Origin of the sequence: Xanthomonas hortorum (assembly GCF_011305375.1) — a bacterium.
Lineage (GTDB): Bacteria > Pseudomonadota > Gammaproteobacteria > Xanthomonadales > Xanthomonadaceae > Xanthomonas > Xanthomonas hortorum_E.
The window spans coordinates 1-115,343 of sequence record NZ_VCME01000027.1 but is presented as its reverse complement, the minus strand read 5'-3'; the positions used below and the strand labels follow the sequence as shown (position 1 = coordinate 115,343).

The following is a 115,343-nucleotide window of genomic DNA, read 5'->3' as shown; positions in this document are numbered from 1 at the left end:
CCAGCGCTTCAACGACCGCGTCGCGGCCTACGTGCGCTACCGGCCCGGTTATCCGCCGCAGTTGCTGCGCTGGTTGCACGAAGAATTGGGTGTGACCCCGGCGACCGCGGTGGCCGATATTGGCGCCGGCACCGGCATCTCCAGCCGCCTGTTTCTGGAGGCCGGTTATCCGGTCACGGCAGTGGAACCCAACCCGGCCATGCGTGAAGCCGCGCAGCAGTGGCTGGCGGGGTTCCCCAAGTTTCAGGCGATCGATGGCACCGCCGAGGCCACCGGGCTGGCCGATGCCAGCGTTGGCCTGGTGTCTGCCGCGCAGGCGTTTCACTGGTTCGACACGCAGGCCATTCGCGCCGAGTGGGCGCGCATCCTGCAGCCCGACGGGCTGGCGGTGATCTACTGGAACACCCGCGAGCTGGACACTACCGAGTTCCTGCGCGGCTATGAGCAGATCCTGCTGGACTACGGCACCGATTATTCGGCCGTGGCCGAGCGCTACCAGGACGATGCCACGATGCAGGCGTGGTTCGGCGCAGGTTTCCGCGCGATGGCCCGCTTTCCCAATGCGCAGCAGCTGGACTTCGACGCCTTGCGCGGCCGGCTGTTGTCGTCTTCGTATGCGCCGCTCGCGCACGACCCGCGGCATGCACCCATGCTCGCCGCGTTACGTACCTTGTTCGATGCGCATGCGCACGACGGGCACATCGACTTCCAATACCAGACCCGCGTTTTCGCCGGGAGATTGAACTGACCCGCATGTATTCGCTTGCCCGCCCCTTGCTGTTTTCCCTCGACGCCGAGCGCGCCCACGCATTGGCCCTGCGCTCCATCGACACCGCTTATCGCACCGGCACCACGTCGCTGCTGGCCAAGCGGCCGGTGCCGCTGCCGACGCCTGCGTTCGGTTTGATGTTTCCCAATCCGGTCGGGCTCGGCGCCGGGCTGGACAAGAATGGCGAGCACATCGATGCGCTGCTGGCGCTGGGTTTTGGCTTCGTGGAGATCGGCACGGTAACGCCGCGACCGCAGGAGGGAAATCCCAAACCACGCATGTTCCGGCTGCCGGAGTATCAAGCGGTGATCAACCGCATGGGCTTCAACAATCTGGGTGTGGATGCGCTGGTGGCCAACGTGCAGCGTGCGCGCCGTCGCGGCGGGCTGCTCGGCATCAACATCGGCAAGAACAAGGACACGCCCAACGAAGAGGCGACCAGCGATTATCGCTATTGCATGGAGCGCGTGTACCCGCTGGCCGACTACATCACCGTCAATATTTCCTCGCCCAACACCGCCGGCTTGCGCGAATTGCAGGAAGAACAGGCGCTGCGTCGTTTGATTTCCGAGTTGCGCGAAACCCAGGAAGCACTGGCCGCGCAACACGGCAGACGCGTGCCGATGCTGGTGAAGGTGGCGCCGGACCTCAACGACCGCGACATCGATGCGGCCGCGCGCGTGCTGGCCGACCTGGCAGTGGATGGCGTGATCGCCACCAACACCACGGTCACGCGTACGTTGATCGCCAACCATCCATTGGCTGGCGAGGCCGGCGGCTTGTCCGGCGCGCCGTTGCTTGGGCAATCCACCTTGGTGCTGCGCCGCCTGCGCGCGCGCCTGCCCGAATCGATTCCGTTGATCGGCGTGGGCGGCATCAACTCCGGCGCGGATGCATTGGCGAAGATGGCAGCCGGCGCAAGCCTGGTGCAGTGCTACAGCGGCCTGGTGTATCGCGGGCCGCAGTTGATCGGCGAATGCGTGGATGCGATCCGCCGCCGCCGCGAATCGCCGAGCGGCGGCGCGGTGTCGCCGTTATGAGCGAGGCTGTGCAGGCGGGCTGGCAATTGCGCGAGCACGCGCCGCTGCGCGCGCTCAACACCTTTCATGTGGATGCCACGGCGCGCTGGTTGCTCAGCATCCATACGCCCGACGCACTGCCCGAGGCGCTGGCCGCTCCCGAGATCGCCGGGCAAGCGCTGCTGGTACTAGGCAGCGGCAGCAACGTGTTGCTGGCTGGCGACCCGCCAGGCTGCGTGCTGTGTTTTGAAAACCGCGATCTGAGCATCATCGCGCATCATGCCGACCACGCCATCGTGCGCGCCGGTGCCGGCGTGAACTGGCATGCATTGGTGCTGTACTCGCTGCAGCAAGGTTTGTCGGGGCTGGAAAATCTGGCATTGATTCCCGGCACGGTGGGCGCTTGTCCGATCCAGAACATCGGCGCCTACGGTGCGCAGGTGGGCGACTTCATCCACGTGGTGGACGCCTTCGATCGGCACACCCAACAGTTCGTGCGGCTGGCTGCGACCGAATGCGCGTTCGGCTATCGCGATAGCGTGTTCAAGCAACTGCCGGAGCGCTATCTGATCGTCGCGGTGGAATTCAAGCTGCCGCTGCTGCATGAGTTACGGCTGGATTACGCAGGCATCCGCGAGGAACTCGCCAGCATGGGCGCCGAACTGGCCGGTGCGGCCGATGTGGCGCAAGCCGTGATCAATATCCGCCGGCGCAAACTGCCGGACCCGGATGTGCTGGGCAATGCAGGCAGCTTCTTCAAGAATCCGTTGCTGCCCAGCGAGCAGATCGCCGCGCTGCAAGCCACGTTTGCGGATATGCCGGTGTATCCCGGCGAGCAGCCAGGCCAGGGCAAGTTGTCGGCAGCCTGGTTGATCGAGCAATGCGGCTGGAAAGGCCGGCGCGAGGGCGATGCCGGGGTGTCGCCGGATCACGCCTTGGTGCTGGTCAACCATGGCACTGCCAGCGGCGCGCAATTGCTGGAATTTGCGCGACGCATCGCCGAATCGGTACGCGAGCGTTACTCGGTAATTCTGGAACCGGAACCGCGCATCATCGGGGCGCATTGGTGACAGCGCAGCAGGCGTCGCGACGTGCCGCGCTGTGGATGCTCACCAGTACTTTCGCCTTCGGCCTGATGGCCATCGCCATCCGGCTGGCTTCGAGCAACATCGCAACCACCGAGATTGCGTTCTTTCGCAACGCGTTCGGGTTATTGGCCTTGTTGCCGCTGATCGTGCGACCGGGCAAACCGCTGCCGCGTACGCGGCAATTGCCGCAGTATCTGGCGCGCACATCGATCGGTCTGGCCTCGATGCTGTGCGGGTTCTGGGCGATCGGCCATCTGCCGCTGTCGCAAGCGATTTCGTTGTCGTATTCCACGCCGTTGTTCGTCACCGTCTTGGCGGTGGTATGGCTGCACGAACAGGTGCGCATGCGCCGCTGGCTGGCAGTGGCGGCAGGATTCATCGGCGTGTTGGTGATCCTGCGGCCAGGTTCGTCCACCTTTACGCCCGGCCTATTGGTTGCGCTGTTGGCTGCGGTCATCAGCGCCATTGTCGCGATCCAGATCAAACAGCTCTCGCGCAACGACGACTCCGACACTGTGGTGTTCTACACCTATGTGTTCTGGGTGCCGATGTCATTGATTCCGGCACTGTTTCAATGGACCTGGCCGCAGGGCATCGACTGGCTGTGGCTGGTGGCAACCGGCATCTTCGGCACCGCCGGGCAGTTGTTCTGGACACGCGCGCTCAAGCTGGGCGAAGTCTCGGCGCTGCAGCCGATCAGCTTCATGCAGCTGCCGCTGGTGGCATTGCTGGGCTGGTGGTTGTTCGGCGAGGCGATCGAACGCCACACATTGATCGGTGCGGCCATCATCATCGGTGCCAACGTCTATATCGCCCATCGCGAAAGCGTACTGGCACGGCGCGCTGCCACGCACGCGCCGATAGAGGGCGTAAAACCAGGCGAATGATCGACCGTCTGTGCGGCGCCTCGCAGGCCCGCGCGGTGGCATGGCGACGATGCCAACGTACACTGCGCTGTCGGCGCGACCCGGACATTGACGGGACCACGTCGGCAGGCGCACTTTCATTGAATGCTCCGCGATGAGGTCGGCATGCCGGTTCCAAGCAAAACCATTGGCCTGATCGGGGGCATGCGTCGGCCAGCAAGCTGCGCAGGCGATCATCCTGGGCTGCACCGAGATTTCGCTGCTAGTGGGTGCCGCCGATGCGCCGCTGCCGCTATTCGATACCACCGCACTGCACGCTGAGGCGGCGGCGCTGGCAAGCGTGCACGATTGATCGGCATCGAAGGCGCAGCCACCGCGCCTTTACCGAAGTGCATCTGCGTCGTGCTTGCGTGCAAACGTGCAAGCTGTGCCTTGCTGGCGCGGCAGCACAGCTGCGTCAAACGTCACTGTTCCAGCACGCGCATGCGCGCCATCACCTGCCACAGGAGGTCACGCCTTGAAGACCGACCCATCACCAGGCACTGCACCAGCAACCCAGCTCACACGCGGCGATTACAAGACGCTGGCCCTGTCTGCGCTGGGCGGCGCGCTGGAACTCTACGACTTCATCATCTTCATTTTCTTCGCGACGGTGCTGGGAGAGCTGTTCTTTCCGCCAGGCATCCCGGACTGGATGCGCCAATTGCAGACCTTCGGCATCTTTGCGGCCGGCTACCTGATCCGCCCGCTGGGCGGGATCGTGATGGCGCACTTCGGCGATCTGCTTGGTCGCAAGCGCATGTTTGCGCTGAGCATCGGGCTGATGGCATTGCCCACGCTGGCCATCGGCGTGCTGCCGACCTACGCGCAGATCGGCCTGGCCGCTCCGCTCCTGCTGCTGACGATGCGATTGCTGCAAGGCGCAGCCATCGGCGGCGAAGTCCCCGGTGCATGGGTCTTCGTCGCAGAACACGTGCCTGCGCAGCGCAGAGGGCTCGCTTGCGGGACCTTGACTGCCGGCCTGGCTGCCGGCGTCCTGCTCGGTTCGCTGAGCGCCGCAGCGATCAATCGCGCCTTCACCCCACCGGAGATCGCCGAGTACGCCTGGCGTCTGCCATTCCTGGCCGGCGGCATTTTCGGCCTGCTTTCCGTGTATCTGCGGCGCTGGCTGCACGAAACGCCGGTCTTCGCCGAGCTGATGGCCATGCGTGCGGTTGCGCGCGAAACGCCACTCAAGGTGGTGCTGCGCGATCATCCACGCAGTGTGGCGCTGTCGTTGTGGCTGACCTGGATGGTGGCAGCCGGGGTGCTGGTGGTATCGCTGATGACGCCCACGCTGCTGCAGAGCGTGTACCACTATCCGGCAGCGGTCGCCTTGCAGGCCAATCTGCTCGCGGTCCTGTTGCAGGCCATCGGCTCGATCGTGGCCGGCGCCTTGTCCGATCGCTGGGGCAACGGACGCGTGCTGCTTGCCGGCAGCGTGTTCCTGGGCATGAGCGCATGGCTGTTCTATCGGCTGGCCGGCGACCCGCAGTTGCTGTTTCCGCTGTATGCCCTGCTGGGCGCGGCGCTAGGCATCCTGGGGGCGATCCCGCGCATCATGGTCGAAGCATTTCCGCCGGTGGTGCGCCTGTCTGGCGTGTCGTTCGCCTACAACCTGGGCTATGCCGTCTTTGGTGGTCTGACCCCATTGGTGGTGGTGATGTTACTCAAGCAGCACCCGATGGGACCGGCGTACTACATGATTCTGCTGGCAGTGATCGGCAGCGTGATCGGGCTGCAGTTGTGGCGCCGGGAGCGAGCAAGTCGTTACTGAGTCAAAGGCAGTACCTGTCTGCACCACGCTAGGTGCCCGCGCCTGCGCCCACCACGTTCAACGTCGGCGCGGCCGTGTCATCAGCCTGACATGCGATGGCGACGCCAATGTGGCCGCCGCGCGCCGCGAAACATCACCAAATACAACCCGACCACCCACACCAGCGCGGCCGACCAGCCGCCCAGAATGTCGGACGGGTAATGCACGCCCAGGTAAATCCGCGACACCCCCACCAGCACTGCGAACAGGCTGGCGGCAATGGTCACCGGCCAGCGCCAGCGCGTGTTCCAGGCTAGCGCAACGACCACCGCGGCCAGCGTCATCGAGCCCATCGCGTGACCACTCGGGAAGCTAAAAGTGCTTTCCGGGGCGATCGATTCCCACAGGCTCGGGCGATTGCGCTGAAAGAACTGCTTGGCGCCCATGTTCAACAACGCCGAGCCGCCGAACCCCAGCGCGGCGAAGGTGCTTTCGCGCCAGCGCCGCAACGCCAGCAGTACCAGCACGATCGCAATATCGATCGGAATCACGCCGTACTGGTAGCCGACTCTGGAGATCAGGCCGAAAAACGCATCCAGCCCCGGCGTGGCGATGCTGCGCATGCTCCACAACAACGGCTCGTCGAAGTAGAAATTCTCCAGCTCGTGGACTTCATCGGCCAGGTCAACAAATAGCCCCAGCGGCAACAACACGCCGGCGAACAACAACGCCATGCGCCACGCATTGTTGCGCAGCCAATGTCTGAAACCGGCCGGCGATTCAGCCGGCGCGGCGGACATAGGTGCGTTCGACATACTGGTCGATCAGATCGATGAACTCGTAGGCGATATTCTCGCCACGCAGGGTGACGCTTTTCTCGCCATCGATGAATACCGGCGCCGACGGCGCCTCGCCGGTGCCCGGCAACGAGATGCCGATATTGGCGTGGCGCGATTCGCCCGGCCCGTTGACCACGCAGCCCATCACCGCCAGGGTCATGTTTTCTGCGCCGGGATTGCTGATCTTCCACTCCGGCATCTTGGCGCGCACATGGTTCTGCACCACGCCAGCCAGTTCCTGGAAGAACTCCGAAGTGGTGCGGCCGCAACCGGGGCACGCAGTGACCATCGGGGTGAAGGCGCGTTGGCCGGTGGTCTGCAGCAGTTCCTGCGCAACGATCACTTCCTGGGTGCGCGACTGGCCCGGCTCCGGCGTCAGCGAGATGCGGATGGTGTCGCCGATGCCTTCCTGCAGCAGCACGCTCAAGGCCGCGGCCGAGGCCACGATGCCTTTGCTGCCGATGCCGGCTTCGGTCAGGCCCAGATGCAGCGCGAAGTCGCAGCGCGCGGCCATATCGCGATACACCGCGATCAACTCCTGCACGCCAGACACCTTGGCCGACAAAATGATGCGCTCGCGTGCCAGACCCAGTTCCACTGCGCGTTCGGCCGAATCCACCGCCGAGCGAATCAATGCCTCGCGCAGCACGCGGCCGGCATCCCAGGGCGTATCGCGCTGCGAATTCTCGTCCATCAGCTGCGCGGCCAGCGACTGGTCCAGCGAGCCCCAGTTGGCACCAATGCGCACCGGCTTGTCGTACTTGATGGCGAATTCGATCAGCTGCGCGAACTGCAGATCCTTCTTCTTGCCGAAACCGACATTGCCGGGGTTGATGCGGTACTTGGCCAGCGCTTCGGCGCAGGCCGGCTCGGCGGCGAGCAACTGGTGACCGTTGTAATGGAAGTCGCCGATCAACGGGACCTCGATCCCCATCATGCGCAGCTTGTCGACGATGCGCGGAATGGCCGCGGCAGACTCGGCGTTGTTGACGGTCAGGCGCACCATTTCCGAGCCGGCGCGCCAGAGCTCGGACACCTGCTTGACGCTGCCGGCGATGTCGGCGGTGTCGGTATTGGTCATCGACTGGACGACCACCGGGTGGCCGCCGCCCACGATCACACTACCGATCTTGACGCTGCGGGTGATGCGACGCGGCCAGGCGGTGGCGTCGGCGGGAGGGGTTGGGCGGGTCACGGCGTCGTACATCGCGGTATTTTAGCCTGTCATCGGTCCGCTCACAGCTGAAGCGCCGGGCGGGCCGTCTTCCACACCGATGCGACGGTTTGTCGCATACCGCCACCTCCCCGAGCGCATAGCATTGCCGTGATGAACAGCTCCGACGCTTCCTTCCTGCGAACCCTGTGCAGCCTGCGTTGGCTGGCCACTGCCGGCCAGGCCGCCACCATCCTGGTCGCCACCGGGGTGATGGGCCTGAACCTGCCGCAGCAACCGCTGTGGGCCGGCGTGGCCGCGTTGGCAGTGTTCAACCTGTATGCGCAGCTGCGTGTGGCCCACCGCGGCGCGGTCAGCCAGGCCACCGAATTCGGTCACATCCTGGTCGATGTGACCGTGCTGACCTGGATGGTGGGCTGGAGCGGCGGCATCGCCAATCCGTTCGGCTCGCTGTTCCTGGTGTTGATCGCGCTGGCCGCACTGGCCCTGCCGCTGGGCTGGGCGATGGCGGTGGCGGCCTCCTGTGTGGCCGGTTACGTGATCAGCGCCGCCTTCGGCCTGCCGCTGCCTTACGGCAGCTTCGACCCGCTGAGCCTGCATATGTGGGGCATGGCAGCCAACTTCCTGCTCTCCACTGTGGTGGTGCTGGCGTTCGCCACGCGGCTGGCCTTGTCGATGCGCGAACGCGAGCGCGAGATCTCCATGCTGCGCGAGCGCTTTGCGCGCAACGAGGGCATCGTGGCGCTGGCCACGCATGCGGCCTCGGTCGCGCATGAGTTGAACACCCCGCTGGCGACGATGACCCTGCTGGTCGACGACATCGCCGACCAGTGCGACCAGAACGAGCTACGCGAAGATCTGGACACCTTGCGCGAGCTGCTGGTGCAGTGCCATGAGCGCGTACTGGCGCTGGCAGCGCCGGCCGACAATGGGCACCTGAGCCGCGAAGTGGCGGTCAAGGACGTGCTGGAACAATGGCGGCTGGTACGCCCGACCATCGAACTGCGTCGCAACGACGACGCGCCGATGCGCTTGCTGCTGCAGCCCGGCGTCAGCCATCTGCTGATGGTGCTGCTCAACAATGCCGCCGACGCCGGCGAACGTGCCGGGCGCCCGCAAATCGATCTGACCCTGCGCATAGAGCAAGACCACCTCAGCGGCGAAGTGCGCGACTACGGGCCGGGCTTCGACACCTCGCAGGCCATGTTGCCGGGCACCTTGTTCAACAGCGGCAAGCACGACGGCATGGGTGTGGGTCTTGCCTTGTCGCATGCCACCGTCGAGCGGCTGCAGGGCGAATTGTGGATGCTGCCCGCCGAAGGCAGCGGCGCCCGCGTCGGTTTCCGCCTGCCGCTCTCCGAACACGAGGCACTCGCATGACAAGCACTCCCCTGCGCACCGGCCTGCTGGTCGACGACGACACCTTGTACCTGCGCACCCTGCAACGCAGCCTCGCCCGTCGCGGTGTGGAAACGCTGACCGCCACCGACGCGGCCAGTGCGTTGTCGATCGCGCGCAGTGCGTTGCCGGATTTCGCGCTGATCGATCTCAAGCTCGGCAACGATTCGGGTTTGAACCTGATCCAACCGCTACGCGAGATTCGCACCGACATGCGCATCTTGCTGGTCACCGGTTACGCGAGCATCGCCACCGCCGTGGAGGCGATCAAACTCGGCGCCGACGACTATCTACCGAAGCCGGCCAATATCCCCACCATCATGCGCGCGCTGGGCGAGGAAGATGACGAGCTGCCCGAGCCGGACGAAGAAGAAACCGCGCAGGAAATGATGACACCGCTTAGCCGTCTGCAATGGGAGCACATCCAGCAGGCGCTGCACGAAACCGGTGGCAATGTCTCGGCCGCCGCACGCCTGCTCGGCATGCATCGCCGCTCGCTGCAGCGCAAATTGACCAAGCGACCAAGCCCAGGCCCGTTACGCGAGCCGGGGCGTTGAGGCGTGGCTGGGTTGTCGTGAGGACGCGCTGGCCGAGGGCGCGATGCCCTCGCCACTCAGGACGACCTGTCTGCACCGTCCAAGCACTTAGCAGGACACCCAAGATTTCGAATCGTGGTGTCTAAATGCACCCAAGTCTGGTCAGTCGAGTGCGCGGCGCCCTCACCGCTCGCGGGACACGCCGTAAATCCGTCCGTGGAGGCTCGGTGGCGGCATCCATGCCGCCACACGGTCCCGCAATCAGTGAGGGCACCGCGCCAGGAAGTTCGTAGGTCGCTTCGTTGAAAGCCTGCCTGTTGTTCGTTCGCGTTGCGACGCTGATCGGACGCGCCGTCATCCGCGCCGTCATCCAAAAACGCGCGTCATGCACTGCTTGCAACTCTGCACACCGACCATCTCCACTGGTCATTGCCCGCCCACCGTCGCGGGACCTTACTCGGCATGGATGCCGCGTAAGAGCCTACATGGACGTACTTGCGGCGTGTCCCGCGACGGTGGGCGGGCAAGGGCCCTGCAGCAAAACCAAACACCAGCCGCTCTACACCTATATCTAAGACGCAATGCCGATTCAAAAGACCGCCGACGCGCACCGACGGGTGTGCCCGCCTCAACGCGGGCCGAACACGCTCGCCCTGCGCGAAGTCGCCGCAATCCCATCGGCACCCAGGAGCAATCTGGTTCCCCAGGTGCTGAGGCGTGCGGCATTCCAGCCCACTGCAATGTCCAGCGATTTGGTGCTGCTGTCGTTACCCGACCACGACCACCCCATGTAGCCGACGCTGTACTCGCGTGCGCGCCGCATGATCGCCGCTTCGTCCACGTGCGCGCCGCGATGGTCTCCACCGAACTCGCCGATCACCAGCGTCAGCTTTTTATCGCGGAAGGCACGCAGATAGTTGTTGACCGTCGCATCGCTGCCGAACACCTCGTACATGTGCACGCTGAAGATCACATTGCGGCTGCTGTCGCGCGCCAGCAGCGCAGCGGCGTTGTCGCGCATGTAGAACTGCCAGTCCTGGCCCCAGTTCGGCGCATCCACCATCAGCGCGTGGGTCAGCCCGCTCTTGCGCAACGCAGCGATCGCGGTGGCATGGCCGTTGACCCATTCGCTCGCGCTCAAGCGATTGCCGAACGGCTCGTTGCCGATATTGATGATCACGTGGTCTTCGTTACCGATCAGCGCCTTGCGGATGCTGGTCCAGTACGCGGTGGCGTGGGCCAGACCGGCCGCAGCGCCGTCTTCGCCATAACCGGTGGTGTCGTGCACTTCCAGCACCGCGATCAGGCCCAGGCTCTTGCAACGCGCGATGATGCGCGCCACCTCGGCCTCCGGTGTGCGGTTCCAGCGGTAGCCGGAGCTGAGCACCACCCGCACGCTGTTGGCGCCGGTCGCGGCGATGGCCACCAAGGCCGCATCGGTGCGGCTTGCGTACCAGGCATGCGGTAGGTTGACCCCGCGCAACACCAGCGCGTTGCCATTGGACTCACGCAACTGCGTGCCGGAGACCGACAATCCCGCATGCGCGGCAGACGAGAGCGCCAGACCGGCGGTGATCAGGAGCATGCGTTGAGCGAAAGACTTCAATTTTTTCACGATCGGTTTCCAGGCAGGGGCGTCGTAACCGCGACGGCGGGATCCACAATTCGTGTGAACACTGTGTCAATTCCCGACATCCTTGAAGGCAACTCACATCACAGAAGCAACGACGCGCTGAAATAAATCGGCTTGGCGAAGATCGTCTCTGGGTCGACAAAGGTGCGTACAGCCAGTGATCGGCCGTAAGCCGGCAATGTTTAGCGGTCTCGAGGCATTTCGTCGCCGCTTGTGCGACAGGTTTTGCAGATCAGGAATGTCACCTGAGTCAGACCGATCGCCGATGCTGCGAATCGCGCTAACACCGCGCGATTGCATCGATCCCGCCAGCGACAGCACGTTGCACGCCGCCTGCCGGCAGCACTGCCCGCCATCAACTGAACAAAGCCAGTCGCCGCCGATCAAGGGATTACGCTTCAGGCCGATACGAACACATGCAATCCACGCTCGCTTCTGCCGAATCCCTGCTTTCGCCGATGGCCGATGAGTCGACCCGGCTGGCCGTCCTGCGTGGCTTGTGCCTGCTGGACTCGCCACCGGACCCGATGTTCGAGACCATCGCCGCGATGGCCGCACGCAGTCTGGGTGCGGAAATCGCGCTGGTCTCGCTGGTGGACGAGCACCGCCAGTGGTTCAAGGCGCGTATTGGCCTGGAGGCGCAGGAAACCCCGCGCGACCAGGCGTTCTGCGCCCATGCGATCCGCTCGGACGAGGTGATGGTGGTACCCGACGCGCAGCTGGATCCGCGCTTCTGCGACAACCCGCTGGTGCTGGGCCCGCCGTTCATCCGCTTCTACGCAGGCGCACCGCTGAAACTGCTCGACGGCCACAGCATCGGCACCTTGTGCGTGATCGGCACCAGCCCGCGCCCAGGTCTGGACGCAGGGACCATCGCCCAGTTGGAAGGCCTGCGCGACCTGGCCGTGCTGCGGGTGGAAAACCTGCGCAGCACCACCTATCGCGATGGCCCGACCGGTCTGCCCAATCGATCGCGCTTTGGCGAGGACCTGGATGCCTGGCTCTCGCAACGCGAAGGCGCACCGGCGACCACCGCGGTGGCGGTGGACATCTGCGGCAGCGATTACTTCCGCGACATGGTCAAGGCGCTGGGCTGGGATTACGCCGACGGCTATGTAGCCCTGGCGCAACGTCGTCTGGCTGCCTATCTGCCGGCCAGCACCGCGTTGTATCGCCTGGACCCGACCACCTTCGGCTTTCTGGCGCAGGCCGAAACGCAACGCTTGTCCACGCTGTGCATCAAGGTCTCCAAGGCCTTCGCCGAGCCGCTGGAACATCAGGGTATTCCGCACACGGCAGTGGCCTCGATCGGCGCGGTTGCGCTGCAGACCAGCTATGGCGCTGCCGATACCATCCGCTCGCTCACCACCGCGGTTGATGTCTCACGCGAGCGCGCCTTGCCGTGGAGCATGTACGAGCGCAAGCACGATGTGGCCCAGCGCAATACCTTCCGCCTGCTAGCCGCCCTGCCCGCCGCGCTGGACAGCGCCAGTCAGTTGCGCCTGCACTATCAACCGCGCGTGGATCTGCACGATCACCGCTGCGTGGCGGTGGAAGCGCTGCTGCGTTGGCAGCACCCGATGATCGGCCCGGTGATGCCGTCCGACTTCGTGCCGATGGCCGAGAAGACTGCGCTGATCAATCGCATCACCGCCTGGGTCATCGACAACGGCATCGCCCAGGCCGCGCGCTGGCAGCAACAGGGTCTGGACTTCAACCTGGCCTTGAACGTATCGGCCGCCGATCTGGACCGGCCCGGTTTTGCCGGACTGCTCAAGCGTGGGTTGGAGCGCCACAAGCTGGATCCGCGCCGGCTTGAAATCGAATTCACCGAAAGCGCGATGATCCGCCATCCGGAGCATCTGGCCGAGCAACTGGCGGCCATCGCGGCACTGGGCGTGCATATCGCCATCGACGACTTCGGCACCGGCTACAGCAATTTCAGCTATCTCAAGCAGCTGCCGGCCAGCTCGTTGAAGATCGATCAATCCTTCGTCCGCTCGCTGCCGGACAGCCGCACCGACCGCACCCTGGTGCCGGCGATGATCCAGCTCGGCCACAGCCTGGGTCAGCGCGTGGTCGCCGAAGGCATCGAGTCGGCCGAGGCGTATGCGCAGTTGCGCGCCTGGGGCTGCGACGAAGGCCAGGGTTACTGGATCGCCAAGCCAATGCCGGCGGCCGCGTTGGAAACCTGGCTGCAGACGCCGTGGCATGCGCAATTTGAAGCCCCGGTCAATCTGCTCGCCGCAAGCCTGGCGGCGGCGCGGGTGTAAATCGTTGCGTCGCATGTAAACCGCAACGTCCAAACGCACTGCGGCGCGACACCTGTGTGCCGCGCCGCGTGCAACAACCGATGTCAGCCGGTTGCGTTGGCGATTACCAGAACACCGCGTACAGCGCGATCAGAATCACCACCACCCCGATCGCACCGATCTTGAAGCCCAGCGTGGTGCCGTAGGCCACATCGTCGGTACGGATCAGATCGCGCGCCTGGGTGGGCGCGGTCATCAGCGACACCAGCACGGCCAGCACCAGCGCCGCCACAAACACCACGCCGATGCGGTCCATGAACGGCAGTTCCGGCCAGGCGAACTTGAGCGCGAACGACAACACCACCGAGCCGATCGCCGCGGTCAGTGCGCCGGCTTCGTTGGCGCGCTTCCAGAACAGGCCGAGCATGAAGATCACCACCACGCCCGGGGTAAAGAAGCCGGTGAATTCCTGGATGAACTGGAAGCCCTGATCGAAGTTGCCCAGCAACGGCCGCGCGGTGAGAATGCCGATCACCACCGCCACGATGGCCACGATACGGCCCACGCGCACCAACTGCTTCTGCTCGGTCTGCGGGCGGAACTTGGCGTAGAAATCCAGGGTGAAGATCGTCGCCACCGAATTGATCTTGGAAGCCAGCGAGGCCACGATCGCCGCCACCAGGGCGGCGAACACCAGGCCCAGGATGCCGGTCGGCAACAGCTGCATCATGGTCGGATAGGCCTGATCGGGCTTGGCCAGATCCGGCGCCAGCACCACCGCAGCGATCCCCGGCACCACGATCACCAACGGCATCAGCAGCTTCAGAAACGCGGCAAACACCATGCCCTTCTGCGCCTCGCCGATGTTCTTGGCCGCCAGCGCGCGCTGGATGATGTACTGGTTGAAACCCCAGTAACTGATGTTCATCACCCACAGACCGCCGAGCAGCACGCTCAGGCCTGGCAGGTCCTTGTAGAACGGGTTGTCCTTGCTCAGGATCATGTGGAAGTGCTCGGGGTGCGCACTCCATAGCTGCTTGAAACCGGCCAGCACGCCGGCGCCATCGCCGATCCGCGCCAGGGTCAGCCCGGCCACCAGCAGGCCGCCCAGCACCAGCAGCGTGACCTGCACGATATCGGTCAGCGCCACCGCCTTCAGACCGCCGTACAACTGATACACCAGCGCGAACACGCCGATCAGCGTCAGCGCCAGGGTCTGGTCCATGCCGGTGACCTGGCTGACCGCGATCGACCCCAGCCACAGGATCGAGGTGAGATTGACGAACACGTACAGCAGCAGCCAGAACACCGCCATCAGCGTGCGGATCCACTTGCCGTACCGCTGTTCCAGGAACTGCGGCATGGTGTAGATGCCGTTGCGCAGGAAGATCGGCAGGAAGAACTTGCCGACGATCAACAACGTCAGCGCCGCCATCCATTCGTAGGACGCGATCGCCAGACCGATCGCATAGCCGGAACCGGCCATGCCGATGATCTGCTCGGCCGAAATGTTCGCGGCAATCAGCGAGGCGCCGATCGCCCACCACGGCAACGACTTGCTCGCCAGGAAGTAATCCTCGGCGCTCTTGGTGTGGCCTGCCTTCTCGCGCGAGACCCACTGCGCGAGCACGAAGATGCCGGTCAGATAGACCAGCACAATCACGATATCCAACGTCGCCAAACCCACTGCACTCTCCTGTCTGGCTCTGGGGTGTGCGTCGTGGACCGGACAGGTCTGCAGACTGCCGCCGCCCGCACCGTGTGCATGACGGCAGCGCGGCGAACCGCAGCTGCAGGCCTTCCCGGCCGATCGACGCGCGCGTCCCGCGGCGGCTAATAACACCACCGCTGAGGGTGGCCGCTGTAACACGTCGCCGGAGTCGGCGACGCGTGTATTTCTTGGTTACCTCAGCGCTCCCGCAAGCGCGCCTGCGGGAGTACTGCTTACTTGACCGGGCAGTCGAGCGTGACTTCGGCTTCGTTGAGCGCGCCCAGCGCGATCTTGGAGATCGACAAATCCAGCGCTGCGCCGCTTTCGATGCTGGCGACCTGAGTCAGCTTGGTCACATCGGCACCGGCCACTGCGAAGCACTTCAACGGCACGCCGACCACCTTCCACTGGCCTTGCGGCAGCGCGGCCAGGGTCTTCTGCGCATCGACACGGCCGCCGCACTTGTCGCCGCAGCCCACGCCCAGCCACACCGGCGCAGTCACTGCACTGTCGCGGCGCACGGTCAGCTGCAACTGCACATCGCCGTTGCTCTCACGCGACACGTCCACCGGCTTGCCGGACACCAGCAACACGCTGGAGGCCTTGGCACCGGACCACACCAGACGCCGCGCATCTTCCTGCGCCTTGTGGTCGACTGCGGTCATCTTCAGGCTGCCATCGGACAAACCCACCGGCAGCGTGGTCGCCGGCATGTTGGCCTGGCCGGCATTGGACAGCTGCATCGCAATGCCGAGCGCCGGCTTGCCGCGCACGAAATACACCCCGCCCACCGACTGCTCGCCAGACACGCCGGAGTCTTCGGGCAACGCAGCCAGATCGCCCTTGTCGGCGTAGGTCAGGCCGAAGCCGAACTTGAACTGCGGGTCGTAATCCTTCTGGCCGACGTTGTTGGCGAACTGTACCGCCGTCTTGGGCCAGGAGAAGCTCAGCTTGCCCTTGAAGTCGTGTTGCACCGTGCCGTCGGCCTTGCGCAGCAGTACGTCGGCAATGCCCTCGCCTTCCGAACCCGGCAACCAGGCAGCGACGAAGGCATCGGCCGCGTTGATGTACTGGTTCATCCATAGCGGACGCCCGCTCAGGAACACCGCCACCACCGGGATGCCCTCGGCCTTGAGCTTCTTGATCAGTGCCAGTTCGCTCTCATCGCCCGGCTTGTACAGCAAGGTGGCGATGTCGCCCTGGAACTCGGCGTACGGGTTCTCGCCGAATACCACCACGGCCACGTCCGGCTTGGTCTTGTACGTGCCGTCGACTGCCAGCTCGGCCTTGCCGCCGGCCGCCTTGATCTGCTTGTCCAGACCTTCCCAGATGGTGTTGCCATTGGGGTAGTCGCTGCGCTTGGTGCCAGTGCCCTGCCAGTTCAGCGTCCAACCGCCGGACTGTTTGCCCATGTCGTTGGCGCCATCGCCCAGCACCAGCACGCGCTTCTTCGGGTCCAGCGGCAGGATGCCGGCCTGGTTCTTCAACAGCACCAGCGACTCGCGCACTGCCTGGCGGGCGATCGCGCGATGTTCCGGCGCGCCCAGCAATTCGTACTTGCCGCCGAGCGGGCGCTTGGACGGCTTGCCGGCTTCGAACAGGCCCAGACGCAACTTGACGCGCAGGATGCGGCGCACTGCATCGTCCAGGCGCTCGGTCGAGATCTGGCCCGACTTCACCGCCGCCAGTTCGGTGTCGTAGATGCCCTTCCAGCTGTCGGAGGCCATCGCCATGTCGACGCCGGCAATGAACGAGGCCGGGCAGTTTTCGTTGGTGCAGCCCTTGACCTGGCCGTGGCCATTCCAGTCGCCAACCACGAAGCCGCCGAAGTTCATGCGGCCCTTGAGCACGTCGGTCAGCATGACCTTGTTGCCGTGCATCTTTTCGCCGTTGAAGCTGTTGAACGAGGCCATTACCGTCTGCGCACCGGCCGCGATCGCCGGCGGGTAACCGGCCGCGTGGATATCGCGCATGGTGGCTTCGGACACCTTGGTGTCGCCCTGGTCCTTGCCGTCGGTGGTGCCGCCGTCGCCGACGAAATGCTTCACCGAGGAAATCACGTGGCTGCCGTCGAGGAACTGCGGCGTGCCCGGCACGCCCTGCACGCCTTCGACCATCTTGCCGGCGAAGCTGGCCACCACGTCCGGCGACTCGGAATAGCCTTCGTAGCTGCGGCCCCAGCGGTCGTCCTGCGGCACCGCCACGGTCGGCGCGAAGGTCCACTCCATGCCGGTGACGCGGGTTTCGGCGGCGGTGACTTCGCCGATCTGCTTGATCAGCTCCGGGTTGCGCGTGGCGCCCAGGCCGATGTTGTGCGGGAACAGCGTGGCGCCGACGATATTGCTCTGGCCGTGCACCGCATCGATGCCGAAGATGATCGGGATCGCGTTGCCGCCCTTGGAGGTGTCCATCGACGCTTCATAGAAGGCGTCGGCCAGCTTCAGCCACTCGGCCGGGCTGGCGTTGTACTTGCCGCCCGGATCGGAATTGCCGCCGGCCAGCACCGAGCCGATGCGGTACTTGCGTACATCGTCCGGGGTCAGGCTGGCGATATCGCCCTGGATGGTCTGCGCGACCTTCTCTTCGACGCTCATCTTGGCCATCACATCGGTGATGCGCTGCTCCAGGGCCTGGTCCTGCGCGAACGGCCACTTCGGCGACGGCCATTGGTCGGGATGGATCGCGGTGGACGCCTCGGCGGGTGCGGCGGCCGGCGCGGTCTTGCTCGCCTCGGCAGCGGTGTCCTTGCCTTGGCAGGCGGCCAGCATCAGCACCGCAGCGGCGGTTGCCAGAGAGAGGGCACGACGCGCGACGGGCGCGGCGGTACGACGAAGCAGCTTGTCCAAGATCCAGGTCTCCAGGTGGTTCTCCCCACGGCGATGCGTGACGCCGCAGGCCATTAGGCGGCGTACGCTTGCGTGATTCCCCTACCCTGTCAACCGCGCCAGCCCGTATGCCAAATGGCCGGCAACTTATTGGCCGCGGCTATAGCCTTGGAATACCGGCAGCAGCTGTCAAACCACGGAAAACCGCCGAATCCGGCGCGCCGCTTGGCATTCAACAAACGCGCACTTTGCTGCATCGCACCACCCGGTGCCGTCCGCGATGCGCAGCCGGCACCTGTTGCTGCGGCGTGGTCGGGTCCGCTGCGATGCGCACATCCAAACCCCAGCCAACGGGTGAGCCCGTCGTCAAACAACTGTCATACGGCCGGCCTAGCGTGACCGGCTTGCCGATGCGCCACCGGCCATCGTTGATCGTTGCCTTTGCCTGGAGTTTCGATGTCTGCCTCCCCCGATCCCGCCCGCCGCCGCCTCATGCAACTGCTGGCGTCCGTCCCCCTGTTGCCGCTCGGCAGGGCCAGTGCCGCCGCCCTGCAGCAACTCGGTGGCGCCGCCTTGGCTGCACGCCCGTTACGGCCCTCGGAAAATCCGACCCAGTTGGTGTCGGCTACGTTCCATGGCATGCCCGCGCCCAGTCTGGCCAACCCGGCCGCGATGGCCACCACCACGATCGGCTCGGCACTGACCATCGCCCGTAGCGACGGCAGCACCCAACGCTACGACTTGGCCTATCACCCGTTTTTCGTCACCGGCGACCAGGTACCAGACGGCAAGGGCGGCACCGTGCTGGCGGGCGGCTACTACGACATCCAGCACCGGCCGATCATCGACCGCTCCAAACCCGGTGCCGAACGCCCATTCTTTTCAGATTGCCCGGACGGCTCCTCGCTGCTGACCCTGCCCAATGCCAAGGTGCCCGGGGTCAAGGGCAATCACGTGTTTGCGGTGGTGCAGTTCGAATACACCACCCGCGACCAGGCCGGCAACGACACCAACCGCCATTTGCCGGCGCCGATCGCGGTGCTGACGCTGGATCAGGACCCGGCTACCGGCAAGCTGTCGCTGGTGAAGTACCACAACGTGGACACCGCGCCGGTGCATGGGCTGTGGACCACCTGCGGCGCCAGCCTGTCGCCGTGGAATACCCACCTGTCCAGCGAAGAGTACGAACCCGACGCCACCGCGCTGGCCGGCAACACCCAGTTCCGCAGCTACAGCACCCATCTGTACGGCGATCCGGAGAAAGCCAATCCGTACCACTACGGCCACCTGCCGGAGATCACCGTGCACCCGGACGGCACGGGCAGCGTACGCAAGCACTATTGCCTGGGCCGCATCTCGCACGAACTGGTGCAGGTGATGCCCGACCAACGCACCGTGCTGATGGGCGACGACGCCACCAACGGCGGTCTTTTCATGTTCATTGCCGACCGCAAGGCGGATCTATCGGCCGGCACGCTGTACGTCGGCAAATGGCACCAGACCTCGGGCGTCGGCCCGGGCGCCGCCACGCTGAGCTGGATCAAGCTCGGCCACGCCACCAGCGCCGAGATCCAGGCCCTGGCCGATCGCCTCACCGCCGCCGACATCCTCGACGTGCATCTGAGCGACCCGGGCGATGTCTCCTTCACCAAGATCCCGTTCAACGGCACCTTCAACTGGATCCGCATCAAGCCCGGCATGGAGAAGGCCGCCACCTATCTGGAAACCCATCGCTACGCGGCGCTGGCCGGCGGCAGCCTGGGCTTCACCAAACTCGAAGGCACCACCGTCAATGCCCGCGACAAGATCGCCTACATGGCGATGTCCTACATCGTCACCAGCATGCGCGACGGCTCGGGCGATGTGAAAGTACAAGGTCCGGACTCCGGCGCGGTGTATGCGCTCAACCTGCGTGGCGGCCGCCACGACAGCAGCGGCGCTGAGATCCACAGCGAGTGGGTGCCGATCGACATGGCCGCTCCGGCCGCGCTCACCGGCCACGACCTGGCCAAGGCCGATGCGCTGGGCAACCTGGCCGACCCGGAACGCCTGGCCAACCCGGACAACCTCAAGTTCTCCGAAACCCTGCGCACCTTGTTCATCGGCGAAGACAGCAGCCTGCACGTCAACAATTTCCTGTGGGCCTACAACGTGGACAGCGGCACGCTGACGCGTGTGCTGTCGGTGCCCGCCGGTGCCGAATCCACCGGTCTGCATGCTGTCGACGAGATCCACGGCTGGACCTACGTGATGAGTAATTTCCAGCACCCCGGCGACTGGGAAAGCCCGCTGCACGACACCGTCAAGGCCACACTGGATCCGCTGATCCGAGCCAACTACAAGAACCGCTTCGGCGCGGCGGTGGGCTATCTCACCGGTGACCCGGTGGCGGTGAAGTTGGGCAAGGCCTAAGCGCACGGCCTCGTCGCTCGCAGTGCTGGCAAAGCGCTGCGAGCGGCATGGTCTTTCGTCCGTTATATCAACTGCGCGACGGTCGCTTGTGTGAGGGCGCGTGAGTCGGTCGAGCGTGCGATGCCCTCACCGCACCAGACAGTTTGCTGATCGCTTTGAGAAGAGCTAAGCACACCGACCATCTCGACTGGTCCTTGTCCGTTCACCGTCGCGGGACCTTACGCGGCATGGATGCCGCGTAAGAGCTTACAAGGACGTACTTGCAGCGTGTCCCGCGATGGTGGGCGGGCAAGGGTCCTGCAGCCAGGCCGCAGATCAGCCGGCCTGCAGTAGACCGGTATGAAGCAGTTTTACTAGCCACTCCTATCTTCAATCAGGCAGGCGACTCGCGCATGTCCGCCCGGATACTCTGCTCAAAACGCGCGGCGCATCTCCAATGCCGCCATCACGATGGGCTTTGCCCAGTCGGGCACCTGCGCTAACGCTTCTAACGTCGTCGGGTAATGCAAGCCAGCACGGTCCAGTTCCAGCACCAGCAGCGGCTCGGCCTGCCCCGCCGCATCGGCGGGCGCACTGTTGTCGTAGAGGTGCAACACCGCCAGATGCGGCAACAGAGCGATCAGATTCGCACGCGAAGCATCGAAGCGTTCGCGGATCTTGTGCTCGGCAATGGCATGCCCGCCAGCGGCAACCCGCGCTGCGACGCGTTCGAGGTGCAGCTCCACCGTCGACAGGCCGCAGAACCAGACCGCCACCGTGTGCTGCGCGCAAGCCTCGCGCAGCAGGCGCGGGATGGTCGTTGCGCCAAGCGTGGTTTCGAACGCGTAATCGCGACCATCGGCCATGGCCTGACGTAGCCGCCGCACCCCTTCCTGCCAGGCTTGCGCGTTAGCGTCTTCGAGCGGCCAACCCTGCTCCACCAGTTGCCTGGTGAACGCGTCCGGGTTGAACCAGGTGGCGCCGTCTTCCCGCAACAAGCTGCCCAGCAGCGAACTCTTGCCGGCGCCGTTGACGCCGGCCAGCACCAGGATATTTCCCACGACCTAGAGCGACGGACCCAGGGTGATCTTCCTGCCACGGCGCGCGGGCTTGCTGATCACCGCAGCCAGGCCCGCGCCTTCGGTCACCGCCGCAAGATGCGCATCGAACTTCAGCTGCAATGCCTGCAGCGACTGCGCCCGCATCGATGCATCGGCGGCCGCGCTTGCCTGACTCACCAGGCGCCGGTATTCCTCCGCATCCACCACCACCGCCTCGGGGTGATTGTGGTTGGTGATGACCACTGCGCCATGCGTGCGCACCTTGCGCATCAGACTGGGCCAGCCCTTGACCTTGATGTCGGCGGCAGGAGATTTTTCCAGGCCGGGCAGATCCTGCGGGTGTGGCATCGGACGGTCCTGCAAGGAGTGACGGGTATCAGCCTACTCCCAAATTTACCATTTTTGGTAATTTGGCCATTTTAGCCAGACCAGCCTATGCCGGCGCAGAGAGCGGGCCTGCAGGCTGCAGGTCGCACGCACCGGCGCAACTTACCGCTTCCCCCAAACGACAACGAGGCCCGAAGGCCTCGTTGTCAAACACGCTACCGCTGCGCGACTGCTCAGCCGCGCAGCTTGGACAGCAGCTCGCGCGTCACCGGGTCTGCCACATCGGCCGACTCGCCCTTCAGCGCCGGCAGCAACTGGCTGGCCAGCTGCTTGCCCAGCTCCACACCGAACTGGTCGAACGCGTTGATGCCCCACATCACCGCCTGCACGTACACGCTGTGCTCGTACATCGAGATCAGCGCGCCCAGCGATTGTGGGGTCAGCGCATCCAGCAGGATCACCGTGCTCGGGCGGCCGCCCGGATAGCTGCGGTGCGGATCGCTGCTGTCCTGGCCGTTGGCCAGCGCCTCGGTCTGGGCCAGCACATTGGCCATCAACGCGACATGGTTTTCTGCGTATGGATCGTCGTTATGCACGGTACCGATGAAATCGGCCGGCACCACGCTGGTGCCCTGGTGCAGCGCCTGGAAGAAGCTGTGCTGCACATCGGTGCCCGCACCGCCCCACCACACCGACACGGTGTCGCTATCCACCGCAGAACCATCGAGCTTGACCCGCTTGCCCAGGCTTTCCATCACCAGCTGCTGCAAATAAGCCGGCAGCAAAGCCAGACGCTGGTCGTAGGTCATCACCGCATGCGTGGCGCTGCCGAGCAGGTTGCGATTCCACACGGCAGTGAGCCCGTGCAGCACCGCGATGTTCTCTTCCAACGGCGTGTTGAGCGCATGCGCATCGAACTGCGCGGCGCCTTCGAGCAACTGCTCGAAACGTTCGAAGCCGATCGCCAGGGCGATCGGGAAACCCACCGCCGACCACAGCGAATAACGCCCACCGACCCAATCCCACATCGGCAGCACGCGGCTTGGCGCGATGTCGAAGGCCTTGGCGGCGCGCTCCGGGTTCGCACTGACCGCATACAGCCGCTCGCTGCCGCCCAACCAGGCATGCAGGATGCTGCCGTTGAGCAAGGTTTCCTGGGTGCCGAAGGTCTTGGAAATCAGGATGCCGGCGGTGCGCGCCGGGTCCAGCGTCGCCAGGGTGCGCTGCATCGCCGCGCCATCGACATTGGAGACGAAATGCACGCGAAAACGCGCACCCGACGGCGCACGCAAGGCATCGGCCACCAGGCGCGGACCCAGGTCCGAACCGCCGATGCCGACACTGACGATATCGGTGACGTCGGTGGCTTCCAGTTGCTGGATCAATGCGCCCATGCGTTGGCGCACTTCGGCAGCCGTTGCATACGCTTCGGAGGCCACCGGCGCATCGGTCAGATCGCCACGCAACGCGGTATGCAAGGCAGCGCGTTGTTCGGTGACATTGACCTGCTCGCCGCGGAACAACCGCTGGAACGCACCGGCCAGATCACGCTCGCGCGCGATCGCGAACAAGGCATCGAGCGCGGCGCGGTCGTACTTCTGCCGCGCGAAATTGAAGTACAACGGACCGACTTGCCTGGCGTACTGCGTCGGCCGTTGCGGCTCGGCGGCAAGCAATGCGGGGATGGCAGCGCCGCGCAGGCGCTGGGCGTGGGCGTGAAGCGCGTCGAATCCGTTGGTGTGTGTCATGCGGCCTGCGTGGGGATGCTGTGGTTGGTGTGGGAGATCGCGTTGTGCGCGTCCACATATACCAGATTGGGTTGAAAGGTCTTGGCTTCGTCTTCGCTCATGCTGGCGAAGGCGGCAACGATGATCAGATCGCCGACCTGCACGTGACGCGCGGCGCCGCCGTTGAGCGAGATGATGCCGCTGCCGTCTTCGGCACGAATGGCATAGGTGCTGAAACGCGCACCGTTGGTGACGTCCCAGATGTGCACCTGTTCGAACTCGCGGATGCCGGTGGCTTCCAGCAGCAGGCCGTCGATGGCGATCGAGCCTTCGTAATTGAGCTCGGAGTGGGTGACGGTGGCGCGGTGGATCTTGGCTTTCAGCAGGGACAGGTGCATGACGGGCAACGGCTAAAGGAAAGCAGGCATTTTAGCGGAAAGCGCCCGCGCCGACCGGCCGGCAGCGCGGTCGGTGGTGAGGGCTTCAGCCCGGCCGCAGCGGCGGCCCTCAGAATTCCAGATTGTCGATCAACCGGGTGTTGCCCAGGCGTGCAGCGATCAAGGCCACGCGTGCGCCGGCGTTGCTGTCGCCCGGCTCGCTGAGGTCGGGCAGACGCACCACCGCGTAATCGACGCGGAAACCGGCCTGTTCCAGCGCCTGGGTGGCGGTGTCTTCGACCTGCGCACGCAGCGTGCCGGCGGCATAGCGCTCGCGCATCTGCAACAGCACTTTGCGGATCTGCGCCGAGCGCGGGCGCTCGTCGGCCGTCAGGTACTGGTTGCGCGAGCTCATCGCCAGGCCGTCGGCCTCGCGCACGATGCTGCCGCCCAGAATCTCGATCGGAAACGCCAGGTCGGCCACCATCTGACGGATCACCGCCAGCTGCTGGTAGTCCTTCTTGCCGAAGGCGGCCACGTCCGGCTGCACCTGATTGAACAGGCGCGCCACCACGGTGCACACGCCGTCGAAATGCCCCGGCCGGCACACACCTTCCAGCACATCGCTGACGCCCGGCGCATGGATCGGCGTGGCCAATGCGGTGCCCAGCGGATACATGGTGTCCACGTCCGGCAGCCACAGCGCATCGCAGCCGGCGTCTTCCAGCCCGCGCAGATCGGACTCGGGCGTACGCGGGTACCGCGCGAAGTCTTCGTTCGGGCCGAACTGGGTCGGGTTGACGAACACGCTCGACACCACACGGTCGGCGTACTGGCGCGCCAGCATCACCAGCGAATAATGCCCGGCGTGCAGGTTGCCCATGGTCGGCACCAGCGCCACGCGCAGCCCTTCGCGCTTCCAGCCGGTGACCAGTGCGCGCAGGGTGGAAAGATCGGTAATGGTCTGAATCATGCGGCGTACGCGTGCTCTGCATCGGGAAAGCTGCCGTCGCGCACGGCTTGCGCATACGCGCGTACCGCGCCTGCAACCGAGCCGCCTTCGGCGAGGAAATCCTTCACGAACTTGGGGCGGCGATGGCCGCTGTCCAGGCCCAGCATGTCGTGCATTACCAGCACCTGGCCATCGCAGCCGGGGCCGGCACCGATGCCGATGGTGGGCACGCTGAGTTCGGCGCTGATCTGCGCGGCGATCGGGGTCGGCACGCATTCCAATACGACCAGGCTGGCACCGGCATCGACCACTGCCTGCGCATCGCGACGCAACTGTTCGCCGGCTTCGCCACGTCCCTGCACCTTGTAGCCGCCGAAGCGCAGCACCGATTGCGGAGTGAGCCCCAGGTGCGAGCAGACCGGGATCTCGCGCTCGACCAGATAGCGGATGACCTCGAGCTTGTGCCCGGCGCCTTCGAGCTTGACCATCTCCGCGCCGGCCTGCAGCAGCTGGGTGGCCGCGTCCAGCGCACGCTCGGGCGTGGCATCGGCCTGGAACGACAGATCGGCCACCAGCAACGCACGCTCCAGCGCACGCGCGACCGAGGCGGTGTGATAGACCATATCGGCGGTGGTCACCGGCAGCGTGGAGGCATGCCCCTGCACCACCATGCCCAGCGAATCGCCGACCAGAATCAAGTCCACGCCATTGGCATCGAAAGTGCGCGCAAAGCCGGCGTCGTACGCGGTCAACATGACCAGTTTTCGACCGTCGCGCTTGGCCTGCGCCAAGGCGGGCACGGTCCAGGGCTTGCTGTCGGTATGGCTGCTCATGAAGTCATTACGTGGGGTGATAAGCCGGCCATTATCTACCCAATCGGCTCCAGCCCGCTGACCTGGATCGATTGCAGGGCGTGCCGCACTGTTCCATGCCCAGGAATGATCGCCTCCGGAGCCAGCTCGGACAGCGGCAACAGCGCGAAGGCGCGCACCTGCAGATGCGGATGCGGCACCTGCAGGCGCGGCAGGTCGATCACCTGATCGGCATACAGCAGCAGATCCAGGTCCAGCGTGCGCGGGCCCCAGCGCTCACCGGCCTGGCGCTGCCGACCGAAGGCCTGCTCAATGCCGAGTAAAGCGTCCAGCAACTGCAGCGGCGCCAGCGTGGTGTGCAACTGCGCCACGGCGTTGATGAAATCGGGCTGATCTTCGCGGCCCCAGGCCGGCGTGCGATACAGGCGCGAGGCCGCAATCAACGTGGACTGCGGCACCTCGCCGAGCGCGGCGATGGCGGCGCGCACGCTGGCCTCGGCCGGGCCCAGGTTGGCACCCAGGCAGACAAAGGCGGTGTGCATGCCCTACTCGCCTGCAGGGGCGCCGGTGCGACGACGGCGGCGGCGACGCTTGCGCGGTGCGCCTTCGTCGCCTTCCTGATCGACCTGCGCGGTTTCGATCGCATCGACCAGCTCCTGGCCGGAGGATTTCTGCGCCTCGCGCCAGAACTCCACGTCGGCGGCGTGATCCGGCGAAGCAAACTGGCGCAGCACCAGAAAATCGAACGCGGCGCGAAAACGCGGATGCGACAAGGTGCGGAACACGCGCTTGCGCTGACGCGAGGAAAAGCGCGTCTGCAGCAGCCAGATTTCCTGCATCGGCAGCGAAAAACGGCGCGGCAAGGCCACACGCTCGAGCTGATGCAAGGTAACCCGGTCGGCGGCGCGTCGCTGCGCGTCTTCCGGCTGAACGCCCTGCGCCTGCAGGCCCATCAAGGTGCGGCAGAATGCCGGCCAAAGCAGCAGGGCGAACAGGAATGCGGGCGACACCGGCTCGTCGTTGGCAACGCGTGCATCGGTATTGCGCAGGCCTTCCAGCACCATGGCGCGCAATGCGCCGCTGCGGTTGGATTTCAGGGCTGCGGCACTTTCGGGAAACAGCGCGCCGAGCAGGCCATACCGCTCCAGGCCTTCGAAACTGGCGACGCCGTGCCCGGACAGGAACAGCTTGAGAATTTCTTCGAACAAGCGCGCTGGCGCGGCTTCGGACAACAGCCCGGCCAGGCGCGGAATGGGTTCTGCGGTGCCGGCTTCGATATCGAAGTTCAACTTGGCGGCCAGGCGCACCGCGCGCAGCATGCGCACCGGGTCTTCCTGGTAACGCAGCTCCGGGTCGCCGATCAACTTCATCAGCCGTGCCTGCACGTCTTCGAAGCCGCCGCAGTAGTCGCGCACCGAGAAATCCTCGATCGCGTAGTACAAGGCATTGCAGGTGAAGTCGCGGCGGATCGCGTCGTCTTCGATGCTGCCGTAGACGTTGTCGCGCACCAGCCGGCCGTTATCCAGTTCGCGATCGCCGCTGCCGTCATCGACATTGGCGCGGAACGTGGCCACTTCGATGATCTCGCGGCCGAACACCACATGCGCTAGGCGGAAGCGGCGGCCGATCAAACGACAGTTGCGGAACAGCGCTTTGACTTCTTCCGGCGTGGCGCTGGTGGCGACGTCGAAATCCTTGGGATGCCCGCCAACCAAAAGGTCACGGACCGCGCCGCCGACCAGGTAGGCGCCAAAGCCCGATTCGCGCAGGCGGTACAGCACGCGCAGCGCGTTTGGGCTGATGTCCTTGCGCGAGATGGTGTGCTGGTCGCGTGGAATGACGCGCAGCGTGAACGGAGATGTAACTGAGGGTTCGATGATGGCGTTTCCGTTTTGTGTTGCAGGATTGCCCAACGGCTGTTGCCACACTATACTAGCCCGCTGCACAGGACGCGACAAAACGCTCCCTTCGTCTAATGGTTAGGACGTGGCCCTCTCAAGGCTAAAACAGGGGTTCGAGCCCCCTAGGGAGCACCACTTCCGTCTCGCTGCAGAAAAACGCCAGGGCCCCGCATTGCGGGGCTTTTGCGTTGTGACGCAGGCGGTACGCCGCAGTTGGTCTGCGGTGCATCGCGGAGGCCGTTGCAGATCGACGCCAAGCTGCGCCTGAGCTACCGCTTCAGATGGCGCCTTAGTTGCAGCAACTCACGTGTCAATCTGTCGCGCTCGCTTATGGGTAGCGGCTGACTTGCTGCGAAACCTGCAGCAAAACTCCAGCGACATTGCTGCCGATCAGCAGCGATGCACTCTCGTATTCGCACCGATCGCGTTGGCGCGAATGACCACATACGGCCCGGCAACGACGCACGCTTGCGCGGTGGGCTGCGCACTGCGCGTCGCAGCGAGATCGACGACGCATTTGTGTGGACGTGGCGCACAACGCAGCGAATTCTTGCACGGCATGGCAATCCCTCAATCGGCAAATGGATGAAAGCCCTCGGCAGCGCTGTCGGTCTCGGCAACCGCGTCGTGGGCATGCAGACTTTCGAAATGGCGAACCGCCACATGGAAGTTGGCATAGCGCTCGGCCAGCATCTTGCGCAGACGCCGCGCGGCGTCTTCGACATACATCAGGTTGGCGCCGTTCAAGCGCGCAAACGCCTGCTCGTCGATGCGCCGCACTGCGGCCTGCACCGGCGTGGCCAGCGCTTGTTCGCACAGACCGACCAACTCGCGGATATCGAACCGCTGCGTACAGGCGATCAGATCCACGCGCACCTGCGCCACGCTGCGCTGGCTATGCGGCGTGGCGTACGAGCCGTGATGTTGCAGCCAGTGCGCAACGTCTTCCGGCGGCAGTGCCTCACGCCCGGCGTGTTGCTGCAAGAACGCCTCGCTCAGCAACTGGCGCGATAACGCCGCAGAGCATGGGCATGTCGATGCATAGAGCACATCGATCTGCAGACGCACATGGCTGCGCCCGGCCCTGCATTGCGCGTCGATCCGCACCGGATACGCGCGCCAACCGGCCAACCCTTCGCTCAGCAATGCCGGCATCCGCAGCATCAACTCGAAAGCCAGCGACACGCGCGCCGCGCGGCTTCCGCAATCGGCGTGGCTGTCGATCATGGCCTGCAGCAAATGCGACAGCATCGCCGGCGACAACGGTTGCTCCAGGTGCTGATCGAGCAATCGATACAACCGCGACATATGGATGCCCTTGCGCTCGGGCTGCGGCAGATCCACCCGCACAGTGGCGCGCGCGGCCACAGTTCCGCTTGGCTCGGCTTCGTCCAGGCGCACCGGCATGGCGATGTCCTGCATGCCCACCCAACGCAGCGGCGCGCTCAACGTGGAAAGTTCGGTAACGGCAACATCGGGAAGCGTGGCGGACATCGAAAGCTCGTTGAATGAGGAGGGAGTGATCGCGCCTCAGGCGCGACCGGGAAATGCCTGAAAGTAATCGTCGATGCCGGCGTGCAAGGTCTGCGCAAGTTCGTCCTGATGCGCATCGCCACACAGCCGCCGGCAATCGTCGCGATTGCTCATGAAGCCGGTTTCCACCAGCAACGACGGGATATCCGGCGACTTCAACACCGCAAAGCCGGCCTGCCCGACCTGGTTCTGATGCAGCCGTGTCACCTCCTGCAACCGGCCGAGCATCAAGCTGCCGAACTGCAGGCTGCTGGCGATGGTGCCGCTCAGCGACAGATCGGCCAGCACTTGCGACAACACCGGATTGCTCGGCACCCGCAAACGGCGCGCGCTATCGCCCATGTCGTCGGCGGCGTTCTCGCTATCGGCGATCCAGCGCGCCAATGCGGAGCTGGCGCCGTTCTGCGACAGCGCGAACACCGAGGCACCGCGTGCTTCGCTGTTGGGCGCAGCATCGGCGTGGATGGAGACGAACAGATCGGCGTTGTGGCGATGGGCGATCAACACCCGCTCATGCAGCGGCACGAAGCGATCGTCGCTGCGGATCATCGTCGGCCGGTAACGCGGATCGGCCGCCAGACGCTGGTGCAGACGCCCCGCGACCGCCATGGCTACATGTTTCTCGTAGCGCGCATCAGCACTGACCGCGCCGGGATCCTTGCCGCCGTGGCCGGCGTCGATGGCAACCACGTAGGGGTGCAGGCGCGAACGTGTGGGCACCGCCGCTACGACAGCCGGATCGCTTCGATCGGCGGCGGACAACGACGCAGCGCCGGAGGCCGCAGCAAGATCCAGTACCAGCGCATTGCCCTCCCACCGCGCAGTCGCTGCCAGCGGCTGCGCCAGATCGAGCACCACGCGCAATCCGTCCATCTGCGGACCGCTGCGAATCGCGACGACGGCAAGGCCGCCAGGCAACGGATCGATCCGCGGTGGCTGGGTCGAGACGCCGGACAGGTCGATGACCAAGCGCTCGGGATCGGACAGACCGAAACTGCGGTACGCGACCCGGCCGCTCAATTCGAGTCGAAGCCGCAGGCCGTCATCGTGCTGCTGCACGCCGCAGCTGCGCAGTGCCAGAACCCCTTGCGCATAGCCCAGGCCCGGCGACAGCACCAGCGCCGCGCCGGCGGTCTGCAGCAGCTGTCGCCGCTTCATGGCGCCCGTCTCGGACTATCGGTGAAGCGGCTTCGCCATCTCCGATCTGGTGATCGACTCGACTTGGACCACACGCACAACGGCATTGAACACGACACGGGAGGCCAGGCTGAGCGAAGGAAATGAAGTGTTATAAAGTAACATTTGCGGCGCAAAAGCAAGCCCCGTGTGTGCTCGCCTGCGTCTTCACGTTCATTTCCTCGCCTACCGGAGCCCGCCCAATGTCCGCCGCCCTCCCCACCAGCTACACCGCCTGGCGCCACTGCATCGAAGTCGATTGCGCCCAACCACTGACCGCCCCTTTCATCGCCGAGCGCCTGACCAGCCTGCGCGACTCAAGTGACTACCACACCCAGCAGTTCGTGCGTCGTTGGGGCCAGGCGCATCACCAGCAGGTGATCGGGTGGTTTGAGCGTGCTTGCAGCGAGCTCGAGCCGAGCGACTGAGTTGACCCAGCTATAACGCTGCACATCAGTCCCGGAGGCAAGTAACACGTTTTATTGGATCTACTGGTCGATGTATTACTACCTATTACTCGATTTTTTGCGACAAACAATCAACAAAACTTCTTCGTCAGGACGTAACGTACAAGGGCCTGAATCGCAGGCGGAGTTGCCCCACGCAGGGGAAGGCAAATCATGAAGAACGTAAATAATGGGCTCAAGGGCATTTGTTTAATCGCCGGACTTTTCGCATCGAGCGCGGCGATGGCTCAATGCTGTGGAACTGGCGGAATCGGCGCGCATGCAATGACAGGACTTGGCGATAGCAACCCGAAGGCCGCCAACCTCGCCGTTGACCCCTCTCTTGCCATATATGAACTGCATCGCGACGGAGTCACCTATCTACAGATCAACGATGTAACCGGCGTGGTCCGTGCGGTGGTTGCCAGAGTGGACAACGCCCTCTGGACCTTGCCAATGGGCAAGGATGTGGAGCGGGTCGTGTTACCTCCAACTAATAAGATTTCTGCAAGCACGCGCTCAAATGATCCGGCAACACTTGACGTAATCCAACGCGATCAAGCACGACTCGTCTATAAGACAAAGAACTTCACGGTACTAGCCCGGCGCGAAGCAACTGGGGACCGGTGGATAGTTTCTCCCTGACCTCCACGGAATCAGGCTCAGCAACAAGAAACGTCACAACCAACGCATGGCGGCGGCGCAGCGTGCCGCCATGCGCTTTCAATCGTGCATCCAGTTCGGCTTCAACATCATTTGAGTCGCGCCCAACCAACTCAGCTGAAGAAGAGTCTGCAATAACGCGCACCACAACCCCCCTAGCCCCTTTGCCTGTCCACGCACGCGCCTGGATGAAATGCCTGCTAGCCAAAGGCAAGATCTCGACACAGTTGAGCACACTGCGGTACGCGCTCAGCTGTAGCTCTAACGACAGATTTTTGCAATTCCCGCGAAACACGTGCTCAAATTGAGATTGACAGAAGCGCTCAAGGGCCGGCGAACGCAACGCTTGATATAACCCGTGCGTCTCGATTTCCAACGGATACAGTGCGGCTACATATTGCTGCAATAACTGCGACTCAAGCACACCAACCCGTGTCATCTCCATTGCAACCGCATGCTGTCCTTTCGCCCTCAAATCAGCTATGACGTTTTTGCGCATTCTGTTGATCTGTACATTGATATCAGAATATTCAAGCACGCGATTGCGCAACAGACGTTCCGCACTGGAATAGCTCGCGCGAGCAAATAGAAACGGGTCGTCCTTCGTACGGTTCGAAACCCCATTGCGGGCAAACTCACGCAGGCGTGCGTTAAAGACAAAGAGAACCGTCGTTATGACCCCGTAGAGCAACTGGACGTTGTAAACATGCTGATCAAAGAATCCGGCTTGATATACGCGAGGAAGAGAGAACTCAAGCCCAAAGCTTGCCAGTAGCGCCCCCAATGCAATGCCTCTCCACCCATGTTTGAAGGTCAGCAAGATCATCGGCACAAGCATCGCGATCATCAAAATGTTTCGAATCGACGGGTCGCTCGAGACACCCAATACAAAGAACAGCCCAAGGATGACAACGACTGCAATAGCAAAATCCTTTGGCAGGGCGGAATGCACTGGACCGTCATTCCAATTGGTCCACAACATTGTCGGAAGCAGCAAGACCAGTATTCCGAGATAGCTGCCTGAACAGTAGCGCAGCAGCAGATCAATCACGGGATAAATCGTTGGCCCACCGAGCATCTCGTTCAAAAGCATGCTGCATACTGCGTTCCAAAGCCCTATCGCAAGTGCAGCCGGAATAAGCCAATGCTGGCTCTTGACGATATTAGGAACATGGTAACGAAGCAGGAAAATGCCGCCGGCAATCAGGGGCCCATGCACGAACGGACTCAGGTAAGACCATAGCGGGTTGAATCCCTGCAGCTCGCCCAGGGGAATACGCAAGACCAACATTGCCGCAGCATCCCCTAGCAACAGATACGGCCATTCGCGATACGGTCGAAACAGTAAGGTAACGACCCGCAAGCCAACCGGCAGATACCATTGATCAATGGACAAGCGCCAGAGAATAAGAAATACCAAGCAATAACACACGCTGATCAGCATGCCTCTGACAAGCTCTTTAGCTACCGCCATACCACCACTCCTTGGTTCACGATGCGTCCTAGTCTGGAGGGAACTGCTCTGCCGAGTATAGCGGTGGCGCACACATTGCGATAAAGCCTACGCAGCTGGACGCGCATCGGGTGCGTTTGACGTCGCGCTTTGCACTCTAGTGGTGCAACGCTTCCATCTATGGACAAGCATTTAGCGCGGTTGTTGAGGCGATTAGTGGCGTCGATCATCGCTATCACCGAAGAAGCGCAGACGCGCGATTCGATCAACACAACAACTTTCGCAAGCACTGTGGTCTGGCTTGCTGCGGCGACTTATACATGGGCGCCTCGCCGTTGGACATAAGCGAGACCATCAACGAAGAAGGCCGCGCAATGCGCGGCCTTCTTCGTTTTTCATGCAGATATCGGCATAGCAGACAGAATCAGCCCTCCATCTGCTCCAGCTCCTTGCCCTTGGTCTCGTAGACGTACTTGAGCACGAAGAACACCGAGATGAAGGCGGCGACGGTGTAGATGCCGTAGGCGCCGGCCAGGCCGATGCTGCCGAGCAGGATCGGGAAGCTGACGGTGATCGCAAAGTTGGAGGTCCACTGCGCAGCACCGGCGATTGCCAGGCCCGAGCCGCGGATCTGGTTGGGGAACATCTCGCCCAGCATGACCCACATCACCGGACCCCAGGAGGCGTTGAAGAACACCACGTAGACGTTGGCGGCGACCAGCGCGAGCATGCCCATCGCATCGGACATGGCGAGCTTGCCGGTGGCATCCAGCGACGCGGTGGCGAAGGCATAGGTGACCAGGGCCAGCGACACCGCCATGCCGACCGAGCCGATCCACAGCAGCGGCTTGCGGCCGATCTTGTCGACCAACATGACCGTGACCAGGCAGGCGCCGATGCTGAGGCCGCCGGAGAGCACGTTGATCAGCAGTGCGTCCTGCTCGGAGAAGCCCACCGCCTGCCACAACACCGCGCCGTAGTAGAACACCACGTTGATGCCGACCAGTTGCTGGAACACCGCAAGGCCCACGCCGATCCAGACGATCGAACGCACCTTGCCGGTGGTCTTGTTGATCAGGTCGGAGAACTTGGGCTTGTGCTGATCGGCCGACATCGAGGCCGAGATCTCGCCCAACTTGGTCTGCGCAGCGGCGTTGCCGTACAGGCGCTTCAGCACCACCAGCGCCTGCTCGCGACGGCCCTTGACCACCAGGTAGCGCGGGCTCTCCGGGATGACCAGCAGCAACAACAGAAACGCCAGCGACGGAATCGCCTGCATCCAGAACATCCAGCGCCACGCGGCCTGCCCGCCCCATAACGGCTCGGTAGAGGCACCGGCGGCGTTGGCCAACAGGTAGTTGCTCAGGAACGCGCAGAACAGCCCGCTGATGATGGCGATCTGCTGCATGGTGGCGAGCCGGCCGCGATAGCGCGCAGAGGCGACCTCGGCGATGTAGGCCGGCGAGATGACGCTGGCCGCACCCACCGCAAAGCCGCCCATCACGCGGGCGAAGATGAAGAAGCCGGAGCTGTGCGAGGCACCGGCGCCGATCGCCGAGAGCAGGAACAGCGCCGCAGAAATGATCAGGACCGCACGGCGGCCCCAGCGGTCGGCCAGGCGGCCGGCAAAGAAGGCGCCGATGGCGCAACCCAGCAGCATCGAGGCGACTTCGAATCCGGTCTCGGCGGCGCTGGAATTGAAGGTTTGCTTCAGGCCATCGACAGTGCCGTTGATCACGCCGCTATCGAAACCGAATAAAAAACCGCCGATCGTGGCTACGCAACTGATCAGGACGATAAAACGGGTGTTCTCACCGGCATCGGGGGCGCCGTTTACGGAGACACTGGACATGGATTCACCTGGAAGCATGCAAAGGAGCGGCCACGGGGGTGGCCGGCATCGGCCGGCGACGCAGTGCGCCGCCGGCCACGGGACATCAACGCGTCAGATACTGATTGATCAGGTTCTCGTAGGCTTCCTGGCGGCCGCTGAGTTGCTTGGGTTCATTACCGGCTGCATGCTGGGCCACATCCACCAACGTGCTGGTGCCATCGGCAAACGCCGCACCGGCGCCGCTGTCGAAGCTGGCGTAACGCTCGGCGCGCCATTGCTCCAACGGCGAAGACGTCAGCAGCGCATTGGCCACTTCCAGCCCGCGTGCGAACGCGTCCATGCCGCCGATATGCGCCAGGAACAGATCCTGCGGATCGGACGACTCACGCCGCACCTTGGCATCGAAATTCAAGCCGCCCGGTGCCAGCCCGCCCTGCCGCAGCACCACCAGCATCGCGCCGACGGTGTCGTACAGGTCGGTCGGGAACTGGTCGGTGTCCCAGCCGTTCTGCGGGTTGCCACGGTTGGCGTCGATGCTGCCGAGCAGGCCGGCATCGGAAGCCACCTGCAAGTCGTGCTCGAAGCTATGGCCCGAGAGCGTGGCGTGGTTGGCTTCGATATTGAGCTTGAAATCCTGGTCCAGGCCGTGCTGGCGCAGGAAGCCGATCACCGTGGCGCTGTCGAAGTCGTACTGGTGCTTCATCGGCTCCATCGGCTTGGGTTCGATCAGGAAATTGCCCTTGAACCCGATCGCACGGCCGTAGTCGCGTGCCAGGGTGAGGAAGCGCGCCATGTTGTCCTGCTCGCGCTTCATCTGGGTGTTATGCAGACAGGCATAGCCTTCGCGGCCGCCCCAGAACACGTAGTTTTCGCCACCGAGTTCGACGGTGGCATCGATCGCTGCCTTGACCTGCACCGCTGCACGCGCCACCACATTGAAGTCCGGGTTGGTCGATGCGCCATTCATGTAACGCGGGTGCGAGAACAGATTCGCCGTGCCCCACAGCAGCTTGACGCCGGTGTCGGCCTGGCGCTGCTTGGCGATGCCCACCATGTGCTTGAGATTGCTCTCGTACTCACCGATATCATCGGCATCGGGCGACAGATCGATGTCGTGGAAGCAGTAGTACGGCACGCCGAGCTTGGTGAAGAATTCGAACGCGGCATCGGCCTTGGCTTCGGCACGATTCAATGCGGTATTGCCCACATCCCACGGATACGCACGCGTGCCCGGGCCGAACGGATCGGCGCCGTTGCCGCAGAAGCTGTGCCAGTAGGCCACCGCAAAGCGCAGATGCTCGGCCATGGTCTTGTCGCCGATCTGCTTGTTGGCGTCGTAGACCTTGAACGCCAGCGGGTTGTCAGAGTCGCGGCCTTCAAAATCGATCTTGCCGATGCCGGGGAAATATTCTTTGGCGCCGATGTAGACGGTGTTGCTCATGGGGTGAGATGTCCTTGCTGCTGGGGGAGTTGTAAAGGGTGTTGTCGATCAGCCGGCGTAGAGCGGGCTGACGACCTGCAGGTGCTTGAGGAAGTTCTGGTAATGCTGCTGATACTGGCCCACGCGCTGCGGATCCGGGCGCGCCGAGAGCGCTTCGTCGGTCTGCAGATGCTCCAGCACCACATCCGACAAGGCGTCTGCACCGCCATCGTCGCGATCGCACGCCCACAGGGCCTGCAATGCAGCGCCGAACGCGGCCCCTTCGGGCTGGGTCGGCACCACGACCTGCAGATTGAAAATGTCGGCCACCATCTGCCGCCACTGCGCGCTCTTGCTGCCGCCGCCGGTGAGCAGGATGGTGTCGAACTGCAGACCCGCGGCAACGAAGGCATCGAAGCCGTTGCGCAGGCTGTAGGTCGCCCCTTCCATCGCGGCGCGATAGAAGTGCGCCGGCGTGGTGTTGTGCAACTCCATGCCGAACAGGCAACCGCGTGCGGACGGCAGATTCGGAGTGCGCTCGCCGTTGAAGAACGGCAGCAACACCAGGCCATCGGCGCCCGGCGCGGTGCTGGCGATCAGCGCCTCGGTCTGTTCGCGGGTGATGGAGAACATCTGCATCACCGCCTCGGTGGCGACGGTGCAGTTCATCGTGCAGATCAGCGGCAACCAACCGCCGCTGGACGAACAGAACGCGGCCCAGCGTGCTTCGTCGTCCACCACCGGGTGATCGGCATACGCGAACAAGGTGCCGGAGGTGCCCAGGCTCATGGTCAAGCGACCCGGCACCACGTTACCGGTGCCAATCGCGGCCATCATGTTGTCGCCACCGCCGGTGGTGACACGCACGCCGGCCGGCAGATTCAGCGCGTCGGCGGCAGCGTCGGACAACGCATACACCGCGCCGGTCTCCACCAGCGGCGGCAATGCCTCGCGCAGGTCGCGCTGTGCGTCGACGGCGCCAAGCATGCGCTCGGACCACTGGCGCGTGCGCACGTCCAGCCAGCCGGTGCCGGAGGCATCGCCCACTTCGGCAAAGCGCTCGCCGGTGAGCCAGAAGTTCACATAGTCGTGCGGCAGCATCACCGTGCTCATCGCGGCGTACGCGTCGGGGCGATGCTTGCGCGTCCACGGCAACTTGGAGGCGGTATAGCCGGCCATGATCGGATTGCCGGCGGTGGCCACACTGCCGGCCACGCCGCCCACCGCATCCATGATCTCGTCGCACTCCAGCGCGGTGCTGGTGTCGCACCACAGCTTCACCGGTGCGGTGACGCTGCCATCGGCGGCCACCGGCACAAAGCCGTGCTGCTGGCCGGACACCGAGATGCCGCGCACCTGCGCACGCTGTTCGCCGTCGAGCTGCGCGAAGCAATGCACGATGCCGTCGATCCACCACTGCGCCTGTTGCTCGCGGGTGCCGTCGTCGCGGCTGATCAGTTCCATGGGTGCGGCGATCGTGGCGACCACGGCGCGCTCTTGCGGATCGTAGGCCACCAGCTTGACGCTCTGCGTGCCCACATCCAGTCCTACGTACAAGCTCATTGCATCACCAATCGGTTGTTGTTGAGGCCCACCTGCTGGGTGCGACCGGCGCCCAGTTCCAGGTCCAGGGTCTGCCCTGCGTAAGACAGTTGATAGCGCCCGCCACGGTCGCTGTGCACGCGTGCCTGCTGCAAGCGCCTGCCGTCCCATTCCAGGTCCACGCTGGCACCGCCGCGCACGCGCAAGCCACGCACACTGCCGCGCGGCCAGGCACTGGGCAAGGCCGGCAGCAGGAACACGCTGCCGCCCCAACTTTGTAGCAGCATCTCGGTGATGCCGGCGGTGCCGCCGAAGTTGCCATCGATCTGAAACGGCGGATGCGCATCGAACAGATTCGGGTAGGTGCGCTCGGGCGAGATCAGCAATTGCAGAATGCGATAGGCATGCTCGCCATCGGCCAGACGTGCCCACAGATTCAGGCGCCAGCCGATGCCCCAGCCGGTAGTGTTGTCGCCGCGGATTTCCAGCGTGCGCTTTGCCGCGGCGGCAAGCTCGGGCGTATCGCGCAGATTGATCTGGCTGGAGGGATGCAGCGCGTACAGATGCGAGACGTGACGGTGATGGATCTCCGGCGCATCCATGTCCCAGTCCTGCTGCCATTCCTGCAACTGCCCGGCCTTGCCGATGCGGTTGGGCGGCAATTGCTCGCGCAGCGTGCTCAGTTGTTGCGCAAAGGCATCGTCGACCTTGAGCAACTTGCTCATGGCGATGCACTGCGCGAACAGATCGCGCAGCAGCTGCGCGTCCATGGTCGGGCCGGCACACAGCGCGGCGTTGAACGGATGCTGGTTTTCCGGCGACATCGAGGGATTGGTCACCATCGCAGCGGTCTGCGGATCCTTGACCAACGTGGCGACGAAGAACTCCGCCGCACCCTTGAACAGGGGATAGATCTTGCCCAGATACGCACGGTCGCGGCCGTAATCCCAGCGGTCCCACAGCTGCTGCAGCAGCCACACGCCGCCCATCGGCCACAGGCTCCACTTCGCACCATCGATCGGGCCGGCCTGGCGCCATAGATCGGTGTTGTTGTGCACCACCCAACCGGGTGCGTCGTACATCGCACGTGCGGTATGTGCGCCGGTCTTGGCCAGATCGAACAACATGAATTCCAGCGGTTCAATGCACTCGTGCAGCGCGTTGGCCTCGCTGGGCCAGTAGTTCATCTCGGTGTTGATGTTGATGGTGTACTTGCTTTCCCACGGCGGCTGCATCAGGTCGTTCCAGATGCCCTGCAGATTGGCCGGCTGCGAACCGGGCCGCGAGCTGCAGATCAGCAGGTACCGGCCGAACTGGTGATACAGCGCCGCCAGTGCCGGGTCGTTGCCCTTGGCGAAGGCCAGTACGCGTTCGTCGGTGGGCAGCATTGCTGCTTCGCTGCTGCCGAGGTCGATCGCCACGCGCCGGAACAGCCGCTGATGATCGGCCAGATGCGCACGCAGCAATGCGGTGTAGTCCAGCTTGCCTGCTCTTTTCAAGCTTGCCGCGGTCAATGCGAGCGGGTCGCCATCGACGGCATCAAAGCGTTGGTAGCTGGTGGCGGCGGTGAGCAGCAGCACCACTTCATCGGCGCCTTCGATGCGCAGGCGGTCGCGCAGATCGCTGACCGTGCCGCCCTTGATCTGCGGCAACACGCGCAACGCAAAGCGCAGCTTGCCGTCGATACCGGCGAAGCTGCCGTTACGGCCGCCGAACAACAGGCCGCCCTGCTCCACCGTGACCTCGCCGGTCTGCGGGCTATCGATGCCCACGCGCAAGGAAATCGCGCGTGGCCGATCGCACGACAGGCGCACCACGATGCACTGCGCTTGCGCCGATACGAACACCTCGCGCCGGTGCACGGCGCCGCCGGAACGAAACGTGGTGGTGGCTACGCCGGTATCCAGATCGAGCTGGCGGCGATACTCGCTGATGCCGTCGGCGCGATCGAAATCCAGCAGCAGATCGCCCAGCGGTTGATACGGCATCTGCTTGAGCGGACGCGAGAGCAGCTTGGCGTCGGCCAGTGCTTCGGCCTCGGCATAGCGCCCGGCAAAAATCAGTGCGCGCACCTGTGGCAATGCCGCCGGCGCGTCGGGGCTGGTGGCGTCGTACGGGCCGCCTGCGTACAGCGTGTCCTCGTTGAGTTGCAGGCGTTCGTGGGCAATGCCGCCCCACACCATCGCGCCCAGCCGGCCGTTGCCGACCGGCAAGGCCTGTACCCATTCGTTGGCTGGTTCGCGATACCACAGCTGCAAGGCATCGCCCGCAGCGACGGCAGGCAGCGATGGCTTGCCGGCTGCCTTCGCCGGCGCAGCAACGGCGGACGCCGCCGGCGCAGCACCCAGCACCGCGAGTGCGGCACCGGTTGCCTTACAGACTTCCCTGCGGGTCAGCACGTGTACCACCGTGCTGCATGACCGGACCTGCACGCCCGAGCCTCGCGGCGATCCGGCATCTGCGCACTCACTGACTGACAACGACCTGCGATCATCGACGACGCGCTTTGCCGGACGCAATCTTGCGCTGCAACACGCTGACCGCCTTGCCGTCGTACTGGATGCTGGCGTCGGTCTTGGGCTCGAGCGCACCGGCGTCGTCGCGCGGGCCGTCGACGAAGCGCACGTTGACGGTGCGCTTGGCCTGCATGCCGGTCCAGCTGCCTTCGCGCTTGCCGATGCTCAGCTCGCCCTTGGCCTGGTTCCAGCTCAGCGGGATGCGGCTGAACTCGCCCTTCTCGTAGCCGTAGCCCTTGCCGTCGTCCTCATACAGCGAGAACTGGCCGTCGGCGCCGGTGTAGACCACCACAGTGAGCGGTGCATCCGGCGTCTGGTCCACGTATTCCTGCACCGGGCCGGTGGGCACGATGGAACCGGCGCGCACGAACAACGGCATGCGCTCGATCGGCGCGGCCGCTTCGATGCTCTGGCCACCTTCGTACCGCTTGCCGGTGGCGAAATCCAGCCAGCTGCTGCCGGCCGGCAGATACACCTGACGCGAGGTCGCGCCGAAGCGGGTCACCGGTGCGACCAGGAACGCCGGCCCGAACAGATACTGGTCATTGATGTCGCGCACCTTGGGGTCGTTCGGGAAGTCCATCATCATGCCGCGCATGATCACGCCATCACGCTGATAGGTGTCGCCGGCCAGGCTGTAGATGTACGGCAGCAACGCGTAACGCAGACGGTTGTAGTAGGCCATGCTGTCGTAGAACGGCGTGCCTTCCGGGGCGATGTTCCAGATTTCGCGGTACGGGAACTGGCCGTGCGAGCGGAAGATCGGCACGAACGCGCCGAACTGGAACCAGCGCGTGTTGAGCTCGCGCCACTCCGGCAGATGCGCCGGGTCCTGGTTTTCGTAGCGCTTCTCCACCGCAAAGCCGCCGATGTCGAAGGTCCAGTTGGGCAGGCCCGACAGCGCCATGTTGACGCCCGCGGAGATCTGGTCGTGCATGTCGTCCCAGCGCGAGACGATGTCGCCGCTCCACACTGCCACCGCATTGCGCTGGGTGCCGGCATAGCCCTTGCGCGACAGAATGAACACGCGCTTGTCGTCGGCCTCACGGTCGCCCACGTACACGCCATGGGTGTGCGGCAACGGATACGAATTGAAGAACTCGGTGGACGGGCCCAGCGCGGTCGGCGTGGTGCGTGCCTTGCGCTCGCCGATGTCCAGGTTGGAATGCACGTCCGGCTCGTCGGCGTCCATCCACCACGCATCGAAACCCTTGCTGTTGAGCTTCTCGTTGACCTGGCGCCAGTAGATGGCCTGCGCTTTTTCCGAATACGGATCGTAGAACGAGTTCTTGTAGCCCTTGGCGATCCAGTCCAGCTCACCCACTTCGACATTGCGCTTGTACATGAAACCGGCCGCATCCAGTTCCTTGTAGTTGGCGGTGGTGGGATAGAACTTGGGCCAGATCGAAATCATGATCTGCGCGTGCATGTCGTGCACGGACTTGACCATGCCGTCCGGGTCCGGGAAGTGCTGCGGGTCGAAATCGTGCGAGCCCCAGGCATTCTCGGGCCAGTACGACCAATCCAGCACGATGTTGTCCAGCGACAGCTTGCGCTTGCGGTACTCGGCCAGCACGCCCACCAACTCATCCTGGCTCTTGTAACGCTCGCGGCTCTGCCAGAAGCCGTAGGCCCACTTGGGCAGCATCACCGACTTGCCGGTGAGTTCGCGATAGCCGGCAATCGCCTGATCGTAGGAATCGGCGGAGACGAAGTAGTAGTCGATCATCTGGCCGGCTTCGGACCACAGCGACAAGTCCTTGGCTTCGGTCGCCGGCAGCGGGTCGCGGTGCAGCAGCGCGATGTAGCTGGGGTCGATCAGGTCCCACTCGACCTTGACGGTGTGGCGCTTGCCCGGCTCCAGCTGGAGCTTGAACTCGTGATTCCACGGGTTCCAGTTCTGGCGCCAGCGATCGATGATCAGCTTGCCGTCCACGTACAACTTGGCGTATTCGCTCGAATACAGCGAGAAGGTGTGCTCGCCACCGGTGAGCGCTTCGATCTCGCCCTCCCAGGTGACCTGCATGCGGCTGTCCTTGTCCTTGGTCGTCGCCTTCTTCGGATACTTGGTCAGGTCGCTGAGGTACTGGTAGTTCACCTCGCTCTCGCGACGCTCGACAATCTGCTTGCCGTTGATCGCATAGCGCGCGGTCAATGCGCCGGCCTTGCCTTTGGCGTCGTACAACTTGAGCGTCTTGGGCAGCGGCTGCAGGCCGCGCGGGTCGCCCAGGCGGCTGATCGAGTTGTTGTCCCACAGCAGGCCATAGTTGCGGCTGGAGACCAGATACGGCACCGCCATATCGATATTGTTCTGCTGCAACTCGACGTTGCGGCCCTTCTGATTCATCCAGCCTTGTTGATGCTGGCCGAAGCCGTACAGTGCTTCGTCATCGGGCGACTGGAAGCGCTGACGCACGCTCAGATACTGTTTGCCTTCCACTTTCAGCGGCGCAAAGCTGCGCCCACCGGCCACCTCCGACAACACCGGCTTGCCATTGGCATCGGCAAAGCTGACATGGCCATCGACGGTAGACACCGTCGCGGTGACCTTGCCGGTCTTCAGCTGCACGCTATCGCCCTGCTCGGCCAGCTGGAACTTGCTGTCGCCCTGCACCGGCACGCGCATCAGGCTGGGCGTGCGCGCGAAGTCGCCATCCGGATCGGCACTGACGCGGATGATGCCGGCATCGACCACTTGCAGGCGCACCGGCGCGGCGCCCTTGGCGCTCGGGACCACGGTGACGCCATCGGCGGCCTTGCGCACTTCCTGTGCATGCGCGGCATTGGCCAGCAAGGCCAGCGACAATGCCAGGCACTGGGCAAGCGGTGTACGTCGGGTGGCAGGCGCATGGCCGGCGGAACGGTTGGTGGTTTGCATGTTCACTCCCTTGGAATTACGAAGCGGTGCCGCGGGGGCGGCAGCGCATGGGTTCGATGGATTCGACGTGGCTGACAACGTGCTGCGCAGAGCGCCGATTGCGCAGCGACGCTGGTCGCCGCGCTTATTTGTAGGTGGCCAGCTTGATCTTCAGCAGCTGCGGCGCGCTGGAAAAATTGACGCCGTAATCGGTCTGGTCGCCGTTCCAGTTGCGCTCGAATTTCCAGTCGCTGCCTTCGTACACGCCTTCCTCGACACGGTCGTACAGCATGTTGGCGGTCGCCTCGCTGGCCGGATGCAAGGTCACGCGCACGTGGTAACCGGTGACCAGAAATTCGTCCGGGCCGAGCTCGGCGATCAAGGCCGCGCCGATCGGTTCGGGGTTGCCCGGCGGCTCGCCCTTGAACCAGAACTGCGGCACGCCGTAGGTGATGGTGGCGCTCCAGCGGTCGTTGAGCTTGAGCTCCTGCACGGCCTGGCCGGGTTCTTCTGCGGTGCCGTGCAGTTTGCCTTCGGAGGCGGCCTTGGCGAACGGACGCATGCCGCGCTTGACCAGATCGAAACCGAGCGCGAATGGCGCCAAGGTTTCTTCGTTGACGTGCTTGGCACCCAGCGGATAGTTGGAATAACGCGTGTAATCCATGCCGAACGCCGACCAGCCGATGCCGTCGTGGCCCAGCGTGGGGAACAGATAGCGTGCGTATTCCGGACGGTTGCCGGTTTCGGCAACGAACAAGGCGTTATCCGGACGTGCGTAACGCTCCAGCACCGTGGTGTACATGCGGTACTCGGGCATGTAGATGTCCGGCGCCAGCAGGTCGATATGCGGGCCGGCGGCCTTCCACACGTCGAGCACGTTGTCGGTGGGTCCACCGCTTGCGTACTGACCGGGCTGGCCGGGATTGAACGGCCCGCGTAGCGCCCCGTTGACGTACATCGGCAGCGGATAGACCGCCTTGCCGGCCTCGGCCACCTGGTCGATGTAGCGACCGATCGACCAGGCATGGAAGACCTCGTCGGCATCGGCGCCGAACACCTGCGCCCAGCTGCCCGGTTGCTTGTTCAAACGCTTGAGCAGTTCGTCCGGCACCGGGCCGTCGAACAGCTTCTGCGCCATCGGCGAGAAGTCGCGCACGCTGCCGTAGGTGCCCGGCTCGTTCTCCGGCTGGATCATGATCACGGTGTGTTGCGGATCGACCTGCTTCAGATGCTGCATGAAGGCGACGAAGGCCTTGCGGTCTGCATCCAATGTGGCCTGCGCATGCGGCGACAGCGAGCCGATCGCCTTGCCCTCGCGCGTCACCACACGCGGAAAGCGCTGGTTGTCGGTCTTGACCCAATGCGGTGCATACGCCGGGCCGTTGTTCTTCCAGGTCGCAAACCACAGCAGCACCAGCCGCACCTTGTGCTCGCGCGCTTGCGTCAGCAACGTATCGACGAAGGAGAAATCGAACTTGCCTTCTTCCGGCTCGACCTGTTCCCAGGCGATCGGCACCTGCACTGTGTTGGGGCCCAGCACCTGCATTGCCGGCCACACCTTGTCCATGACCCCGGGATAGTTGCTGGAGTTGTTGACCTGCGCGCCCAGGATCAGGAACGGCGCGCCATCGACCAGCAACGCATGCTTGCCGTCCTTGCTGACGAACTGCGGCATTGGCGTTTGTGCAGCCGGTGCCGCTGCGGTGGCAGACGCAGTCGCTGCGGTACTGGCAGCCGGTGCGACGGCAGCCGGTTTGGCTGTGTCGCCTTGCTCGCCGGATTGGCACGCAGCCAACGCCAGCGCCAGCGCGGACAGCAACAGCGGACGCAGGCAACGGCGTGCAGTGGAAGGAGAGATCACACGTGTAACGGGGGAATGCATGGACATAAGACTCCGTGTCACCAGGTATCGGTGCGGAAGGGGGAAACAGGAAGGTGTTCGCGATTGACCAGGTTGGCGTCATCCGGGTTTTCGCTCCAGCCGTAGCGCACCGCGACCGGTGCAGACACCGCATCGCTGCGTACGATCACGCGATCGCCATCGAGTTGCGCGGTGGCTGGATGGAACTGCTTGTCGGCACCGGCGACACGAAAGCCTTGTACTTGGCCACCGCCACGCACCTGCAACGCACTGCCTTGCAGATCGAAACTCAGCACTGCCTGGCCATCGGCGAAGCTTGCGCGCTTGAACACCGGCGCGCTGTACACCAGCGTTTCGCCATAAGCCACATGCCGCGCCGCAAGCGCCAGACGATGGCCGACATCGCGCTTGTTGGTGGGATGGATATCGGTGGGGTTGCCGATATCGATGATCACCGCCTGCCCGGTCGCCGGCAGCGCCAACGTCTTGGACTGCGACTCGCGCAACAGCGCCCACGGGCTCAGCTCGCCCTTGTCGCCACCGGCCTTGAAGTTGGCCAGTTGCACCCACAGAAACGGCAGCGCTTTCGCACCGCGTTCAGCGCGCCATTGCTGAATCATCGCCGCGAACTGTTCGCGATACTTCACCGCGCCGGTGTCGCTGGCATTGGTTTCGCCTTGATACCAGATCACGCCCTTGACCGGGAACGGCTGCAGCGGATGGATCATCTGGTTGTACAGCAGCGTAGGCAGCTGATTCTTGTTGTCGGCCAGCGACACGCGCACGGCGGCGGGGCGGAACTTCCAGCCGCCCAACGCGCGTTTGGCACCGGCGGTAGTCTGCACAAAGCGCTGCTCGTCCGGGCCATGCATGCCGCCACCGCCACTGAGATCTTCCACCCGCACCGCGATGTGGTTGACGCCTGCATGCAAGGCCGAAGCCGGCACGGTGTAGACGCGCGGCAGGTTCCATTGCTTTTCGGTTGTGCCGACCTGCTGGCCATTGACGTAGGTAATGTCCGAGTCGTCGATCTGTCCCACGCCCAGCGTGATACCGGCCTTGGCCTCAGCCGCGCTCAAGGTGATCGTGGTGCGGTACCAGGCGATCCCGTCCATGCCCTCATAACCGCTGGATTCCCATTGCTGGGTCGTCGGGATGCTGTCCCAGTCGCTATCGTCGAACGTCGATTCGCGCCATTGCAGCATGTCGCCGTCCACTTTGGGCCAGCGCGCGATGCGCTTGCCGGTGGCGGCCTGCGCGGCGGCATCGCGTTGCTTGATCGCTTCGATCGCGCCTTGATTCTGGTCGGCATTCAAACCCAGCGAGGCCGCATCCATCCACGCCTCGATCGCGCTGCCACCCCAAGTGCTGTTGACGATGCCGATCGGCACGCCGGTGCTGGCACGCAGCTCCTTGGCGAAGAAATACCCCACTGCAGTGAACTCGCCGGCGTTCTCCGGCGTCGCCGCTTTCCAGTCGCCGCCGGTCAGGCGCGCTTCCGGCTGCACCGACCACGACTTGGGCACCTTGAAGTGGCGCAACTGCGGGTCGTTGGCGGCAGCCACCGCTTGCGCGCCGTCGCTGGCCTGCGCCAACGGCCACTCCATATTCGATTGACCGCTGGCCAGCCACACATCGCCGACCAGCACATCGCGCACCTGCAACTGCCCGCCATCGCCCTGCACGCTCAGCACATACGGGCCGCCGGCCTTATGCGCGGGCAAATTCACCTTCCACTGCCCTTTGGCATCGGCCTTGGTGCTGGCGCGCTTGCCATCGAAGCTGACCGCGATCGCCGCATTCGGCGATGCCCAGCCCCACACCGGCATCGGCTGGTCGCGCTGCACCACTGCGCCATCGGCAAACAACAATGGCAGGGTCGGTTGTGCCAACGCGGCGGGGCTGAGCAGGGCCAGGCCCAACAGGCAGCCACGACGGATGAGAGAAGCGGTCATGCAGTGATCTCCAGGGTTGGCGCAGCCATTGGGCGCGCAACAAAGCGACAGCACGCGCCGTAATACACAGTAAGACAGCGCGATGACGCGCGCAGACACGCAACGCTCATCGCGGATCGCCGTAGAAGATGCCACGCCCACCGGTGGCGAAATACACGCGCCCGGGAATGCGCGGATCGCCGGTCACGCGATATGGCTTGCCGAAACGGTGCGCGTCGTCGTTGATGCGCAACCAGTGCGCGCCTTCGTCGTCGGAGCGGAATACGCCATCCACGCCATGCACGCGGCCGGCCAGATACAGCGCCGGCGGTGCACCATCGCGCAGTGCCTTGCCGATGCCCAACGAACGCGCTTCGTCCGGCTTGGACAAGGTTTGCAAACGACCGTCTTGCCAGCGCGCCACGCCCAGCGTGGGGCTGGCCAGATACAGCACGCCCGCCCGCCACGGATCGGGGCGCAGTTGCGGACGCGCACGCTCATCGCGTGCCGGGCTGCCAACCTGCGCACCGGTGTCGCGAAAGTTCGCTGCGCCATCGCGGCTCTCGAACAAGCGCCCGCTCGCGGTATCCACTGCATACCAGCGCCGCGCATCAACGCGATCGGCTACCGCCACCGCAGTGTCGGGCAGCCCCTGCACACGCTGCCATTGCTTGCCGAAATCGGCCGTGCGCCATACGCCACCTTTGTCGGGCGACCACACAACCTGGGATGCGTCGGCGGAAATGGCGATGTTGCCGGCGCCCTGCCCCGCTGGCGGCTCGCTGGCAAACGCCGTCCACTGCGCGCCGCCATCGCGCGAGTAGAGCGCGCGAATTTCGTTGCTGCGGCGATCGCGCACGGTGCCGCTACGTACCACCCATTGCGCGGCCTGCCCGGCGGCATCGATGCTCTCGCCATTGGTCAGGCGTGGTCCGGCGTACTGCAATTGTGCGCGGTCCAGATCGTCATGCCGAAAGCCATCGATATCGCCCAGCGCGCTGAGCAGATGCGCGCCCTGCATCGGGCTGAGCAGATCCAGCGGCACGGTTTCTTCCAGCCCGCGATCCTGAAACCACCATTGCAATGGACGCTGCTGCCTGGCGAACTCCTGCAGATTGCGCGAGGCCCAGATGCCGTAGCCGGTGACGAACAGCGCGTGGTTACTGTCGAACGGATCGATCGCCAAGGCACCCATCCAGTGCGGCGTCGCCTGCGCGGTCCACGGCGCGGCGCTGTGATCGAACTCCGATGCGGCCAACAATGGCCTCCAGCTGCGGCCGCCATCGACGCTGCGAAACAACTCGTCGCGCGGTGTGCGGCGGCGGAACGTACTGGCCAGCAGTACCTGCGGCTGTTGCGGATCCACCGCTACCGCGCCCCAGCCGAAACCATCGCCACTGGCAGGCTGCGCAATCGGGCTGATCTCGCTCCAACCCGCCTTCGAGCGCGCCTGCGCCGGGGTGTATTTCCATAGCGCGCCACCGGCCATCAGATCCGGACCGGGCTGGTCGCCGTAGCTCAGATACCAGTGCCCACCGCTGCCACCGGCCATGTGGCTGGGACGCAAGCCCTTGGGTTGCCCGGCCACGGCCGACCAGCTGCGACCTTCATCTTCGGACACATACAGACTGGTTTGCGCAGTAGACACACCGACATAGATGCGCGGCGTCGGCGCACCGGCGCGGCCGCTTGCCGGGTCGAAGACCACAAACGCGATGCCGACGGCCTGCTCGCGCCCGACATGATTGCGCGCAACGGCACCAGCCAATGCCTCGGCAGGAAACGTCTCCATACGCGCCCAATGCGCGCCGCGATCGTCGCTGCGCCACAGACCCGCATCGCGCGACCCGAGCAACAGCACGCGGCCATCGTGCGGGTCCACCGCCAGGCGTTCGCCATTGGAACGCCCCAGCTGGTTGCCACCCAGTTTAAACGGCAGATCGGCACGCTCGAAGCTGTGACCGCGATCGAACGAACGCAGCACCGCCGCATTGCCGGCGCGCTCGTGCATATAGGTGCCCGCGGCCAGATACAGCGCCTTCGGATCGGCAGGATCGACCGCGAAGGCGTCGATCCCCATCAGATTCCAGTCGTCGGCTCCCAACCAATCGGTCAGGGCGATCCACTGCTGCGCACGCGCATCCCAACGGTAGGCGCCACCGACATCGGTGCGCGCATACGCAAGATCGCGCTCTGCGGGATGAAACAGCACACCGGTGACGAATCCGCCACCGCCAATGGCAACGCTGCGCCATTGGTAAGGCCCCTGCGCGCCGGACTCGGCGGCATGCAGCCCAAAGACAGACGCCAACAGCAGCAACACCCACAGACGGGCCTGCCACGATTGCGTACGAAGACGACGGCGCTCAGTAGGCGGATCGATCATGACGATCATTCCTCCGGCTCCCGTTGCGGTCGATGGTTGCCATCGACTGGAAAAACACCGGTCCAACGAGCTGCCTGCACAGCTCGCCGGACCGGAGACGCACTTCCTACGGCACGTTCTACAGGCTGGCCCGCAAGGTCAGGCCATACCGACGATCGTTGATCACGAAGTCGCGGTAGCGCGACTCGGAACCCAGATAGCTTTCGCGCCGGGTATCGAGCAGATTCACGCCATCGAGCGAGATCGACCAGACATCATTGATGTTGAAACGCAGCGAGGCATCCAGCTGGCCGAAGCCCTTGTTGTAGACCGGCAGATTGCCGGTGCCGTTGCCCGCGGTGGTCACCAGCCAGTCGCTGCGCCAGTTGTAGGCCACACGGCCCTGGAAGCGCGAGGTTTCGTAGCTGAGGATCGCGTTGTAGCTGTTCTTGGACAAGCCTTCCAGCGGCACGGTCAGCGCCTGGCCGTTGGTGTCGGTCGCAGTGGGGCTGGGCGCTTCGCTGTCGACATAGGTGTAGTTGGTCTGCAGGCCGAAGCCGCTCAACCAGCCCGGCAGGAAGTCGAAGAACTGCGTGTAGCCCAGTTCCGCACCGCGGATCTTGCCGGCATCGCCGTTGACCGGACGCGTGATCTGCCACACCTGACCGTCGTACACCTCGTTGAAGACGGCGTTGGCGATGAAGCCTTCGACCTTTTTGTAGAACACGGTGCCGTACATCATCGAACCCTGACCGAAGTACCACTCCAGCGCGGTATCGAACTGGTCGGCCTTGACCGGTTCCAGCTCCGGGTTACCGGCAGCGCCGGTGCGCGTTGCGGTGCCCGTGTTGGAGGTGCCGTTGCTCAAGGTCAGGTTGGGATTGAGACGATCGAAGGTCGGGCGCGAAATACCGCGCGAGGCCGCAAAACGCCACTGCAACGTATCGCTGAGCATCCAACGCAGATTCAGGCTCGGCAGCACGTCGGTGTAGGTCTGCTGCGCATCCACCGGAATCAGGCCACCGCCTTCGGCGTCGGTCGCGGTACGCACGCCGGTCGAGCCGACTTCGGTGCGCACCACGCGCACGCCGATGTTGCCGTCGAACGGAATCGAATCGCTGTCCACACCGAAGCGCAATACCCCGTAGGCCGCATAGGTCTTCTCGGTCTGCGCATTGATGTTGTTGGGCGAGAACACCAGCGGCGTACCGCCGAACGTCGCAAGCGTCTGTTCGTAGTTGGCAACTGCCGAATTGGCTGCCGTCAACGTGCGTCCAAAGGTGCTGCTTTCACCACGGAAAAAATCGGTGATTGGATTGGTCACCAGACCAATCGTCGGGAACTGGGAGAATGGAACCTTGTCCGCCGGGTTATCTATGCATGCATTAAGGCACATAAAACGATAGATGTTGCCCTTGGTCTCGGCATCGCGGTCGGTGTAGCGCACACCTGCCTTGAAGCTGCGCACGAAATCGCTGTCGAAGGCCAGATCCATATCGGCACGCCAGGCGAACTCGGTGCCCTTGTTGTCGTCCTTGTTGTCCAGGTGATAGCGCCAACCGTCGTAGTTGTTGGCATCGGCCAGATATCCCTCTGCGCCACTGGCATCGGTCACCGACAAGCGCGGCAAATCGCCACGGAAATCGACATTGAATTGCGGGCTGGTGGTCTGACCGGTAGACAGGATATAGCGCGTACCGGTGGTGGTCGCATCGACATACTGGAAGTCGGTGCTCAGGGTCAGCTTCTCGTTGACCGTCCACTTGGCACCCAGCGAGTAATCGGTGGTCACCGAATGCCGCTCGGTCAGGCTGGTGTTGGATTCGGTCGGCACATTCTGGAACGAGCCGTTGACGAATTCGTTTCGGTCGTTGACCTGGATGCCGGGCAAGCCTTGAATTGGCGTCTGCCCGGTCAGTGCGAAGAACGAATAATCCTGCCAGCTGAAGTCGTATTCCGAACGCAATACCTGCGTGTAGACCTCGATCGAATCGTTCGGACGCCACTGCATCGCAAACGCGCCGGTCTTGCGCTCGCGCTCGCCGATGGTGGTGTTGATGCCCGCACCGTGCGGCACCGACACGCCCTGGCCTTCATAGCCGGGCAGGTCGGTCTGCGTGTACCAAGGCTCGATCGAAATGGTGTCCTGACGGAACGGGCTCTTCTGCTGCGAATAGTTCACCAGCAGGCCGATCTCGCCGATGCCGGTCTGCCAGCGATCGCTGAACAGGCCCGAGAACGCCGGCTTGCCGTCGTCGGCCAGGTCGTAATGGTTGTACTGGACGCTGCCGGCGATCTTGCGGCCGTCATAGTCGAACGGCAGACGCGTGCGCAGATCTACAGTGCCGCCCAGGCCACCTTCGATCATGTCGGCCGAGGGATTCTTGTAGACGTTGACGCCGCCCAGCAATTCGGCAGAGACGTCTTCGAAGCTCAGGCCACGGCCGTCGTTGGCAGTGAAAATGTCGCGGCCATTGAGTTCGGTACGCACCTGGGTCAGACCGCGAATGGCGATCGAGCTGCCTTCGCCGTAGTTGCGCGTGATCTGGATGCCGGAGATGCGCTGCAGCGCCTCGGCAACGTTGTTGTCGGGCAGCTTGCCGATATCTTCGGCAACGATCGAATCGACGATCTGCTCGGCGTTCTGCTTGACCAGCTGCGCCTTGGTGACGCTGCTGCGCGTGCCGGTGACCTGCACGGTGTCGAGCTGCTGGGTGGTCGGGTCCTGCGCTGGAGCAGCAGTGGTGGTCGCGTCCTGCGCATAGGCCTGCGCGCTCAGCAGCGTGGCCACACTGATGGCCATCACGGAGCGGCGGAAATCACGGATCGAACGCTGACCCACAGTCCGGCCTGCCGGAATGTGGCGATGTTGCACTGACATGGTGCTCCCTCCCAGGACGCATGTACTGCTAATTTTTAGCGGGTCGGTGCGCGAACGCCCTGCCCGTCGTTGTTGCTGGCCCACATCCCCATACGGCGAAGGCCGAGACTGGTTGGATGCGTGGTAATCCCGATAAGGCTTACCTAGCGGCTGCGGCCGGAGCATAGGGCGCGGCCGTCATGCCACACCAATGAAATATTCCTGACGAACTATTCCAAAAAACCATAGCAACACGAAAAAACCCGGCAGGTCTGGAGGTTCATGGCCAGCCTGCCGAATTCACCGAAACGGGCTCAACTCTGCGAACCTGCGCAGACCGAATCCGTGACCGACCTCGCTTACCAGTTCATGCGCAGCACCAGCGAGTAGCGCCGGTCGTTGACGAACGAGGAGCGCGTATACAACCGCGGGTCCACTGCGCCGTCCGCATAGGAGGTCGGCCCCATCAAGACCTTGGTCACCGTATTGGTCAGGTTGTTGGCCTGCACGCCCAACTGCAGGTGCGCGTTGAAGCGATAGAAGAACGAGCCGTCCAGCTGGCCATAGTCGTCGGCCCAGGTCGGCAGCTTGGTAGACGTATCACTGGTGGTCAGCAGATAGCGCGAGCGCCAGTTGTAGGCCAGGCGCAGCGACAGCGGCCCCTTCTCGTAAATGCCAGCCAGGTTGTAGCTGCGTCGCGACAATCCCTCCAACGGCAATTCAACGCCGCTTACGGTCGTTCTCAGGTACGGATCGGTCGCGGTGTTGGCACCGCCCTTGCTGTCGACGAACGTGAAGTTGGCATTGACGCCGAACCCGCTGAGCCAGCCCGGCAACTGATCGAAGAACTGGGTGTAGCCCAGCTCGGCGCCGCGAATGGTGCCCTCGTCCATGTTGTAGGGGCGCGTGACCAACCATGCGCGGTTGTCGTAGATCTCGCTGCGGGTCTGGGTGGCGAAGTAATCCTTGACCTTCTTGTAGAACAGCGTGGCGTAGAGCATGTCGCTGGTGTCGAAGTACCACTCCAGCGCGGTGTCGAACTGGTTGGCCACCATCGGCTTGAGGTTCGGGTTGCCGGCGGTGCCGACGAAGTCGGTGGCCTGGCCGGCGTCGTTGGTCTCCACATTGAGCAACACGTATGGCTGCAGCTGAGTGTAGTCAGGGCGCGCCATCGCCTTGGACGCGGCAAATCGCCACTGCAAGGTATCGGTGAAGCGCAGGCGCAGGTTCAGGCTGGGCAACACATTGGTGTAGCTACCCTGCGAGTTGTTCTCGAAGTACTGCCCGGTGTAGCGCGCCTGCAGTTCCGGCGACACATTGAGACCGGCCAGATTCTGGAACTGGCCGAAGCCTTCGGCCTGTGCCTTGGTCTGCACCACGCGGATGCCGATGTTGCCGTCCACCGGAACGCCCCAGGCCTCGTCGTTGCCGAAGTGCAGCGCCGCATACGCGGCCTGCGTACGTTCGAACTGGCGATTGGTGTCCTGCGGCTGGTACCGGTCCGGCGCCCAGCCAGAGCCGCGCAACGCCACGATCTGCTGGATCATCTGCGAGGCGGAGCCGTAATTGTTGACCAGACTGCTGTTGGGCACGACCAAGGTGGTCGGCACATTCACCCCGCCACGGAAGAAGTTGGAGAAGGTGAACAGCGACGACTGGTCTGTCATGAAGTCGGACATGCTGGCCAAGCCGTTGCTGGTCCCCGGCACGGCGGCCCAGTTGTCCGAGATCACGCCCCAGTTATAGCCGGAGTTCTGGTTGATCTGGTTACGGTCGGTAGCACGCATTCCGAAGCGCGCAAAGCGCAACCAGCTACTGTCATCGAAGGTGTATTCCAGATCCACGCGGGTGGACAGCTGCCGTCCACGATTCTTGCCCAGGTGATCCATCGCCGCCGCCCAGAAATAATTGGACGGATCCTGGGTAAAGGCCGGGTTGGCGATCTGAACGCTGGGATATTTGCCCGAAACGTCATACGACAGGCCCGGCAGATAGGTCGCACTGAACACGGTGAAATCCAGCTGTTCGTTCTCCGACTCCACCAGTTGCATGTCGCCCTTGATCTGCAGGTTGTCGTTGAAAAAATGGCTGAAGCCCACCGACATGTCGGTGGTGGTGGTGCGCTGTTCGGAATAGCGGTTGTCGGTATTGAAGCGCACGCCATCGCCGGTGAGTGCGCCGCGCCACGAGCTGGACACCGGCGAGCCGCGCAGGAAGGCGCCGCGATCGTCGTAGTCGAAAGTCGTCCCCGGCGCGGGGGTGATGCTGTTGTTGCTGTCGTTGAAGAACGCCGCACGCTCCTGCCAGTTCATCTCGTAGCGCGAACGCAGGAACTGCGCATAGATCTCGGTGGCATCGCTGGGCTTCCACTGGAACGCCGCCGCGATCCCGTCGCGCTTGCGCTCGAAGTCCAGCTGACGCCAGTTCACCCCGCCCGGCACGAACACCTCGCTGCGCCCGCTGCCGGCCAGCACCGCATCGTCGGTACGCCGCACGTACGGCTCCACCTGGATACCGTCCGAGCGTGTGGCCAGCTCCGAGTGCGCGACGTCGATCATGAAGCCCATTTCGCCGATGCCGGTGTTCCAGCGATCGCTGAACAGGAACGAGGCCGACGGCTTGTACTTCTTGCTCATGTCGCCGTAGTTGTAATCGACATTGCCGCCGACGATCCGGCCCGGGTTGTCGAACGGCATGCGCGTGCGCAGGTTGACCGTGCCGCCCAGGCCGCCCTCGATGATTTCCGCCGAGGGATTCTTGTAGACGTCCACACCGGCCATCAGTTCGGCCGGCACGTCTTCGAAGCTCAGTCCGCGACCGCTGGCGGCACTGAAGATGTCGCGTCCGTTGAGTTCGCCGCGCACCTGGGTCAGGCCGCGGATCATCACGCCACTGCCTTCGGCCGAAAAATGGTCGGGGTCGCTGCGCGCGGCAAAGTGGTCGATGGTCACGCCGCTGACGCGTTGCAGGGTTTCGGTGACGCTGCGGTCGGGCAAGGCGCCGATGTCTTCGGCGCTGACCGAATCCACGATCTGGGTGGCATCGCGCTTGATGACCTGCGACTTGATCAGGCTGGCGCGCACGCCGCGCACCTCCACCGCGTCCAGATCCACGGCGTTGCCGCCGGCATTGGTAACTGGAGCGCTCTGGGACGATTGCGCCTGCTGGGCGTAGACCGGTGCGGCAAGCAGCAGCCCGATGCTGACGGCCATGGCCGAATGACGAAAACGCGGGGTACGACGCGCACGCGCGCCCGTCCCTGCCGAGGCATGGCTTGAAAAGCTGTACATCCGAATCCCTCCCAGGACGCTAGACGACTGAAGACTGGTTGTCGCGGCACCGTGAGTGGCCCGCGTGATCATGTGGGAACCGGACGCGAATGCCCGACTCCTCCAACTACATGGCGGCGATGCCGCCGATCACCTGCCCGACTTCACGTACGCTTCAGCATGGGATCTAGTGCACAGATATAGGCGCCCCCACCACCGTCAGCCAATGAAAAATTCACAGACTAGTATTCCCTGGCGGAATACATATGGAAGAGCTCGGTTAGCCAAGGGATTCCGGCCCGCGCAGCCCCGGATACAAACGTCGGGCAGTGGTACGCAACGCCTGCAAAATACGCTCGGCACCCGGCGGCAGGATGTAATCGCGCCGCCGGATGATGCCGAACGACTCCATCCGCACCCCCAGTTCGATCGGCAGCACGGTCAGCAGCTTGGCCTGGATCAGCGGTGCCACCGATTCCACCGGCAAGGCGGTCAGCATGTCGGTGCCGCGTAGCAGGGTCGAGGTGACCGGCAGGGACGAGGTCTCGATCGCGTTGGTCGGCGTCTGCACGCCGTGCTCCATGAACATCGAATCCAGCCGCGCGCGCAGCACGCTGTCGGCCGGCGGCAGGATCCAGCCATAGCGCACCAGATCGGCATGCTGCAGACCGGCGCGGCTGGCCAAGGGATGGCCGGCACGCGCGATCACCGAATGCGGCTCGTCGGCCAGCGGCTCGAATTCCAGCTCGCCCACGCCCTCCGGCCCCAGGATGCGGCCGATCACGATATCCAGCTGGCCATCCAGCAACTTGGCCACCAGCGGGCGGCTGTAGTCCATTTCCACCCGCACCAGGATGTCCGGGAACTCGCGTTTGACCTCGGCGATCGCCTGCGGCACCAGGTTGGTGCCCGGATTGACCACGGTACCGATCGAGGCCTGGCCCATGCGCCCGGCGCGCAGTGCGGCGATCTCTTCCTGCGCCCGGCCGATTTCCGACATCGCCGCACGCGCACGCCGGATCAGCACGTGGCCGTACCAGGTCGGCTCGACCCCGCGCGCATGCCGCTCGAACAACTTCACCCCCAGCATGTCCTCCATTTCTGCCAGCAGCTTGGAGGCCGCCGGCTGGGTCATGCTTGCAGCCTCGGCCGCACGCAGGACCGAGCGCTGTTCGTGCAAATGCAGCAGCAGCAAGAGCTGGCGCGTCTTCAGCCGGGCTGCGTTGAACCAGGGAGTACCGGAATTTGCCATGGAGGTCGCCGCGAAGGTGTATTCGTAGGAGGAATAGAATATGCCGAAAATTTCATTTGCAGCACATATCTCCCCGCGCGAGGCTATCGAACGCCGCAGCAGGAGCCCCGACCTCCCGGGCGCGGCCAGAACAGACGTGACCCATCTTCCACAAGGTGGCAACACGCATGCCATGACTGCGGAGGTGGACGACGATGACGGCATCTTGCCAGCCCATTGCAGGCTGTTGGAGTGCGCACGCAATTGCTGCAATCGGCCCGTCATTGCGTCGCGGCGCCCTGCCCGCCCCCATGTTCCTGATCTTTCACCGTGCGCCTGCAGACCACGTTGCAGCGCGCAGTTGCGCAAGCTCCCCCGACGTTGCCGGCCATCTGGTCGCCGACGGCCGCTTTCCGCTCTATCGCGAGTAACCCGATGACCTCAGACACCACTGCCAGCCTGTTCGCCCTGCCGCTGATCGCCATCCTGCGTGGCATCACGCCGGAAGAAACGCTCGACCATGTCGGCGCGCTGATCGATGCCGGTTTCGACGCGATCGAAATCCCGCTCAATTCGCCGCGCTGGGCCGAGAGCATCGCGCTGGCCCAGCAGACCTACGGCGAGCGCGCCTGGATCGGCGCCGGCACCGTGCTGCGCAACGAAGACGTCGACACCCTGGCCGAGATCGGTGCGCGCTTCATCGTCACCCCGAATACGCGTCCGTCGCTGATCCGCCACGCGGTATCGCGCGGGCTCACCGTGGTGGCAGGCTTCGCCACCGCCAGCGAGGCGTTCGACGCCATCGACGCCGGCGCCACCATCCTCAAGCTGTTCCCGGCCGCGACGTATGGCGCCGCACACGTGCGCGCGCTGCGCTCGGTGCTGCCCAAGCACATTCCGGTCTACGTGGTCGGCGGCGTCAGCCCGCAGACCCTGGCCGGCTTCCTTGCCCAGGGCGCCGCCGGCGCCGGCATCGGCGGCGAACTGTACAAACCCGCGCAATCGCTCGAAACGACCCAGACGCATGCACGCGCCTTCGTGCAGGCCTACCAGGAACTGCAAGGATGAAGATCACCCGCCTCACCACCTACCACGCCGCCCCGCGCTGGCTGTTCCTCAAGGTCGAGACCGACGAGGGCATCACCGGCTGGGGCGAGCCGGTCATCGAAGGCCGCGCACGCTCGGTGGAAGCGGCCGTGCACGAACTGGCCGGCTACGTCGTCGGCAAGGATCCGGCGCGCATCAACGACCTGTGGCAGACCATGTACCGCGCCGGTTTCTATCGCGGCGGCGCCATCCTGATGAGCGCCATCGCCGGTATCGACCAGGCCTTGTGGGACATCAAGGGCAAGGCGCTGGGCGTGCCGGTGTACGAGCTGCTGGGCGGGCTGGTGCGCGACCGCATGAAGACTTATCGCTGGGTCGGCGGCGACCGCCCCGGCGCCATCATCCAGCAGATCACCGACTACCGCGCGCTGGGCTTTGACACCTTCAAGTTCAACGGCACCGAAGAAATGAAGCTGATCGACAGCGCGCGCGCCGTCGATGCCGCCGTGGTCAAGGTCGCCGAAATCCGCGAAGCCTTCGGCAACACCATCGACTTCGGCATCGACTTCCACGGCCGCGTCGGCGCGCCGATGGCCAAGGCGCTGCTGCGCGAGCTCGAACCGTTCAAGCCGTTGTTCGTGGAAGAACCGGTACTGGCCGAACAGGCCGAGTATTACCCGCGCCTGGCCGCAAGCACCTCGATCCCGCTGGCTGCCGGCGAGCGCATGTTCTCGCGCTTCGAATTCAAGAACGTGCTGTGCGCCGGCGGCATCGGCATGGTGCAGCCGGATCTCTCGCATGCCGGCGGCATCACCGAGTGCGTCAAGATCGCCGCGATGGCCGAAGCCTACGATGTCGGCTTCGCCCCGCACTGCCCGCTCGGCCCGATCGCGCTGGCTGCGTGTCTGCATGTGGACTTCGTTTCGCACAACGCGGTGCTGCAGGAACAGAGCATCGGCATCCATTACAACGAAGGCGCCGACCTGCTCGATTACGTCATCAATAAAGACGATTTTCAGTGTGTGGATGGCAGTATCGCCGCCCTGCCCAAGCCCGGGCTCGGTGTGGAGATCAACGAAGAGATGCTCAAGCGCGCAAACGAAAATCCGCCCGATTGGCGCAACCCGGTGTGGCGTCACAGCGATGGCAGTATCGCCGAATGGTGAGCACGATCGAACACACCGCCGTGTTGGCAGTCGACAGCCGCTGCACGCATGGCGAAGGCGTGCTGTGGTGCGAGCAGCATGAGGCGCTGTACTGGGTCGACATCAGCGAAAAACGCCTGTGGCGCCATCACCCGCAAAGCGCGCATACGCGCTACTGGGTGCTGCCCGATCGCCCCGGGTGTATCGGCTTGATGGACGACGGCCGCGTGCTGATCGCGCTGGCCAAATCGATCTGCATCGCCGACCCGGACGACTCCGACGGAGAGGGCGATGCGCTGCCGCTGGAAAAGCTCGCCGATGTCGAAGCCGACAACCCGCTCACGCGCAGCAACGATGGCCGCGCCGATCGCAACGGCAACTTCGTGTTCGGCACCATGGACGAACATGACGACAAGGCTGCGCGCGGCGCGATGTATCAGTTCTCGCTGCGCCACGGTCTGCGCGCCTTGCCGCTGCCGGGCGTGTCGATCCCCAACTCGATCTGCTTCAGCCCCGATGGCCGCACCCTGTACTACTGCGACTCGGTGCGCCCGCAGATCCTGTGCTGCGACTACGACGCCGACAGCGCGCAGACCGGCAACACGCGCGTGTTCGCCACACTGGATCGCGACGATGCCGAGCCGGATGGCTCTATCATCGACAGCGAAGGCCACTTGTGGAATGCGCAGTGGCGCGCCTGGCGCGTGGTGCGCTACCGCCCCGACGGCAGCGTCGAGCGCAGCGTGCAATTGCCAGTCAAGCACCCCACCTGCAGCGCCTTCGGCGGCGCCGCGCTGGATCGCCTGCATGTGATCAGCTCACGCCTGGACCATAGCGCCGAAGAACTTGCCCGCACCCCCGAAGCCGGCGGCCTGTACCTCTGCGACCTGCCCATCAACGGCCTGCCCGAGAGCCGGGTGGCCAGCGCATGATCGCCATCGACTGGGGCACCAGCAGCCTGCGCGGGTATCTGCTCGATGCCAACGGCAGCGTGCTGGAGCAACGCCGCGGCAGCGACGGCATCCTGGCCTGCCAGGGCCGCTTTGCCGAAGTGTTGAGCGCGCTGATCGAAGGCTGGGACGGCCAGATTCTGCTCTCGGGCATGATCGGCAGCCGCAACGGCTGGGTTGAACAGTCCTATCTACCCTGCCCTGCCGACACCGCCGCGCTTGCGCAGGCAATGCGCAGCTACGACGACCTGCTGCCCGGACGCACCCTGTGGTTCGTGCCCGGCGTGAGCACGGGCGAACAACGCGGCGTGCTCGATGCAAGCGCCAGCGAACGACATAGCGTGCCCGATGCGAACACCGACGAACAGCACGGTGTGCCCGATGTAGGCACCGGCGCACGGCATCGCGTGCCCGATGTCATGCGTGGCGAAGAAACCCAACTGGTCGGCCTGATCGCCGCACTCGGCGACGGCGAACACGTCGCCTGCCTGCCCGGCACGCACAGCAAATGGGCGCAGATCGCCAATGGCCAGCTGACCGGTTTCGCCACCGTCATGACCGGCGAGCTGTACGCCGTACTGCGCCAGCACAGCATCCTCGGCAAGTTGATGCAGGACGATCACGCCGAACTCGACGGCGACGCGTTCCTGCAAGGTATTGATCGCAGTGGCGAACCCGGCGGCCTCAGCCACCATCTGTTCGGCACCCGCACGTTGGGCCTGTTCGACCGCCTCACCGCCACCGCACTGCCGTCCTACCTCTCGGGCCTGCTGATCGGCCACGAACTGCGCGACCACCACGGCAATCAAGGCACCGTCCACTTGGTCGGCAGCCCCGGCCTGGCGCAGCGCTATGCGCTGGCGCTGGCGCATTTGGGTGTCAAAACCCAGCTGCATCCGGAAGATCTGGCTGCTACAGGGTTGTTCGCGCTGGCCAGGCAGCGCGGGTTGGTTTGATACGCAGCGTGAGTTGATCTGATCAAGCCGCCGGTAGTTGATTACTTCAGCTGGCGCGTGGCGACACGTTCGTCATGCCGCCCTCCCCCAAGCAGGGAAACAAAGCCCCTCTCCTGCGGGAGAGGGGTTGGGGTGAGGGCACGGGGCGAAGCCGCTACGAATGGTGGGTAACCCGAGGCTTCGCCCGTACCCTCATCCGCCCCTGGGGGGCACCTTCTCCCGATGGGAGACGGAATCAACCCCAACGCAGAACCCCAAAATCCCCACCAACCCCACACCCAGCACCCGACTGCTTTAGAATTGGCAGGCTAAACGCCGGATTCCACCATGCCTTTTGTTGTCACCGAAAACTGCATCAAGTGCAAATACACCGACTGCGTCGAGGTCTGCCCGGTGGATTGCTTCCATGTCGGCCCGAACTTTCTGGTCATCGACCCGGACGAGTGCATCGACTGCACCCTGTGCGAGCCCGAATGCCCGGCCAACGCGATCTACCCGGAAGACGACGTGCCAGCAGGCCAGGAAGGCTTCGTCGCGCTTAACGCCGAGCTCGCCAAGGCGTGGCCCGTCCTGACCGTGCGCCAGGAGCCGTTGCCCGATGCCGCCGAATGGGACGGCAAGCCGAACAAGTTGCCGCTGCTGCAGCGCTGACACAGCGTTTCGCTATCCAGTCGGGAATGTGCGAAACCGCATCACCGCAGCAAAACACGGTACTGAAACGCAAAACGGGCGCCCAAAGCGCCCGTTTCGCTATCTGACACTGGCAACTACCAGACTCAGCCGCCCAACTTGCCCTTCAACGCAGCAATCAGCGACACCGGTGCAGCCAACGTTGCCGGCATGCCGCGCGGGTCCACTGCCGACACATAGCTGCCCGCGTCGGTCTTGACCACGCGCACCAGGAAGCTGGCGCCTTCGTAGGTCACGTCGTAGGAGCCGAGCATCTGCGCCTTGCTGGCGATGGTCAGGCCCGGGATATCGGCCAGTGCTGCGCCCACCTTGGCAAATACTTCGTCACGCTCGCCCGGCACGGTAAAGCCGCTGTTGGCGCTTGCCGAAGGGGCCGAGGTGGTCTGCTGGGTGGTCGATGCCAGCGTCGGCACCTTCATCGCACCCGAGGTGTCAGGCAGGTTCAGGTCCGGCGGCACTTCCAGCGGACGGGCCTCCGGCGCCAGCGCGTAGTCGCCGCGCGCGCCCTTGTGGAACCAGCTGCAACCGCTCGTGGCGGCGACGGTGGCGGTCGCCAGCAACGCGAGCGAGAGCACGCGGACGGGGGAAACGGAATGACGCATCGATAGATCTCCTGGGTCAGGCCGCGAGCATTTCGCGGCTGGAAAGCGCTTCCAACGCAATCGCGTCGGCGGCAAGGCGGTCGGCAGCATGCTGGTGCGCCGAAGAAAGGGGCAGTAACGGCAAACGCAGGCCGACCCCGATCCCGGCCCGCTGCAGCAGCGCCTTGACCGGGATGGGATTGGATTCGATACCGCAGAAGCTGTGGTACTCGCTCAGGCGCGCGTCCCAGGCGAGTGCAGCGTCGCGCTGACCATCGCGGGCCAGATCGCACAGCCGCCGATATGCCGACGGCAATGCATTGGACGCCACCGAAATCAGCCCGTCGGCGCCCGACAGCATCGCATGTGCGGCACTGCCATCGTCGCCACTGAGCACCACAAAGGTATGGCTGCGCAACGCAAGCAGCGCGGCGATGCGCTCGGGTTCGCTACGCGCTTCCTTGATGCCGATGATATTCGGATGCTCCATCAGCGCTGCCACCGTTTCCGGCAACAGATCGCAACCGGTGCGGCCCGGCACGTTGTACAGCACCACCGGCAGCCCGCCGTTATCGGCAACCGCCAGAAAGTGCGCGTGCAAGCCGGCCTGGGTCGGACGCACGTACGGCGGCGTCACCACCAGCGCGTACTGCGCGCCCAAGGCGGCGGCGCGACGTGTCTGCGCAATGGTCTTGGCGGTGCCCGACAGCCCGGTCCCGGCCAACACAGGCACCCGGCCGGCGACCTGCGCAACGGCAGCACGCAACAGCGTGTCGTACTCCTCGTCGCTCAATGCAGCGGCTTCGCCGGTGGAGCCGGCAACCACGATTCCCTGCACGCCGCCACGCAGCTGCTGCTCCAGCAGCCGCCGCCAGGCATCCAGGTCGAGTGCGCCATCCGGACCGAAAGGGGTCGCCAGCGCGGTGATGATGCCGGAAAGGGACAAGATTCAGCTGCTCTTACGTGACAGGAAAAGGCCCGCGCGCACGCGGGTTGTGGCCGCCTGCATGTTACTTGCGGCGCGAAACCACGGGCAAGTATGCTGGTCATCGCCAGGGCGCCTGCCCGGGCGGCCATTCAGCCTGATGCAATGCCGGAACCCCCTTTGACCGACACCACACCCCGGCCCTCGCCGACCGAAAATCACCTCCTGATCAACGCCTACACGACGCATCCGGAGTCCCCCCTGTTGCCCGTCACCCGCCGCATCGCCGACAGCGGCTGCAATCTCGTGGACGCCCGCCTGGCCACGGTGGGGCGCGATGTCTCGGTCACCGCACTGGCCACCGGCTCCTGGGATTCGGTCGCCAAGCTCGAGGCGATGCTGACCCGGCTCGAACGCGAGGAAGGCCTCAAGCTGGTCTGGTATCGCACCGGCCCCAAGCAGACCCAGTCCAACCTGCTGCCCTACATCGTCGAAGTCATCGCTGCCGACAAGCCGGGCATCCTGTTCCAGCTGGCCGATTTCTTCGACCGCCAGGGCATCACCATCGAGAACCTGCAGAGCACGCGCTATCGCGCCATGCAGACCGGCGCGGAGATGTTTTCTGCGCAGGTGACGATCGGGGTGCCGGCCAACATGCACATCGCCGCATTGCGCGATGATTTTCTGGAATTCTGTGATCACCTCAATCTCGACGCGATCATGGACCCGATGAAGTTTTAAGGCAGACGTCCCGATGGCCATCGCCCTATCCGCGCTGAAACAGATGTTCGATCACATCCGCTCCGAGACCGACTGGAATCTCGACGGGCCGTTGCGCTGGGAATATTTCTTTGCCGACCCGGCGCAGCAACCGCTGCAAAAGCTTTCCGAACAACTGACCCAGGACGGCTATCGCGTCATCGACATCTTCCTTGGCGAACGCGACGAAGACGATGGCGACGACGAAGAGTCGTATTTCCTGCATGTGGACAAGCTGGAACAGCACACCATCGAGTCGCTGAATCAGCGCAATGCGGAGTTCGACGCGCTTGCCAAACGTTTCCATGTGGCTGCTTATGATGGGATGGACGTCGGCCCGGCATGACCGAGCCGCACGCCCCTCCACTTTGGGCTGAGCAACGATGACCGACGCTGTCTTTGAATTATCCGCTGCAACCTTCGACCTGCCACTGGCGCTGTCCGGCGGCATCCAGACCAGCTTGCGCGGCTATGCCGGCAAGTGGGTGGTGCTGTACTTCTATCCGAAAGACAGCACGCCCGGCTGCACCACCGAAGGCCTGGATTTCAACGCGCTGCTGCCGCAGTTCACACAGGCTGGCGCAGTGATCCTGGGCGTCTCGCGCGACTCGGTGAAGTCGCACGACAATTTCTGCGCCAAGCAGGGATTCACGTTTCCGCTGATCAGCGATGGCGACGAGGCCTTGTGCCGCGCCTTCGACGTGATCAAGGAAAAGAACATGTACGGCAAGCAGGTGCTCGGCATCGAGCGCAGCACCTTTCTGCTGTCGCCCGAGGGGCATGTGGTGCAGGCCTGGCGCAAGGTCAAGGTCGCCGGCCATGCCGACGCCGTGCTGGCTGCGTTGAAGGCGCACGCCAAACAGTGACACCCCTCGTTTCCCGTGTCCTCCATCACCCTGCGCCTGCAGGCGTGATGGCTCGCCCCTGCTCCATCACTTGGAAGACCCAATGACTCGAGGCAAGCGCATCTACGTGCTGGACACCAACGTGCTGATGCACGATCCCACCGCGCTGTTCAAATTCGAGGAACACGATGTGTTCCTGCCGATGCAGGTGATCGAGGAACTCGACAACGCCAAGAAGGGCACTTCCGAAGTCAGCCGCAATGCGCGCCAGGTCAGCCGCTTCCTGGACGAACTGCTGGAGAACACCAACGCCGAGCAGATCAAGACCGGCATCCTGCTCAGCCACCCGCAGGGTATCCAGCTCAAGGGCCAGGCCGCGATCGGCCGGCTGTATTTCCAGATCCATCCGATCGACCCGGGCCGCACCTTCGGCGAGATGATTCCGGACAACAAGATCCTGGCATCGGTGCTGGCGCTGTGCGAAGAAAACCCGGACGTGCCGGTCATTCTGGTGTCCAAGGACATCAACCTGCGCATCAAGGCCTACATCAGCGGCCTGAATGCGGAGGACTATCAAAACGACCGCGCGCTGGACGATTTCAGCCTGCTGTTCACCGGCGCTGTCGAGCTGCCGGAAGACTTCTGGCAGAAGCACAACGAAGACCTGCGCAGCTGGAACGAGCGTGGCCGCACCCATTACGAAATCGTGCTGGCCGACGACGAAGACTGGCATCACAACCAGTACCTGTATCTGCCGGGCGAGGACGAAGTGGAACTGCGCGTGGCCAGGATCGGCGGCGGCAAGGCCACGTTGTGCCTGGTGGACGATTTCCGCACCAGCCCGCACGCGGTATGGGGCATCGTGGCGCGCAACCGCGAGCAGAATTTCGCGCTCAACGCGTTGATGGATCCGGAGATCGATTTCGTCACCCTGCTCGGCACCGCCGGTACCGGCAAAACCCTGCTCGCGCTGGCTGCCGGCCTGGCGCAGACGATGGATCAGCAACGTTACCGCGAAATCATCATGACCCGCGCCACCGTGAGCGTGGGCGAAGACATCGGCTTTTTGCCCGGCACCGAAGAAGAAAAGATGACCCCATGGATGGGCGCACTGACCGACAACCTGGAAGTGCTCACGCACAATCAGGAAGGCGGTGCCTGGGGGCGTGCGGCAACCAACGATCTGCTCGCCAGCCGCATCAAGATCCGCTCGATGAACTTCATGCGCGGGCGCACCTTCCTGTCGCGCTATCTGATTCTGGACGAGGCACAGAACCTCACTCCCAAGCAGATGAAGACGCTGATCACCCGTGCCGGCCCCGGCACCAAGATCGTGTGTCTGGGCAACGTCGAACAGATCGACACGCCCTACCTCACCGAGACCACCTCGGGCCTGACCTACGCGGTGGATCGCTTCAAGGCCTGGCCGCATAGTGCGCACATCACGCTGCGGCGCGGCGAGCGCTCGCGCCTGGCCGACTTCGCCTCGGAGGTGCTGTGATGCAGGCGTTGCGCGGCGCTGCGGCGTTCGCACTGATTGCACTGGCCGGCTGCGCAACCACGCCGCCACCGGCCAGCGTGCCCACCAACATCAAGAACGGGCAGTCGTGGGTCATCACGCGCCAGGGCATTGCCGAGCAGGTGCTGGACACCTGCTCGCGCGACAGCCCGGCGCGTCATCCGGGCCAGATCACCGGCTATTGGACACCTGGCCAGCAACAGATCGAACAGCTCGAATCCAGGCAGGATGCGTTGACGCCGACCATCCCCGAGCCGCGCGATTTCGACCGCCAATATGTGGGCGTGGTGATCCAGGGCCAGCAGCTGATCTACATCAATGCCTTCAAGCTGCCGAACGCTCCGCCAGTGAAACCGGCCAAAGAGGCGATCCGGGTGTGCGACGGCGGCAGTGCCTTCTGGGGCGCGCTGTACGACCCGCAAACCGGCGCGTTTTCGCAGATCGCCGTCAACGGCACCCCCTGACCCGACATGGGAATCCTGCTGCCGCGCTGGGTCTGGATTGGCGCGGTGGCATTGTCGGGTGTGGCCGGCATGGTCAACGTGGTCGGCTACCTGGGCTCCGAACATCAGGTGGTCAGCCACCTCACCGGCACCACCAGCCTGCTCGGCGTTGCCCTGATACAAAGCACCGGGCCGGAGATCGGCTTTCTTTGGGGCATTCTGATCGCCTTCTGCGCAGGCGCCATGCTCAGCGGCCTGATCATCCAGGACGATGTCCTGCGGCTTGGACAGCGCTACGGCGCGGCACTGCTGCTCGAAGCGCTGCTGTTGCTGGCCGCGATTCCGCTGTTCAAGCTGCATCATATCGGCGGCGTACTGGTCGCCGCAGGCGCCTGCGGCCTGCAGAACGCCATGGCCACCACCCTCAGCGGCGCAGCGGTCCGGACCACGCATCTGAGCGGCATGTTCACCGACCTGGGCATCGGCCTGGGGCATCTGCTGCGCGGGCGCCCGCTGCAACTGCGCCGGCTTACGCTGAGCGGGTTGATCATCAGCGGCTTTCTCGGCGGCAGCATCCTCGGTACCTGGCTGTTCCAGCGCTGGCACTACGACGCGCTCTACCTGCCAGCCGGCCTCACCGGATTGACCGGTGCCGGCTACGTTGCCTATCTGCAATGGCGTCGCTGGCGCGCGCCATGACCCGCACATCCAACCGACAGCAGTGCAGAATCCACGTATGACCACGCCCAGCACGCTGTCCGCATTGACCATCGCCGGCTCCGATTCCGGCGGCGGTGCCGGCATCCAGGCCGATCTCAAGACCTTTGCCGCACACCGCGTGCATGGGTTGTCGGCCATCGCTGCGTTGACCGCGCAAAACACCCGTTCGGTCACCGCCGTGCACATCCCGCCGATCGCATTTCTGCAGGCGCAGATCGACGCCTGTTTCGCCGATTTCGACATTCAGGCGGTCAAGCTCGGCATGCTCGCCAATGCCGAGGTCATCCATTGCGTGGCCGATCTGCTCGAAAAATATCGCCCACCGTTCGTGGTACTCGACCCGGTGATGGTCTCCACCAGCGGCGCGCGCCTGCTCGAAGACGCCGCACTGGACGCGCTACGTACGCGGCTGCTGCCGCTGGCCACCCTGATCACCCCCAACACGCCCGAAGCCGAACTGCTGACCGGCCGCCGCATCGACGATGCCGACGCCGCCGAGCACGCCACCGCCGCCCTGCTCGACCTCGGCGCCAATGCGGTGCTGCTCAAGGGCGGACATCTGCTCGAAGGCGCACGGGTGATCGACCGCTTCGATGACGGCGTCACCCAGGACGTGTTCATGCATCCACGCCTGCAGGTCGACGCGCATGGCACCGGCTGCAGCTTGTCGGCCGCCATTGCTGCGCAGCTGTGCCAGGGCCTGTCCCTGCTCAACGCCTGCGAAGCGGCCATCGACTACGTTGCGCGCGCGATCCGCCTCGGCCACACCCCAGGTCACAGCGAGGTGCTGGTGCTCGACCACTTCGGCGCCGCGCCCAGCGTATGAGCGCGTGTACCGACACATCTGACCTGCCGAAATCGGACCACGCACAGCTAGGCGCGTGCAGCGATCACTGCGCATGGATGAAAGCACCTGCAGTCGCGCTGGCAGCGCCCCGGCGCGGACGTATCGGCAAGGCAGCCGACAATCGCGTGTCACAAAAGGATTGACGAGTACGCCGGGCATCCGCATAATTCCGCTCCTGACGACGCGCCCGTAGCTCAGTTGGATAGAGTACCTGGCTACGAACCAGGCGGTCGGGAGTTCGAATCTCTCCGGGCGCACCATCATCAGAACAACAAAAAGACAGCATTGCGTCGCTGTCTTTTTAGTTAAACCTCCGATCGCACTGCGACGGATGTGCAAGTCAAAACAAGATAATGCGCCCGTAGCTCAGTTGGATAGAGTACCTGGCTACGAACCAGGCGGTCGGGAGTTCGAATCTCTCCGGGCGCACCAATCTTGAAGAAAACGACCAGCTTGCTGGTCTTTTTTTTGTCCGAATGAAAGCAACCGCACTCAGGCCATCGCCCCAACGGCATCTGGCCCACCAACCACCGCCACCGGCAGCAGCGAGGTCACCGGATGCCCGGCATCGCGCCATGCATCCAGCCCGCCCAGCAGCGGACGCACATCGCGATAACCGCGCTCGCGCATTCGCCCCGCCAGCCACGCCGCCGACACCTCATCCGGACACGCGCAATAGATCACCACACTGCGATCGCGCGGCACGGTGGCCAGAATCTGTGCAAGCTGCCGCTCGTCGGCAAACACCGCGCCGGGAATCGTGTACGGCTGCAGATCGCGATACCCCGGTGCGCGGATATCCAGCACGGCAGGCCGCAGGCTCTCTTCGCCATCGAGCAAGGGCACCAGCTCGTCGACCGCAATGCGCGCATGCACCAGCGAACGCAGCAGGCTATGCCGTCGCCACCAGCGCCAACCGATGTAGCAGGCCAACAACACCGCCAACACGACAACCGCGCCCGACCCAAGCTCGGACAGAAACGCGAGTACGTCCTGCACCTGGTGGGCGAACAACGCTCCCAGGCCCAGACCGACCAACGCCCACAACGCTGCACCGAAGGCGTCGTAGCGCAGAAATGCCGCCGGGCGCACCCGCATTGCGCCGGCCATCGGCACCGAGACCATCGACAAGCCCGGCACGAACTTGGCCACCGCCAATATCCGCACGCCCCAGCGCGAGAAGAACCGCTCGGTCTTTTTCATGCAGGTATCGCGCGACAGCGACAGCCGGCACAGCGACTGCAAGGTGCGATTACCGAAGCGGCGGCCGGCCAGATACCAGGCCAGATCGCCGAGCAGGCTCGCCAATACCGAAACGCCCAACGCCGCCAACCCGGCTAGCCATGCATCGCTGCCGCCGCGCAGCGCGTAGCCGGCACCGACCAACACCAGCGTCGGCAACGCCGGGACCGGCAGCCCCAGCGACAACGCCAGCACATTGGCGAACACCAGGGCCAATCCGTACTGTTCGATCAAGCCCTGCATGCGACGATCCTGCGCGACGACGAACGCGCATTATCCGCCCTTCCTCACGCACGCGACTGCCCGGCAGCGGCAGAACGATACGTCTCGGCAAGCGAGTGCAACCAGCCATCGAACAGGCCCTCGCTTCGCAGCGCGCGCCGCCACCAGCCCAATGCCTCGCCCTCCTCGCCCGGCCGCCATGCGAGGGAGAACGTCTCGTCGGGCTTGTGGGTTTCTACCTGCACCTCGCACAGCCGGCCGTCCTGCAGCGCGCCGCGCGCATACGCCTCAGGCAGAAAGCCGTAGCCGGCACCAGCCAGCTGCAACTGCAGCTTGGCCTGCATGTCCGGCACGGTGAGCACATCGCGCCCGGACAACAGGCCCACGGTGCGCGGCAGCAAACGCCGCGCTGAATCCGCTACAGCGATCGCACGATGCTCGGCCAGTTCGGTCGCACCTAGCATCCCGGCGCCCGCCAGCGGATGCGTGGACGCCACCGCGAACACAAAACGCAGCGTACCGATCTGCTCGGCGACATAGCCACCACCACTCGGCCCCTCGCCCGCCGCGACGATCAGATCCACGCGCCGATCCAGTAGCGCCTCCCAGCTGCCGGACAGCGATTCGCTCACGACGCGCAGGCGCGTGCTATCGGCCACCGTGTAGAAATCCAGTATCTGTGCCTGCAGCAACGCCACCGGCAGAATCGCATCCAGCCCGATCGCAAAGTCCGATTCCCAACCCGACGCCACCCGCCGCACCCGCACTTCCAGCTCCTGCGCAGCACGCAATAGGTGCCGCCCCTCGCGCAACAACTCGCGCCCGGCCTGGGTCGGCGTCGCCTTCGGACCGAGCCGCTCGAACAGTTGCACCCCCAGATCGTCTTCGAGCTTGGACACCGTGTAGGAAATCGTCGACGGCACCTTGAACAGCACCTTGGCAGCAGTTGCAAACGAGCCACGACGGTCGATCGCATCCAAGATTTGCAGCGCTTCCAAGCTGATTTTCATTGTTCGATATTTTCGATGATAGCGACCAAATCTACTCGCTTTTTGTCTTCGATCCAGAGGCGGAGACTACGCATCAAGCCGCAGGGACAGCGATTCACTCCCCGGCGCCATTCGAGATCTTTCAAGGAGAAGCAGCATGTTGAATGTCCGCAAGAGCGAAACCCGTGGCCGCGCCGAGCATGGCTGGCTGTCCTCGCGCCATACCTTCTCCTTTGCCAGCTACCACGACCCGCGCCACATGGGCGTCGGCCCGCTGCGGGTGATCAACGAAGACAAGGTGCAGCCGGGCGAAGGCTTCGGCACCCACGCCCACCGCGACATGGAGATCATTTCCTACGTCCTGGACGGCGCGCTGGAGCACAAGGACAGCATGGGCACCGGCTCGGTGCTGCACTACGGCGACGTGCAGCGCATGAGCGCCGGCAGCGGCGTCAGCCACAGCGAGTTCAATCACTCGGCCAGCGAGCCGGTGCACTTCCTGCAGATCTGGGTGATGCCCGAGCGCAACGGCATCGAACCCAGCTACGAGGAAAAGCATTTCGACACCGACAGCAAGCGCAATCAGCTGCGTCTGATCGCCTCGCCCAACGGCGAAGCCGGCTCGCTGCGCCTGCACCAGGACGCACGCCTGTACGCCTCCATCCTCGACGGCGACGTGCGTCTGCAACACCCGCTGGCACCGGGACGCATCGGTTACGTGCAGGTGGTGCGCGGCAGCCTGAGCGTCAACGGACAAGCACTGTCGGCCGGCGATGCGCTGCAGATCACCGCCGAGCCGGAACTCGTGCTGGCCGACGCACGCGACGCAGAAGTGCTGGTGTTCGATCTGCCGCAGTAAGCGGCAACGCGTGGTAGTGCGGCGCGCCGCATGATCGCAGCTGGCTCGAACAAGCAAGCCGCGCTTGTGGCGCACTGTAGTTCACTTGAAAAAGCGGCACTCCCTTTCTGGGAGCGCCGCTTTTTATTTGGCTTAGCGAATGAGCCGATTGGAGACTATGCCGAGATGCAAGAGCCCTCGATCAGCAACCTCAGTGAACAGCATTAGGTTTTTGGCGGTCATTGTGGTGCGCGGAGGTATCTGCTGGCGAGCGCTTTTAGTTTTGCGCAGACCTAGCTGCTGGCACGCGCGGCAGCGATGCAACTACGAGCGTGCATGTAACCGCTTCAACGAAGCCGCACAGCGAATGCACCAGACCCCTCACAGTCACGTGGCCTGAGTCACGCGGCCTGCGATTTGGCGAACGGCTCTGCGTGTGCCTCTTTCCTTGCAGAAGACCCTTCGGCATCGCCGTTGACCAGTGCGAACAAGGCATCCGCATCAGCTTCGAGCACATGCGCCGAACGCGCCAGATCATCGACCATCCGCGCCTGATCGCGCGCCTGCACGCCAATGGATTGCAGCGCCGTGTTGGCGGTCGAAATATCCTGCGCCTGCTCCTGGCTGGCGGCGGCGATCTGCTCCACGGTTGCGGTCACACGCAGTACCGAGCCGACCATATCCTGCATCACCACACCGGCCTGTTCGGCCAGGCGCGAACCATCGCCAACCTGATCGGTCGCGTTGTCGATCAGGGAACGAATCTCCTTGGCCGACACACTGCAGCGCTGCGCCAGGCTACGCACCTCGGTCGCCACCACGGCAAATCCACGCCCCTGCTCGCCGGCGCGCGCCGCTTCCACCGCCGCGTTGAGCGCCAGGATGTTGGTCTGGAAGGCGATGCCGTCGATCACCTCGATGATCTGGCCGATGCGATCGGTCGCCGAACGAATGTTGGCGGTGGTCTTGACCACCTCGGCGATGACCTCGGCACCGCGTCGCGCAACATTGGCCGACTCTTCGGCCATGCGCTGCGCCGACCCCGCGCTCTCGGAATTGATGCGCACGGTTTCCGCCAGCTGATCGATGGTGGTCGAGGTCTGCGCCACTGCGGTGGACTGCGAGGATGCGCGGCTCACCAGTTCCTCATTGCTGATCGAAATATGGTGCGCCTCGCGCTGCACGTTCTGCGCGATGCTCATGGTCTGCTGCATCAACTCGCGCATGCGCTCGGCCGAGCGCACTTGATCGGTCACATCGGTGGCGTACTTGACCACCTTGTACGGCCGTCCGGAGACATCCAGGATCGGGTTGTAGGAGGCCTGGATCCACACCGCGCTGCCGTCCTTGCGCAGCCGGCGATAACGGCCCGCATCGAACTGCCCACGCGCGAGCTTCGCCCAGAAATTGCGGTACTCCTCGGAGGCGCCATACACCGCATCCACGAACACGCGATGGTGCTGGCCGATCGCTTCGGCGGCCGGATATCCCAAAATCGCCAGGAAATTATCGTTGGCGCTCAGTACGCGCCCTTCCAGATCGAATTCGATCACGCCCATCACCTTGTCGATGGCCTGGATGCGGCCATCCGCATCGGCCGAATCGATCACCTGACGGGTCACCTCGGTAGCGTACTTGACCACCTTGTATGGACGCCCATGCTCATCGAGGACCGGGTTGTAGGACGCCTGGATCCACACGTCCTGCCCATCCTTACCAACGCGCTTGTAGCGCCCCGCATCGAATGCGCCGCGCCCGAGCTTTTCCCAGAACGCGCGATAGGCCGCCGATTGGCGCGTGGACGCATCCACGAACATGCCGTGATGCTTGCCGCGGATCTCATCGAGCCGGTAACCCATCACCTGCAGAAAATTCTGGTTGGCCTCGAGCACGGTGCCATCCAGCGAAAACTCGATGACCGCCATGACCCGGTCGATCGCATCGATCCGCCCTTCGAAATCGGCGGTCTGGCGCACCTGCGCCGTGATGTCGGTGGCGTACTTCACCACGCGATAGGCGTTGCCGGATCGATCCAGCAGCGGGTTGTACGACGCGTTGATCCACACCTCGCGCCCGTGTTTGTCCAACCGGCAAAAGCGCCCGGCGTTGAAGTCGCCACGCCGCAGCGCCGCCCAGAACTGACGATAGCTTTCGCTGTCGCGATCACTGGCAGTCACGAACATGCGGTGATGCTGGCCGACCACCTCGTCCAGCCGATAGCCCATCAAGGACAGGAAGTTCTCGTTCGCATCCAGAATGCGGCCATCCAGATCGAACTCGATCACCGCCATCACCCGGTCCACCGCATTGGCCTTGTGCTGCAGCCCACGGCCCCAGAAAGAGAACAGGCGTCCAAGCAGTGGCGGTAGGCGCATCACGTTGAAGTCCGAGATATATGTCACGTGTTTAGCGACCTATACCGGAGTTACTTGAACCGCTTCATGCAGCACGTTTGAGGCGATTCAGATGCTGCCGCGACAACCAGATGCCTTATGCAGGATGCGGCGAGCCGACTGGCAGTAAGCATGCTGCGCGGCTCACTCGAAAGGGCTTGCAAACCCATGCCGCGATGCAAATAAAAACGCCCGCAAATCAAAGATTTGCGGGCGTCTAGAACACTGGCGGAGCGAGAGGGATTCGAACCCTCGATAGAGCTTTTGACCCTATACTCCCTTAGCAGGGGAGCCCCTTCAGCCGCTCGGGCATCGCTCCAGTTTCACGTCCTGCCGCGTTGTCCGTGGCAGGCCGCGAAGAATACCGGGTAAGGGGGGTTAACGTAAACCCTTTGCGACAATCAATTCGAAGAATCGTCGCCGTGATGCGCGCCGGAAGCGACCGGCTCATCGCCACGCTGGATGCGCTGATAGATTTCTTCGCGGTGCACAGCCACATCTTTCGGTGCGGTGATGCCAATGCGCACCTGATTACCCTTGACGCCGAGCACGGTAACAGTGACCGAGTCGCCGATCATCAAGGTTTCGCCTACCCGGCGAGTGAGGATCAACATTTTTCAAATCTCCTGGAACCGGTGGGTTTCCCACCAGCATCGACGGCCTCCTGATGAGACGCGTCTATAGGTAAAGGGAATAGACCGGAAATGGTAGCGGCAGATCCTGCCAGCCAGCAAGGCATGGCAGGACAAGTGTTCAGCCCAAGTGTTGCTTGACCCAGGAGTGCACGCCGTCAAGCGCGGTCGCAAGGGCGGGCCCGTCCTCGCCACCACCCTGGGCGAGATCCGGACGGCCACCGCCCTTGCCCCCGATCTGACTGGCGATATGGCCGAGGAGTTCCCCTGCCTTCACCTTGCCAGTTGGGCTACCGTTCACGCCGGCAACAAGCGCGACCTTGCCGGCAGATGCTCCCGCCAGCACGATCACCGAATCGCCCAATTGCTGCTTCAGCCGATCCATCGCATCGCGCAGTGCCTTGGCGTCGAAGCCTTCCAGACGCACTGCGATGACCTTGACTCCGGCCACGTCGACAGCACTGGCGCCCAGATCTGCAGTCGCACCAGAGGCGAGCTTGGCCTTGAGTGATTCCAGCTCACGCTCCAGACGCTTCTGGCGCTCGGTGAGCGCGCGCACCTTGTCGACGACTTCAGTCGCATTGCCGCCGAGCAGATGAGCGGCCTCAAGCAGACGACGCTCTTCGTCGGCCACGTAGTCCAGCGCGCCCTGCCCGGTCACCGCTTCGATACGGCGCACGCCCGAAGACACACCACCCTCGGAGGTGATCTTGAACAGGCCGATATCGCCAGTGCGGGTGACGTGGGTGCCGCCGCAGAGTTCGGTCGAATACCCACCCATCTTCAGTACACGCACGTTCTCGCCGTACTTCTCGCCAAACAACGCCATCGCGCCGAAATCCAGCGCTTCCTGCATGGCCATGTTGTGCACCTCCACACTGTGGTTGGTGCGCACCTCGGCGTTGACCTTGCGTTCGATCACGGCGAGTTCTTCGGCAGTGATCGGCTGAAAATGCGAGAAGTCGAAACGCAGACGGTCCGGCGCAACCAACGATCCCTTCTGCTGGACGTGCGTGCCCAACACTTCGCGCAAGGCCGCATGCAGCAGATGCGTGGCCGAGTGATTGAGGATGGTCTTGCCGCGACGCTGCACGTCGATCCCGCCGGACAGCACATCGCCCAGCGCAAGCGCACCTTCGGTGATGCGCCCTACGTGACCATGGAACTGCCCGGCGAACTTCTGCGTATCGGCAACGTCGATGGAGACACCGGTCCCGCTCAGTTGACCGCTATCGCCGACCTGACCACCGGACTCGGCATAGAACGGTGTGCGGTCGGTGAACACGATGACCTCGTCACCGGCGTCGGCGCGCTCGACCGGACGGCCCTGCTTGAGCAGCGCGACGACCTTGAGCGCATCGGCGTCGTAAGCCTCGTAGCCCAGAAACACCGTCGGCGACATGGTGGCGACCAGATCGGCCGGCAATGCGACGCCACCACCGAACTTGCCTGCGGCGCGCGCCGTCTCGCGCTGACGCTCCATGGCGAACTCGAAGCCCTCCATGTCCACACGCAAGCCGCGCTCGCGCGCGATGTCGGAGGTCAGGTCGACCGGAAATCCGTAGGTGTCGAAGAGGCGGAATGCATCGGCACCGGGAATGACCTCCTGCGAGCGCGAAGCGACATCGTCGAAGATCTTCATGCCGGCGTCCAGCGTTTCGGCAAAGCGCTCTTCCTCGGCCAGCAAGGCGCGCCCGACCGTCGCTTGAGCGACCACCAGCTCCGGATAGGCCTCACCCATCAGCTCGACCAGGGTCGGCACCATCTTGCTGAAGAACGGCTGGCGCACACCGAGCATCCAGCCATGGCGCAGCGCACGCCGGATGATCCGGCGCAACACATAGCCACGACCTTCGTTGGAGGGCAGCACGCCATCGACGATCAGGAACGAACAGGCGCGGATGTGATCGGCGATCACCCGCAGCGACTTGTTTTCCAGATCGGCAACGCCGGTAAGCGCGCTGGCCTTGCCGATCAACGCTTGGAACACGTCGATTTCGTAATTGGTATGCACGTGCTGCAGGATCGCAGCGAGACGCTCCAGACCCATGCCGGTATCCACACACGGGGCAGGCAACGGAATCAAGGTGCCATCGGGCTGCCGATCGAACTGCATGAAGACCAGATTCCAGATCTCGATGAAGCGATCGCCATCCTCGTCCGGCGAACCCGGCGGACCACCGGCGATGTGATCGCCATGGTCGAAGAAGATCTCGGTGCACGGGCCGCATGGACCGGTATCGGCCATCTGCCAGAAATTGTCGGAGGCATACGGCGCCCCCTTGTTGTCGCCGATGCGCACGATGCGGCTTTCCGGGATGCCGATCATGTCGCGCCACAACGCAAAGGCTTCTTCGTCGGTGTGGTAGACCGTGACCAGCAGGCGATCGGCCGGCAGCTTCCAGATCTGCGTCAGCAGTTCCCATGCCCAGCTGATGGCGTCCTTCTTGAAATAATCGCCGAACGACCAGTTGCCCAGCATTTCGAAGAACGTGTGGTGGCGCGCGGTATAGCCCACCGAATCCAGATCGTTGTGCTTGCCGCCGGCACGCAGGCAGCGCTGCACGTCGGCAGCACGCACATAGCTGCGCTTTTCCGCGCCGAGAAAGACGTCCTTGAATTGGACCATGCCCGAGTTGGTGAACAGCAAGGTCGGGTCGTTGCCCGGCACCAGCGGTGCGGACGGCACGATGGTGTGGCCCTTGCCTTCGAAGAAGGCGAGGAAGTCACTACGGATCTGGGAAGTGCTGTATTTGGCAGGTGCGTTCATGTGCTGGCATTGGGCGGGCGGCGGTCCCGGTCACCCAATGAATGTGGGCGCAGACGAGCGGAACAACCTTAAACCACAAAGGGTAGCAGGCCTGACGTCCTCAGTCCTCAAGGTCGAAGCGCGTGGCGCTGCGAATGCTGTTGCCGTCAAAACCACGCCGGGCCAATAGATCAGCGGCCTTGCGCCGCTGCGGCAGATCCACCGGACCTTGTTCACCGAACCGGCGACGGATCAGATCGCGTGCGTTTTCGGTCCAATCGCCTTCAAAGGTCGCCATTGCAGCACTGATGGCCTCGCTATCCAGGCCATGGGTTCCGAGTTCGGCGCGAATATGCAGTGGACCGTAGCCCGAGCCTGCACGATTACGAACGACCGACGCCGCAAACCGGGTGTCGTCCTGCCAGCCTTCACCCGCGAGACGCTCTACGGCGGCCTCGGCAGCTTCCGGCTCTATGCCGCGTGCCAGCAGCTTGCGGTTCAATTCCTTGCGCGAATGCTCGCGACGCACCAGCAATCCGAGTGCGCGTTGGACCGGCGTCTGCTCCTTGAACCGGCGTCCCCGCTTTGGCGCGGGCTCTTGCTCGTCCATCGTGAGGTGTCCTGAATTACCAAATCACTGCTCAACCAATGCGCCGTCCATGGCGCCTGCCCTCCTGGCCTTCGATAGATCTACCGCGAAGCGCGGCGGCACTGACTCCACCGTCCCCGCGATAGAAAAACTTTGGAGCGGCTATCAAAACCTGTTGCGCTGCTGTCAGGCGGGTGCGGCCAGCGTTAGAGACGAGCACCTACCACTCGTCGCCTGCGCTTCCTGCGCACCGCCCCACCTATCTGACAGCTATCCGCCAGGTTCTTCTGGCTGCTCTGATCGCTTATTCCTTCTCGGCATCGTCGCCGGCTTCACGCGGCGCTTCAGCGGGCTGGAACTTCTCACGCAGCTCGGCTTCAAGCTTGATCGCAACCTGCGGGTTGTCGCGCAGATAGGTCCGCGCATTGTCCTTGCCCTGCCCGATGCGCTCTTCGCCGTAGCTGTACCAGGCGCCTGCCTTCTCGACCAGCTTGGCTTCCACGCCCATATCGATCAATTCGCCCTCGCGGCTGATGCCTTCGCCGTAGAGAATTTCAGTCACGACCTGCTTGAACGGAGGCGCCAGCTTGTTCTTGACCACCTTGATCTTGGTCTGATTGCCGATGATTTCATCGCCCTTCTTGATCGCGCCGATACGACGGATATCCAGACGCACCGAGGCGTAGAACTTCAGCGCATTGCCGCCGGTGGTCACTTCCGGACTCTGGCCCGGCATCATCACGCCGATCTTGTGGCGCAGCTGGTTGATGAAGACCACCAGGGTGTTGGAGCGCTTGATGTTGCCGGTCAGCTTGCGCAGCGCCTGGCTCATCAGACGTGCCTGCAGACCCGGCAGCTGGTCGCCCATCTCGCCTTCGATTTCCGCCTTCGGGGTCAGCGCGGCGACCGAGTCGACCACCACGATGTCCACCGAGCTCGAACGTACCAGCATGTCGGCGATTTCCAACGCCTGCTCACCGGTATCGGGCTGCGACAGCAGCAGGTCGTCGACGTTGACGCCCAGCTTGGCGGCATAGATCGGGTCCAGCGCATGCTCGGCATCGATGAAGGCCGCGGTGCCGCCCTTCTTCTGGCATTCGGCGATCGCCTGCAGGGTCAGGGTGGTCTTGCCCGAGGCTTCCGGCCCGTAGATTTCGACCACGCGGCCCTTGGGCAGACCACCGATGCCAAGTGCGATATCCAGCATCAACGAACCGGTTGGAATGACTTCGACCGCCTCGATGGCGCGGTCGCCCATGCGCATGACCGAACCTTTGCCGAATTGCTTTTCGATCTGGCTCAGTGCTGCGGAAAGGGCGCGCTTTTTGTTCTCATCCATCTGGGTGATCCTTGTCAGTGATTTCGGTGTAGGGCAAATGTAGCGGCGGTGTATCGCACAGTCTGAGACTGGCGGCGACACACTCAGATTAGGGATGCGGGTAGTGCGGTGGCAGCGGGAAATCCTGCGGTGCCGGCTCGGGAAAAAGCCAGCACGCCCATCGGCGCACTGCTCAACGATTTGGCCTCAGTAGCCCGCAATACAAGCCCTCGATCGCGAAATCCTGATCCGGCAACACTTCGATCGGCGCGTAGTCCGGGTTGCGCGGCAGCAGCCGAATGCGGTCCTTGCTGATCTTCAGCAGTTTGACCGTGATCTCCTCATCGATCCGGGCGACCACGATCTGCCCCGAGCGCGCGTCACGGGTGCGATGCACGCCGATCAGGTCGCCGTTGAAGATGCCTTCGTCGCGCATCGAATCGCCCTGCACTTTCAGCAGGTAGTCCGGCGAGGGCGAGAAGAACACCCGGTCCAGCACCACGAAGTCGTCCGAGCCGATATCCGCGCCGATCGGCAGGCCCGCTGCAACGCGGCCCAGCACTGGCAGGCGCAATACGTCATCGCGGACAGGCTCGCTGGCCGGCGGTGTGCGCGACTGCGCGCCCCGCCCGGCCAGGCGGATGCCACGCGCTTGACCCGGAACACGACGGATCGCACCCGCCTGTTCCAGCGCCTCCAGGTGGTACTGCGCTGCGCGCACGCCCTTGAAACCGAACGCGCGCGCGATCTCGGTTTGCGAGGGCGGCACGCCGTCGGCATCGATGCGCTCGGCGATCAAGGCCAGGATTGCTTGCTGGGTATCGGTCAGTTCCATGGTTAGTAGTATTACTACTAACTGACGCCTGCGCAACTGTTGTCTGCAGCTTTGGTCTGCAACCCGACGAGCGGGTTGCAGACAGCTGCATCGCAGCCGAACGGTTGCGTTAACGCCGGCTGCGCCAGATCGAGAACAGGATCCAGATGCCGCACAGTGCCGCACCGATGAACCCGCCGACACCCAACGCCAGCAGCCAGCGACTGGCACTGCCGCCGACGCTGTTCATGACGATAGACGAGCCAATCACCAACGCGGCGGTGACAATGCCCATGGTGAGCCGATTGGCGGCACGATCGACCTGTTCGCCAAACTCGCGCAACGCACGCGTTTCGACGTGCAGTTGCAGCTTGCCGCGACGCGCGGCCTGCAGCAGCCGTTTGAGATCGCGCGGCAGATCGCCAAGTAGATCGATCGCCCCGGTCACGGTACGCCGGCTGCGCCGCAACATCGCGCTCGGTGCGTAACGCTGCAACACCACGCGTTCAAGATACGGGCGCGCCTCGCTGGCCATGTCGAAATCCGGGTCGAGCTGGCGGCCCATGCCTTCGAGCGTGAGAAACGCCTTGATCATCAACGCCAGATCCGAGGGCAACGTGAGCCCGTGATCGCGCAGGATGGACGTGACATCGCCAAGCATTGCGCCGATGCGCAGTTCCTTCAAAGGCACGCCACGATACTCGTCGACGAAGGCGCCGATGTCCTGCTGCAAGCGCGACTCATCGACATCCAGATTGGTGCCGGCCCATTCCAGCAGCACGTCGATGACCGCTTCGGCGTCGTAGCTCACCATGCCGTGCAGCAGTTGCGCGACCTGGAACCGGCGCTGCTCGGAAACGCGCCCGACCATGCCGAAGTCGATCACCGCGATGCGCCCGTCGCGCAGATAGAAAATGTTTCCCGGGTGCGGGTCGGCATGGAAGCAGCCATCCTGCAGCACCATCTTGAACACGATGCCGGCACCGGTGCGTGCGAGCGCCTTGCGGTCCAGGCCGGCCGCATCGACTGCGGCCAGATCGCGCCCGGGAATACCGTCGATGAACTCCTGCACATTCAGCGATTCGCAGGTCCACTCCCAATACACCTTTGGCACCACGACATTGGGGTCGTTGGCGAAATTGGCGGCGATGCGTTCGGCATTGCGGCACTCGGCGGCGAAGTCGAGTTCGCGCCGCAGGGACACGGTGAATTGCTGTACGACTTCGGCGGGGCGATAGCGTTTCAGGTCGGGGGCACGAGCTTCCACGATCTCCGCCAGCCGCGCGAGCAGGCGCAGATCCGCATCGATGGTGTCGCCGATGCCGGGGCGACGGATCTTCAACACCACCGGTGTGCCATCGGCGAGCCAGGCCCGATGCGTCTGCGCCAGCGATGCGGCAGCCAACGGTTGCTCGTCCAGGCGCGCGAAGATGCTCTCGGGCTCGGCGCCCAGCGCTGCGACCAATTGCGGGCGGATCTGCTCGAACGGCAGCGCGGGAACTGCGTTCTGCAGCTCGCTCAACTCTTCGATCCATTCCTGCGGCAACAGGTCCACGCGTGTGGCCAGCACCTGCCCCAGCTTGACGAAGGTTGGCCCGAGTTCTTCCAGGGCGCGCCGCACGCGCATCGCGGCGGACATGCGCAAACGGCCCTCGGCGTTATGCCAGTGCAACAGCTTGCCGGCACGTTCGAGCACATCGGCCAGACCGATACGGCGTACCACGTCGCCGAACCCGTAACGAATCAGGACCGCGGCGATTTCCTGCAGACGTCCGAGGTCACGAACGGTGCCGAGCGCTTCCCACATCAGTGCACCGCCTGTGCGTGTGCGGCAGCCAGACGCTGCACGCGTGCAGGAGGTGCAGCGCGTTGCGGGTCGTCGAAGATCGACTGCATCGGGGCTGTGTTTCGAGACGATCCCGGTGCCATGCAGGCACCTGCATCATCACGCACGCGCGGGGTCATCGAGTGACCGGCAGATGTGTATGCAGGCGGTTGAAAATAGGCGCCCGGGCGATCCAGAGACGCGAGCCGTCTGCCAACTGCCTCTGGCATGGACGAAAACAACACAGGGGCGAAAATCAGATGCATCGGCACGCAGCTCAACAGCGAGAGCTTGTTTGTAGCCGATCTGCATGACGATGTCGCGCCTCCCTCAACATCAGGCTTAGCCCACGTTAGATCGTGCTTGCTGTAACGCGTCCGTGTAACGCTGCCAGGAAGTCGGGCGAAACAGGCTCAATAACGCAGCCGCAGCGTCACTCCATACGTGCGCGGCGCACCCAGAAACGCATTCCACGAACCAGCCTGGAGCGGCGCGTCGATGACGATCTGCCGATAGGTTTCATTGCCGAGATTTTCTGCCCATGCTTCCAGCAACCAGCGCTTGTCGTTGGCGCCGATGCCGAAGCGCGCATTGAGCAAGGTGTAGCCCGGTTGCGATTTTTGAGGATCCAGATCCGAGCCTGCGTTGTATTCGGAGCTGTACTTGGCGCCAACGTTGAAACGGCCCGTGAGCCGATTGCCAAGCGCGCGTTCGTAGGTCACCGATAGATTGGCCGACCAGCGCGGCGCAAAACTCAAACGGCTGCCCGGCAGCAGCGCCAGATCCGCATCCGGTAAAAGATCGTCGCCATAGCGGGTGTCGGTATAGCTGAGCCCGCCTTGCAGCATCAGGCCAGGCACTGCGCCCTGCCACAGAATTTCGGTATCGATGCCGCGCGACACCACGGTGGGAATGGCACGCACCACAAAGCTGGTCCCCAGGAAGTTGTTGAGCTGAAAATCGCTGAAATCCTGATAGAACACCGCTGCATTCAACAGCAGGTTGCCACCGAGCCAGGTGCTCTTGGCACCGAGCTCGTAGCTGTCGACGAACTCGCCCGGGAACGCGGTGTCATCCACCGGCAGGATGCCCTGCACGCCGCTGGACAAGCCATCGGAGGACTGCACGCGATCCAGATTGAAACCGCCTGCCTTGTAGCCACGCGCCGCCGACACATACGTCATCAGCGCATCGTTCCAGCGATACGCCAGCTTGGCGGTACCGGACCACTCGCGCTCGGTGCGTTGCTGCTCGGTCCGACGACCATCATGGGCAACATTGGCCCAAGGCAGACAGGTGAAACCGATCACTTGCGGTGCGATCGTCGGCACCGCAGATGCGGGCACACCGCGCGCCACCAGCGCCGCACCGATCCGCCGTAATGCAGCCGGATCGACCTGGCCGCTAGGCGCGAAATAACTGGCGCACGCCGGGCTCCCATCGGGATTCTGGAATGCCGATCGCAACGTTTTGTTCTCGTAGGTGTAGCGCAACCCCACCACGACATCCAGCGCGTCGGTGGCATGCCAGGTGTTGTTGGTGAACAGCGCGGCGCTGGTGCCATCCTGCCGAAAGCGGTCCTGGCTCCCCTGGCCGCGGAACAGCGTGCCGGCCGGCAAGCCGGTGGCGTCGGCGAGAAAACGCGTCGCATCCGCACGTGCGGCCAACGCCGGATTGACGCGTGCAAGCAGCACGCTCGACAGATAAGGCTCGTACGCACTGCCGAAGCGATAGGACTCGTTGCGATGCAGGGTTTCGTCTGCGTAAAACGCGCCGACCATCCAATCGAGACGCTCACTCGATCCAGCCAGGCGCAGTTCCTGACTGAAGGTCTTGAACCTGGTCAGCATCTCGTCCTCGCGCGGAGCGCGGTAGAGAATGTCTGCGGCGCTGTAATCGAAATCCAGGCCGTTGACGGATTTCCAGTCGCGCACTGCGGTGATCGAAGTCAGCACCGCCTCGCTCAACCATGGGGTGGTCCAGTCGATCTGTGCGGACACGCCCTTGTCCTGAATCTCCTGCGCGGTGCTGCGATTGCTGTAGGCACGCCTGCTCTGCGGGTCGGCACGTGGAAGGGTGCCCTGCCCGCCCGGCGTCAGCGCATCGATCAGCGCAGCGGTCGGCCCGCGCTCGGTGGTCACGGTGACGCAGCAATTTTCCTGGCGGCTGGTGTCGTCGGCCGTCAGATTGATGTCCAGATCGTCGGTGGGCTCCCAAAGAAGCTGCACGCGCGCGGTGCGCAGATTCTGGTCGCCATCGTCGGTGGCGGTGCGCGGACCAGCGCCGGTGACCACCTGCTCGAATCCATCGCGACGCCGTCTGGCGGCATACACGCGTAATGCGCTGGTGTCGCCCAGCGCATCGTTGAAGGCGGCGGCAATCCCGAGCGCGCCATAGTTGCCCGCGGTGATTTCGGCATCGGCGCTGCGGGTAAAACTGGGCCGGCGCGTGACCACGTTGATGACGCCGGCCGAGGTGTTCTTGCCGAACACGGTGCCTTGCGGGCCTTTCAACACTTCGATGCGCTCAAGCTCTCCCAGGTCGGCAAAGCTCACGCCGTTGCGCGCGCGGGCCACGCCATCGATGACCACACCCACCGAGGATTCGAGCCCGGCATTGTCGCCAACCGTGCCGATGCCGCGAATGCGCGCGGTGGTCTGGGCTGCACTTTGACTGCTGGTCACGATCAAGCCGGGCACCAGCATCTGCAGCTCCTTGATGTCGTGCACGCCGCTGTCCTGCAACAGCTGCTCGGGAAGCACCGAAAGCACCACCGGCACATTCTGCAGCGATTCCTCGCGCTTTTGCGCGGTGACCTTGAGCGCTGCCAGCGTTGCCGGCTCCTTTGGATCTGGCTGCGCCGTTGTCTGTGCACACAGCGGCGATACCTGCATGCCCGCAAAAAGTGCGAGCGCAAGCGTGGTGCCACGTTGCTGATCCATACCCATGTTCCCCCGACAAAGCGCGCAGGCGATGCAGTACGGCGAGCGCCGCAGTTCGCGTGGCTTCACACCTTACCGGGTTAACGAGACTGAGCAACGCAGGTAACCGAACACGCGGAGCGCGTGACGAATGCCGCTATCGTTCGATACGCATTGGAGCCATGCGTTAAAACAATGCCACGCATCGTCAGGCGAGCATCGCGGCGTTGGCAATCACACTTGTGCGACACATCAGACAGCTAATGCACCAGAGCGGCTGGCGCGCAGATCACGCACCTATAGCAATGCGCTCAAACCGCGCAGCGCCGCAACCACGGTTTGCCGACGCACTGCATCGCGATCGCCATTGAACTGGAACAGCTGCGCAGTGGCATAACCGCCACGACGCTTCCAGCCGATCCACACCGTGCCGACCGGCTTGTCCTCGCTGCCGCCACCCGGCCCGGCAATGCCGGTCACCGCCACGGCGATGCTGGCGCCGGAATTGACCAGCGCACCGGACACCATTTCGATCACCGTTTCGCGGCTGACCGCACCGTGCACTTCCAGCGTGTGCGGCCGCACGCCGAGCAATGCCTGCTTGGCCTCGTAGCTGTAGGCGGCCATGCCGCAATCGAACCAGTGCGAAGAGCCCGCCACATCCGTCACCGCCTTGGCGATCCAGCCGCCGGTGCAGCTCTCGGCGGTGACCAGGCGCTCGCGCGCGGCAAGCAGTTGCTGACCAAGGGTTTCGGCCAGCTGCTGCAGTTCGAAATCGGCGGACATGGACATAGGCAAGGGAATAAAGAGGCAGCGAACGTTTTAGCCCAATTCGTCCCATCTGTCTGCGGCGGCTGCAGAAACGGGACAGCCACGGCGTGGCAGAGGTTCAGTGGCGATATGCGCAAGGCAGGCGTACTGCTCGGCCCGCGCTGAATCGACTCGGGCGTTCTGCACAGTCGAGCCAACCCGACTGTGCAGTGCCGATCACGATTCCCAGTCTTCGCGGCGATCCGGCAGCATCGCGCGCAGCGGTGTGCCGTCTTCGGTGGCGGCGAGCCGCTCGGCTTCGACCATCGGCAGATCGACGTCCAGCAACCAGCCATCCTCGTCGGATTGCTCGTTACGCACCACTTCCAGCTGATGCAGCCTGGAACGCAAGCGCCCCGCAGACGGCGGCAGCCGCAGCTGTCCGGTCAGATGACGCAGATCCAGCCGCTGGCCGAGTGCGTGTTGCAACTCTTCCAGCCCGCGTCCATCGCGCGCAGAGACCCACACGCGTTCGCGCCGCGCCTGGTCGGGGATGCCGTCCTGTGCATCGTGACGCACTTGCGCGCCCTCGATCTTGTCGATCTTGTTGAACACCAGCAGCTGCGGCAGATCGCCCGCGCCGACGGCATGCAACACCTCATCGACCTGGCGGATGCGTTCTTCGCGCAACGGGTCGGCTGCATCGACGATGTGCAGCAACAGATCGGCGTCGCGTGCTTCGGACAGGGTCGAGCGGAACGCGGCGACCAGTTGGTGCGGCAGATCGCGTACGAAGCCGACCGTATCGGCCAGGATCGCACTGCCGCCCGGCAACGCGATGCGGCGCACGGTGGGATCGAGCGTGGCGAACAATTGGTCGGCCACGTAGGCCTCGGCACCGGTCAACGCATTGAACAGCGTCGATTTGCCGGCGTTGGTATAGCCGACCAATGCAATGCGCGGCAGTTCGCTGCGCATGCGCGCGCGGCGCATCTGGGTGCGCTGCACCTCGACTTTTTCCAGCCGCTGCTGCAACTGCTCCACCCGCTTCTGCAGCAGGCGGCGGTCGGTTTCCAGCTGGGTTTCGCCGGGGCCGCGCAGGCCGATCGCACCGCCGCGCTGTCGCTCCAGGTGGGTCCAGCCGCGCACCAGCCGTGTGGCCATGTGCCGCAACTGTGCCAGTTCGACCTGCAGCTTGCCCTCATGGCTGCGCGCACGTTGCGCGAAGATGTCCAGGATCAACCCGGTGCGGTCGATCACGCGCCGCTCCAGGTAGCGCTCCAGATTGCGCTCCTGACCCGGCGACAAGGTGTGGTTGACCAGCACCAGATCCGCACCGGTTGCTTCGGCAGCGGCCTTGACCTCTTCCAGCTTGCCGCTGCCGATCAGGGTCGACGGGCTCGGTTTGTCGATGCGCGCGGTGAGCGTGGCCGCGATCGTGGCGCCCGCCGACTTTGCAAGGTCGGCGAACTCCTCCAGCACATCCTCTTCGGCAGGCCCACCGGAGTGGGTCTGAATCAACAGCGCATGTTCACCCTTACGTGAGCGATCAAACACGCACTACTCCATTACTGCTCGACGTCGTCATCTTCCGCCTGATTGCCTTCATTGGGTTGCACATAACCACCGCCCGGTCCCACGCGCACATTGCGCGCCGGCACAACCGTGGAAATGGCGTGCTTGTAAACCATCTGACTCACGGTGTTGCGCAGTAGCACTACGAACTGGTCGAACGACTCGATCGTGCCCTGCAGCTTGATGCCGTTGACCAGATACACAGAGACCGGCACCCGCTCGCGCCGCAGCGCGTTGAGGAATGGATCCTGTAAAGATTGCCCCTTAGCCATCGAAAAACTCCTCTTCATTATTGTTCTTATTGTCCCGGTCGACACCTGCCATCCCCAGCCGGCCCCGGAAACGGGATGTTACACGCCTGAAGCCTGCGGCACAGCGGGACGATGAGCGAGGAAGCCGACAAGTGCGTCTTCCAATTGATGCCGGTCACGCTCCGGATCGAACCAGCGCGCGTCGAGCTCGCCACGCAGCCAGGTGAGTTGCCGTTTGGCCAGTTGACGGGTCGCATGGATCGCCTTTTCGCGGAACTGCGCCAAGCTGCCGGCGCCATCCAGATACTCCCAGGCCTGGCGATAACCGACCGCGCGGATCGCAGGCAGATCCAGCGGCGCGGCAACCGCGCGCAGTTGCGGCAGCGCGCGCAGACGCTCCACTTCTGCCAGAAAATCCTGCGCCAGCATGGCGTCCAGTCGCTGTTCGATCCGCGCGTGCAGCACTGCGCGCTCGCGCGGCGCAAGCACTACCTTCAACACCCGCACCGGCAGGCGCGGGCCTGGCGGCAGCGCCTGCCAGTAACTGATCGGTCTGCCGCTGATGCGATAGACCTCCAGCGCTCGCTGGATGCGCTGCGGGTCGGTGATATGGATCCGCGCAGCCGCGACCGGATCGACCTGCGCCAGTTGTGCATGCAGCTCGGCCCAACCGAATTGTTCGGCTTCGGCTGCGATGGTCAGGCGAACCTGCGGATCGGCTTCGGGCAACTGCGACAGCCCTTCCAGCAAGGCGCGAAAATACAATCCGGTGCCGCCGGCGAGAATCGGCAGCTTGCCGCGCGCCACAATCTGATCGATCGCGCGCCGCGCATCGCTGGCGAACTCCGCCGCCGAATAGATCTGCCAGGGATCGCGCAGATCGAGCAGATGATGCGGCACGGCTGCACGCATGGCGGCATCCGGCTTGGCCGCGCCGATCTCCAGCCCGCGATACACCAGTGCCGAATCGACGCTGACGATCTCGCCATTCCAGCGCTGCGCCGCTTCCAGTGCCAGCGCAGTCTTGCCGCTGGCGGTCGGACCCATCAACGCGATTGCGAGCGGGCGTCGGTCGGCCGGCATCAGTCCTCGTCCGGCCAACGGATGGTCGGTACCGAAGGCGCGCTCACGCGCGGCACGGGAATCGCCGACATCGCGCTCCATACCTTCAAAGCATCCACGGTCGCGGCCACATCGTGCACGCGTAGCAACACCGCGCCGTGCTGGGCGGCGATCAGATGCGCGGCGACCGAACCATATACGCGGTCTGCGGCGATCTCGCGGCCGGTCAACTCGCCGATGCTGCGCTTGCGCGACAGCCCTGCCAGCACCGGCAGGCCGAATTCCTGCAGGCGCTGTAGCTGTGCCAGCACGGTGAGGTTATGCGTGGTGGTCTTGTCGAAGCCGAAGCCGGGGTCGAGGATCAGGCGGCGTTTGTCGATGCCGGCCATTTCGGCGGCGAAGATGCGCTCGGCCAGGAAGCGATGCACCTCGGCCACCACGTCGTCGTAGTGCGGCGCGTCCTGCATGGCATGCGGTGCGCTGCGTGCGTGCATCAGCACCACCGGCACGCACAATTCCGATGCAGCGTCCAACGCGCCCGGCGAACGCAGCGCATAAACATCGTTGATCATGCCGGCGCCGGCCGCGACGGCCGCGCGCATCACCTCCGGCTTGTAGGTATCCACACTGATCGGCACGCCGGTCTGCTGCGCCAATGCCTGGATCACCGGAATCACGCGTTGCAGCTCTTCTTCCAGCGCGACCGGGGCCGCGCCAGGACGGGTGGATTCGCCGCCGATATCCAGCACCGCAGCGCCCTCCTCGACCAGACGCAGGCCGTGTGCAATGGCGGCCTCGCAGGTAGCGTGCTGGCCACCTTCGGAAAACGAATCCGGCGTGACATTGACAATACCCATCACCTGCGGCACATCCAGTCGCAGGACGCGACCGGCGCAATCCAGCTTGAGGGCGGTGTCGAACATCATGGGGTTCTCCTGGAGCGGTTACGATGGGTGGCGATTGGTGCGCACTGCCGTGGAGCGCGTGTTTTGCGATCTGCCGAATGCATTATCAACCTAAGCCGCCAAACGACCGAAGCCGGGAGCTGCGCTAGTCAGCGTTCAAACGCATCAAGGCCGGGAATCGCTCCCCGGCCTTGATGGATGCTGCTGCAGCTGACCGATGCGTAGCGTTACAGCTGCTCGGCGGGCCCTGCGATCGGCGGCAACGGACGTGGGCTGCCCTTGTCGTTGTTGTTGCCACCGTCCTTGTCGGACTTGGCCCAACCGGCCGGCGGCGGCGGCTCGCGGCCTTCCATGATGGCGTCGATCTGCGGCACATCGATGGTTTCGTACTGCAGCAACAACTGCGACATCGCGTGCAGCTTGTCCAGGTTCTCGGTAAGGATCGCCTTGGTCTTGCTATAGGCCTTGTCCAGGATCGAGCGCACCACTTCGTCGATCATGCGCGCGGTTTCGTCGGAGACATTCTTGTGCTGGGTCACCGAACGGCCCAGGAACACCTCGTCTTCTTCCTCGCCGTAGGCCACCGGGCCGAGTTCGTCGGACAAGCCCCACTTGGTGACCATGTTGCGCGCCATCTTGGTCGCACGCTCGATGTCGTTGGAGGCACCGGTGGTGACCTTGTCGCCACCGAAGATCAACTCCTCGGCAACACGGCCGCCATACAGCGAGCACAGCTGGGATTCGATCGCCACCCGGTTCATCGAGTAACGGTCGCCTTCCGGCAGATACATCGTCACGCCGAGGGCGCGACCACGCGGAATGATGGTGACCTTGTAGACCGGGTCATGCTCCGGCACCAGACGGCCGACGATGGCATGGCCAGCTTCGTGGTACGCGGTCAGCGTCTTCTCGTCCTCGCTCATGGCCATCGAGCGACGCTCGGCACCCATCAGGATCTTGTCGCGGGCACGGTCGAAGTGGTCCATGCGGACTTCCTTCTCGCTACCGCGCGCCGCAAACAACGCCGCTTCATTACACAGGTTGGCCAGATCGGCACCCGAGAAACCCGGGGTACCGCGGGCGATCACCATCGGCACCACGTCGTCGGCCAATGGCAGCTTGCGCATGTGCACACGCAGGATCTGCTCGCGACCCTTGACGTCCGGCAACCCGACCACGACCTGGCGATCGAAACGGCCCGGACGCAGCAGCGCCGGATCCAGCACGTCGGGACGGTTGGTGGCCGCGATCACGATCACGCCTTCGCCGCCTTCAAAGCCGTCCATTTCGACCAGCAGCTGGTTCAAGGTCTGCTCGCGCTCGTCATGCCCGCCGCCGAGGCCGGCGCCGCGATGACGGCCCACCGCATCGATTTCGTCGATAAAGATGATGCACGGCGCGTGCTTCTTGGCCTGCTCGAACATGTCGCGCACACGGCTCGCACCGACGCCGACGAACATTTCGACAAAGTCCGAACCGGAGATGCTGAAGAACGGCACCTTGGCTTCGCCAGCGATGGCGCGGGCCAGCAGCGTCTTACCGGTACCCGGCGGGCCGACCATCAACACGCCGCGCGGAATCTTGCCGCCCAACTTGGTGAACTTGGTCGGGTCGCGCAGGAAGTCGACCAGCTCGCTGACTTCTTCCTTGGCCTCGTCGCAACCGGCGACGTCGGCAAAAGTGATTTTGACCTGATCCTCGCCCTGCAGCTTGGCGCGTGACTTGCCGAAGCTCATCGCACCCTTTGCACCGCCGCCACCGCCTTGCATCTGGCGCATGATGAACAGCCAGAAGCCGATGATCAGGATGACCGGCAGGAAGTTGAGCACCAACGACCAGAAACCAGGACCCGTTGAGGGCTTCTGGCGGGTCATTTCGATGTTCTTGCTGTAGAGCACGTCGACCAGCTTGTCGTCGCGCGGACCGTAGACGGTGGCTTCGCTGCCGTCGGTGCGCTTGAAGCGGATCGCGTTGACGGCCAGGTTGGTCTCATCGGTGTAATCCACCGACTTGACGCGACCGGAGTCCACTTCCTTCAGGAACTGGGTATAGGTAATCGAGTCGGGGCCGACGCCGCCTGCCATCCGCGGCGAGAAGCTCTGGAAGACGACCATCAGCACAACCGCGACGACCACCCACAGCAGCAGATTCTTGGTCAAGTCGTTCATCCTCATTGGCTCCGGTGCCCTCTACTCTTCAAATTCTTGAAACACGGTGGTCATTGGCAGCTTACTTGATCTGGGCACGCTTGCCCTGACCGAGCGCATAAACTTCCGGGGAGCGCTTGCGCGAGGCCGCCGGTTTGCGAATCGTCACCTTCTCATAGCGGCGGCGAAGCTCGCGAATGTAGTCGTCGGATCCAACACCCTGGAACAGCTTGATCAAAAATGCCCCACCCGTCTTGAGGTGGTTGTCGGCAAATTCCATCGCCAGTTCTGCCAGGTGCATCATCCGCGGTTGGTCGACCGCATCCATGCCACTCTTATTGGGGGCCATATCGGACAGAACAAGGTCCACCGGCACATCGCCCAACATCGCTTCGAATTCCGATAGGACGGCTTGTTCCCTGAAGTCGCCATGAAGGAACTCCACCCCGGCCAGCGGGGGCATCTCCAGGATGTCCAGCGCCAGTACCCGGCCGGTGTCGCCGAGCGACCTGCGCACCTGCTGGCACCAGCCGCCGGGCGCGGCGCCCAGATCGACCACCACCATGTCCGGCTTGAGCAGGCGGTCGCGCTGAAGCAATTCCTCCAGCTTGTAGGCGGCACGCGAGCGCATGCCTTCGGCCTGAGCCTTCTTCACGTAAGGGTCGGCGAAGTGTTCCTTGAGCCAGCGCTGGCTGCTTTTACTGCGGGAGGGCATTGGCAAAGGGGTCCGAACGGGTCGCCATGATACCCTGAACACCCTTTACTTCCCTTTGATCCTGCATGTCCATTGTTCTCACCTCCGCCCAGAACCGTTTCCTGCGCGGCCAGGCCCACGATCTCAAAGCACTGCTGCAAACCGGCGGCAAAGGGGTCACGCCGGCATTTCTGGCCGAACTCGAGGAAGTGCTCGAGCGCCACGAACTGATCAAGGTGAAGGTGGCATCGGAGGATCGCGAAGCCCGCGACGCCATGATTGCCGACATTACTCAAAAGACCGGCAGCGCGCTGGTGCAGCGGATCGGCCATGTCGCCATTCTTTACCGCCCCAGCAAGGAAAAGCGCCAGATCGTGTTGCCGCGCGGCTGACCTGACGAGTTCGTTATGCCTTTAAGCCAGGAACATCCCGACTACACCTATGCGCTGCGCGCGGCCGATGGCCGCCATGCCAAGGTGAATGAGCGAATTTTGCAGCAGAGCTTCATCCTGATGCCCGATGAACTTGTCGAACGCTGGCCGGTGCCCAGCCTGGAACAGCTCAAGGCGGGGCATATGGACGCGGTGCTGGCGCTGGCCCCGGCGGTGATCCTGCTTGGCACCGGCGAGCGCCAGCAGTTTCCGACCACCGACGTCCTGGCGGCCTGCCTGACACGCGGCATCGGGCTGGAAGCGATGACCAATGCGGCCGCGGCGCGCACCTACAACGTGCTGGCCAGCGAAGGCCGCCGGGTGGCGTTGGCGATGATTCTTGAGGGACGGGATTAGGGAGTCGGGATTGGGGGATTCGTAAATGCGGGCTGGAGCAGATGCCGCTCTCACGTCAACAGCTGCAGCGACGCCTCAAACGATTTCCCAGCCGCTGTCAGCGCCTTGTAAGCAGCGCTGACAGCCCGGCGCCGTTGCGGTTGCCGTTGCGAATCCCGAATCACCACTCCCGAATCACTTCTTCGGCAAGTACAGCAGCGGATCGACCGGCTTGCCGTTGTAGCGAATTTCGAAGTGCAGCATGTCGCGGGCGGCACCGCTGCGGCCCATCTCGGCGATCTGCTGGCCGGCCTTCACGCTCTGGCCTTCGTTGAGCAGGCGCTTGCGGTTGTGCCCATAGGCGGACAGCCACTGGTCGTTGTGCTTGATGATGATCAGCTCGCCGTAGCCGACCAGGCCAGCGCCGGAATAGACCACCACACCATCTGCGGCGGCACGTACCGCCTGCCCGCTGGCACCGGCGATATCCACGCCCTGCTTGGTGGTCTCGCCGGCGACGAAGGTGCCGACCACCACGCCGTCAGCGGGCCAGCGCCACTGGAATCCACTACTGACAGGCGCAGCGATCGGTGCAGTCGGCCGCGGCGGAACCACCGTGCCGGCCGTCGAGGTGCTGCTGCCCGGCCTGCTGGCACTACCCGGATACAGCTTGAGCGTCTGGCCGGGATAGATGGTGTTCGGTGAAGACAGCCCGTTCCAGGCGGCCAGATCCGGCGCAGTGATATTGGTCCTGCGCGAAATGGCGTACAGCGTGTCGCCACGCTGGACGGTGACGGTTGCACCTGGGCGCGGCACCGATGCACGCGCAGCCGTAGACGGACGCGAGGACGACGAACCGCCGCCGGCTCCAGGCGAACGCACCACCGTGGCACTGCTGCAGGCGGTCAGCCCGGCTGCGACCACAAGCATGACTGCTGTCTTACGTACCGAATTCATCTGCAACGTGCTCATCCGTTCATTGTCTTCCACACCAACCACCCTGCGCCCGCAGCCAGGACGGCCATGGCCACCCAGCCCAGCGGCTCGATCCAGCGATGCAGCGCGGCCTCGGCACGCGCCCCACCCAGCCGGATCGCGCCGGCCACCAGATACACGCGCTTGCCGCGCCCCACCAGCATGCTGGCGATGAAGGGCAGGATCGGCACACCGACCACGCCCGAAGCCCAGGTAAAGATCTTCAGCGGGATCGGGGTGAAGCCCACCAGCACCAGCGCCCAGAAGGCCTTCCACGGCGACTCGGCCACCAGCGCGCGCAGCATCTCGATCTGCGCCTGGATCTTCACGCTCCAGCCCAGCCATTCGATCACCGGCTGCAACGCGGCAAAGGCGAAATGGCCGAGCAGGTAGCCGACCAGCGCGCCGCATACCGAGCCGATCAGGCTCAAGGTGGCGAACCATAACGCACGCTTGGGCTCGGCCAGCGACATTGGCGCCAGCATCACTTCCGGCGGCACCGGGAAGATGAAGCCCTCCACGAAACTGAGACCGGTCAGCAGCGCGGGTGCGCGCCGATTGCGCGACCAACGAATGGCCACGTCGTACAACGGCCCGAAGATCTTCATCGAGGAACTCTCATGGATTCAATCCAGCATGCCCGACAACAGCGGGACGAACGTGACCGGCGCCAGAACCTGCTGTTCGATCGCGCCATCGGCACCGCGTGTGAGTTGCACCAGCGACTGTGACGAAGCGCCGCCGACCGGGGCGACCAGCCGCCCGCCGACCGCCAGTTGATCGACCAGCGCATCGACCATCGCCGGGGCGGCAGCCGTGACCACGATGGCGTCGTAGGGGCCGTGTTCGGGCCAGCCGATGCGGCCGTCGTCGTGCTTGCTGCGCACGTTCATGCCCAGATGCCGGAAGCGCTTGCGCGCCTGCCGTAGCAGGTCGCCGATGCGCTCGACGGTGTAGACCTCCAGGCCCAGCGCGGCCAGGATCGCGCCCTGATAGCCGGAGCCGGTGCCCACTTCCAGCACCTTGGTCGGGCCGACCTGCAGCACCGCCTCGGTCATGCGCGCGACCACCCAGGGCTGCGAGATGGTCTGGCCGTGGCCGATCGGCAATGCGGTGTCTTCGTAGGCGCGCGAGGCCAGCGCTTCATCGATGAACAGATGCCGCGGCACGGTACGCACCGCGTTGAGCGTGGCCTCGTCCTGGATGCCGGCCTCGCGCAGGCGCTCGACCAGCCGGTCGCGCACGCGTTGCGAGGTCATGCCGATCCCGACCGATTCCGGTTGCAGCAGACGCAGCCTCGGCGTCATGCCGGTGCGTCCAGTGCGGCGGTCAGGCCACCCACCCAGCCAGCGACGGTTTCCAGCGCCTGATAGCGGGTGAGGTCGACATGGATCGGGGTGATCGAGATATGCCCGGTGCGCACGGCGTGGAAATCGGTGCCGGCACCGGCGTCCTGCTCGGGACCGGCCGGGCCGATCCAGTACACGGTGCGGCCGCGCGGATCGCGTTGCGGCACGCAGGGCTCGGAACGGTGGCGGTTGCCGAGCCGGGTGACTTCGAAACCGAGCACATCCGACCATGCCAGATCCGGCACGTTGACGTTGAGAATGGTGTCGGCGGGCAGCGGGTCGGACTTCAGGCGCGCCACGATTTCAACCGCTGCGCGCGCGGCGGTTTCATAGTGATGCGCTTCATGGTTGTGCGTCACCAACGAGACCGCCACTGCGGGCAAGCCGAGAAAGCGGCCTTCCATCGCGGCCGACACGGTGCCCGAATAGATCACGTCGTCGCCGAGATTGGCCGAGTTGTTGATGCCGGAAACCACGATGTCCGGGTCGTAATCGAGCATGCCGGTCAGCGCCAGATGCACGCAGTCGGTCGGCGTGCCGGCCACCGCGCAGGTCTGCGCATCGATGCGGCGGGTGCGGATCGGCACGTCCAGCGTCAGCGAATTGCTGGCGCCGGAGCGGTCGCGGTCGGGGGCGACCACCATCACTTCATGACCGGCACGCCGCAGCGCCTCGGCCAGAATCTGGATGCCGGGGGCGTCGACACCGTCGTCGTTGCTAACCAGTACGCGCATGGGACTCCTCGGAAAACCGGGTCATGATACCGGATGCGTCCCTCGCCTTCGCGCTTGATCTTCGCTTGCACCTGAGGTTGGGCACGTTACGCTGTGACCATGTCGCATCCTGAAGACGAAGACGACGGCGCGTTGTTCCGCGCAGCGATTGGCGCGGTCAAGCCGATTCGTGAAGTCGCCCCCCCGGCCAACGCCAAACCGCGCCCGAAGCCGCGCGCGCGCATGGCCGAGCGCGACGACGCCGAAGCGCACACCGAATTCGCACGTCTGCTGCGCGACAGCGCGCCGTTGGAGGCGGGCGACACCGCCAGTTATCGGCGCGAGAATCTTCCCACCCGCTTGTTTCAGCGGCTCAAGCGCGGCCAGTTCTCGATCCAGGACGAACTAGATCTGCATGGCGCCACCGCAGCGCAAGCCGAGTCGTTGTTGCGGCAGTTCCTGCTCGATGCGCATGCGCACGAACATGGCTGCGTGCGCATCATCCACGGCAAGGGCCTGCAGTCGGACAACGGCGCGCCGGTGTTGAAGAATCTGATGGACCGTCTGTTGCGCCAGCGCAACGATGTGCTGGCGTTTCATTCGGCGCCGGCCACGCAAGGCGGCACGGGGGCGTTGTTGGTGTTGTTGGCGCGGCGCTAGGGAAGATGCGCTGGCGCATTGTTCGGTTTTATCGGTAACGCCCGTCGCGGCCAGGGCCGCTCCTACAACGCCTCGGCTCCGGCAACGTTTGTTTGCGCTGCGCGTCGCCGCACGACGCAAAACTCAAGTGTCGGAACGGACATTGGCCATGCCGCGCCCTGCGTCAATCACCTCGCCCAGCTCCCACAGCACCGCGGTAGCGTAGCAGCCTGGCGGCAGTGCGAATTCGACCTGCAGGGTCTGCGCATCCAGCCAGCGGTAGTCCAATCCTTGCGGGCGCAAACGCAAGGCGCGGCGCTCCTGCTTCAAGCGAGCGGCTTCCAGACCGATCCGCAGCGCCTCGGATTGCGGATCGGACAACGCGCCCCGCTCCACTGCTGCAGCCTGGCCGGTCGAACGCAGTTCGCCCACGCCCCATAACGGGCCACTGGGATGGATATCGAAACGCGCCAGACGCTCGGCCAGCACCTCGCTCCACGGCTCGGGACCGAACACGCTGCGTGAGCCATCCAGCATCCAGGCCTCGCCCTCCAGCGCGGCGTCCCAACTGCCCTGCTCCACGCGTGCAGTGAGCACGCGATTGAACAGTGCCGAGCGCGCCGCCGACAGCAATATCGAACGTTGATCGTTGCGCAGACGCCGCTTCGGTGCCGGCACCAAAGCCCCCTCGGCATCCTGCATGTAGCCGAACATCGCCAACGCCGATGCCACGTTGCCGCCATCGCGACCAAAGCGTTGTTCGCCAAACCAGTTGGGAATGCCGCGTGCAGCGATCGCCTGCAAGCGTTGCTCGATCGCGCCGCGTTCGCCCTGCACCTGGCGCAGCGTCAACACAAAGCGATTGCCGTGCAGCGCGCCGCGTTGCAGCTTACGGTTGTGCCAGGTGCTGTCGACCACCTGCATTTCGTCGTCGTCGAGCGCAGCGATGTCCGGCGCGATACGTTTGGGCAGATGCACGCTGAAACGCTGCGTGGTCACCGCATGGCGATCCTTCAAGCCGGCGTAGCTGACGCCCATTTCCGCAATGCCCGCCCACAGCGCAAGTTTCTTGGCGATATACGCGGTGTTCTGGCCACGTTTGCGCACGCTGAGCAACAGGTGCTCGCCTTCGCCGGAGGCTTCGAATGCAGGCAGCTCATCGACCTGAAAATCTTCGGGCGTGCTGCGCATTGCTGCGCCAAGGACCGCAGCGCCATGCGCGCGCGGCAGGAGAGAGGTGTCGCTCATGCTGTGGTTACCTTCGCGCCGACGTGTCGTGCGCTGTGTGCCGAGTGCCTCGGCGCGGTGGTGTCGCGTTGCAACGTCGAGGCGAGCCCGGCGTGCGTGACTGCGAGTTAGAGCGGCTAAAAACCTGGCCGGCAGGCGTCAGGTGAGTGTGGACGGCACGCTCGGAACCGCAGGGTGCGCGTGCTACATGCTGTACAGAGCACCTGCCGCGACCGCCTGACGATGAGCGCAGTGGTTTTGTTGGTCGCTAGTTAGGCGGCGATCCTGCCGAGCAACACCGCCGCCTGCGCAGCGATGCCTTCGCTGCGACCGGTGAAGCCGAGTTGCTCGCTGGTTGTGGCCTTGACGCTGACCGCATCGAGCTCGATCGCCAGCAGCCCGGCGATGCGTTCGCGCATTGCCAGCGCATGCGGGCCGATCTTGGGGCGCTCGCAGATCACGGTGATGTCGGCATTGCCCACGCGCCAGCCACGCTCGCGCAGCAAGTGATCGCAGTGCTGCAGGAACTGCGCGCTGTCGGCGTCCTTCCAGCGCGCGTCGGACGGCGGGAAATGCTGGCCGATATCGCCCAGCGCCAGCGCGCCCAGCATCGCATCGCATAGCGCGTGCAGCACCACGTCGCCATCGCTGTGCGCGAGCACGCCATGGCTGTGCGCCACGCGCACCCCGCCCAGCATCACGTGGTCGCCCGCACCGAACGCATGCACGTCGTAGCCCTGACCGATTCGAACATTGAAAGACATGGAAAATCCGTGGTGAGTGAGAGTGCCCAGCAACAGGGAGCAAGCTGTCGTTTAGGTCGGCATGGACGTTGCAAAGAGAGCGCAGTGTACGAGTGGCCTACACTGCCGGTTCCGCAAACCGGCCTGGCAATCGTTCGACAGCCGCTCTAAAGCGTATTGACGTCGTGATTGGCACCGGCAAACACCGCATCGTTGCGTGTGGCCACTAATTCGGCATCCACCGCCACGCCGCGGCGTGCCAGTTCGAATTCGAAGCGTGCCAGGTCCACCGGCGTGGTCACCTTGAAGTTGTCCTCGGCACCTTCCACCAACAACGGACGCAATCCCAACCGTTCCATCGCCATCGCCTCGTCGGTCACGTCGACACCAGCGGCCGATGCTTCGGTAAGGCCACGGATCAGTTGATGGCGGCGAAACAGCTGTGGGGTCAGCGCGCGCCACAGACGCTCGCGCGGCTCGGTGGCATCGATGCCGCCATCGTCGCCGGCCCGCTTGAGGGTATCGCGCACCGGTGCGGCCAGGATCGCGCCAACCGGGTCGCCGCGACCGATTTCCAGCAAGCGCTCCAGATCGGCCAGCGCCAGATTGGGACGTGCGGCATCGTGCACCAGTACAAAGTCGTCGGCGCGCACGCTCTCGGGCAAGGCCAGCAATCCAGCCAGCACCGATGCGGCGCGGGTCACGCCGCCCACGCAGGTCAACACCGGCTTGGACTGCACCGCCGTCCAACCCGGCCAGTCGGCATCGTCGGGCGCGATCGCCACGACAATTCCGGCCACCACCGGATGCGCTGCCAGTGCCGCCAGCGTGTAAGCCATCAAAGGCTGACCAGCAGCATGCAGATATTGTTTGGGGGTCTGTCCACCAAAGCGCGTGCCGCGCCCGGCGGCCGGCACGATCGCCCAGATCGAACCGGTCATGGCTGTTCCGCCGGAGCGGTTGCAGCGGGCGCCTCAGGTTCGATCGACGGCGCGGCCACTGCGGGCGGCAGCGGCGGTGCATCTTCGACCACGCGATAGAACGTCTCGCCCGGTTTGATCATGCCCAGCTCGCTACGCGCGCGTTCCTCGATTGCCGCCTCGCCGTCCTTCAAGTCCTTCACCTCTGCTGCCAACGCCTGGTTGCGTTGGCGCAGACCTTCGTTGTCCTGTGTCTGATGCGCGACCTGGGCTTCCAGCATCATGACTTCGCCGGAATTCCCAGGCCCGAACCAGAAGCGGTACTGCAGCCAAGCCAGCAGCACCGCCAGCACCAGCAGTAGCCAGCGCCAGTTGCGCACGGCTTATCGCTTGATCGAAACGAACGCGTCGCGGCCGGCATAGCGTGCGCCGGAACCCAACGCCTGCTCGATGCGCAGCAACTGGTTGTACTTGGCGACGCGATCGCTGCGGCACAGCGAGCCGGTCTTGATCTGCGTGGCGGTGGTGGCCACGGCGATGTCGGCAATGGTGGTGTCCTCGGTTTCGCCCGAGCGGTGCGAAACGATCGAGGCGTAGTTGGCCGCATGCGCCATCGCGATGGCTTCCAGCGTCTCGGTCAGCGTGCCGATCTGGTTGACCTTGATCAGGATCGCATTGGCGGTGCCCGAGTCGATGCCCTGCTTGAAGATCTTCGGATTGGTGACGAACAGATCGTCGCCGACCAGCTGCACCTTCTTGCCGACACGGTCGGTGAGCAGCTTCCAGCCGGCCCAGTCGTCCTCGGCCAGGCCGTCTTCGATGCTGATGATCGGGTACTGCGCAACCCAGTCGGCCAGGAAGTCGACGAACTGCTCGCTGGTCAGGCGCTTGTTCTCGCCGACCAGGTTGTACTTGCCGTTGTCGTAGAACTCGCTGGAGGCCACGTCCAGGCCCAGCAGGATGTCTTCGCCTGCGGTGTAGCCCGCCTTGCCGATCGCTTCGAGAATGGTGTCCAGCGCTTCGACATTGCTGCGGAAGTCCGGCGCAAAGCCGCCTTCATCGCCCACTGCCGTGCTCAGGCCGTGGCCCTTGAGCACCGACTTGAGCGCGTGGAAGATTTCGGTACCGGCACGCAGCGCTTCGGAGAACGAGCTGCAACCGACCGGCAGCACCATGAACTCCTGGAAGTCGACGTTGTTGTCGGCGTGCGCGCCGCCGTTGATGATGTTCATCATCGGCACTGGCAGCGACACATCGGATTCGGTGATGGTGGACAGGTACTGCCACAGCGGCTGCTTGCGCGAGGCGGCCACGGCATGCGCGGCGGCCAGCGAAACGCCCAGCAGCGCGTTGGCGCCCAGGCGGCCCTTGTTCTCGGTGCCGTCCAGATCGATCAGGCGACGGTCCAAGCCCTGCTGGTCGGCCGCATCGAAGCCCTTCAGCGTCTCGGCGATGGTGCCGTTGACGTTCTGCACCGCGTGCAGCACGCCCTTGCCCAGGTAGCGGGTCTTGTCGCCATCGCGCAGTTCCACCGCTTCCTTGGTGCCGGTCGAGGCGCCCGAGGGCACAGCGGCGCGGCCGAACGAGCCGTCTTCCAGCGTGACTTCGGCCTCCAGCGTGGGATTGCCGCGGGAGTCGAGGATTTCGCGGGCGAGGATCTTGGCGATAGTGGTCATAGGAACGATCGGTTACCAGTAAGGGGGGAAGTACACCGGAAACAAGCTGCGGGATTATCGCCGCACACCGGCACATTGCCAAATCGCATTCAGCCGCCGCACGCGACAGGCCGGCGAACATGCCGCTAGGCCATCAAGCCCAGCAGCGGTAAACCAGAAAGCAGCAGCAAGACCGACAGCAACACCAGCGCAACGATCGCTGCGCCGGATTGGCGAGCCAGCCGCAACGCCAGCGGGCCGGCGATCAGGCAACTTGTGATCGCTACCGCGGCCAGCAGCAGCGTGACCAGCATTGGCACCCGCGTGGCCCGCATGGCATGGTCGCCGTCGCCCGGCATGCCCATGCTGGCAGCGACCAGCACCGTCATCGCGGCCATGCACGCCCACGCGGTGATCGATGCGACCAGCGCGATCCAGCCCCAAGGCCAGTGGCGCCACTGCCGACGCTGGCGGCGCGACGCGGCCAGCGCCCAGGGATCGGAACTCATGCGAAGCGCGCGAACCCGTGCTTCTTGGTGACGGCATCCAGTTCCATCAGGGTTTCGAGAAGTTCCTCCATGCGGTCCAGCGGCCACGCGTTGGGGCCATCGGACAGCGCCTTGGATGGATCCGGATGGGTTTCGGCGAACAGCCCGGAGATACCCACCGCCACCGCAGCGCGCGCCAGCACCGGCACGAACTCGCGCTGGCCGCCGGAGCTGGTGCCCTGCCCGCCCGGCAGCTGCACCGAATGGGTGGCATCGAAGACGACCGGGCAGCCGGTGTCGCGCATGACGCTCAGCGAGCGCATGTCGCTGACCAGATTGTTGTAGCCGAACGAGGCGCCTCGCTCGCAGACCATGATCTGCTCGTTGCCGGTCGACTTGGCCTTGTCGACCACCGGCTTCATGTCCCACGGCGCCAGGAACTGGCCCTTCTTGATGTTGACCGGCTTGCCGGCCGCGCAGACGTTCTTGATGAAGTCGGTCTGGCGCACCAGGAAAGCCGGGGTCTGCAACACGTCGACGACGGCGGCGACCTCGTTCATCGGGGTGTATTCGTGCACGTCGGTCAGCACCGGCACGCCGATCTGCTGCTTCACCGCAGCCAGCACCTTCAAGCCCTCTTCCAGGCCAGGGCCGCGGAAGCTGGTGCCGGAGGTGCGGTTGGCCTTGTCGAAGCTCGACTTGAAGATGAAGTTGATCCCCAGCTTGCCGGTGATCTCCTTGAGCTTGCCGGCCACGTCGAGCTGCAGCTGCATCGACTCGATCACGCAGGGGCCGGCGATCAGGAACAACGGCTGATCCAGGCCAACTTCGAAGTCACACAGTTTCATCAGGTCACCTATTGATTAAGCCCCTCTCCCACCGGGAGAGGGGTTTGGGGTGAGGGTAAGGTTGGGGAAGCGCAGGTGAAGCCCGATGGTTTGCCCTGGCTGGCGCGTGGCGACGCGTTCGTCATGGTTGCCATCTTCCGGTTTACTGCGGCGCCCCTCATCCGGCGCTTCGCGCCACCTTCTCCCGATGGGAGAAGGAAAATTTCACGCGCGCGCTTCCTTCAACAACTTGCCGCCCGCCTTCTTTTCGCGCGCGGCGCGCACGAAGCCGATGAACAGCGGGTGCCCGTCGCGTGGTGTGGACAGGAATTCCGGGTGCGCCTGGCAGGCCAGGAACCACGGGTGCGTCTCGCGCGGCAGCTCCACCATTTCCACCAGCGTGTCGTCCATCGACTTGCCGGAAATCACCAGGCCGGCATCTTCCAGCTGGGTGCGGTAGCGGTTGTTGAACTCGTAGCGATGACGATGCCGCTCTGCCACCACGTCCTTGCCGTATACCTCGCGCGCCAGCGTGCCCGGCTTCAGGCGCTGCTCCTGCAGACCCAGCCGCATGGTGCCGCCCAGATCGGACTTCTCGTCGCGCTTTTCGACTTCGCCGGTGGCGGTGCGCCATTCGGTGATCAGGCCGATCACCGGGTGCGGCGACTGGCGATCGTTCTCGGTGCTGTTGGCCGCATCCAGATTGGCGACATGGCGCGCATAGTCCACCACCGCCGCCTGCATGCCGTAGCAGATGCCGAAGTACGGCACCTTGTGCTCACGCGCGTACTTGGAAGTCTGCACCTTGCCTTCGAAGCCGCGATCGCCGAAACCGCCCGGCACCAGAATGCCGTCGATGTCCTGCAAGGCGGCCATGTCGCTGCCTTCCAGATCCTGCGCTTCCAGCCACTTCAGATTGACCTTGGTGCGCTGGCGCAGGCCACCGTGCCGTAATGCTTCGGCCACCGACTTGTAGGCGTCCTGGTGATCGACGTACTTGCCGACCACCGCAATGGTGACTTCGTCCAGCGGATGCTTAACCGCATCCACTACCGCAGCCCATTCGGAGAGATCGGCCGCGGCGACCTTGTCGCGCAGCTTGAACTGATCAATGACCAACTCGTCCAGGCCCTGGCGGCGCAGTTCCAGCGGCATGCCGTACAGCACGTCGATATCCGGGCAGCTGATCACTGCGCGCTCGGAGACGTTGGTGAACAACGCGATCTTGCGGCGCTCCGAATCCGGCACTGCCTGCTCGGAGCGGCACAGCAGTACGTCCGGCTGGATGCCGATCGAGCGCAGTTCCTTGACCGAATGCTGGGTCGGCTTGGTCTTCAACTCACCGGCAGCAGCGATGTACGGCACCAGGGTCAGATGCATGAACATGGCCTTTTCGGCGCCGCGCTCGGTGCGCACCTGGCGGATCGCTTCCAGGAACGGCAGCGACTCGATGTCGCCTACGGTGCCGCCGATCTCGATCAATGCGACATCGAAACCTGCGGTGGCCTCGTCGATGCAACGACGGATCTCGTCGGTGATATGCGGAATCACCTGCACAGTGGCGCCCAGATAATCGCCGCGGCGCTCCTTGCGGATCACATTCTCGTAGATCCGGCCGGTGGTGACGGAGTTCTTGCGCGAAAGGCGCGTACGCACGTAGCGCTCGTAGTGGCCCAGATCCAGATCGGTCTCTGCACCGTCGTCGGTGACATAGACCTCGCCGTGCTGGAACGGGCTCATCGTGCCCGGGTCCACATTGATGTACGGGTCCAGCTTCATCATCGTGACCTTCAGGCCACGCGCTTCAAGAATGGACGCAAGCGAAGCGGCCGCAATGCCCTTACCCAACGAGGACACTACGCCGCCTGTAACAAAAATCAGGGGGGTCATGGGGCTTGAAGCCTCCCGGAAAGCCATAGTTTAGCGGGTGACGGACGAATGCCCAAGGGTTGCGTGACGCCGCTGCGATCACGCAGTGACAAACGCGCGCCGCGTGGGTCGCAAATGCAGACGCCCCGATCTAGGCCGGGGCGTTTGTGGAGCAGATGACCGATGTGAAGCCAGCCGATGCGCAGCGCGATCAGCGCGCCGGCTTCTTTTCTTCCTCTTCCTCGGGCAGCGCGGCATCGGCCTTGGGCTTCTGCGCGGCAGCTGCGGCACGGCGCTCTGCCTTGCGCTCGGCTTCGGTCTTGGCCTTGGCGTCGTCGGCCTTCTGCGCGGCGGCGCCCTGACCGGTCTGCTGCGGAGCGGCCTGGGCCATGGCAGGAAGCGCCGCCACTGCGGCCGCACCCAGGGTGAGCATCAGAATGTGCTTGAACTTCATGGTGTCCTCCGGTTTCGGTGACATCCTCAGGTGGGGACGTTTGGTTCCGAATCCAACGCCAGGGTATCCAGCCGCACCCCGCCCTGCACTGAACGCCTGTCGCGTGCAAAAAAACGGTTCTGCCCCCACACTTGCGCGTCGTTTCACGTGCCAAGAGATGCATGAACACCCGTTATAACGCCGCCGATATTGAAGTGCTGTCGGGCCTGGACCCGGTCAAACGCCGTCCTGGCATGTACACCGACACTGCGCGCCCGAACCATCTGGCGCAGGAAGTGATCGACAACTCGGTCGACGAGGCGCTGGCCGGTCACGCCAAGCAGGTCGAAGTGACCTTGTTCAAGGACGGCAGCTGCGAGGTGTCCGACGACGGCCGCGGCATGCCGGTGGACATGCACCCGGAAGAGAAGATTCCCGGTGTGGAACTGATCCTGACCCGGCTGCATGCCGGCGGCAAATTCAACAACCGCAACTACACCTTCTCCGGCGGCTTGCACGGGGTGGGCGTGAGCGTGGTCAATGCGCTCTCGACCAAGGTCGAGCTGTTCATCAAGCGCGAAGGCAGCGAGCACCGCATGGAGTTCCGCGACGGCCACGCCGCCTCCAAGCTGGAAGTGGTCGGCACCGTCGGCAAGAAGAACACCGGCACGCGGCTGCGCTTCTGGGCCGATCCGAAGTACTTCGACACGCCCAAGTTCAACGTGCGCGCGTTGCGTCATCTGCTGCGCGCCAAGGCGGTGCTGTGCCCGGGGCTAACCGTCAAGCTGCACGACGAGGCGACCGGCGAGCAGGACAGCTGGTACTTCGAAAACGGCCTGCGCGACTATCTGAAAGGCGAGATGGCCGAGCACGAGATGCTGCCGGCCGACCTGTTTGCAGGCAGCCTGAAGAAGGACACCGAGATCGTCGACTGGGCTGCGGCCTGGGTGCCGGAAGGCGAACTGGTACAGGAAAGCTACGTCAACCTGATTCCGACCGCGCAGCACGGCACCCACGTCAACGGCCTGCGTTCGGGCCTGACCGATGCGTTGCGCGAGTTCTGCGACTTCCGCAACCTGCTGCCGCGCGGGGTCAAGCTGGCACCGGAAGATGTGTGGGACCGGGTCACCTTCGTGCTCAGCCTGAAGATGACCGACCCACAATTTTCCGGGCAGACCAAGGAGCGTCTGTCCTCGCGCCAGGCCGCCGGTTTCATCGAAGGCGCCGCGCACGATGCCTTCAGCCTGTATCTCAATCAGAACGTGGAGATCGGCGAGAAGATCGCGCAGATCGCCATCGACCGTGCCAGTGCGCGGTTGAAGACCGAAAAGCAGATCGTCCGCAAGAAGGTCACCCAGGGCCCGGCCCTGCCCGGCAAGCTGGCCGATTGCATCAGCCAGGACCTGTCGCGCACCGAATTGTTCCTGGTCGAAGGCGATTCGGCCGGCGGCTCGGCCAAGCAGGCGCGCGACAAGGATTTTCAGGCGATCCTGCCGCTGCGCGGCAAGATCCTCAACACCTGGGAAGTGGCCTCGGGCAGCGTTCTGGCGTCCGAAGAAGTGCACAACCTGGCGATCGCGATCGGCTGCGACCCGGGCAAGGACGACATCAGCGGGCTGCGCTACGGCAAGGTCACCATCCTGGCCGACGCCGACTCCGATGGTTTACATATCGCGACCTTGTTGACTGCGCTGTTTCTCAGGCATTTCCCGGCATTGGTGGCGGCTGGACACGTGTTCGTGGCGATGCCGCCGCTGTTCCGTGTGGACGTGGGCAAGCAGGTGTTCTACGCGCTGGACGAGGAAGAAAAGACCACGCTGCTGGACAAGATCGCGCGCGAGAAGATCAAGGGCCAGGTCAGCGTTACACGCTTCAAAGGCCTGGGCGAGATGAATCCGCAGCAGCTGCGCGAATCGACCATTCATCCGGACACGCGCCGGCTGGTGCAGCTGACCATCGACGACGGCGAACAGACGCGTTCGTTGATGGATATGTTGCTGGCGAAGAAGCGCGCTGGCGATCGCAAGCAGTGGCTTGAGAGCAAGGGCGATCTGGCGTCGCTGGAAGTCTAAAAGATACGGAAAGGGTAAAAACATCGGAAGTTAAAGCCCCTCTCCCGCCGGGAGAGGGGTTGGGGTGAGGGTACGGGGCGAAGCCACTCTGTAATGGATGACACGAGGCTTCGCCCGTACCCTCATCCGCCCCTGCGGGGCACCTTCTCCCGAGGGGAGAAGGGTGTGCTATAGATTTTCTTTGACGTCAATGCTTACTTTCAGCGGACTGCGCAAACCTCACCCCTTGGGTCAGACGGCTGCCTGCCGCGGCACATACTGCCCTAGGCCAGGCAAGCCACATCGGTCAACGCGACACACATGCCTTTGTGCACATCCACCGAGCGCTGCCGGGGCCTAGCATCGTCGCTCCCCTGTTCGAACCTCGATCGCCATGCCCTCTTTTCTCCATGCCGGCCTGCTGGCCTGTGTCCTGCTCAGCGGGACGGCGCTGGCCGCTGCGCCAGATAAAAACGATAGTAAAAGCGACGCCAAAAGCGATGCAAAACCCGACGCAGCGGCATCCAAGCCTGCGCCGTTGCCGGCCGATGCCAGCGTGCGTCAGAGCACGCGCGTGGCCGGCCGGACGCTGAGTTACACCGCCACCGTCGGCACGCTGCCGGTACGCGACGCGCAAGGCAAGACCACCGGCGAAGTGGTATTCACCGCCTACACCGTGGATGGAAAGGACCGGCCAGTCACGTTCGCATTGAACGGCGGGCCCGGCGCGTCGTCGGTGTATCTGAACATGGGCGCGATCGGGCCGAAGGTGGTGGGTTTCGGCGCAGAAGGCGATAGCGCCTCGGCACCGGCGGCATTGCGCGACAACCCCGGCACCTGGCTGGACTTTACCGATCTGGTGTTCATCGACCCGGTCGGCACCGGCTTCAGCCGCTCCCTGATCGGCGACGACGAGGCCAAGAAGCAGTTCTACAACCCGCAGGCCGACGTGGAATACCTCTCGCGCGTGGTCTACGACTGGCTGCTCAAGAACCGTCGTCTGCAGGCGCGTAAATACCTGGTGGGCGAAAGCTATGGCGGCTTCCGCGGCCCGCGCATCACCCATTACCTGCAGACCCGGCTGGGGGTAGCGATGAACGGTGTGGTGCTGGTGTCGCCATATCTCAATCCGACCCTGGACGACAACAGCGATGTGTCGCCACTGGCATGGATGATGACGCTGCCCTCGATCGCCGCCGCGCATCTGGAGCGCCAGGGCAAGCTCAGCGACAGCGCCATGCGCGAGGTGATCGATTACACCCGCGGCGACTACGCGGTGGCGCTGATGAAAGGACGCGCCGACCCGCAGGCCAGCGAGGCGATGCTGCAGCAGGTCACGCGCATGACCGGGCTGGATCCTGCCTATGTGCGGCGCTCCGGCGGACGCCTGGAAACGCAGGCGTATCTGCGCGAGGTGTTTCGCGACAAGGGCGAACTGGGTAGCCGTTACGACTCCAACGTGACCGCGTTCGACCCGTTCCCGAACGATCCGGAGCAACGCGCCAACGACCCGTTGCTGGACAGCATCATCGCGCCGACCACCACCGCGATGGTGGACTTCGTCACCCGCGTGGTCGGCTGGAAGGTCGACGCGCGTTATCAGGCGCTCAATTACGACGTCAACAAGCTGTGGGACTGGAACGACGAACTGCGCAAGGGCGCGGTAACGCAACTGCGCCAATCGGTGGCCATCGACCCGAAACTGCGCGTGTTGATCGCGCACGGCTGGAACGATCTCTCCTGCCCGTTCATGGGCTCGGTGCTGACGGTGGATCAGATGCCGGCGATGGGCAACGACCCGAAACGTGTGCAGGTGCGCGAGTATCCGGGCGGCCACATGTTCTACAACCGCGCCGACAGCCAGACCGCATTCCGCAACGACGTCAAGGCGATGTATGAAACACGCTGAGCGCAAGCATCGCCGGCCGCACACGCGGCTGGCGATGCTGCAGGCCGGTTGCAGCAAGCGAATGCGCAGTAGTCGCAAAACCACCGTGCTGAGCCGTTACTTCTCCCAGCCGCCGCGCATGCGTTGCTCCCGTCGAGCTCTCAACGGCACCAAGCAATGTTGGAAATAAATCAGCCGCGCACACCAGGACGCACGCCGGCTTTTAAGAATCTCGAATTCCGAATCTCGAATTCCGAATCTCGAATTCCGAATCTCGAATCTCGAATCCCGAATTCCCAATCCCGAATCCCCGCTCACAACTCCCCGGGCAGCGTGGCCTTCACATTCCAGCCCAACCACTCGTAGACCCGGTAGCGCGCAATGCCCAGATACTCGTGCAAGGCGACATCGGCCACGGTGAAGTTGTAGCTCTGCGGCAACCAGGCCCAGGATGCGGTCAACCAGTCCGAGCGCACCGGCGTGGCCTCGATGCCGAAGTGACGGAAGTAGAGTTCGGCGCGGCGCAGATGCGTGGCAGAGGACACCAGCACCACCCGATCGGCACGGTACTTGCGCAGCAACGGCTGGCTGAACTGCGCGTTCTGCCAGGTGTTCATGCTGGAGGGCTCCATGATCAGATCGGCCTGATCGATACCTATCCCGATCAGCACCTTTCGATACACCACCGCTTCGGACAGGCCCAGTCCGCGCGCGTCGCCGCCGCTGATCTCGATCTTGCAGTCGCCGCCATGCGCGCGGCATTGCCGATACAGCCGCGCCGACTCGACGATGCGGCCGTAAGCAAACATGTTCGCTTCGGCGGTGGCATCCGGGCCATCGGGCCGCACCGTGCCCGCGCCCAGCAACACGATCATGTTGCGCGCGCGCCAGTCGTTGAAATCGTTGACGCCGGTCTGCTGCAAGCCGTGCAGCATCCAGCTCGACAAGGGACCGCAGCCGACCAGCAGCAGCAACGCCAACGTGGCCGCCGCCAGCGCGCGTGCGCTGCGCCGCCAGCGTCGGCGGCCGATCAGCCAGGACAGCAGGAACAACACGCACACCAGCGCAAGCATCATCGGCGCGTTTTCCTCAGGCAGAACGCGTTAGAACATCAGTGTCGAGCGGGATGACCTGCAACAGGACCACCCGCAACCAGCGCCGCATCGTCGCCGACCGAGGTGACCAGGCTACGACAGCACTCAGGTCCAGCCAAACCATTCGAAACAACGCAGGATCAGATACGCCACGCCGCCGGCGGCCGGGATGGTCAAAATCCAGGCCCAGACGATGCGCTCGATCACGCCCAGCCGCAGCGAGCGTGGATTCTTGGCAAAGCCCACGCCCATGATCGCGGTGGAAATGCTGTGCGTGGTCGATACCGGCATGCCGAAATGCGCGGCCACGGTGAGCACGGTCGCCGAGCTGGTTTCTGCGGCAAAACCGTGGATGGGGTGCAGCTTGACCATCTTGTGGCCGAGCGTCTTGATGATCTTCCAGCCGCCCGAGGCGGTGCCGGCGGCCATCACCACCGCGCAGGTCAGCACGATCCACATCGGGATGCCGTCGCCGGCTCCAATGCCGGTACCCGGATGCAGGAAGCTCAGCCAGCTCGGCAGATCGTCCAGTGCACCGGCCGACTGCGCGCCGATCAGGGTCATGGCGATGATGCCCATGGTCTTTTGCGCATCGTTGTGGCCGTGCGCATAGCCCATGTAGGCAGCCGAGGCGATCTGCGCCTTGCCGAAGAAGGCGTTGACCCAGCGCGGACGCGCCAGCCGGCCGATCGGCCCGCCGAGCTTGGCCATGCCGGCGATGATCGCCCACAGCAGCAGCATCACCACGATGCCGAGCAGGAAGCCGGCGATCGGCGAGGTGATCATCGGCACGAACACCTTCCACAACAGGCCCTTGTTCTTGGCCCAGTTGCCGATGTTCTCCGACCAGATCAGCGCGTCCCAGTTGTTGTGCGCCGCAGCCAGGCCGGCGCCGCACAGACCGCCGATCAAGGCGTGCGAGGACGACGACGGCAGGCCCTTCCACCAGGTGATCAGGTTCCAGATGATGCCGCCCAGCAGCGCGCACAGAATCACCTGCGGGGTGACCTCGACCACGTTGGTGTTGAGCAGGCCGGAAGCAATCGTCAGCGCCACGGCGGTGCCGGTGAGCGCGCCGATGAGGTTCATGCCGGCGGCCAGCATCACCGCCCAACCCGGCGACAACACCTTGGTGGCGACCACGGTGGCGATGGAGTTGGCGGTGTCGTGAAAGCCGTTGATGAACTCGAACACCAGGGCAGCGAAGATCACCACCAGAACTAAGGTAAGCACGCGGCGACCTCAGCTGTTCTTCAGCACGATCTGGTACACCACCACCCCTGCCTCGCGGCAACGATCGATGGCCTTTTCCAGAATCTCGAAGAATTCCTTGAGCAGGAACATCTGCAGCGTGTCCAGGCGGCCGGAATAGATGTCGCGATACAGCTCGAGCATCAGCCGGTCGGCTTCGTTTTCCAGCATGCGCAGCTTGTCGTTGAGCGCGGTCATACGATCGATGTTCATCTGCGGCAGGTCAGTCACCATCTCCACCACCACCGCAGCGGCCTGTTCCAGCATCGCCGCGCGCGGCGCGAAGTCGATGTGCTCCAGATGCTTGGTGGCCAGCGAATAGCGGTCGGCGAATTTCTCGACCTGCTTGGGGATCTTGTACAGCGCCGAACCCAGCGCTTCGATGTCCTCGCGCTCGATCGGGGTCATGAAGCTGTCCACCAGCGCCTGGCCGATCTTGTCCGAGGCGGCGCGTTCGCGCAGGCGGGCCAGCTTGAAGGCGTCCAGCGCGGGTTGGCGGTCGGACGTGCGCATCATGGCGTGCAAGGCCTTGGTGCTGTCGTAGGCGGCCTGCGCCGCTTCGTTCAGAAGCGCATAGAACTGCTTGCCGGAACCGAAGATGGTCTGCAACGAGAACATGGGTGAAGAACTTCCTGCCGTCGAGGGAGAGACGGACGCCGAGGGCGAATTATGACCGTTCCATGACGTGTCTGGATATCTCGGTGCCTGGGGCGGCCTTCACATGCGCATTTCCCGGCTCGAACCACCCTGCGGTTTGCTAACATGCTCGCGCGCCTTCGGGTGCACCCTATGGAAGACGACCCCCTACCCTCCCGTTGCCGCCCCGCCCTCGTGCGCGCCGGCCAACCTAGTGCTCGCCCGCCCTCCCCTTCACTGACCGGGGAAGACGCCCGTGGTTGAGTTTCTGATCGTTATCGCGCTGATTTTGTTGAACGGCTTCTTCGCCATGTCGGAGATGTCGCTGATGACCTCGCGCAAGAGCCGCCTGAAGCAGATGGCCGGCTCCAGCAAGCGCGCCGCGCGAGCCCTGGCATTGGCCGAAAGCCCGGAAAACTTTCTGTCCACGGTGCAGATCGGCATCACCTCGATCGGCATCCTGACCGGCCTGTTCGGCGGCGAAGCCATCGGCGAGGCGATCGGCGAGCGGCTGCAGTTGGCCTTCCCCGCGCTGTCGGCCACTTTCTCGCTGGTTGGCGACCCCAAACCGTATTCGGCGGTAATCGGCAGCACGCTGGCGGTAGCCTTGATCACCTTCCTGACGCTGATCTTCGGCGAACTGGTCCCCAAACGGCTGGCGCTGCGCAATTCAGAAGACATTGCCGGCGTGGTCGCGGTGCCGATGGCGTGGCTGGCAAAGATTGCCGCACCCGGCGTGTGGGTGTTGGCGCGCTCGACCCGGTTGGTGCTGCGCATGCTGGGCATGGGCAAGGACGAATCGGCATCGGTGACCGAAGAAGAGATCCGCATGCTGGTGGCCGAAAGCCACGAGGCCGGCGTGATCGACGCGCACGAGCGCGACATGATGAACCGGGTGATGCGGCTGGGCGACCGCACCGCTGACAGCCTGATGACGCCGCGTAACCGCATCGCCTGGCTGGATGCCAACGCCGAGCCGGAACGCAACCTGCAGATGATGCGCGAGCACGAATTCTCGCGTTACCCGGTGTATCGCGGCAGCGACCAGGACATCGCCGGCGTGCTGGAAGTCAAATCGCTGGTCACGCGCATGGGCGGGCACGGCGAGAACCTGTTCCAGGCGCTGCGCGACACCTTGTTCGTGTCCGAATCCACGCATGCGATGAAGCTGCTGGAGATCTTCCGCGAAGAACAGCAGTCGATGGCGCTGGTGGTCGACGAATATGGCGAAATCCGCGGCCTGGTGACCATCAGCGACCTGATGGGCGCAGTGGTCGGCCGTTTGCAGGCGGTGGAAAACACCGACGAAGACGCGCTGGTGATCACGCGCGCCGACGGTTCGTTACTGATCGACGGCTCGCTGCCGGTGGAAGAACTGCGCGAAGTGCTGGGCGCCGAATTGCCCGAGGCCGATGAAGGCGATTACCACACGCTCGCCGGGCTGTGCATCTACTACTTCGGACGTATTCCGCAGGCCGGCGAATTCTTCGATTGGGCCGGCTGGCGCATCGAGATCGTGGATCTGGATGGCGCGCGCGTGGACAAGCTGTTGCTGAGCCGCATCGGCGATGAGGACAGCGATGACATCGTCGGATAACGGCGCGCCGCCATCCGATGGTTCCGGCGGCGAACACATGCGGTATCGCAACGAAGGCATCCGCAGCCTGCTGGCGGCCTTCAGCGAAGGCGACCCGAATCATGTGTTGCGTGTACGCGAGATTCTGGCCGATCTGCAGCAGAGCGCGTTCGGCGTGTTTCTGTTTCTGGCGATCCTGCCCTCTTTCATCCCGATTCCCGGCGTGGCCGGTGGCATCAGCGGCCCGCTGACGGTCTTGATCGGCGTGCAGATGATGTGCTGCCTGCGCAAGCCGTGGGTGCCGCGTTTCATCGGCGATCGTGGGCCGCGCCGCAGTACCAGCCAGCGTTTCGTTGCGCGGCTTGCACCAACGCTGCAGCGCCTGGACCGGCTGCTCAAGCCGCGTCTGCACGGCATGCTGGATCGTATCCCGGCGCAGGTGTTCACCGGCTTGCTACTGGTGCTGGTCGGCATCTTGCTGACGCTGCCGATCCCGTTCACCAACTACATTTTCGGCCTGATCCTGCTGTTGTTCGCGCTTGCCCTGCTGGAGCGCGATGGCGCGTTGCTGCTGGTGGGCTGGGCGGCGGCGCTGGTGTCGGTGGCGGTGTTCGGGGTCACTTCCGACCAGCTGCTGGATCTGGTGCGCGATTGGTGGCCGGTCGCCTGGCGCTGATGCGCGAGACGATCGGCACACCTGCCCGGTCGCGGTTACTTCAGATCGACCACACGGTTGTCTGACAGGCTGCCCGTGTCGTCGGTGACTGCCGTCATCACGAAGTACAGCGCCTTGCCCAGCAGCCCGCTCGGGCCATCCCAGTATTCGGCCGATTCGGCACGCACGTGGATCAGACGCAGGTTGGGGTCGTCCTTGCCGCCCGGAAAAAACACCTTCATTGCCGGCGACCAGAGTTCATCGATCTTGGCGCGGTCATTGACCACGCGCGCGGTACCGGCGACCGACACATAGCTGTTCTTCGACGCCGAGGCGTACGCCACATTGACGCGCGGGTCGGCGGCAATCTCTGCCACCTTCGGGCTATCGGCAGCGGTGGCGAACCACAGATCGCCATCGAACTCGACTTCCTGCGTGCCCAACGGCCGGCTCACCAACTTGCCGTCGGCCGAGACGGTGGTGAACATCGCAATGTCCACGCCGCCGATCAATTCCGCCAACTGCTTGATGCTCTCGCTGCGTTGCTGAAGGTGCATGCTGGTCTTCCCAATGGATGTGCACGCATCTGAGCGGATCGCCGCGCAAAGCGACGTGAATCACGCAGTGGTCACGTCCAGTTCGCGGCAGACGATGGCGGCGATTTCGAACGAGCGCAGACGCGCGGCATGGTCGTAGATGTTGGCGGTGAACAACAGCTCGTCCGGCGTGTGGCGATCGATGAACTCGGCCACGCCCTGCGCGATCTGCTCGGCGTCGCCGAGCACCGTGCAGGCCAACGCACGCTCCACACCGGCACGTTCGTGCGGCTGCCAGAAGCTGTCGATATCGTCGATCGGCGCGGGAATCTTGCCCGGCTTGCCGCGACGCAGGTTCACGAAACTCTGCTGCTGGGTGGTGAACAGGCGGCGCGCCTGCGCCTCGGTCTCGGCGGCCACCACGTTCAAGGCCAGCATCACGTGCGGCTTGGCCAACTGTGCGGACGGGCGGAACTCGCGGCGGTAGATCGCCACGGCTTCGTCCATCGCGTCGGGTGCGAAGTGCGAGGCGAACGCGAACGACAGGCCCATCGCTGCGGCCAGCCGTGCACTGAACAGGCTGGAGCCCAGCAACCACATCGGCACGTCCAGCCCGGCGCCCGGCACGGCCTGCACCAGTTGCCCCGGCACCGCCGGTGCGAAGTAGCGCAGCAGCTCGGCCACGTCCTGCGGGAAGTGATCGGCGCTGTCGAAATAGCGGCGCAAGGCGCGCGCGGTGGGCTGGTCGGTACCGGGCGCGCGGCCCAGGCCCAGGTCGATGCGCTGCGGATACAACGACGCCAGCGTGCCGAACTGTTCGGCCACCTGCAGCGGCGCATGGTTGGGCAGCATGATGCCGCCAGCGCCGACGCGGATGGTCTTGGTGCCACCGGCCACATGACCGATGAGCACCGCAGTGGCCGCGCTGGCGATGCCCGGCATGTTGTGGTGCTCGGCCAGCCAATAACGCTGATAGCCCCAGCGCTCGGCGTGCTGGGCCAGATCGAGCATGTTGGCGAAGGCGTGGGTGGTGTCGCTGCCTTCGCAGACCGGCGCCAGGTCGAGCACGGAAATGGGCGTCATCGGATGACTCCGGGGAATGAATGATGTGCAAGAGATGGGGCTGGCCGGCCGGCATTGCTACCCGCTCAGGTAGCGCTGAGGGGATTACAGCATTCCAGTGGTCGAACAGCAGGGATGGTTTATGGAGGCGTTACTCCCTTCTCCCCTCGGGAGAAGGTGCCCCGCAGGGGCGGATGAGGGTGCGGGCGAAGCTTGGTGGAGTTTGAGTAACC

95 protein-coding genes, 4 tRNA genes and 1 pseudogene (1 of these 100 running past the window's edge) are annotated in these 115,343 nt (G+C 64.2%); 35 read left to right on the top strand and 65 right to left on the bottom strand.

What is annotated here, in order from left to right:
- From FFY45_RS20285 to FFY45_RS20260, 6 genes and pseudogenes are all read left to right on the top strand, one after another.
- Positions 1-748: the 3' portion of a class I SAM-dependent methyltransferase gene (locus FFY45_RS20285; protein WP_176341804.1), read on the top strand. It extends 20 nt beyond the left edge of the window; only the last 748 of its 768 coding nucleotides appear in the window; its start codon lies beyond the left edge, outside the window; it ends in the stop codon at positions 746-748.
- Between the two features lie 5 nt (positions 749-753).
- A complete protein-coding gene (locus tag FFY45_RS20280; protein ID WP_176341803.1) occupies positions 754-1,809 on the top strand; it encodes a quinone-dependent dihydroorotate dehydrogenase in 1,056 nt (351 codons plus the stop codon).
- The gene (gene murB / locus FFY45_RS20275) at positions 1,806-2,858 is read left to right on the top strand and encodes a UDP-N-acetylmuramate dehydrogenase (RefSeq protein WP_176341802.1); all 1,053 of its coding nucleotides are present in this window, start codon (positions 1,806-1,808) and stop codon (positions 2,856-2,858) included. The genes FFY45_RS20280 and murB overlap by 4 nt, the downstream gene beginning before the upstream one ends.
- Positions 2,852-3,763 carry a DMT family transporter gene (locus FFY45_RS20270; RefSeq protein WP_176341801.1) on the top strand — a complete coding sequence of 304 codons (912 nt, stop codon included), beginning with the start codon at positions 2,852-2,854 and terminating at the stop codon, positions 3,761-3,763. The genes murB and FFY45_RS20270 overlap by 7 nt, the downstream gene beginning before the upstream one ends.
- A 187-nt stretch (positions 3,764-3,950) precedes the next feature.
- Positions 3,951-4,094 (top strand): annotated as a pseudogene (locus FFY45_RS22470) (aspartate/glutamate racemase); the annotation flags it as partial.
- Positions 4,095-4,259: 165 nt separating this feature from the next.
- Positions 4,260-5,558, top strand: coding sequence for an MFS transporter (locus FFY45_RS20260; RefSeq protein ID WP_176341800.1), 1,299 nt, complete (start codon positions 4,260-4,262; stop codon positions 5,556-5,558).
- A gap of 80 nt (positions 5,559-5,638) precedes the next feature.
- Here FFY45_RS20260 and FFY45_RS20255 read toward each other — a convergent pair whose 3' ends face one another.
- Entirely contained in the window at positions 5,639-6,337 is a 699-nt protein-coding gene (locus FFY45_RS20255) for a phosphatase PAP2 family protein (RefSeq protein ID WP_176341799.1), read from the bottom strand.
- The gene (ispG, locus tag FFY45_RS20250) at positions 6,318-7,583 is read right to left on the bottom strand and encodes a flavodoxin-dependent (E)-4-hydroxy-3-methylbut-2-enyl-diphosphate synthase (RefSeq protein ID WP_168957822.1); all 1,266 of its coding nucleotides are present in this window, start codon (positions 7,581-7,583) and stop codon (positions 6,318-6,320) included. Before ispG ends, FFY45_RS20255 begins: the two co-directional genes overlap by 20 nt.
- 120 nt (positions 7,584-7,703) lie before the next feature.
- Here ispG and FFY45_RS20245 point away from each other — a divergent pair, with 120 nt between their 5' ends.
- Both FFY45_RS20245 and FFY45_RS20240 read left to right on the top strand, forming a co-directional pair.
- The gene (locus FFY45_RS20245) at positions 7,704-8,930 is read left to right on the top strand and encodes an ATP-binding protein (protein WP_074057619.1); all 1,227 of its coding nucleotides are present in this window, start codon (positions 7,704-7,706) and stop codon (positions 8,928-8,930) included.
- Positions 8,927-9,505, top strand: a complete 579-nt coding sequence (locus tag FFY45_RS20240; RefSeq protein WP_006449316.1) for a response regulator transcription factor — start codon at positions 8,927-8,929, stop codon at positions 9,503-9,505. Before FFY45_RS20245 ends, FFY45_RS20240 begins: the two co-directional genes overlap by 4 nt.
- Before the next feature lie 607 nt (positions 9,506-10,112).
- Here FFY45_RS20240 and FFY45_RS20235 read toward each other — a convergent pair.
- On the bottom strand, positions 10,113-11,099 hold the full coding sequence (locus tag FFY45_RS20235; RefSeq protein ID WP_176341798.1) for a cellulase family glycosylhydrolase: 987 nt from the start codon (positions 11,097-11,099) through the stop codon (positions 10,113-10,115).
- A gap of 434 nt (positions 11,100-11,533) precedes the next feature.
- On the opposite strand from FFY45_RS20235, the gene FFY45_RS20230 reads away from it, so the two are divergent.
- Positions 11,534-13,390: a putative bifunctional diguanylate cyclase/phosphodiesterase gene (locus FFY45_RS20230; protein ID WP_176341797.1), complete on the top strand. Its 1,857-nt coding sequence runs from the start codon at positions 11,534-11,536 to the stop codon at positions 13,388-13,390.
- A 103-nt stretch (positions 13,391-13,493) separates the two neighbouring features.
- Here FFY45_RS20230 and FFY45_RS20225 read toward each other — a convergent pair whose 3' ends face one another.
- Positions 13,494-15,056 carry a sodium/sugar symporter gene (locus FFY45_RS20225; RefSeq protein ID WP_023904700.1) on the bottom strand — a complete coding sequence of 521 codons (1,563 nt, stop codon included), beginning with the start codon at positions 15,054-15,056 and terminating at the stop codon, positions 13,494-13,496.
- 257 nt (positions 15,057-15,313) lie between these two features.
- A complete protein-coding gene (locus FFY45_RS20220; RefSeq protein WP_176341796.1) occupies positions 15,314-17,926 on the bottom strand; it encodes a glycoside hydrolase family 3 protein in 2,613 nt (870 codons plus the stop codon).
- A gap of 435 nt (positions 17,927-18,361) precedes the next feature.
- Between FFY45_RS20220 and FFY45_RS20215 the strand changes: the two genes are divergently transcribed.
- Positions 18,362-20,317: a PhoX family protein gene (locus tag FFY45_RS20215; RefSeq protein ID WP_176341795.1), complete on the top strand. Its 1,956-nt coding sequence runs from the start codon at positions 18,362-18,364 to the stop codon at positions 20,315-20,317.
- A gap of 413 nt (positions 20,318-20,730) precedes the next feature.
- On the opposite strand, the gene FFY45_RS20210 is transcribed toward FFY45_RS20215, so the two are convergent.
- The 8 genes from FFY45_RS20210 to pcnB all read right to left on the bottom strand — a co-directional run bounded on the left by FFY45_RS20210 (position 20,731) and on the right by pcnB (position 27,465).
- Entirely contained in the window at positions 20,731-21,357 is a 627-nt protein-coding gene (locus FFY45_RS20210) for an AAA family ATPase (RefSeq protein ID WP_176341794.1), read from the bottom strand.
- 3 nt (positions 21,358-21,360) lie between these two features.
- Positions 21,361-21,705: a type II toxin-antitoxin system Phd/YefM family antitoxin gene (locus tag FFY45_RS20205; protein WP_176341793.1), complete on the bottom strand. Its 345-nt coding sequence runs from the start codon at positions 21,703-21,705 to the stop codon at positions 21,361-21,363.
- 212 nt (positions 21,706-21,917) lie between these two features.
- The gene (gene pgi / locus FFY45_RS20200) at positions 21,918-23,432 is read right to left on the bottom strand and encodes a glucose-6-phosphate isomerase (protein WP_176341792.1); all 1,515 of its coding nucleotides are present in this window, start codon (positions 23,430-23,432) and stop codon (positions 21,918-21,920) included.
- Positions 23,429-23,809, bottom strand: a complete 381-nt coding sequence (gene panD, locus FFY45_RS20195; RefSeq protein ID WP_115038771.1) for an aspartate 1-decarboxylase — start codon at positions 23,807-23,809, stop codon at positions 23,429-23,431. The genes pgi and panD overlap by 4 nt, the downstream gene beginning before the upstream one ends.
- A gap of 109 nt (positions 23,810-23,918) precedes the next feature.
- Complete coding sequence (gene panC, locus FFY45_RS20190; protein WP_176341791.1) at positions 23,919-24,761, bottom strand: pantoate--beta-alanine ligase; 843 nt, start codon at positions 24,759-24,761, stop codon at positions 23,919-23,921.
- Positions 24,758-25,573, bottom strand: a complete 816-nt coding sequence (panB, locus tag FFY45_RS20185) for a 3-methyl-2-oxobutanoate hydroxymethyltransferase (RefSeq protein ID WP_023903876.1) — start codon at positions 25,571-25,573, stop codon at positions 24,758-24,760. The genes panC and panB overlap by 4 nt, the downstream gene beginning before the upstream one ends.
- 35 nt (positions 25,574-25,608) lie before the next feature.
- Entirely contained in the window at positions 25,609-26,094 is a 486-nt protein-coding gene (folK, locus tag FFY45_RS20180) for a 2-amino-4-hydroxy-6-hydroxymethyldihydropteridine diphosphokinase (RefSeq protein WP_176341790.1), read from the bottom strand.
- 3 nt (positions 26,095-26,097) lie between these two features.
- Positions 26,098-27,465 (bottom strand): polynucleotide adenylyltransferase PcnB, encoded by a 1,368-nt coding sequence (pcnB, locus tag FFY45_RS20175; protein WP_176341789.1) that lies wholly within the window; start codon positions 27,463-27,465, stop codon positions 26,098-26,100.
- A 48-nt stretch (positions 27,466-27,513) separates the two neighbouring features.
- Between pcnB and FFY45_RS20170 the strand changes: the two genes are divergently transcribed.
- Positions 27,514-27,588 (top strand) — tRNA-Glu (locus FFY45_RS20170).
- Positions 27,589-28,023: 435 nt separating this feature from the next.
- Here the strand turns inward: FFY45_RS20170 and folE2 are convergent.
- Positions 28,024-28,947: a GTP cyclohydrolase FolE2 gene (gene folE2 / locus FFY45_RS20165; protein WP_176341788.1), complete on the bottom strand. Its 924-nt coding sequence runs from the start codon at positions 28,945-28,947 to the stop codon at positions 28,024-28,026.
- A gap of 36 nt (positions 28,948-28,983) precedes the next feature.
- A complete protein-coding gene (locus FFY45_RS20160; protein ID WP_176341787.1) occupies positions 28,984-30,144 on the bottom strand; it encodes an N-acetylmuramoyl-L-alanine amidase in 1,161 nt (386 codons plus the stop codon).
- Between the two features lie 221 nt (positions 30,145-30,365).
- On the opposite strand from FFY45_RS20160, the gene FFY45_RS20155 reads away from it, so the two are divergent.
- Positions 30,366-30,590: a hypothetical protein gene (locus FFY45_RS20155; RefSeq protein WP_176341786.1), complete on the top strand. Its 225-nt coding sequence runs from the start codon at positions 30,366-30,368 to the stop codon at positions 30,588-30,590.
- A gap of 192 nt (positions 30,591-30,782) precedes the next feature.
- A complete protein-coding gene (locus tag FFY45_RS20150; protein ID WP_176341785.1) occupies positions 30,783-31,253 on the top strand; it encodes a hypothetical protein in 471 nt (156 codons plus the stop codon).
- Here FFY45_RS20150 and FFY45_RS20145 read toward each other — a convergent pair.
- From FFY45_RS20145 to FFY45_RS20090, 12 genes are all read right to left on the bottom strand, one after another.
- The gene (locus FFY45_RS20145; RefSeq protein ID WP_176341784.1) at positions 31,198-32,745 is read right to left on the bottom strand and encodes an MASE1 domain-containing protein; all 1,548 of its coding nucleotides are present in this window, start codon (positions 32,743-32,745) and stop codon (positions 31,198-31,200) included. The genes FFY45_RS20150 and FFY45_RS20145 overlap by 56 nt on opposite strands.
- Before the next feature lie 403 nt (positions 32,746-33,148).
- On the bottom strand, positions 33,149-34,576 hold the full coding sequence (locus tag FFY45_RS20140; RefSeq protein WP_176341783.1) for a sugar porter family MFS transporter: 1,428 nt from the start codon (positions 34,574-34,576) through the stop codon (positions 33,149-33,151).
- Between the two features lie 85 nt (positions 34,577-34,661).
- A complete protein-coding gene (xylA, locus tag FFY45_RS20135; RefSeq protein WP_176341782.1) occupies positions 34,662-35,999 on the bottom strand; it encodes a xylose isomerase in 1,338 nt (445 codons plus the stop codon).
- A gap of 48 nt (positions 36,000-36,047) precedes the next feature.
- Positions 36,048-37,541 carry a xylulokinase gene (gene xylB, locus FFY45_RS20130; protein WP_176341781.1) on the bottom strand — a complete coding sequence of 498 codons (1,494 nt, stop codon included), beginning with the start codon at positions 37,539-37,541 and terminating at the stop codon, positions 36,048-36,050.
- The gene (locus FFY45_RS20125; RefSeq protein WP_176341780.1) at positions 37,538-39,919 is read right to left on the bottom strand and encodes a glycosyl hydrolase family 95 catalytic domain-containing protein; all 2,382 of its coding nucleotides are present in this window, start codon (positions 39,917-39,919) and stop codon (positions 37,538-37,540) included. Before FFY45_RS20125 ends, xylB begins: the two co-directional genes overlap by 4 nt.
- A 91-nt stretch (positions 39,920-40,010) precedes the next feature.
- A complete protein-coding gene (locus FFY45_RS20120; protein ID WP_176341779.1) occupies positions 40,011-42,914 on the bottom strand; it encodes a TIM-barrel domain-containing protein in 2,904 nt (967 codons plus the stop codon).
- A gap of 124 nt (positions 42,915-43,038) precedes the next feature.
- On the bottom strand, positions 43,039-44,709 hold the full coding sequence (galD, locus tag FFY45_RS20115; RefSeq protein ID WP_303396517.1) for a GH35 family beta-galactosidase GalD: 1,671 nt from the start codon (positions 44,707-44,709) through the stop codon (positions 43,039-43,041).
- Positions 44,710-44,792: 83 nt separating this feature from the next.
- A complete protein-coding gene (locus FFY45_RS20110; protein WP_176341777.1) occupies positions 44,793-46,709 on the bottom strand; it encodes a sialate O-acetylesterase in 1,917 nt (638 codons plus the stop codon).
- Between the two features lie 106 nt (positions 46,710-46,815).
- Entirely contained in the window at positions 46,816-49,083 is a 2,268-nt protein-coding gene (locus FFY45_RS20105; protein WP_176341776.1) for a sialidase family protein, read from the bottom strand.
- Positions 49,084-49,192: 109 nt separating this feature from the next.
- Positions 49,193-51,934 carry a TonB-dependent receptor gene (locus FFY45_RS20100; RefSeq protein WP_176341775.1) on the bottom strand — a complete coding sequence of 914 codons (2,742 nt, stop codon included), beginning with the start codon at positions 51,932-51,934 and terminating at the stop codon, positions 49,193-49,195.
- Between the two features lie 338 nt (positions 51,935-52,272).
- Positions 52,273-55,203 (bottom strand): TonB-dependent receptor, encoded by a 2,931-nt coding sequence (locus FFY45_RS20095; RefSeq protein WP_176341774.1) that lies wholly within the window; start codon positions 55,201-55,203, stop codon positions 52,273-52,275.
- A 259-nt stretch (positions 55,204-55,462) separates the two neighbouring features.
- Entirely contained in the window at positions 55,463-56,434 is a 972-nt protein-coding gene (locus FFY45_RS20090) for a LysR family transcriptional regulator (protein ID WP_055828565.1), read from the bottom strand.
- Between the two features lie 414 nt (positions 56,435-56,848).
- On the opposite strand from FFY45_RS20090, the gene FFY45_RS20085 reads away from it, so the two are divergent.
- The 5 genes from FFY45_RS20085 (at position 56,849) to fdxA (ending at position 61,162) form a co-directional block, all read left to right on the top strand.
- Entirely contained in the window at positions 56,849-57,481 is a 633-nt protein-coding gene (locus FFY45_RS20085; RefSeq protein WP_115038736.1) for a 2-dehydro-3-deoxy-6-phosphogalactonate aldolase, read from the top strand.
- Positions 57,478-58,626, top strand: a complete 1,149-nt coding sequence (gene dgoD, locus FFY45_RS20080) for a galactonate dehydratase (protein ID WP_023903771.1) — start codon at positions 57,478-57,480, stop codon at positions 58,624-58,626. The genes FFY45_RS20085 and dgoD overlap by 4 nt, the downstream gene beginning before the upstream one ends.
- Positions 58,620-59,537: an SMP-30/gluconolactonase/LRE family protein gene (locus FFY45_RS20075; protein WP_176341773.1), complete on the top strand. Its 918-nt coding sequence runs from the start codon at positions 58,620-58,622 to the stop codon at positions 59,535-59,537. Before dgoD ends, FFY45_RS20075 begins: the two co-directional genes overlap by 7 nt.
- Positions 59,534-60,511 carry a 2-dehydro-3-deoxygalactonokinase gene (locus tag FFY45_RS20070; protein ID WP_176341772.1) on the top strand — a complete coding sequence of 326 codons (978 nt, stop codon included), beginning with the start codon at positions 59,534-59,536 and terminating at the stop codon, positions 60,509-60,511. The genes FFY45_RS20075 and FFY45_RS20070 overlap by 4 nt, the downstream gene beginning before the upstream one ends.
- A 327-nt stretch (positions 60,512-60,838) precedes the next feature.
- Positions 60,839-61,162 carry a ferredoxin FdxA gene (gene fdxA / locus FFY45_RS20065; protein WP_006453280.1) on the top strand — a complete coding sequence of 108 codons (324 nt, stop codon included), beginning with the start codon at positions 60,839-60,841 and terminating at the stop codon, positions 61,160-61,162.
- Positions 61,163-61,287: 125 nt separating this feature from the next.
- Here the strand turns inward: fdxA and FFY45_RS20060 are convergent, their stop codons facing one another.
- Positions 61,288-61,803, bottom strand: coding sequence for a hypothetical protein (locus FFY45_RS20060; protein ID WP_023903768.1), 516 nt, complete (start codon positions 61,801-61,803; stop codon positions 61,288-61,290).
- A gap of 16 nt (positions 61,804-61,819) precedes the next feature.
- A complete protein-coding gene (gene dapA / locus FFY45_RS20055) occupies positions 61,820-62,728 on the bottom strand; it encodes a 4-hydroxy-tetrahydrodipicolinate synthase (RefSeq protein WP_176341771.1) in 909 nt (302 codons plus the stop codon).
- A gap of 93 nt (positions 62,729-62,821) precedes the next feature.
- Between dapA and FFY45_RS20050 the strand changes: the two genes are divergently transcribed.
- From FFY45_RS20050 to FFY45_RS20010, 9 genes are all read left to right on the top strand, one after another.
- Complete coding sequence (locus FFY45_RS20050) at positions 62,822-63,448, top strand: glycine cleavage system transcriptional repressor (RefSeq protein ID WP_023903766.1); 627 nt, start codon at positions 62,822-62,824, stop codon at positions 63,446-63,448.
- Positions 63,449-63,461: 13 nt separating this feature from the next.
- On the top strand, positions 63,462-63,812 hold the full coding sequence (locus FFY45_RS20045; protein ID WP_104551037.1) for a ribonuclease E inhibitor RraB: 351 nt from the start codon (positions 63,462-63,464) through the stop codon (positions 63,810-63,812).
- Between the two features lie 37 nt (positions 63,813-63,849).
- A complete protein-coding gene (locus tag FFY45_RS20040) occupies positions 63,850-64,332 on the top strand; it encodes a peroxiredoxin (protein ID WP_176341770.1) in 483 nt (160 codons plus the stop codon).
- An 82-nt stretch (positions 64,333-64,414) separates the two neighbouring features.
- Positions 64,415-65,812, top strand: coding sequence for a PhoH family protein (locus FFY45_RS20035; RefSeq protein WP_006453286.1), 1,398 nt, complete (start codon positions 64,415-64,417; stop codon positions 65,810-65,812).
- Positions 65,812-66,294 (top strand): hypothetical protein, encoded by a 483-nt coding sequence (locus FFY45_RS20030; RefSeq protein WP_176341769.1) that lies wholly within the window; start codon positions 65,812-65,814, stop codon positions 66,292-66,294. The genes FFY45_RS20035 and FFY45_RS20030 overlap by 1 nt, the downstream gene beginning before the upstream one ends.
- 6 nt (positions 66,295-66,300) lie before the next feature.
- Complete coding sequence (locus FFY45_RS20025; protein ID WP_176341768.1) at positions 66,301-66,972, top strand: YoaK family protein; 672 nt, start codon at positions 66,301-66,303, stop codon at positions 66,970-66,972.
- A gap of 37 nt (positions 66,973-67,009) precedes the next feature.
- Positions 67,010-67,819, top strand: coding sequence for a bifunctional hydroxymethylpyrimidine kinase/phosphomethylpyrimidine kinase (gene thiD, locus FFY45_RS20020; RefSeq protein ID WP_162498268.1), 810 nt, complete (start codon positions 67,010-67,012; stop codon positions 67,817-67,819).
- A 204-nt stretch (positions 67,820-68,023) separates the two neighbouring features.
- Positions 68,024-68,100, top strand: a tRNA-Arg gene (locus FFY45_RS20015).
- Between the two features lie 95 nt (positions 68,101-68,195).
- Positions 68,196-68,272, top strand: a tRNA-Arg gene (locus FFY45_RS20010).
- A 60-nt stretch (positions 68,273-68,332) separates the two neighbouring features.
- Here FFY45_RS20010 and FFY45_RS20005 read toward each other — a convergent pair.
- Positions 68,333-69,325: a DedA family protein/thiosulfate sulfurtransferase GlpE gene (locus tag FFY45_RS20005; RefSeq protein ID WP_176341767.1), complete on the bottom strand. Its 993-nt coding sequence runs from the start codon at positions 69,323-69,325 to the stop codon at positions 68,333-68,335.
- Positions 69,326-69,369: 44 nt separating this feature from the next.
- On the bottom strand, positions 69,370-70,314 hold the full coding sequence (locus FFY45_RS20000) for a LysR family transcriptional regulator (RefSeq protein WP_176341766.1): 945 nt from the start codon (positions 70,312-70,314) through the stop codon (positions 69,370-69,372).
- 136 nt (positions 70,315-70,450) lie between these two features.
- Here FFY45_RS20000 and FFY45_RS19995 point away from each other — a divergent pair, with 136 nt between their 5' ends.
- Positions 70,451-71,152, top strand: a complete 702-nt coding sequence (locus FFY45_RS19995; protein ID WP_023903757.1) for a pirin family protein — start codon at positions 70,451-70,453, stop codon at positions 71,150-71,152.
- Between the two features lie 380 nt (positions 71,153-71,532).
- Here FFY45_RS19995 and FFY45_RS19990 read toward each other — a convergent pair whose 3' ends face one another.
- From FFY45_RS19990 to rlmE, 16 genes are all read right to left on the bottom strand, one after another.
- Positions 71,533-73,479, bottom strand: a complete 1,947-nt coding sequence (locus FFY45_RS19990) for a methyl-accepting chemotaxis protein (RefSeq protein WP_176341815.1) — start codon at positions 73,477-73,479, stop codon at positions 71,533-71,535.
- A gap of 271 nt (positions 73,480-73,750) precedes the next feature.
- A tRNA-Ser gene (locus tag FFY45_RS19985) sits at positions 73,751-73,843 on the bottom strand.
- 82 nt (positions 73,844-73,925) lie between these two features.
- Positions 73,926-74,138 carry a carbon storage regulator CsrA gene (gene csrA / locus FFY45_RS19980; protein WP_003481884.1) on the bottom strand — a complete coding sequence of 71 codons (213 nt, stop codon included), beginning with the start codon at positions 74,136-74,138 and terminating at the stop codon, positions 73,926-73,928.
- 139 nt (positions 74,139-74,277) lie between these two features.
- Positions 74,278-76,926, bottom strand: coding sequence for an alanine--tRNA ligase (alaS, locus tag FFY45_RS19975; RefSeq protein ID WP_176341765.1), 2,649 nt, complete (start codon positions 76,924-76,926; stop codon positions 74,278-74,280).
- Positions 76,927-77,026: 100 nt separating this feature from the next.
- Entirely contained in the window at positions 77,027-77,515 is a 489-nt protein-coding gene (gene recX, locus FFY45_RS19970; RefSeq protein ID WP_023903754.1) for a recombination regulator RecX, read from the bottom strand.
- Between the two features lie 283 nt (positions 77,516-77,798).
- A complete protein-coding gene (gene recA / locus FFY45_RS19965; RefSeq protein WP_006453296.1) occupies positions 77,799-78,833 on the bottom strand; it encodes a recombinase RecA in 1,035 nt (344 codons plus the stop codon).
- Between the two features lie 172 nt (positions 78,834-79,005).
- Positions 79,006-79,647 carry a transcriptional repressor LexA gene (lexA, locus tag FFY45_RS19960; RefSeq protein WP_176341764.1) on the bottom strand — a complete coding sequence of 214 codons (642 nt, stop codon included), beginning with the start codon at positions 79,645-79,647 and terminating at the stop codon, positions 79,006-79,008.
- Between the two features lie 109 nt (positions 79,648-79,756).
- Positions 79,757-81,433 carry a 2-polyprenylphenol 6-hydroxylase gene (gene ubiB / locus FFY45_RS19955; RefSeq protein ID WP_023903752.1) on the bottom strand — a complete coding sequence of 559 codons (1,677 nt, stop codon included), beginning with the start codon at positions 81,431-81,433 and terminating at the stop codon, positions 79,757-79,759.
- A gap of 431 nt (positions 81,434-81,864) precedes the next feature.
- Positions 81,865-84,399, bottom strand: coding sequence for a TonB-dependent receptor (locus FFY45_RS19950; protein WP_176341763.1), 2,535 nt, complete (start codon positions 84,397-84,399; stop codon positions 81,865-81,867).
- A 270-nt stretch (positions 84,400-84,669) separates the two neighbouring features.
- The gene (locus FFY45_RS19945) at positions 84,670-85,164 is read right to left on the bottom strand and encodes a CinA family protein (protein WP_023903749.1); all 495 of its coding nucleotides are present in this window, start codon (positions 85,162-85,164) and stop codon (positions 84,670-84,672) included.
- 195 nt (positions 85,165-85,359) lie between these two features.
- Positions 85,360-86,679, bottom strand: coding sequence for a ribosome rescue GTPase HflX (hflX, locus tag FFY45_RS19940; RefSeq protein ID WP_176341762.1), 1,320 nt, complete (start codon positions 86,677-86,679; stop codon positions 85,360-85,362).
- 11 nt (positions 86,680-86,690) lie between these two features.
- The gene (gene hfq, locus FFY45_RS19935; RefSeq protein ID WP_043889764.1) at positions 86,691-86,969 is read right to left on the bottom strand and encodes an RNA chaperone Hfq; all 279 of its coding nucleotides are present in this window, start codon (positions 86,967-86,969) and stop codon (positions 86,691-86,693) included.
- A 78-nt stretch (positions 86,970-87,047) separates the two neighbouring features.
- On the bottom strand, positions 87,048-88,031 hold the full coding sequence (gene miaA, locus FFY45_RS19930) for a tRNA (adenosine(37)-N6)-dimethylallyltransferase MiaA (RefSeq protein WP_176341813.1): 984 nt from the start codon (positions 88,029-88,031) through the stop codon (positions 87,048-87,050).
- A complete protein-coding gene (gene folP, locus FFY45_RS19925; protein ID WP_176341814.1) occupies positions 88,031-88,933 on the bottom strand; it encodes a dihydropteroate synthase in 903 nt (300 codons plus the stop codon). Before folP ends, miaA begins: the two co-directional genes overlap by 1 nt.
- Before the next feature lie 209 nt (positions 88,934-89,142).
- Positions 89,143-91,083 carry an ATP-dependent zinc metalloprotease FtsH gene (gene ftsH / locus FFY45_RS19920; RefSeq protein ID WP_006453305.1) on the bottom strand — a complete coding sequence of 647 codons (1,941 nt, stop codon included), beginning with the start codon at positions 91,081-91,083 and terminating at the stop codon, positions 89,143-89,145.
- Between the two features lie 61 nt (positions 91,084-91,144).
- Positions 91,145-91,777 (bottom strand): 23S rRNA (uridine(2552)-2'-O)-methyltransferase RlmE, encoded by a 633-nt coding sequence (gene rlmE / locus FFY45_RS19915; RefSeq protein WP_043889169.1) that lies wholly within the window; start codon positions 91,775-91,777, stop codon positions 91,145-91,147.
- A gap of 65 nt (positions 91,778-91,842) precedes the next feature.
- Between rlmE and yhbY the strand changes: the two genes are divergently transcribed.
- Both yhbY and FFY45_RS19905 read left to right on the top strand, forming a co-directional pair.
- Positions 91,843-92,148: a ribosome assembly RNA-binding protein YhbY gene (gene yhbY / locus FFY45_RS19910; RefSeq protein ID WP_006453307.1), complete on the top strand. Its 306-nt coding sequence runs from the start codon at positions 91,843-91,845 to the stop codon at positions 92,146-92,148.
- A gap of 15 nt (positions 92,149-92,163) precedes the next feature.
- Positions 92,164-92,544, top strand: a complete 381-nt coding sequence (locus FFY45_RS19905; protein WP_176341761.1) for an Mth938-like domain-containing protein — start codon at positions 92,164-92,166, stop codon at positions 92,542-92,544.
- Positions 92,545-92,718: 174 nt separating this feature from the next.
- Here FFY45_RS19905 and FFY45_RS19900 read toward each other — a convergent pair whose 3' ends face one another.
- Genes FFY45_RS19900 through surE form a run of 4 tightly spaced genes read right to left on the bottom strand, consistent with a single transcriptional unit; the run spans position 92,719 to position 95,581 of the window.
- Positions 92,719-93,495: a peptidoglycan DD-metalloendopeptidase family protein gene (locus FFY45_RS19900; protein ID WP_176341760.1), complete on the bottom strand. Its 777-nt coding sequence runs from the start codon at positions 93,493-93,495 to the stop codon at positions 92,719-92,721.
- Entirely contained in the window at positions 93,492-94,106 is a 615-nt protein-coding gene (locus FFY45_RS19895) for a YqaA family protein (protein ID WP_006453310.1), read from the bottom strand. The genes FFY45_RS19900 and FFY45_RS19895 overlap by 4 nt, the downstream gene beginning before the upstream one ends.
- 18 nt (positions 94,107-94,124) lie before the next feature.
- On the bottom strand, positions 94,125-94,805 hold the full coding sequence (locus FFY45_RS19890; RefSeq protein ID WP_176341759.1) for a protein-L-isoaspartate(D-aspartate) O-methyltransferase: 681 nt from the start codon (positions 94,803-94,805) through the stop codon (positions 94,125-94,127).
- The gene (gene surE / locus FFY45_RS19885) at positions 94,802-95,581 is read right to left on the bottom strand and encodes a 5'/3'-nucleotidase SurE (RefSeq protein WP_023903742.1); all 780 of its coding nucleotides are present in this window, start codon (positions 95,579-95,581) and stop codon (positions 94,802-94,804) included. Before surE ends, FFY45_RS19890 begins: the two co-directional genes overlap by 4 nt.
- Positions 95,582-95,680: 99 nt before the next feature.
- Between surE and FFY45_RS19880 the strand changes: the two genes are divergently transcribed.
- Positions 95,681-96,220, top strand: coding sequence for a Smr/MutS family protein (locus FFY45_RS19880; RefSeq protein ID WP_006453314.1), 540 nt, complete (start codon positions 95,681-95,683; stop codon positions 96,218-96,220).
- A gap of 123 nt (positions 96,221-96,343) precedes the next feature.
- Here the strand turns inward: FFY45_RS19880 and truD are convergent, their stop codons facing one another.
- From truD to FFY45_RS19835, 9 genes are all read right to left on the bottom strand, one after another.
- Complete coding sequence (truD, locus tag FFY45_RS19875; RefSeq protein ID WP_176341758.1) at positions 96,344-97,447, bottom strand: tRNA pseudouridine(13) synthase TruD; 1,104 nt, start codon at positions 97,445-97,447, stop codon at positions 96,344-96,346.
- A 251-nt stretch (positions 97,448-97,698) separates the two neighbouring features.
- Positions 97,699-98,190 (bottom strand): 2-C-methyl-D-erythritol 2,4-cyclodiphosphate synthase, encoded by a 492-nt coding sequence (ispF, locus tag FFY45_RS19870; RefSeq protein WP_115038668.1) that lies wholly within the window; start codon positions 98,188-98,190, stop codon positions 97,699-97,701.
- A gap of 146 nt (positions 98,191-98,336) precedes the next feature.
- Positions 98,337-99,110: a 2-C-methyl-D-erythritol 4-phosphate cytidylyltransferase gene (gene ispD, locus FFY45_RS19865; RefSeq protein WP_006453317.1), complete on the bottom strand. Its 774-nt coding sequence runs from the start codon at positions 99,108-99,110 to the stop codon at positions 98,337-98,339.
- Positions 99,107-99,469: a cell division protein FtsB gene (gene ftsB, locus FFY45_RS19860; RefSeq protein ID WP_006453318.1), complete on the bottom strand. Its 363-nt coding sequence runs from the start codon at positions 99,467-99,469 to the stop codon at positions 99,107-99,109. Before ftsB ends, ispD begins: the two co-directional genes overlap by 4 nt.
- Positions 99,470-99,472: 3 nt before the next feature.
- Positions 99,473-100,765 carry a phosphopyruvate hydratase gene (eno, locus tag FFY45_RS19855; protein ID WP_006453319.1) on the bottom strand — a complete coding sequence of 431 codons (1,293 nt, stop codon included), beginning with the start codon at positions 100,763-100,765 and terminating at the stop codon, positions 99,473-99,475.
- Between the two features lie 125 nt (positions 100,766-100,890).
- The gene (locus FFY45_RS19850; RefSeq protein WP_115038660.1) at positions 100,891-101,253 is read right to left on the bottom strand and encodes a hypothetical protein; all 363 of its coding nucleotides are present in this window, start codon (positions 101,251-101,253) and stop codon (positions 100,891-100,893) included.
- Positions 101,250-102,080: a 3-deoxy-8-phosphooctulonate synthase gene (gene kdsA / locus FFY45_RS19845; protein ID WP_176341757.1), complete on the bottom strand. Its 831-nt coding sequence runs from the start codon at positions 102,078-102,080 to the stop codon at positions 101,250-101,252. Before kdsA ends, FFY45_RS19850 begins: the two co-directional genes overlap by 4 nt.
- 204 nt (positions 102,081-102,284) lie before the next feature.
- A complete protein-coding gene (pyrG, locus tag FFY45_RS19840) occupies positions 102,285-103,949 on the bottom strand; it encodes a CTP synthase (RefSeq protein WP_023903735.1) in 1,665 nt (554 codons plus the stop codon).
- 190 nt (positions 103,950-104,139) lie between these two features.
- The gene (locus tag FFY45_RS19835) at positions 104,140-104,382 is read right to left on the bottom strand and encodes a hypothetical protein (protein ID WP_006453323.1); all 243 of its coding nucleotides are present in this window, start codon (positions 104,380-104,382) and stop codon (positions 104,140-104,142) included.
- 161 nt (positions 104,383-104,543) lie between these two features.
- Here FFY45_RS19835 and parE point away from each other — a divergent pair, with 161 nt between their 5' ends.
- Complete coding sequence (gene parE / locus FFY45_RS19830; RefSeq protein WP_176341756.1) at positions 104,544-106,433, top strand: DNA topoisomerase IV subunit B; 1,890 nt, start codon at positions 104,544-104,546, stop codon at positions 106,431-106,433.
- A gap of 373 nt (positions 106,434-106,806) precedes the next feature.
- Positions 106,807-108,321: a S10 family peptidase gene (locus FFY45_RS19825; protein WP_176341755.1), complete on the top strand. Its 1,515-nt coding sequence runs from the start codon at positions 106,807-106,809 to the stop codon at positions 108,319-108,321.
- A gap of 293 nt (positions 108,322-108,614) precedes the next feature.
- Here the strand turns inward: FFY45_RS19825 and FFY45_RS19820 are convergent, their stop codons facing one another.
- The 3 genes from FFY45_RS19820 to FFY45_RS19810 all read right to left on the bottom strand — a co-directional run bounded on the left by FFY45_RS19820 (position 108,615) and on the right by FFY45_RS19810 (position 111,263).
- Entirely contained in the window at positions 108,615-109,376 is a 762-nt protein-coding gene (locus FFY45_RS19820) for a YdcF family protein (RefSeq protein WP_006452780.1), read from the bottom strand.
- A gap of 123 nt (positions 109,377-109,499) precedes the next feature.
- Entirely contained in the window at positions 109,500-110,627 is a 1,128-nt protein-coding gene (locus FFY45_RS19815; protein ID WP_006452782.1) for an inorganic phosphate transporter, read from the bottom strand.
- 9 nt (positions 110,628-110,636) lie between these two features.
- Positions 110,637-111,263, bottom strand: a complete 627-nt coding sequence (locus tag FFY45_RS19810) for a DUF47 domain-containing protein (protein WP_006452783.1) — start codon at positions 111,261-111,263, stop codon at positions 110,637-110,639.
- A 274-nt stretch (positions 111,264-111,537) separates the two neighbouring features.
- Between FFY45_RS19810 and FFY45_RS19805 the strand changes: the two genes are divergently transcribed.
- Positions 111,538-112,878 carry a hemolysin family protein gene (locus tag FFY45_RS19805; protein ID WP_104549333.1) on the top strand — a complete coding sequence of 447 codons (1,341 nt, stop codon included), beginning with the start codon at positions 111,538-111,540 and terminating at the stop codon, positions 112,876-112,878.
- Entirely contained in the window at positions 112,862-113,533 is a 672-nt protein-coding gene (locus tag FFY45_RS19800; protein ID WP_176341754.1) for an exopolysaccharide biosynthesis protein, read from the top strand. The genes FFY45_RS19805 and FFY45_RS19800 overlap by 17 nt, the downstream gene beginning before the upstream one ends.
- 35 nt (positions 113,534-113,568) lie before the next feature.
- Here the strand turns inward: FFY45_RS19800 and FFY45_RS19795 are convergent, their stop codons facing one another.
- A complete protein-coding gene (locus FFY45_RS19795) occupies positions 113,569-114,069 on the bottom strand; it encodes a pyridoxamine 5'-phosphate oxidase family protein (RefSeq protein ID WP_176341753.1) in 501 nt (166 codons plus the stop codon).
- 60 nt (positions 114,070-114,129) lie between these two features.
- Positions 114,130-115,131: an LLM class flavin-dependent oxidoreductase gene (locus FFY45_RS19790; RefSeq protein WP_176341752.1), complete on the bottom strand. Its 1,002-nt coding sequence runs from the start codon at positions 115,129-115,131 to the stop codon at positions 114,130-114,132.
- Positions 115,132-115,343: the final 212 nt, after the last annotated feature.

What these genes read in the sequence shown, in the direction of transcription:
- FFY45_RS20280 (WP_176341803.1), top strand. Translation starts at nt 754, where the DNA reads ATGTATTCGCTTGCCCGCCCCTTGCTGTTTTCCCTCGACGCCGAGCGC.
- murB (WP_176341802.1), top strand. Translation starts at nt 1,806, where the DNA reads ATGAGCGAGGCTGTGCAGGCGGGCTGGCAATTGCGCGAGCACGCGCCG.
- FFY45_RS20255 (WP_176341799.1), bottom strand. Translation starts at nt 6,337, where the DNA reads ATGTCCGCCGCGCCGGCTGAATCGCCGGCCGGTTTCAGACATTGGCTG.
- ispG (WP_168957822.1), bottom strand. Translation starts at nt 7,583, where the DNA reads ATGTACGACGCCGTGACCCGCCCAACCCCTCCCGCCGACGCCACCGCC.
- FFY45_RS20245 (WP_074057619.1), top strand. Translation starts at nt 7,704, where the DNA reads ATGAACAGCTCCGACGCTTCCTTCCTGCGAACCCTGTGCAGCCTGCGT.
- FFY45_RS20240 (WP_006449316.1), top strand. Translation starts at nt 8,927, where the DNA reads ATGACAAGCACTCCCCTGCGCACCGGCCTGCTGGTCGACGACGACACC.
- FFY45_RS20230 (WP_176341797.1), top strand. Translation starts at nt 11,534, where the DNA reads ATGCAATCCACGCTCGCTTCTGCCGAATCCCTGCTTTCGCCGATGGCC.
- FFY45_RS20215 (WP_176341795.1), top strand. Translation starts at nt 18,362, where the DNA reads ATGTCTGCCTCCCCCGATCCCGCCCGCCGCCGCCTCATGCAACTGCTG.
- FFY45_RS20205 (WP_176341793.1), bottom strand. Translation starts at nt 21,705, where the DNA reads ATGCCACACCCGCAGGATCTGCCCGGCCTGGAAAAATCTCCTGCCGCC.
- pgi (WP_176341792.1), bottom strand. Translation starts at nt 23,432, where the DNA reads ATGACACACACCAACGGATTCGACGCGCTTCACGCCCACGCCCAGCGC.
- panD (WP_115038771.1), bottom strand. Translation starts at nt 23,809, where the DNA reads ATGCACCTGTCCCTGCTGAAAGCCAAGATCCACCGCGCCACCGTCACC.
- panC (WP_176341791.1), bottom strand. Translation starts at nt 24,761, where the DNA reads ATGATTCAGACCATTACCGATCTTTCCACCCTGCGCGCACTGGTCACC.
- panB (WP_023903876.1), bottom strand. Translation starts at nt 25,573, where the DNA reads ATGAGCAGCCATACCGACAGCAAGCCCTGGACCGTGCCCGCCTTGGCG.
- folK (WP_176341790.1), bottom strand. Translation starts at nt 26,094, where the DNA reads ATGCACACCGCCTTTGTCTGCCTGGGTGCCAACCTGGGCCCGGCCGAG.
- folE2 (WP_176341788.1), bottom strand. Translation starts at nt 28,947, where the DNA reads ATGTCCGCCACGCTTCCCGATGTTGCCGTTACCGAACTTTCCACGTTG.
- FFY45_RS20160 (WP_176341787.1), bottom strand. Translation starts at nt 30,144, where the DNA reads ATGAAGCGGCGACAGCTGCTGCAGACCGCCGGCGCGGCGCTGGTGCTG.
- FFY45_RS20155 (WP_176341786.1), top strand. Translation starts at nt 30,366, where the DNA reads ATGTCCGCCGCCCTCCCCACCAGCTACACCGCCTGGCGCCACTGCATC.
- FFY45_RS20150 (WP_176341785.1), top strand. Translation starts at nt 30,783, where the DNA reads ATGAAGAACGTAAATAATGGGCTCAAGGGCATTTGTTTAATCGCCGGA.
- FFY45_RS20145 (WP_176341784.1), bottom strand. Translation starts at nt 32,745, where the DNA reads ATGGCGGTAGCTAAAGAGCTTGTCAGAGGCATGCTGATCAGCGTGTGT.
- FFY45_RS20140 (WP_176341783.1), bottom strand. Translation starts at nt 34,576, where the DNA reads ATGTCCAGTGTCTCCGTAAACGGCGCCCCCGATGCCGGTGAGAACACC.
- xylA (WP_176341782.1), bottom strand. Translation starts at nt 35,999, where the DNA reads ATGAGCAACACCGTCTACATCGGCGCCAAAGAATATTTCCCCGGCATC.
- xylB (WP_176341781.1), bottom strand. Translation starts at nt 37,541, where the DNA reads ATGAGCTTGTACGTAGGACTGGATGTGGGCACGCAGAGCGTCAAGCTG.
- FFY45_RS20120 (WP_176341779.1), bottom strand. Translation starts at nt 42,914, where the DNA reads ATGCAAACCACCAACCGTTCCGCCGGCCATGCGCCTGCCACCCGACGT.
- FFY45_RS20110 (WP_176341777.1), bottom strand. Translation starts at nt 46,709, where the DNA reads ATGACCGCTTCTCTCATCCGTCGTGGCTGCCTGTTGGGCCTGGCCCTG.
- FFY45_RS20105 (WP_176341776.1), bottom strand. Translation starts at nt 49,083, where the DNA reads ATGATCGTCATGATCGATCCGCCTACTGAGCGCCGTCGTCTTCGTACG.
- FFY45_RS20100 (WP_176341775.1), bottom strand. Translation starts at nt 51,934, where the DNA reads ATGTCAGTGCAACATCGCCACATTCCGGCAGGCCGGACTGTGGGTCAG.
- FFY45_RS20095 (WP_176341774.1), bottom strand. Translation starts at nt 55,203, where the DNA reads ATGTACAGCTTTTCAAGCCATGCCTCGGCAGGGACGGGCGCGCGTGCG.
- FFY45_RS20090 (WP_055828565.1), bottom strand. Translation starts at nt 56,434, where the DNA reads ATGGCAAATTCCGGTACTCCCTGGTTCAACGCAGCCCGGCTGAAGACG.
- FFY45_RS20085 (WP_115038736.1), top strand. Translation starts at nt 56,849, where the DNA reads ATGACCTCAGACACCACTGCCAGCCTGTTCGCCCTGCCGCTGATCGCC.
- dgoD (WP_023903771.1), top strand. Translation starts at nt 57,478, where the DNA reads ATGAAGATCACCCGCCTCACCACCTACCACGCCGCCCCGCGCTGGCTG.
- FFY45_RS20075 (WP_176341773.1), top strand. Translation starts at nt 58,620, where the DNA reads ATGGTGAGCACGATCGAACACACCGCCGTGTTGGCAGTCGACAGCCGC.
- FFY45_RS20070 (WP_176341772.1), top strand. Translation starts at nt 59,534, where the DNA reads ATGATCGCCATCGACTGGGGCACCAGCAGCCTGCGCGGGTATCTGCTC.
- fdxA (WP_006453280.1), top strand. Translation starts at nt 60,839, where the DNA reads ATGCCTTTTGTTGTCACCGAAAACTGCATCAAGTGCAAATACACCGAC.
- FFY45_RS20060 (WP_023903768.1), bottom strand. Translation starts at nt 61,803, where the DNA reads ATGCGTCATTCCGTTTCCCCCGTCCGCGTGCTCTCGCTCGCGTTGCTG.
- FFY45_RS20050 (WP_023903766.1), top strand. Translation starts at nt 62,822, where the DNA reads ATGCTGGTCATCGCCAGGGCGCCTGCCCGGGCGGCCATTCAGCCTGAT.
- FFY45_RS20045 (WP_104551037.1), top strand. Translation starts at nt 63,462, where the DNA reads ATGGCCATCGCCCTATCCGCGCTGAAACAGATGTTCGATCACATCCGC.
- FFY45_RS20040 (WP_176341770.1), top strand. Translation starts at nt 63,850, where the DNA reads ATGACCGACGCTGTCTTTGAATTATCCGCTGCAACCTTCGACCTGCCA.
- FFY45_RS20035 (WP_006453286.1), top strand. Translation starts at nt 64,415, where the DNA reads ATGACTCGAGGCAAGCGCATCTACGTGCTGGACACCAACGTGCTGATG.
- FFY45_RS20030 (WP_176341769.1), top strand. Translation starts at nt 65,812, where the DNA reads ATGCAGGCGTTGCGCGGCGCTGCGGCGTTCGCACTGATTGCACTGGCC.
- FFY45_RS20025 (WP_176341768.1), top strand. Translation starts at nt 66,301, where the DNA reads ATGGGAATCCTGCTGCCGCGCTGGGTCTGGATTGGCGCGGTGGCATTG.
- thiD (WP_162498268.1), top strand. Translation starts at nt 67,010, where the DNA reads ATGACCACGCCCAGCACGCTGTCCGCATTGACCATCGCCGGCTCCGAT.
- FFY45_RS20005 (WP_176341767.1), bottom strand. Translation starts at nt 69,325, where the DNA reads ATGCAGGGCTTGATCGAACAGTACGGATTGGCCCTGGTGTTCGCCAAT.
- FFY45_RS20000 (WP_176341766.1), bottom strand. Translation starts at nt 70,314, where the DNA reads ATGAAAATCAGCTTGGAAGCGCTGCAAATCTTGGATGCGATCGACCGT.
- FFY45_RS19995 (WP_023903757.1), top strand. Translation starts at nt 70,451, where the DNA reads ATGTTGAATGTCCGCAAGAGCGAAACCCGTGGCCGCGCCGAGCATGGC.
- csrA (WP_003481884.1), bottom strand. Translation starts at nt 74,138, where the DNA reads ATGTTGATCCTCACTCGCCGGGTAGGCGAAACCTTGATGATCGGCGAC.
- alaS (WP_176341765.1), bottom strand. Translation starts at nt 76,926, where the DNA reads ATGAACGCACCTGCCAAATACAGCACTTCCCAGATCCGTAGTGACTTC.
- recX (WP_023903754.1), bottom strand. Translation starts at nt 77,515, where the DNA reads ATGGACGAGCAAGAGCCCGCGCCAAAGCGGGGACGCCGGTTCAAGGAG.
- recA (WP_006453296.1), bottom strand. Translation starts at nt 78,833, where the DNA reads ATGGATGAGAACAAAAAGCGCGCCCTTTCCGCAGCACTGAGCCAGATC.
- lexA (WP_176341764.1), bottom strand. Translation starts at nt 79,647, where the DNA reads ATGGAACTGACCGATACCCAGCAAGCAATCCTGGCCTTGATCGCCGAG.
- ubiB (WP_023903752.1), bottom strand. Translation starts at nt 81,433, where the DNA reads ATGTGGGAAGCGCTCGGCACCGTTCGTGACCTCGGACGTCTGCAGGAA.
- FFY45_RS19950 (WP_176341763.1), bottom strand. Translation starts at nt 84,399, where the DNA reads ATGGGTATGGATCAGCAACGTGGCACCACGCTTGCGCTCGCACTTTTT.
- FFY45_RS19945 (WP_023903749.1), bottom strand. Translation starts at nt 85,164, where the DNA reads ATGTCCATGTCCGCCGATTTCGAACTGCAGCAGCTGGCCGAAACCCTT.
- hfq (WP_043889764.1), bottom strand. Translation starts at nt 86,969, where the DNA reads ATGGCTAAGGGGCAATCTTTACAGGATCCATTCCTCAACGCGCTGCGG.
- miaA (WP_176341813.1), bottom strand. Translation starts at nt 88,031, where the DNA reads ATGCCGGCCGACCGACGCCCGCTCGCAATCGCGTTGATGGGTCCGACC.
- folP (WP_176341814.1), bottom strand. Translation starts at nt 88,933, where the DNA reads ATGTTCGACACCGCCCTCAAGCTGGATTGCGCCGGTCGCGTCCTGCGA.
- ftsH (WP_006453305.1), bottom strand. Translation starts at nt 91,083, where the DNA reads ATGAACGACTTGACCAAGAATCTGCTGCTGTGGGTGGTCGTCGCGGTT.
- rlmE (WP_043889169.1), bottom strand. Translation starts at nt 91,777, where the DNA reads ATGCCCTCCCGCAGTAAAAGCAGCCAGCGCTGGCTCAAGGAACACTTC.
- yhbY (WP_006453307.1), top strand. Translation starts at nt 91,843, where the DNA reads ATGTCCATTGTTCTCACCTCCGCCCAGAACCGTTTCCTGCGCGGCCAG.
- FFY45_RS19905 (WP_176341761.1), top strand. Translation starts at nt 92,164, where the DNA reads ATGCCTTTAAGCCAGGAACATCCCGACTACACCTATGCGCTGCGCGCG.
- FFY45_RS19900 (WP_176341760.1), bottom strand. Translation starts at nt 93,495, where the DNA reads ATGAGCACGTTGCAGATGAATTCGGTACGTAAGACAGCAGTCATGCTT.
- FFY45_RS19895 (WP_006453310.1), bottom strand. Translation starts at nt 94,106, where the DNA reads ATGAAGATCTTCGGGCCGTTGTACGACGTGGCCATTCGTTGGTCGCGC.
- FFY45_RS19890 (WP_176341759.1), bottom strand. Translation starts at nt 94,805, where the DNA reads ATGACGCCGAGGCTGCGTCTGCTGCAACCGGAATCGGTCGGGATCGGC.
- surE (WP_023903742.1), bottom strand. Translation starts at nt 95,581, where the DNA reads ATGCGCGTACTGGTTAGCAACGACGACGGTGTCGACGCCCCCGGCATC.
- FFY45_RS19880 (WP_006453314.1), top strand. Translation starts at nt 95,681, where the DNA reads ATGTCGCATCCTGAAGACGAAGACGACGGCGCGTTGTTCCGCGCAGCG.
- truD (WP_176341758.1), bottom strand. Translation starts at nt 97,447, where the DNA reads ATGAGCGACACCTCTCTCCTGCCGCGCGCGCATGGCGCTGCGGTCCTT.
- ispF (WP_115038668.1), bottom strand. Translation starts at nt 98,190, where the DNA reads ATGTCTTTCAATGTTCGAATCGGTCAGGGCTACGACGTGCATGCGTTC.
- ispD (WP_006453317.1), bottom strand. Translation starts at nt 99,110, where the DNA reads ATGACCGGTTCGATCTGGGCGATCGTGCCGGCCGCCGGGCGCGGCACG.
- eno (WP_006453319.1), bottom strand. Translation starts at nt 100,765, where the DNA reads ATGACCACTATCGCCAAGATCCTCGCCCGCGAAATCCTCGACTCCCGC.
- FFY45_RS19850 (WP_115038660.1), bottom strand. Translation starts at nt 101,253, where the DNA reads ATGAGTTCCGATCCCTGGGCGCTGGCCGCGTCGCGCCGCCAGCGTCGG.
- kdsA (WP_176341757.1), bottom strand. Translation starts at nt 102,080, where the DNA reads ATGAAACTGTGTGACTTCGAAGTTGGCCTGGATCAGCCGTTGTTCCTG.
- pyrG (WP_023903735.1), bottom strand. Translation starts at nt 103,949, where the DNA reads ATGACCCCCCTGATTTTTGTTACAGGCGGCGTAGTGTCCTCGTTGGGT.
- FFY45_RS19835 (WP_006453323.1), bottom strand. Translation starts at nt 104,382, where the DNA reads ATGAAGTTCAAGCACATTCTGATGCTCACCCTGGGTGCGGCCGCAGTG.
- parE (WP_176341756.1), top strand. Translation starts at nt 104,544, where the DNA reads ATGAACACCCGTTATAACGCCGCCGATATTGAAGTGCTGTCGGGCCTG.
- FFY45_RS19825 (WP_176341755.1), top strand. Translation starts at nt 106,807, where the DNA reads ATGCCCTCTTTTCTCCATGCCGGCCTGCTGGCCTGTGTCCTGCTCAGC.
- FFY45_RS19820 (WP_006452780.1), bottom strand. Translation starts at nt 109,376, where the DNA reads ATGATGCTTGCGCTGGTGTGCGTGTTGTTCCTGCTGTCCTGGCTGATC.
- FFY45_RS19810 (WP_006452783.1), bottom strand. Translation starts at nt 111,263, where the DNA reads ATGTTCTCGTTGCAGACCATCTTCGGTTCCGGCAAGCAGTTCTATGCG.
- FFY45_RS19800 (WP_176341754.1), top strand. Translation starts at nt 112,862, where the DNA reads ATGACATCGTCGGATAACGGCGCGCCGCCATCCGATGGTTCCGGCGGC.
- FFY45_RS19795 (WP_176341753.1), bottom strand. Translation starts at nt 114,069, where the DNA reads ATGCACCTTCAGCAACGCAGCGAGAGCATCAAGCAGTTGGCGGAATTG.
- FFY45_RS19790 (WP_176341752.1), bottom strand. Translation starts at nt 115,131, where the DNA reads ATGACGCCCATTTCCGTGCTCGACCTGGCGCCGGTCTGCGAAGGCAGC.